The sequence below is a fragment of the Streptomyces sp. f51 genome (assembly GCF_037940415.1).
Taxonomy (GTDB): Bacteria; Actinomycetota; Actinomycetes; order Streptomycetales; family Streptomycetaceae; genus Streptomyces.
In genome coordinates this window covers 1,198,214-1,313,556 of sequence record NZ_CP149798.1, presented here as the reverse complement: position 1 = coordinate 1,313,556, position 115,343 = coordinate 1,198,214, and the positions used below count along the sequence as shown (strand labels likewise).

Genomic DNA, 115,343 nt, shown 5'->3' with positions numbered 1-115,343 from the left:
CGGCGTCGCCAACGTGATGTCCAACTCCGGCCAGACGTGCAGTGCCTGGACCCGGATGCTGGTCCCCGCCGACCGCTACGACGAGGCGGTCGAGCTCGCCGCGGCGGCCGCCGCGAAGTACGGCGACCGCATCGGCCCGGTCGTGAACGCCGGACAGCGCGACCGGGTGCGCGGCTACATCGAGAAGGGCGTCGCCGAGGGCGCCCGGCTCGTCGCGGGCGGCCCCGAATCCCCGCGCGAACAGGGCTACTTCGTCGCTCCCACCGTCTTCGCCGACGTCACCGAGCACATGACGATCGCGCAGGAGGAGATCTTCGGCCCGGTCCTGTCCATCCTGCGCTACGAGGACGAGGAGGAGGCCCTGCGGATCGCCAACGGCACCGTGTACGGGCTGGCGGGCGCGGTCTGGGCGGGCGAGGAGTCCGAGGCGGTCGCCTTCGCGAGGCGGCTCGACACCGGCCAGGTCGACATCAACGGGGGCCGCTTCAACCCGCGTGCCCCCTTCGGTGGTTACAAGCAGTCCGGTGTGGGGCGCGAGCTCGGCTCCCACGGACTGTCCGAGTACCTCCAGACCAAGTCCCTCCAGTTCTAGGAGCGTTCACGTGGTTCGCGCCGCCGTCCTTCCCGCCGTGGGTGCCCCGCTGGAGATCGCGGAGATCGAACTCCCTGATCCGGGCCCCGGCCAGGTCCGGGTCCGACTCGCCGCCGCCGGGGTCTGCCACTCCGACCTGTCCCTGTCCAACGGCACCATGCGGGTACCGGTGCCCGCCGTGCTCGGCCACGAGGGCGCCGGCACCGTCGTCGCCGTCGGCGAAGGGGTCACGCAGGTCGCCGCCGGCTCCCGTGTCGTCCTCAACTGGGCTCCCTCCTGCGGGAGTTGTCACGCCTGCACGCTGGGCGAGGTATGGCTGTGCGCGAACGCGCTCACCGGGTCGGGAAGCGTGTACGCCCGCCGCGCCTCCGACGGGAGCGATCTGCACCCCGGCCTGAACGTCGCCGCGTTCGCGGAGGAGACGGTGGTTCCGGTGTCCTGCGTCCTGCCCGCTCCGGACGGCATCCCGCTCACCGAGGCCGCCCTGCTCGGCTGCGCCGTCCTCACCGGCTACGGCGCCGTCCACCACTCCGCCCGGGTCCAGCCCGGCGAGACCGTCGCCGTGTTCGGGGCCGGCGGGGTCGGGCTCGCCGCCCTCCAGGCCGCCCGGATCGCGGGCGCCTCGCGGATCGTCGCCGTCGACGTCTCGTCCGAGAAGGAGTCGCTCGCCCGCGAGGCCGGGGCCACCGACTACGTCGTCGCCTCCGCCACCACCGCCCGCGACATCCGCGCCCTGACCGGCGGCCACGGCGTCGACGTCGCCGTCGAGTGCGTCGGCCGCGCCGTCACCATCCGCAGTGCCTGGGAGTCGACCCGGCGCGGCGGCCGCACCACCGTCGTCGGCATCGGCGGCAAGGACCAGCAGGTCACGTTCAACGCCCTGGAGATCTTCCACTGGGGCAGGACCCTCGCCGGCTGTGTGTACGGCGACTCCGACCCGGCGCGCGACCTCCCGGTGCTCGCGGAGCACGTCCGCGCGGGCCGCCTCGACCTCGGCGGCCTGGTCACCGACCGCATCGCCCTGGACGGCATCCCGGCGGCCTTCGACAACATGATCGCGGGCAAGGGCGGCCGGTCACTGGTGGTCTTCTAGCCCCGCCGGCAGCCCGTCGCGGGCCGCCCCGGAAGGACGCGACAGTCCCCGGGGCGGTCCGGAGTCAGCCCTGTTCGGACCGGCTTCCCGCCTCCGCGCCCGTCGCCGGCCCAGGAGCACCGGCCGGAGCGGCGGCGGGGCCCGGCGCGGTCGCGACTTCGGGCGCGGCGGTATCCGGCACGGGCGGTTCCACCGGGGCCGTTTCCCGGCGCGGTCGGGAGCGCGACACCGCCACGCCCGCGAGACACAGCATCCCGCCCGCCAGGGTCAGGAGCCCCGGGACCTCGTCGAGGAACAGCCAGGACATCAGCACCACCAGGGCGGGCACCGCGTACGTCGTCGCGCCCATGCGGCTCGCGCTCGTCCGGGCGAGGGCGTACCCCCAGGTCGTGAAGGCCAGCGCGGTCGGGAAGACGCCCAGATAGACCATGTCGAGGGTCGCGCCGACGGGAGCGGCGGCCGCGTCCTGGACGAGCCGCCCCGCGAACGGCAGGCACACCACGGCCCCGATCAGACAGCCGAACGTGGTCACCTGGAGCGAGCTCGCCCGGCCGAGCGCCGGCTTCTGCGCGACGACCCCGGCGGCGTACGCGACGGCGGCGAGCAGGCACAGCACGACCCCAAGGACCGAGGAACCCCCGCCGCCCGACATCGACAGCCCCACCGCGACCGCTCCCGCGAACGACACCGCCATACCGGCCAGCAGCCGCGGCGGCATCGCGTCCCCCAGCAGCCGGGCGCCGAGCAGGGCGATCAGGATCGGGCCGATGTTCACCACCAGCGCCGCCGTGCCGGCGTCCACCTGCTGCTCGCCCCAGTTCAGGGCGATCATGTAGAAGCCGAACCACAGCACCCCGGATATCGCGATACCGCGCCAGGCACCGCGCGGCGGCAGCCCCTCACCCCGTACGGCGCAGACGGCACCGAGCACCAGGGCTCCCGTCAGCAGCCGTCCGAGCGCCAGCGCGCCGGGTGAGTACGAGGCGCCCGCGCTGCGGATCGCGACGAAGGCGGAGGCCCACAGCCCGACGGTGACGGCCGCCGCACCGGCGGCGAGGAACTGGGCGCGCCGCCCGGCGGGCGCTCCAGGGGAGGTGTTCATCATGCTCCTGAGGCTAGGCGGGTCACCGCGCCCGGGCTCGCGGATTTCGGACGCGCACGTCGACGCAGGCCGACGCGGGTCCGAACGCGGAGCCGAGCCCGGACCCGAGCCCGGACCCGAGCCCGGACCCGAGCCCGGACCCGAGCCCGGAGCCGAGCCCGGACCCGGGCCCGGGTTCGATCCCGGTGGCCGGCACGGTGTCGCGTCGGAGGCAGGCGGGGTGCCGCCGGGGAGGGCCCTGCTCAGGCGTCCCGTACCAGCCCCGCGTACTGCACGGCGAGACCGTCCAGCAGCGCGCGCAGGCCCGTCTCGAAGGCCCGCTCGTCGATCTTCTCCTGCTGGTCGGCGAGGAGGTGCGCCTGCCCCAGATGGGGATAGTCGGCCGGGTCGTAGGCGCTCTCGTCGTCGACGAAGCCCCCGGCGAAGGACCCCAGCGCGGACCCCATGACGAAGTACCGCATCAGCGCCCCGATCGAGGTGGCCTGGGCCGGCGGCCAGCCGGCGCGGACCATGGCGCCGAAGACGGCGTCGGCGAGCCGCAGGCCGGCCGGTCTGCGGCCCGGCCCGCGCGCGAGGACCGGGACGATGTTCGGGTGGTCGCGCAGGGCGGCGCGGTAGGAGACGGCCCAGTCGTGCAGCGCGGTCCGCCAGTCGCGCCCGTCCTCGAACATCGACAGCTCGACCTGCGCGCTCACCGAGTCCGCGACCGCCTCCAGGATCTGGTCCTTGGTGCGGAAGTGGTTGTACAGGGAGGGCCCGCTCACTCCCAGTTCCGCGGCCAGCCGGCGTGTCGAGACGGCCGCCAGGCCCTCGGCGTCCACCAGCGCCCGTGCCGTCTCGACGATGCGGTCGGTGCTCAGGAGGGGCTTGCGCGGTCGGGCCATGGCGCACATAGTAGGGCTGCACCATGAAACTAGCAGTGCTAATTTAAATGTACGGCTTTCAAAGTCCGCCGACTGTGGGGTGACCCGGCATGAATCTCGGGCTCAGCGATGAGCAGACCGCTGTCCGGCAGCTCGCCAGGGACTTCGTGGACCGCGAGATCGCCCCGCACGTGGTCGCGTGGGACCGCGCGGAGGACGTCGACCGGTCGATCGTGAAGAAGCTCGGCGAGGTCGGCTTCCTCGGCCTCACCATCGACGAAGAGTACGGCGGCAGCGGCGGTGACCACCTCGCGTACTGCCTGGTCACCGAGGAGCTCGGGCGCGGCGACTCCTCCGTGCGCGGGATCGTCTCCGTCTCGCTCGGACTCGTCGCCAAGACGATCGCGCACTGGGGGAGCGAGGAGCAGAAGCGGCGCTGGCTGCCGGGGCTGACCTCCGGCGAGTACGTCGGCTGCTTCGGGCTCACCGAGCCGGGCACGGGCTCCGACGCGGGAGCGCTCTCGACCCGGGCCGTGCGCGACGGCGACGACTACGTCATCAACGGCAGCAAGATGTTCATCACGAACGGCACCTGGGCCGACGTCGTGCTGCTCTTCGCCCGCTCCACCGACGCCCCGGGCCACAAGGGGATCTCCGCCTTCCTCGTGCCCACCGACACCCCCGGTCTGACCCGCCGCACCGTCCACGGCAAGCTCGGGCTGCGCGGCCAGGCCACCGCCGAACTCGCCTTCGAGGACGTGCGCGTACCGGCGGCCGCGATGATGGGGCCGGAGGGCAAGGGCTTCGCGGTGGCCATGTCGGCACTCGCGAAGGGCCGGATGTCCGTGGCCGCCGGCTGCGTCGGCATCGCCCAGGCCGCACTGGACGCGGCGGTGACGTACGCGACCGAGCGGGAGCAGTTCGGGAAGACGATCGCGCACCACCAGCTCGTCCAGGAACTGATCAGCGACATCGCCGTCGACGTGGACGCGGCGCGGCTGCTGACCTGGCGGGTGGCCGATCTCGTCGACCGGGGGCTGCCGTTCGCGACCGAGTCCTCGAAGGCCAAGCTCTTCGCCTCCGAGGCCGCCGTGCGCGCGGCGAACAACGCCCTCCAGGTCTACGGCGGTTACGGCTACATCGACGAGTACCCGGTCGGCAAACTGCTCCGCGACGCCCGGGTGATGACCCTCTACGAAGGCACCAGCCAGATACAGAAACTGGTCATCGGGCGCGCTCTGACGGGCGTCTCGGCGTTCTGACTCTGAGTACCTCTCTGAGTACGACGACGGATGTGGCGTGAGCCACACACGCCGACCCTGGTGTCCATGAGTGAGACACCCGTCAAGCAGCAGAGCACGACCGCCTTCTACGGTCAGGCCGTCGCCTCCTTCGCCATCGCCATGGCGGCCACGTCCATCGGCATCTACCGGCTGCACACCGATGCCTGGGTCCGGGCCTTCCTGGCCATCGCGGTCCTGTACCTCGTCACCTCCGCCTTCACCCTGGCCAAGGTGATCAGGGACCGGCAGGAGGCCGGTCAGATAGTGAGCCGGGTCGACCAGGCGCGGCTGGAGAAGCTCCTCGCCGAGCACGACCCCTTCGAGAAGATCTGAGCAGGCACGCTAAGCGACCGCTCACCTTCGGCGGTATGGTGTACCTCCTGTCACCGAGAAGGGCGAGTGAGCGATGAGCACGGCGCAGGAGACGCCCGGCGGCGAGATGCAGCCGTGGGCCGAGGTGACCCCGGACGCGGCACGGCGGCTGCTGATCGCCGCGGTGGAGGCCTTCGCCGAGCGCGGGTACCACGCGACGACGACCCGGGACATCGCGGGCCGCGCGGGCATGAGCCCGGCCGCGCTGTACATCCACTACAAGACCAAGGAAGAGCTGCTCCACCGGATCAGCCGGATCGGCCACGACAAGGCGCTCGACATCGTGCGCACCGCGGCGGCCGGCCAGGGCACCCCCGCCGAGCGGCTCTCCGACGCCGTGCGTTCCTTCGTACGGTGGCACGCGGGCCAGCACACCACGGCCCGCGTGGTCCAGTACGAGCTGGAGGCCCTCGGGCCCGACGCGCGCGCGGAGATCATCGGGCTGCGCCGCCAGGTCGACGCCGAGGTCCGCGGGATCATCCAGGACGGCGTCGCGACGGGCGAGTTCGACGTCCCGGACGTCCCCGGCACCACCGTCGCCGTGCTGTCCCTGTGCATCGACGTGGCCCGCTGGTTCAACGTCGAGGGCCCGCGCACGCCGGACGAGGTCGGAGCGCTGTACGCCGACCTGGTCCGGCGGATGGTGGGCTTCAAAGGGTGAGCCGGGCTTGCCGGACCCGGGGCGCCGAACGTGCGGCACCCGGGCCCGGGCCCGGTTCAGAGGTAGTAACGCGAGACCGATTCGGCGACGCAGACCGGCTTGTCGCCGCCCTCGCGCTCCACGGTGAAGGCCAGGGAGACCTGTACGCCGCCGGGCACGTCGTCCACCGCGGTGATCGTCCCGGTGGCGCGCAGGCGCGAGCCGACCGGGACGGGCGCGGGGAAACGGACCTTGTTCGTCCCGTAGTTGACGCCCATCCGCACGCCCTCGACGCTGATCAGCTGCGGGCCGAAGAGCGGCAGCAGCGACAGGGTGAGATAGCCGTGCGCGATCGTGGTGCCGAACGGACCCGCCGCGGCCTTCTCGGGGTCCACGTGGATCCACTGGTGGTCGCCGGTCGCCTCCGCGAAGAGGTCGATCCGCTTCTGCTCGATCTCGACCCAGTCCGTGTGGCCCAGCTGCTCGCCCACGGCGCCCCGCAGTTCCTCGACCGTGGCGAACGTCCTCGGCTCTGCCATGTCCCTGGCCTCCCGCATCTCATAGTCTAAGCGACTGCTTAGCATGGTCCGCCGGGCGGCGCATGTCAACGGACCGTACGGGTGGTGTGGTGGGTAGGTTGGGCACGTGCCCCAGATCCCCGAGACGGTCCACGAGCTGACCGTCGGACAATTGTCGGCCCGCAGCGGCGCGGCCGTCTCCGCCCTGCACTTCTACGAGTCCAAGGGCCTCATCAGCAGCCGCCGCACCTCGGGCAACCAGCGCCGCTACCACCGTGACGCGCTGCGCCGTGTCGCCTTCGTCCGGGCCGCCCAGCGCGTCGGGATCCCGCTCGCCACCATCCGTGAGGCGCTGGCCGAACTCCCCGAGGAGCGCACCCCGACGCGGGAGGACTGGGCCCGGCTGTCCCGGGCCTGGCGCTCCGAACTCGACGAGCGGATCAAACAGCTCGGCCGGCTGCGCGACCACCTCACGGACTGCATCGGCTGTGGCTGCCTCTCCCTGGAGACCTGTGTGCTCTCCAACCCCGACGACGTGCTCGGCGAGCGCCGGGCCGGCTCCCGGCTCATGGTGGAGCAGGCCGGCCCGCGGCCCGCGCCGGCGGTGCGGGAGGGGAGCCCGGCGGGCGCGTGCGCATCCGGGCCGCGCCCGGAAGGGGCGACGGGGGACTGTCGCTGACGAACCGTCCCCGCCGCCGCCCCTCCGGTTCGGCCGCCGTCCCGCTCACTCGTACTCGGTGCCGCCCTTGCGGGTCAGATAGGCCGGGCTGACCGCCTTGGCGATCGCCCGCCCGCCCGTCACCGGGCTGTACCGCTCGGCGGCGACATAGGTCCCCTCCGGGCCGCCGGGAGCGGGGGCCGCGGGGCGGATCACGACGCCCTCGCGCAGGTGCAGTCCGCGGCCCGACACGGTCTCCCGGCCCGAGGCGATCGCGAGGACGCGCTCGACGTCGTACGGGCCCGCGTACAGCCTTGGTACGAGCGGGAGTTCGCCGTCCAGCAGCTCCTGCGCGTCCAGCCAGCGGACCTCGCCGTCGATCTCGGCCGAGACGTCGAACACGGCGTAGCCGATCGTCTCGCGCCGCCCGTCGGCGCCGTACGTCAGATCCTGCACGCCCGCCCCGAACACCTCGCCGAAGATGCCGACGCGGCGCGCGCCGAGGCGTCCGGCGAGCCGGGCGGCGGCCTCGGCGACCCCGTGCCCGTGCACCGCGCGCCAGTACAGATTGCGCGGATCCTCCCTCAGCGCGAGGGACTTGGAGCCGAAGCCCTTCGAGGACACATGGACGCGGTCCCCGTCGGCCACGTAGGTGAGCAGACAGGCCGAACCGTGCAGCTTCTCCGTCACGACGACGGGCTCGCCCGGGCTGAACAGGTCCGGGTACCGCTGGATGTTCTCGATGTCGACCCAGGGCAGCAGTTCGGGCGCCGCCTCGACGTCGCCGCTCATCGTGGGCGGGATCGGCGGCACCCATTTCACGATGCCGAGGAGCTCCGCGAAGTCCGTCCCGTCCTCGGCCGCCCGCGCCAGGTCCACGCCCGCCAGCGCCTTCGGGCGGCACACGATGCCCTGCGACAGCTCGCCGCGCAGCCGCACCGCCCTGACCCGGTCCGACGCGCTTCCCGCCAGCCGCCCGGTCAGGCCCAGTTCCTCGATCAGCGCGGCCGGCAGGACGGACTGCTCGGGGATGTACACGGCCCACTCGCCGGTGCGATAGGCGCCCTTGGCGACCACGGCTCGGTACAGGCCCACCTGGGCCAGTTCGAGCGCGTCGGCGTTCGGGTGCTCGTGGACGGTCAGCGCCTCGGCGGTGACACGCAGCGTCGACATGGGGGACTCCTCGGGATGCTCAGCCGTTCTCCATCGCCCCCAACTGTCCTTGCGGCAAAGGGCTGGAGCCATCGGATTTCCGGCTGCTACGGTCACCGCGTGACACCGCGGTCCGCCGCGCCCGGGGTTCGCCCGGGCGGCATCGGCACGACGGCGTCGCCGTGCCGATCCGGGCGCCGATCGGGCAGCGCGCGTCGCCCCCCGTCGGCGCGGGACGTCCCCCGGCCGTCCCCGCGCCGGTCACGACGCGTCCGGCCACGGGCCTTCCGCGGCCGACGGTTCACCCCCTGGTTCCGCCGCCCGGGACCTCTCGGCCGGGCGGGGCGCTCACGCGGAGACGAGCAGCCGGTGGCGCCGGGCGCCGGCCAGTGCTTCCGGGGTCAGGACGGGCCGCGGCACCACGATTCCGCAGCTCGTGCAGACGGGACCCGACGAGGGTTCGTGGGCCAGGTCGTACATCCAGACGAGGCGCTCTCCGGCGCACACCGGGCAGACGGTGCCCGGGACGCGCTCCAGCGCGGCGATCAGCCGGCGCAGCACCTCGGCCAGCGGTTCATCGGGGTGGACACGGGGGTCGTCGCACCAGGCGACGCCGAAGCCGCCCCAGGTCAGCCGGTGCCAGTCGTCGACACTGCCCGGCCTGCGCAGCCCGTCGTGCTTCTCCTTCTTGCGGCGTTCGGCGAACTCGGCCTCGTAGGCGAGCCAGACGGAGCGGGCCTCCTCCAGTTCGTCCAGTGCGGCCACGAGCCGCGCCGGGTCGGGGGAACGGTCCTCGGGGTCGAATCCGGCCCGGGAACTCAGATGGTCCCAGGTCGCCCGATGCCCGTAAGGGGCGAACCTCTCCAGGCACTTGCGCAGTGAGTACCGACGCAGCGCCAGATCACACCTCGGATCTCGCGTCTGTCTCGCCAGACTCCGGAAACCTGCCATCGTCCTGCACCTCCGTCACACCTGCACCTGAACTCCGGTCACTTCGGCGCCGTCCCGTACGGACGTCGTCGAGTAGACGTATCGACAAGCGATTCGGCTCCATCCAATTTTCCGGCGCCCCCACGAGCCTCCCGCCGAGTGCCTCGGGTCCGCCCGACGTCACCGCCGGCCGGCCGTCACGCCGGTTTCCCGGCGCACCATCACTCGCTGTGAATCCCAAAAACTGACGCATGTTCATCTTCAAACTCGGGGATACCGGCGGTAACGTCCGGCCACCCCCATCGGTAGGAGCCGACATGCCACCGAGCACCCCACGCACCACCCTGGACAGACTGAGAACTCCCCGCAGATTCCCCAAGTTCCTCAGGGCAGCATCCCTATGCGTGCTCATTGCCGGTCTTTTGTCCCCGCTTTCCCAGGCGGCCGCCGCGGACACCTCCACGGCGGCCGCCGCGAACGACTACTGCGGCGGCCAGTGTTCCGACATCCTGCCGCCCGGTGAGAACGGCAACGCCACCCTCGCGCAGATCCTGCTCAACCAGGTCTTCGGTACTCAGCCCAGCCATGCCGAGGACCAGCTCGGCCTCTACGGCAACCTGCCCTCGGGCTCCTCCGGGCTCACCGACGCGAAGATCAACGACTTCTTCAACGACGCCTCGTTCGGCGTCGCCGCCAACCAGGTCGAGTCGACCACCAAGCCCGGCGGACGCACCGACGTGACGATCGTCCGCGACAAGAAGACCGGCGTCCCGCACATCACCGGCACCACCCGCTACGGCACCGAGTACGGCGCCGGCTACGCCGCGGCCCAGGACCGGCTGTGGCTGATGGACGTCTTCCGTCACGTCGGACGCGGCCAGCTGACCAGCTTCGCGGGCGGCGCGGCCTCCAACCAGGGCCTGGAGCAGGAGTTCTGGCGCAACGCGCCCTACACCGAGGCCGACCTCCAGGCCCAGATCGACGAGGCGACCGGCAGGGCCGGAGCCCGTGGGGCCCAGGCGCTCACCGACGCCAACGCCTACCTCGACGGCATCAACGCCTACATCGACGCCTCCGACAGCGGCCGCTACTTCCCCGGCGAGTACGTCCTGACCGGCCACAAGGACTCCATCACCAACGCCGGCACCATCGACCACTTCAAGCTCACCGACCTGGTCGCGCTGGCCTCCGTCATCGGCTCGCTCTTCGGCTCCGGGGGCGGCGGCGAGGTCAACAACGCCCTCTCGCTGCTCGCCGCCCAGAACCAGTACGGAGTGACGGAGGGCACCAAGGTCTGGGAGGCCTTCCGCGAGCGCAACGACCCGGAAGCGGCGCTCACCGTGCACAACGGCCAGAGCTTCCCGTACGCCGCGAGGCCGGACAGCCCGCAGGGCGAGGCCCTGCCCGACGCCGGCTCGGTGACCCAGGAGCCGCTGGTCTACGACCGCACCGGCAGCGCGGCCACCGCGAGCGCCACCGGCGCCTCCGCCACGGCGGCGAAGACGTCGCTCACCTCCGCCAAGCGCGGGATGTCCAACGCCCTGGTCGTCAGCGGCAAGTACACCGCCAGCGGTCACCCGATCGCCGTCTTCGGCCCGCAGACCGGCTATTTCGCGCCACAGCTGCTCATGCTCCAGGAGATCCAGGGTCCGGGCCTCAGCGCCCGCGGCGCCTCGTTCGCCGGCCTGAGCATGTACGTCGAACTCGGCCGCGGCCAGGACTACTCCTGGAGCGCGACGACCTCCGGCCAGGACATCATCGACACGTACGCCGTCGAACTGTGCCAGGACGACTACCACTACCTGTACCACGGCACCTGCACGGCGATGGACAAGGTCGAGCGGACCAACTCCTGGAAGCCGACCACGGCCGACGGCACCGCGGCCGGCTCGTACCGCATGCAGGTCTACCGGACCAAGTACGGACCCGTGGAGTACCGCGCGACGGTCGGCGGCAAGAAGGTCGCCTACACCACCCTGCGCAGCTCCTTCATGCACGAGGCCGACTCGATCATCGGCTTCCAGATGCTCAACGACCCGGACTACGTGAAGAGTCCGGCGACGTTCCAGAGCGCGGTGCAGAACATCAACTACACCTTCAACTGGTTCTACGCCGACTCGGCGCACACCGCCTACTACAACAGCGGCGACAACCCGGTGCGGGCGAACGGCGTCGACGCCGAGTTCCCGGTGTGGGCGCAGGCCGCGTACGAATGGCAGGGCTGGGACCCGGCCACCAACACCGCCACCTACACCCCGGCGTCCGCGCACCCCAACTCGGTGGACCAGGACTACTACATCTCCTGGAACAACAAACAGGCCAAGGACTACACCACGGCCTCCTGGGGCGACGGCTCCGTGCACCGCGGCGACCTCCTGGAGGACCGGGTCTCCAAGCTGGTCGCGGCCGGCGGAGTGACCAGATCCGCGCTGGTGAAGGCGATGGCCGACGCCTCGGTCGCCGATCTGCGGGCCGAGGACGTGCTCCCGAACCTGCTCAAGGTCGTCAACAGCTCTCCGGTCACGGACTCCACGGCCGCCGACGCGGTGAGCAAGCTGTCCGCGTGGGTGACCGCGGGTGCCAAGCGCACCGAGACCTCGGCGGGCTCGCACACCTACGCCAACGCCGACGCGATCCGCATCCTGGACGCCTGGTGGCCGCTGCTGGTGAAGGCGGAGTTCCAGCCGGGGCTCGGCAGTGACCTGTACACCGCGTTCGGCAGCAACCTCCCGGTGGACGAAGCGCCGTCCGCGGGGCACGGACCGACCGGCTCGCACGCCGGAAGCTCCTTCCAGTTCGGCTGGTGGAGCTATGTCGACAAGGACATCCGGTCGGTGCTCGGGCAGCCCGTGCAGGGCGGCCTGTCGCGGACGTACTGCGGCGGCGGCAGCCTCAGCGCCTGCCGGGACGCCCTGATCGGCTCGCTCAAGGAGGCGGCGGGCAAGAGCGCGTCGATCGTGTACCCCGGCGACGACCAGTGCTCGGCGGGTGACCAGTGGTGCGCCGACTCGATCGTCCAGCGGACGCTCGGCGGCATCAAGCACGGCAAGATCACCTGGCAGAACCGGCCGACCTTCCAGCAGGTCGTCGAGTACACCTCGCACCGGTGAGCACGCCGGTGAGCACACCGGGGGAGCGCCGGGACCGCTCCTAGGGCGGGCCTGCTCCGAAGCGGCGGCGGGTCAGTGGACGCGGCCCGCCGCCAGCACCACCTGGGCCAGCTCGCGATGGCAGATGTCGCTGTGAGCACCCGCGGGCGCGCCGCCTCGGCACACCACCGAGGCGGCGTCGACGTTCACGCACCCCGAGACCGGCAGCCGGGTGCGCAGGGCCTCGGCGAGCGTGAACGACGCCGTCCCCGGCACCGCCTGCACCCCGTCGTGGCCCATCGCGCCCCACTGAGCGCCGAGCATGCCGCCGATGCCGAAGTCCGCCACCACCGACCGGTCGTCCCCGGCCATCCGGGAGGCCAGCGGATAGATCGTGCCGAGCGCCGAGTCGAAGTGGGAGTAGCAGCACACCAGCGGGCCGTCGATCCGGTGGTACTGACCGTCGAGCACCCCGCTCGCACGCGGGTCGTGGGGCAGCCGCGGGGAGAACGCGTAGTGGGAGAAGGCGCCCTGGAGCAGGGTCACCGACTTGACCGTGTGCACCCCGGGAGGCAGCCCGCGCAGGGCGAAGGAGACCAGCCGGCCGCCGAAGCTGTGCCCCACCAGGTGCACGCGCACCTCGGGTGCCGCCGTCGCGAGCAGGCCCACCGCCCGCGCGAGCCCGCGCTCGCCGACCGTGCCCGCGCGTCTCTTCATGGCGTAGTACGTGGCCTGGCGCAGCAGTTCGAGCGCCCCGTCCCACAGCCGGGGCAGGGCGAAGGCGGGGGCCTGCGCCCCGGCGAGCGCCTGCGCGAACTCGGCGCACACCGTCGCGGTGTCCCCGAACAGCATCTCGGGATCGCTCTCCGGTACGCCCTCCGCGAGGGTGTCCGCGGCGAACGCGGTCTGCGGGCCCTGCGGGCGGACCTCGACGAGCAGCCGCACCAGGCGGCCGAACTCCTCCAACGAGGCTCCCTCGTCCGGTCGTTGGTCGAGCAGCCGGGTGATCTGCTCCACCACGGTGGCGCGGCCGGGGAACACCTCAAGCAGGGCGTGCCGGGTGTTCTTGCCGAGCGGTGAGGCGTTGTCGTCGGCGATCGCGGCGGCCACCGACGGGGGGAAGTCGGGGATCGGTTCGTCCGAGAACCGCATCGAGGGCCAGACCACGCCCACGTAGCCGAGGCGCGCGGAGGGCGCGAGCTCCGGGACGGGCGCGAAGAACTGGCTGAAGAGGCTGGTGGCCGCGGAACGGTCGTTGTTCCAGCCGTGCGTGAAGACGATCAGGTCGCGGACCCCGCGCCGTGGCACCTCCTCCAGCCACCGGTCCCGTTCCCGGACGTCCGCGTCCCCGTCCGCGTCGAAGGTCAGCTCCCAGTAGGGAGAAACGCTCACTGCCGGTTCCGTCATGTCTGGCCCCCTGACCTCGCGGGCGATGCGATTGGGGCGCATCGTCCACCCGGAGGGGAAAGTTGGCCATACGTCACGACCTATCCGTCACGCACACGTCACTCGTTCGTGCAAGAGGGCCCCGTGTCACGTGTAGATGAGGTAGTGCTTGCGGACCCTGCGGAAGGCGTCCAGTTCGTCCTGCCAGGCCGCCACGACCTCGTCGGTGCCGGCGCCCGCGTCGATCATCGTGCGCACCAGCGCCGAGCCCGTCAGCTTGTCGATCCAGTCGTCGGAGCGCCAGGCGAAGCCGCTCCAGACCTTCTTCGCGGTCACCAGGAGGGCGATTCCGGTGCGCACGGGCTCGTAGGCGGCCCGGTCGTGCACATGGATCTGGACGCCCCCGACGGTCCTGCCCTGGAACTTGGAGAAGGTGGGGGCGAAGTAGGCCTCTCTGAAGTGCACGCCGGGAAGGCCCAGTTCACCGGCCGCGGCGGCCCAGCGCCCGTCGAGGCCCTCGGCGCCGAGCAGTTCGAACGGCCGGGTCGTGCCCCGCCCTTCCGACAGGTTCGTCCCCTCGAACAGGCAGGTCCCTGAGTACACCAACGCGGTGTCCGCCGTCGGCATGTTCGGGCTCGGCGGCACCCAGGGCAGGCCCGAGGCATCGTAGAACTCCCCGCGGCTCCAGCCCGACATGAGCACCGTGTCGAGTTCCACGGGTGCCGTCAGGAACTCGCCGTTGAAGAGCCGGGCCAGCTCCGCCACCGTCATCCCGTGCGCCTGCGCGATCGGCCTGCGCCCGACGAACGTCGCGAACTCGGGGTGCAGGACCGGTCCTTGGGCCGAGCGTCCGGTGACCGGGTTCGGCCGGTCGAGGACCACGAACCGTTTCCCGGCGAGCTGCGCGGCCTCCATGCAGTCGTACAACGTCCAGATGTACGTGTAGAAGCGCGCCCCCACGTCCTGGATGTCGAAGACGATGGTGTCCACGCCGGACGCGGTGAAGACGTCGGCGAGGGGCTGACCGCTCTTCAAGTACGTGTCGTAGACGGGCAGTCCGGTCGCCGGGTCGTCGTAGCGGCCCTCGGATCCGCCCGCCTGCGCGGTGCCCCGGAAGCCGTGCTCGGGTCCGAAGACGGCCGTCAGGTCCACGCGCGCGTCGGCGTGCATGACGTCGACGACGTGCCGGACGTCCCGGGTGACGCCGGTGGGGTTGGTGACGATCCCGACGCGCCGGCCGTCGAGCCGCGCGTACCCGTCCCCGGCCAGACGCTCGAACCCGGTGCGCAGCCGGGTGCCGGGCTTCGCGGGCCGCGCCGCCGCCCCGGCGGGCAGCGGGGTCAGGGCGGCCGCGGCGGTGCCGGCCGTGAGCAGGGACCGTCGGGACAAGCGCATGGTGGGACCTCCGTGATCGCGGAAGGCTGGCACGAGCACGCTAGGCGCTCGCGGGGGAAGTTCGTAGGGCACGGACACCGTCGGCCTGTCGCGGCTCGGCGCGGGGCTGCCGGGGCGGACGTGACGCAGGCCGCTCGCGCGGCGGCCGGGAACCCTTCCCTTGTTACATACCGACTGGTTAGTCTGGCGTCGCAGCAGAGCCGTGTCACGTCGCGTCGAAGGAGACCCGTGGTGGAAGCCATGCAGGGTGCGGGAGTCGTCGTCACCGGAGCGGGGGGCGGGATCGGGGCCGCGCTGGCCCGCAGATTCGCCGCCGAGGGAGCGCGGGTCGTGGTCAACGACCTCGACGCCGGCAAGGTGAAGGCCGTGGCCGACGAGATCGGTGGCATCGCGGTCGTCGGAGACGCCTCCCGGATCGTGGACGAGGCCCGCGAGGCCCTCGGCGGCACCGTGGACGTCTACTGCGCGAACGCCGGCGTCGGCTCGGGCGGCTCCGAGGCCGCCGACGAGAGCGTGTGGGCCCTGGCCTGGGACGTCAACGTGATGGCCCACGTCCGCGCCGCCCACGCGCTGCTCCCGGACTGGCTGGAGCGCGGCAGCGGCCGGTTCGTCTCGACCGTCTCCGCCGCCGGACTGCTCACGATGATCGGCGCCGCCCCGTACAGCGTCACCAAGCACGGCGCGTACGCGTTCGCCGAGTGGCTGTCCCTGACGTACCGCCACCGCGGGGTGAAGGTGCACGCGATCTGCCCCCAGGGCGTGCGCACCGACATGCTGGAGGCCACCGGGAGCGCAGGCGACCTGGTGCTCCAGCCCACCGCCATCGAGCCCGGGGCCGTCGCCGACGCGCTCATGAAGGGCATCGAGGAGGACCGCTTCCTGGTCCTGCCGCACCCCGAGGTCGCCGCCTACTACCAGGCACGGGCCGCCGACCCCGACCGCTGGATGACGAACATGAACCACCTCCAGCAGAAGTGGGAGGCCGCCGAGTGACCGGCTACGCAGACCGGCCCTGGACCGCACTGCTCAGCGAGGCGCAGCGCGGCCCGGTGAACCCCGCCGACACCCTGGTGCACGCCCTCGCGGACGTGACCGCCCGCACTCCGGACCGCACCGCGCTCGCCTACTTCGACGGGCGGCTGAGCTACCGCGAACTCGACGAGCTGAGCGGCTCCGTGGCCGGGCACCTCGCCGACCGGGGCGTGGAGCGGGGCGACCGGGTCGCGGTCATGCTCCAGAACTCCCCGCACTTCGTGATCGCGCTGCTCGGCGCGTGGAAGGCCGGCGCGACCGTCGTACCGGTCAACCCGATGTACAAGTCCGGCGAGGTACGGCACGTCCTGCACGACGCCGAGGCCGCCGCCCTCGTGTGCTCCGACCGCGCGTGGGACACCTATCTGCGCGAGACCGCCGCCGACTCGCCCGTACGGGTCGTCCTCACGGCCTGTGAACTCGACCTCCAGACCCGGAACGACCCGCGTGTGCTGGCCTTCGGGCGCCTGCCCCTCGACGAGGCCGCCGACGACCTCCTCGCCGTCGCCCGGCAGGGGCACAAGGCGCCGGGCGACCGGGTCCTCGGCCCGTCGGACATCGCGCTGATCAGCTACACCTCGGGCACCAGCGGCACCCCCAAGGGCGCCACCAACACGCACGGCAACATCATGTACAACGCCGAGCGCCAGCGGACCGGCCTCGCGCTGCCCGAGGCGCCCGTGTACTTCGCGCTGGCACCCTTGTTCCACATCACCGGAATGGTCTGCCAGCTCGCCGCCTGCCTCGACAGCGCGGGCACCCTGGTCCTCGCGTACCGCTTCGAGGCCGGGGTCGTCCTGGAGGCCTTCGCCGAACACCGGCCGCTCTACACCGTCGGCCCCTCGACCGCCTTCATGGCACTGGCCGCACACCCGGACGTCACACCGGACCACTTCTCGTCCTTCGTCAACATCTCCTCCGGCGGCGCCCCGCTGCCGCCCGCCCTCGTCGAACGGTTCCGGGCCGGCTTCGGGCCGTACATCCGCAACGGCTACGGGCTCACCGAGTGCACCGCGCCCTGCGCCTCCGTGCCCCCCGGCCTGGAGGCGCCCGTGGACCCGGCCTCAGGGACCCTGGCCGTGGGCGTGCCGGGACCTGACTCGGTCGTACGCATCGTCGACGACCAGGGCCAGGAGGTGCCCTTCGGCGAGCAGGGCGAGATCCTCGTCAGCGGTCCGCAGGTGGTGCCCGGCTACTGGCGCCGCCCCGAGGCGACCGCCGAGACCTTCCCGGACGGCGAACTGCGCACCGGCGACATCGGCTTCATGGACGAGAACGGCTGGCTCTACGTCGTCGACCGCAAGAAGGACATGATCAACGCGTCCGGCTTCAAGGTCTGGCCCCGCGAGGTCGAGGACGTCCTGCACACCCACCCGGCGGTCCGCGAGGCCGCCGTCGTCGGGATCCCGGACGGCTACCGCGGGGAGACCGTCATGGCGTACATCAGCCTGCGGCCCGGCGCCGCCGAGGATCCCGAGGCGCTGGCCGCGTACTGCAAGGAGAGACTGGCCGCCTACAAATATCCGCGGCGGGTGGAGATCCTGCCCGAACTGCCGAAAACGGCGAGTGGGAAGATCCTCCGGCGGGAACTGCGTTCCCGCCCGCGGGACTCCCAGTAGTCTCCAGGATTCCTCGCGGACGACAGACAGCGTTCGACGACACAACGCACGGAAGGCAGGTGGCGGCAGTGCCCAGGACGACGGACGGTGACGGCACGCCCGTCCCGCAGCGGCTGCTGGCCGCCGCCACCCGGCTCTTCGCGGAGCAGGGCTACGACCGCACGTCGGTGCAGGAGATCGTCGAGGCCGCGGGCGTCACCAAGGGGGCGCTCTACCACTACTTCGGCTCCAAGGACGATCTCCTGCACGAGGTCTACGCCCGTGTGCTGCGCCTTCAGCAGGAGCGGCTCGACGCGTTCGCGGACGCGGACGCGCCCGTCGAGGAGCGGCTGCGGCGCGCGGCGGCCGACGTGGTCGTCACGACCATCGACAACCTCGACGACGCCTCGATCTTCTTCCGGTCGATGCATCATCTCGGGCCCGAGAAGCTCAAGCAGGTGCGCTCCGAGCGGCGGCGCTACCACGAGCGGTTCCGCGCCCTGGTCGAGGAGGGCCAGAAGAAGGGCGTCTTCTCCACCGCCACCCCCGCGGACCTGGTCGTCGACTACCACTTCGGCTCGGTCCACCACCTGTCCACGTGGTACCGCCCGGACGGCCCCCTGGCCCCCCAGGAGGTGGCCGACCACCTGGCAGACCTCCTCCTGCGCGCCCTGCGCCCGTAGCGCGCTCTGGCCTCAATCGCCGGAGGGGCTGAGTATCAGCCCCTCCGGCGATTGAGGAGCGGCGGTCCGGGGGCGGCGCCCCCGGGTACGGGACGGGCAGGGGCGGAGGGGGCGAAAAACTCCCCCCCGCACCCCACGGCGTCAGACGTACTTCTTGATCTCCCGGTGGGCCAGTGAGCGCTGGTGGACCTCGTCGGGGCCGTCGGCCAGCTTCAGGGTCCGGGCGGACGCCCACAGCTCGGCCAGCGGGAAGTCCTGGCTGACCCCGCCGGCACCGTGCAGCTGCACCGCCTTGTCGAGGATCTCCACGACCGCCCGCGGAGTGGCGATCTTGATGGCCTGGATCTCGGTGTGGGCACCCTTGTTGCCCACGGTGTCCATCATCCAGGCCGTCTTCAGCACCAGCAGCCGCAACTGCTCGACGGTCACCCGGGCGTCGGCGATCCAGTTCTGCACGACCCCCTGCTGGGCCAGCGGCTTGCCGAACGCCGTACGCGCCACCGCCCGGCGGCACATCAGCTCGATGGCCCGCTCGGCCATGCCGATCAGCCGCATGCAGTGGTGGATCCGGCCGGGACCGAGCCGGGCCTGCGCGATGGCGAACCCGCCGCCCTCCTCGCCGATCAGGTTGCTCGCCGGCACCCGGACGCGGTCGAAGACGACCTCGGCGTGCCCGCCGTGGGAGTGGTCCTCGTAGCCGTACACCTGCATGGCACGCCGTACCTCGACGCCCGGAGTGTCACGGGGGACCAGGATCATCGACTGCTGGCGTCGGATGTCAGGGCCGTCCGGGTCCGTCTTGCCCATCACGATGAAGATCTTGCAGTCGGGGTTCATCGCCCCGGAGATGTACCACTTGCGCCCGGTGACGACATACTCGTCGCCCTCCCGCTCGATCAGCGTGGTGATGTTCGTGGCGTCGGAGGAGGCGACCTCGGGCTCCGTCATCGCGAACGCGGAACGGATCTCCCCGGCCAGCAGCGGCTCCAGCCACTGCTTGCGCTGCGCCTCGTCGCCGAACTGGGCGAGCACCTCCATGTTCCCGGTGTCCGGCGCCGCGCAGTTCAGCGCGGTGGGCGCCAGGTGCGGGCTGCGGCCGGTGATCTCGGCGAGCGGCGCGTACTGGAGGTTGGTCAGCCCGGCACCGTACTCGGAGTCCGGCAGGAACAGGTTCCACAGACCCTGCCTGCGGGCCTCGGCCTTCAGCTCACCGACCACGGCGGGGGTGTCCCACGGCGAGGCCAGCAGGGCGCGCTGCTCCTCCGCGACGGCCTCCGCCGGATAGACGTGCTCGTCCATGAAGGCGAGCAGCTTCCCGCGCAGCTCTTCGGTGCGCGCGTCGAATGCGAAGTCCATGGCGGGTCAGCCTTCCTGAAGGGTGGTCAGGCCGTGCTCGATGAAGACGGGGACCAGCTCGCCGATGCGGTCGAAGCCGCCGCCGACCGTCTGGCCCTTGGTGTAGCGGTAGTGGATGCCCTCCAGGATCACGGCGAGCTTGAACCAGGCGAAGGCTGTGTACCAGGAGACCGCGGAGACGTCGCGCCCCGAGCGCGCGGCGTACCGCTCGACGATCTCGGCCGCCTCGGGGTGCCCGGCGGCCGAAGCGGTTGTGCTGATGGGGGAGTTGGGCAGTTCCAGGGGCGTGCTGTACATGACGAGCAGCCCGAGGTCGGTGAGCGGATCGCCGAGCGTGGACATCTCCCAGTCCAGGATCGCCGTGATCCGGTCGTCGGATCCGATCAGTACGTTGTCGAGCCGGTAGTCGCCGTGGACGACGGTGGGCGCGGGGGAGTCGGGCAGTTCGCGGCCCAGGGCGGCGTGCAGTTCGTCGATGCCGGCCAGCTCGCGGTTGCGGGACGCGTCCAACTGCTTGCCCCAGCGGCGCAGTTGCCGGTCGAGGAAGCCCTCGGGGCGGCCGAAGTCGGCGAGTCCGACCTCGGCCGGGTCCACCGCGTGCAGTTCGACCAGGGTGTCGACCAGACCGAGCACCGCGTCGCGGGTGCGCTGCGGGCCGAGCGGGGCGAGCTGGTCCGCGGTGCGGTACGGGGTGCCCTCGACGAACTCCATGACGTAGAACGGGGCGCCGAGCACCGACTCGTCCTCGCACAGGAGCACGGGGTCGGGGACCGGCACGGCCGTCGGGTGCAGCGCGCTGATCACCCGGTGCTCGCGCTTCATGTCGTGCGCGGTGGCCAGCACATGGCCGAGCGGGGGCCGTCGTACGACCCAGCTGCCGGTGCCGTCGGTGACCGCGTAGGTGAGGTTCGACCGTCCGCCCTCGATCAGCCGGCCCGTCAGCGGGCCGTTCACGAGTCCGGGCCGCTCACGGTCGAGCAGGCCGCGCAGCCGGTCGAGATCGAGACCTGGCGGGTGGTCCGGGCTCATCATTGCTCCTCAGCACACGGGAACGGGACATGACCATGATGCCGACCAGTCGGTATGTCGTCCAGCGGCTGGCCGAAACGTGATCGGCGTCTCGCCGGGAGCACGGCTTCGCGGGAGTCCGGCCCCCCGGGGCGGCCGGACTCCCGCTCGCCGCCGGCCGCCGGGGCGGACCGGCGTCGCGACTACCGCGCGCGCACGGCGTAGGTCAGATGCGTCACCCGTGAGGAGGGTGCGGAACGGACCGGTTCCAGCGCGATCCTGGACGCGTCCACACCGTCGAACAGACGGGTGCCGGCGCCGAACAGCACCGGCGACACCGTGACCGAGAACTCGTCGACCAGACCGGCGTTCAGGTACTGGAGGATCGTCGTGCCCCCGCCGGCGATACGGACGTCACGGTCGCCGGCGGCCTCCCGGGCTCCGTCGAGGGCCTTCTCGATGCCGTCGGTGACGAAGTGGAACGTGGTGCCACCGAGCCGCTCCCACGGGTCACGCCGATCGTGCGTCACGACGAAGACCGGGGTGTGGAAGGGCGCGTCCTCGGGCCATGACTGCTCACCGAGGTCGAACATGCGCCGGCCCATGACGCTCGCGCCGGTGCGCTCGAACGTCTCCCGCGCGATGTCGTTGTCGACGCCTTCCTCGCCGCCCTCGCCCAGCCCCAGGTTCTCCCGGAAGAACCGCTGCGGGAAGATCCACTGCTGGAGCTCCATCCACTGCGCCGTCCAGCGCCGGACGTCGGGGTCGTCCTGCCGGTCCGGCGAGAAGAGCTCGTTCTCGACGGGGACGGGCTCGGGTGCGACGAAGCCGTCCAGCGACATCGACACGCTGAAGAACACCTTCCCGGCCATCAGCTTCCAGCTCCCTTCCGCGTGAGGTCGGCGACGTAGGCCGCCAGGTTGTCCAGGGTCTGCCGGCCGCCCTCGATCGCGTGGTACTTCTCGACCGCCGCGTCGCGCAGTTCCCTGGTGGGGAACAGCGTGCGCATCTCGATCCGGGTCGCCGCGCCGTCCCGCTCGAAGGCCAGCGCCGACTCGAAGGCGTCCGGGTCGTCGCGGCGCTCGCCGTGCAGCAGCTCGATCCGCTCCGGCGGGACGATCCGCACCCAGCGGATCCACTCGGGGTAGTCGGTCCCGTCCGGCCCGTGCAGCACGAAGACCCACTCCCCGCCCTCGCGGAACTCGAAGGACCGTGTGGTGGTGGTGAAGCCGTCCGGGCCCCACCACCGCGACAGGTGCCGGACCTCGGTGAACGCCTCGAACACCAGCTCCCGCGGGGCGTCGATGATCCGGGAGATCACGATCTCCCGGTCGGCCGTCGCCGGCTCCGCCTGTGTCTGTTGTCTTGCCCCTGCCATCGCTCAGTCCTCCTGCCGTGTCTGCTTGAGGTCCTGCACATAGGTGTCGAGCCGGTCGAAGCTCTCGTTCCAGAACCGCTCGAACCCGCCGACCCACTCGTGGATCGGCCGCAGCCCGCGGGCGTCCAGGCCGTAGAGGCGCTGCTTGCCCGCCTCGCGGACCCGTACCAGTCCCACTTCCCGGAGCACCCGCAGGTGCTTGGACGCCCCCGGCTGGCTCATCCCCAGCTCCTGGGCCACATCGGTCACCGGCCGCTCACCCGCCCGCAGCAGCATCAGGATGTCCCGCCGCTGCGGCTCCGCTATCGCGTTGAACGCGTCCGAGGTCGTCGCTGCTCGTGCCATGGCAGCCATCGTATTCCCATATCGGAATACATCAAGGGGAACGCGGTCCGGAACGCACGTCCCAGGTCATGGCCGCTGGAACACCAGCGCCGCCGCGCACGCGGCCAGGGCCACCGTGCACAGCGCGGTCGCCGTCGCGTGCCGGGGCGTGAGCGCGGGCGGACCCGCGGGGCCGGCGGCCGCCAGGGCGCGGATACGGCGATGGGCGAGGACGAGGAACGCCAGCCAGAGGAGGCAGCAGAACGCGAACGCCACGATCCCGGCCGCCGCGTGCCGGTCGCGCAGGGCCGCCCGCGCGGCGAGCACGGCGGCGACGGTGCAGGAGAGGGTCGTACGGCGCCAGGCCAGCCGGGTGCGCTCCGGCTGGAGGCCCGGGTCGCGCTCCTCCCCCGGGGGCGCGGTCATCCCGCCCAGCCGACGAGGACGACGACGACCATCGCGACCGCGACGACCGCGACCACGATGCTCAGCAGCGCCGGGAAGCGTGACACCGGCAGGTCCTCGCCGCGCCGCATCGCCCGCTCGCAGCGCACCCAGTGGTTCACGGCGCGCAGCGCGCAGAGCACGCCCGACCCCAGCAGCGCCAGGGCGAGGCCCGCCCGCCAGGCCCAGCGCAGGTCGGGCAGGAACTGGTCCACGGCGAAGCCGCCGCCGATGAGCGCGAGCGCGGTGCGCAGCCAGGCGAGGAAGGTCCGCTCGTTGGCCAGGGAGAACCGGTAGTCCGGGGTGCTGCCCTCGTGCCGGATCTCCTGCGGCGCGAACCACATCCGGACGTTGCGCACGAGTTCGATCACGCCCAGGACCCTACCGGGGAGCCCGGCGCGGAGCCCCTCCGGCGCCGTCCGGCAGGCCCGGAGCGGGGCGCCCCGGGCCTGCCCGGCCGGGTTCGGCCGGACGGATCAGTCCATCGCCCGGTAGTCGGTGAGCCGCTCGTGGGCGGCCAGTCCGTCCGGCACCCAGGTCCATTCGTCGAGGCGGGACTCCACCTCGTCGTCGGTGAGGAAGTCGTGCCAGGCGACCTCCTCGGCCTGCGGGTTCACCGGGAGCTCGCAGCGGACCTCGTAGACGGCCGACCACCAGCTCGCGCCGGCCCCGTCGTCGTACAGGAACTTGAAGAGGGGAGTCGGGCGGGGGAGCCCGGAGACGCCGAGTTCCTCCTCGGCCTCGCGCAGCGCCGCGTCGTCGTAGGACTCGCCCGCGCCGACGACCCCGCCGACGAACATGTCGTAGAACGAGGGGAACACCAGCTTGGTGGGGGTGCGGCGGTGGACGAAGACCCGGCCCCGGGCGTCCCGGGCCTCGATGAACACGCACCGGTGGCGCAGCCCGCGCGCGTACGCCTCCCCGCGCGGGGACTGCCCGATGATCTCGTCGTTCTCGTCCACGATGTCGAGGATCTCGTCAGCGGCACTCATGGGATCCATCCAAGCAGCTGCCGGTCGCCCGCAGGCGGCGCTGACGCCCGTCCGGGCGAACGGAGGGGCGCCGTGCCGGGTGCGAGGGGGAGTCACCGGCCGGGCGGCCGGGCGGCAAGGAGTGCCGGGGGCCCTTCAGTGCACGGGGCCGTTCAGTGCGGCTGGAGGTCCCGGGAGCGCTCCGGCTCCGTCGTGCCCGAGGGCATCGCCGGGTGCATGCCCAGCAGGATGATCCCGGTGACGATGCCCGCGAGCCCCGCGGCCTGCCAGGCGAGGGCGCCGGCGTCGGTGCGCAGCTGGTCCCCGAGGAATCCCACCCCGCAGACGATCCCGGCGAGCGGCTGGGCGGCGGTGAGCGCGGGCAGCGACATCCGCAGCGGCGCGGTCTCGAAGGCGCTCTGGACGAGGATCAGCCCGCTCACGCCGAGGACGAGCACCGCGTACGGCTGCCAGCCGGTCAGCAGCTCGCCCGGACCGCCCGCGCTGAACCGCTGGCCGCTGACCCGGGTGAGGGCGTCCTGGAGGCCGTAGAGCAGCCCCGCGGCGGTGGCGAGGAGGACGGGGCCGGCGCTGAGCCGGGACCGTTTCGCGAAGGTGGTGAGCAGCAGCGCGAGACCGACCACGATCCCGATGATCAGCCAGTGCCGCAGCGGGTCGTCGATGGCCTCGCCGCCCTGTGGCTGCCCGGCCACGATGAACGCCGAGACTCCGCCCGCGAGCAGCAGGAGCCCGGCCCAGCCCTGCCGGCCGAGCGGCTGTTTGGTCTGATGCCGGGACAGAGCGAGCGCGAAGAGCAGGTTGGTCGCCAGGAGCGGCTCGACCAGCGACACCTCGCCGTTGCCGAGCGCGATCGCCCCGAGGACCATGCCGCACACCATGAGCCCGATACCGCCCAGCCAGCGCGGGACGCGGATCAGGTCGATCAGGATGCGGGGCGAGAGGAAGTCGCTCAGCGGGGCGTGCGAGGCGGCGTTCTGCTGGAGCACGAAGCCGAAGCCGAGACAGCAGGCGGCGCTCACCGAGAGGACCAGAACCAGTACCGACACGCTGGGTACCTCGATGCGTCAGGAGTCGGGGCGGGCCAGTGGTGCGTATGCCGCCGACTGTAGTGCCAAGGGCCGGGGCCCCGCCCCGGGAGTAACCGGAACCAGGCGGTTGACTCGGTCACCTTTCTTGCCGAGTATTCGGACCGATCAGTAACAAGTGCTGGTCGGCCGCACGGTCGGCCACCACCGTCACCACCAATGTCTCACCAACCAGCGACGCCACCGATCGGTTCGTGACAAACGTCATCAGGTCGTCCCAGTGACGCCGGCCCGGTCAGACCCGTCGGAACGCGAGAGGACGGGCCCATGGCCTACGACGCAGATGTGATCGTCATCGGAGCCGGGCTCGCGGGCCTCGCGGCGACCGCGGAGCTCGTCGACGCCGGCCGCAGGGTGATCCTCCTCGACCAGGAGCCCGAGCAGTCGATCGGCGGCCAGGCGCACTGGTCCTTCGGCGGGCTCTTCTTCGTCGACTCGCCCGAACAGCGCCGCATGCGGATCAAGGACACGCACGAGCTCGCCCTCCAGGACTGGATGGGCACGGCCGGATTCGACCGGCCCGAGGACCACTGGCCGCGCCGCTGGGCCGAGGCGTACGTCGACTTCGCGGCTGGCGAGAAGCGGTCCTGGCTGCACGGGCAGGGCGTGCGTTTCTTCCCGGTGGTGGGCTGGGCCGAGCGCGGCGGCTACGACGCCAACGGGCACGGCAACTCGGTGCCGCGCTTCCACATCACCTGGGGGACAGGTCCCGGCCTCGTCGCCCCGTTCGAGCGCCGGGTGAGGGAAGGCGTGGCCCGCGGGCTGGTCGAGCTGCGGTTCCGGCACCGGGTCACCGGCCTGTCCCGCAGCGCGGGCTCCGTCGACACCGTCACCGGCGAGGTCCTGGAGCCGTCCGGCATCGAGCGCGGCCAGGCCAGCAGCCGGACGGTCACCGGCTCCTTCGAGCTGCGGGCCCAGGCCGTGATCGTGACCTCCGGCGGCATCGGCGGCAATCACGACCTCGTACGCGCCAACTGGCCCGAGCGGCTCGGCACCCCGCCCGAGCGGATGATCTCCGGCGTCCCCGCGCACGTCGACGGCGCCATGCTCGGGATCGCCGAGGGGGCCGGCGCCCGCCTGATCAACCGCGACCGCATGTGGCACTACACCGAGGGCATCCAGAACTGGAACCCCATCTGGGACAAGCACGGCATCCGCATCCTTCCGGGCCCCTCCTCCCTCTGGCTGGACGCGCGCGGCAACCGGCTGCCGGTCCCGCTGTTCCCGGGCTTCGACACGCTCGGAACCCTCGAACACATCATGAGGACCGGGTACGACTACACCTGGTTCGTGCTGGACCAGAAGATCATCGGCAAGGAGTTCGCGCTCTCCGGCTCCGAGCAGAACCCCGACCTGACCGGCAAGTCCGTCCGGGGCGTCATCGGCCGGGCCCGTGCGGACGTGCCGGGACCGGTCAAGGCGTTCATGGACAACGGCGCCGACTTCGTCGTCGAGAAGGACCTCGGCGCCCTGGTGCGTGGGATGAACGCGCTCACCGAGAAGCCGCTCATCGACGAGGCGGCCCTGCGCCGCGAGATCGTCGCGCGGGACCGGGAGATCGCCAACCCGTTCACCAAGGACCTCCAGGTCATGTCGATCCGCGGGGCCCGCAACTACCTCGGCGACAAGCTGATCCGCACCGCGCCCCTGCACCGCATCCTCGATCCCGCGGCCGGACCGCTGATCGCGGTGCGCCTGAACATCCTGACCCGCAAGACCCTCGGCGGTCTGGAGACCGACCTCTCCTCGCGGGTGCTGACCGAGGGCGGCGACCCGCTTGAGGGTGTCTACGCCGCCGGTGAGGCCGCCGGATTCGGCGGCGGCGGTGTCCATGGATACCGGTCGCTGGAGGGCACCTTCCTCGGCGGCTGCCTCTTCTCCGGCCGCACGGCGGGCCGTGCCGCGGCCGAGGCGCTCGGCTGATCGCGGCCGACGTCCAAGTGCGCCGAAGCGGGCCGCCGTTGTCATCAGGACATCGGCGGCCCGCCGCCGCTCGGGGCCGATGAGAGGTCCCAAGTCGGGTGGAAAAGGGGTCTGTTCAGGACTTTGTGGGACGCCACGAAGGTAACTGCCCTGTACACGGGAGCAGTTGACACGTGTAGCGACTTGGCCGGAGCTTGACTTGAATGCCTGGCTCCGGGTTTGCTGTGTGTGATCACCCTTTGACGAACCGCGCCTGTGAGGTTGAGCAGCGGTGTCACCACCCCCACCTCCCCTGGGTCGCGGCCGCAAGCGGACGTCCCAGGCCTTCGACGCCGCCCTCGACGACGCCGGACTCGTTGCCGCACGTACCTCGCTGAACCAGGGGCGGTGGACCGAGGTCCGCGACCTGCTCGCCGCGACCGGTGACGACTGGGACCTCCGCGGGCACCGCGTCACCGTCCTCGCGCAGGAGCCCGCCACACACGCCTGGGTCCGCGACTGGCAGCTCGCCGAACCGGAGTCCGCCGATGCCGCCGTGCTGCTCGGCTGCGCCGCCGTGCAGCGCGCCCTGCACGGCAAGGAGCGCCCGGACAGTGCCCGCGAGGCCTGCCGGCGCGCGGCCGATCTCGTCCCCGACGACCCCACCCCCTGGCTCGGGCTGCTCCTCCTGGAACGCTCGCTCGGGGCCGAGGACGACGTGGTCCGCCTCTTCGACGAGGTGCGCCACCGGCACGCCGTCCATCACCACGCGCACCATCTGATGGTCGCCCGGCTCGCCGAGCGCCGCGCCGGGGCGGGCCAGGACCCCCTGCACGAGGTGTACGACTTCGCCAACTGGTCGGCCGAGCAGGCGCCCGACGACTCGCCGCTCGCGATCCTTCCGGTCGTCGCGCACGCCGAGCGTTACCGCGTGCTCGCCGGCGCCGGGAGCGAGGGCCCCGACCCGGTCACCTCCGGACACTGGGCCGGGCGCCGCGCCCGCCAGGTGATGAAGGCGGCCTTCGACTGGTGGCTGGAGTGGCAGCAGGGCGAACATCCGCGCCGGCTCGTCGACCTCAACTACCTCGCCCACGCCAAGATCTGCGAAGGCCGGGACGGCGAGGCCGCCGCCCTGTTCCTGCGCATCGCGGAGCACCCGACCGCGGCTCCGTGGTCGTACCCGGACCGCGACGGGTACCAAGCCTTCCGTGCCGCGCGCGACCGCGTGCTCGGCACGGTGTGAACGACCCCCGAAGACCGACATCCGAAAGGACGACCCCGCGATGACGACGGGCAGTTCGAGCACATCGAGTACGTCGAGCACGGGAAGACCGGACGCCGACGGCGCCGGCATCAGCACGTTCAAGGGGCAGGACCGGGCCCTGCGCGCCGGCCGTCTCGGCACGGCGGGACTGCTCCTGTCCGTCCTCGCGGCGACCGCCCCGCTCATGGTGGTTGCGGGTGTCATGCCCACCACATTCGCGGTGATGGGGATCGTCGGACAGCCGCTGCTCTTCGTCATCCTCGGCATCGTCCTCGTGCTCTTCAGCGTCGGGTACGCCGAGATGAGCCGGCACGTCCACAACGCGGGCGCCTTCTACGCGTACATCTCGCGCGGACTCGGCGGCACCCCGGGCGCGGGCGCGGCCGCTGTCGCCCTCGTCGCCTACAGCGCGCTCCAGGTCGGCATCTACGGCCTGTTCGGCTTCGAGGTCTCCGGGCTGTTCGCCACCTACCTCGACACCCAGCTCGTCTGGTGGATACCGGCGCTGGCCGCCGTGCTCGTCGTCGGCGCGCTGGCCTGGCTCAAGATCGACGTCAACGCCTGGGTGCTCGGCGTGCTGCTGGTCATCGAGGTGACGCTCGTCGTCGTCTTCGACATCGCGGCCGTCGGCGACCCCGCCAAGGCCGGACTGTCGCTGCACGCCTTCAACCCGGACACCCTCACCGGAGCGGGCGTCGGCACCGCGCTGTGCTTCTGCATCGCGGCCTTCACCGGCTTCGAACAGGCCCCCGTCTACGCCGAGGAGACCAGCCGCCCGCACATCCTCGTGCCGCGCGTGATGTTCCTGGCGATCGGCTTCGTCGCCGTCTTCTTCGCCATCAGCTCCTGGGCGCTCACCGTCGCCACCGGCCCCTCGGCGATCGTGGGGACGTCCCAGAAGCAGAGCGCGGGACTGCTGTTCTTCCTCACCGAGTCACGCCTCGGCTCCACCTTCACCGACGTCCTGCACGTGCTGTTCGTGACCGGCATGTTCGCCGCGCTGCTCAGCTTCCACAACGTCGTCGCGCGGTACGCCTTCGCCATGGGCCGCGAGGGCCTGCTGCCCAGCGCCTTCGGCCGCACCTCCGAGTCCAGCGGAGCCCCCGGCACCGGCTCGCTCCTGCACACCGTGGTGTCCTTGATCGTGGTCGGCGGCTTCGCCCTGTCCGACGACAAGCCCGCCGGCGACCCGACCGCGCCGGTGCTCCGCCTGTTCACCTGGGGCGGCAACGTCGGAGCGCTCGGCGTCACCTTGCTGATGGCGGCCGCCTCGCTCTCGGTCATCGTCTTCTTCGTCCGCCGCGGCGCCGCCCGCGCCCAGTCCTGGCGCCTGGTCACCTCCGGGATCGCGGGCCTCGCCCTGCTCGTCATCGCGGTCTACACGGTCAAGGACTTCGACGTGCTCGTCGGCTCGGGTCCCGACTCGGCCCTGAACGTGCTGCTGCCCGCCGTCATCGGGGTCGCGCTGGTCGTCGGTCTCGTCCAGGGTCTGGTGCTGCGCTCCCGCAAGCCCGAGGCGCACGCCCGGATCGGCCTCGGGAACGAGGCCTTCCAGTTGGACAAGGCGGCCGAGTCCGCCTCCTGACGCGGCCCCGCCGTCCACTTCGGGACCCACGATCCCCGACCGTGGGTAAGAAGAGATGACGGAACGCTGACGAGCACCCGCCGCCGCTGGCTTTTTGGGGGTCGCGGGTGCTCGAATCAAGGGGTGAACACTGAAAGGCCCGGGGAACCGGACCCGGAGCGAGAGCGGCCCCGGGAACCGGAGGACGAGGAACGCCAGGAGCACGAGGAACGCCTGGGACGCCACGAGCGCGAGGAACGCCCGGAGCACCGGGAGCCGGAGGAACGCCCGGAGCACCGGGACCCGGAGGACCGGGACCCCGGCGACGCGGAGCACGAGGCGTCCGGGGAGCACGGCAGGCCCATCGGCCGCCGGGTCCTGCTCGGCACGCTCGGACTCGGCGCCCTCGGCGTCCTGGCCGCGCCCTCGCTCCAGCGCGCGACGGACGCCTTCCTGGCCGGCGCCTCCCAGCGCGACCCCACGGGCCTGACGGGCCTCCTGCCCAACGGCGGCGGGTTCCGCTACTACTCGGTGGCCGCCTCCGTACCCCACAAGAACGAGACGGACTACCGCCTCACGATCGACGGCCTGGTCGACCGGCCCACCAGCTACACCCTCGCGGATCTGCGCGCCCTGCCCCAGACCCGTCTCGTGCACGACGTCCAGTGCGTCACCGGCTGGCGGGTGCCGAGCACCCCCTTCGAGGGCGTACGCCTGTCGCATCTGCTCGACGCCGCAGGGGTGCGCCCCTCGGCCGGGGCCGTCCGCTTCACCTGCTTCGACGGGACGTACACGGAGAGCCTCAGCCTGCGCCAGGCCCATCGCCCGGACGTCCTGGTGGCCCTGCGCATGCAGGACAAGCCCGTCGGCCACAACCACGGCGGCCCGGTCCGGCTCTACGTGGCCCCGATGTACTTCTACAAGTCCGCCAAGTGGCTCTCGGGCATCACGGTCACCAAGGACGTCCGTCCCGGGTACTGGGAGAATCGTGGGTACGACGTCGACGCCTGGGTCGGCCGCTCGAACGGACGCGACGATGAACCCACGAGCTGACGGGACGCCGACCGTGTCCGCGCCTTCCTCCGACGTACGGCGCTTCACCCGGGCCGAGCACTGGGTGCACCGGGTCACCGCCGTGCTGATGGGCCTGTGCGTGGCCACCGCGGCCTGCCTCTACATCCCCCAGTTCGCCGAACTCGTGGGCCGTCGCGAACTCGTCGTCCGGGTCCACGAGTTGGCCGGTGTGGCGCTCCCGCTGCCGGTCCTGGCGGGCCTCGCCTCCCGCGCGTTCCGCCGTGACCTCGGTTTCCTGAACCGCTTCGGCCCGCACGACCGGGTGTGGCTGAAGGCGGCGCTGCGCCGCGACAAGGATCCGCGGTCCCGCCCGGCGGGCAAGTTCAACGCCGGACAGAAGGTCTACGCGGCCTGGATCTCCGGGGCCACGCTGGTGATGCTGGGCACGGGCCTGCTGATGTGGTTCACCCACCTCACCCCGCTGATGTGGCGCACCTCGGCGACGTTCGTCCACGACTGGCTGGCCCTCACCGTCGGGATCGTCCTCGGGGGCCACATCGGTATGGCGCTGGCCGATCCGGAGGCCAGGCGGGGTCTGCGCACGGGATCGGTGAGCCGCCGGTGGGCGGATCGCGAACATCCGCTGTGGCGGCCCTGACCGCGTGCCGACGACGGCGAACGGGCCGTGGGAAGAACCGGTCCAGGTTCTTCCCACGGCCCGTTCGCCGTGCTTCCGGCCGGGTCGGGACCGGCCGTTCGCCGTCCTTCCGCCCGGATCGGGACCGGCCGGAAGGACCGTGGCCCTAGAGGACGAGGGACAGCAACAGGACCAGTCCTCCGGCCACCACCGAGATGATCGTCTCCATGACGGACCAGGTCTTCACCGTCTGGCCGACGTCCAGGCCGAAGTACTCCTTCACCAGCCAGAAGCCGGCGTCGTTGACATGGCTGAAGAAGAGCGAGCCCGCGCCGATCGCGAGGACCAGCAGGGACGTGTGGGTGGTCGACATGTCGGCCGCGAGGGGCGCGACCAGACCGGCCGCCGAGATGGTGGCGACGGTCGCCGAACCGGTCGCGAGCCGGATCGCCACCGCGATCAGCCAGGCCAGCAGCAGCGCGGGGATCGACCAGTCCTTGGAGATCTCCAGGATCATCCGGCCCACACCGGAGTCGATCAGCGTCTGCTTGAAGCCGCCGCCCGCGCCGACGATGAGCAGGATGCCGGCGATGGGCGCGAGGGACTTCTCGACGGTCGTCGAGATGCGGTCCCGGGTGAAGCCCGCCGCCCGGCCCAGCGTGAACATGCCCACGATCACGGCCGCGAGCAGCGCGATCAGCGGCGCCCCGACGACGTCGAAGACGCGCTGGGTCATGTTCGCCGGGTCGTCGACGATGATGTCCACCAGGGCCTTGGCCAGCATCAGCACGACCGGCAGCAGCATGGTCGCGAGGGTCGCGCCGAAGCTCGGGCGCTTCTCCAGATCCTCCGAGGCGCGCGCCGGGACCATGCGGTCGGGCGCCTGGACGTCCACCCAGCGGGCCGCGTACCGCGAGAACACCGGACCGGCGACGATCACGGTCGGGATCGCGACCAGGACGCCGAGGGCGAGCGTGATGCCGAGGTTCGCCTTCACCGCGTCGATCGCGACCAGCGGACCGGGGTGCGGCGGAATCAGACCGTGCATCACCGACAGCCCGGCGAGGGCCGGGATGCCGATCCGCATCAGTGAGTAGTTGCCGCGCTTGGCGACCATCAGGACCACCGGGATCAGCAGCACGATGCCGACCTCGAAGAACAGCGGCAGTCCGATCACCGAGGCGATCAGCACCATCGCCCAGGGCATCGCGCGACCGCCCGCCCTGGCGAGGATCGTGTCGACGATCTGGTCGGCGCCGCCCGAGTCGGCGAGCAGTTTGCCGAGGATCGCGCCGAGGGCGATCAGGACACCCACACCGGCCACGGTCGTGCCGAGTCCGGTGGTGAAGCTGACGATGACCTTGTCGAGCGGGGCGCCGGCGAACGCGCCGAGCGCCAGCGAGCCGATGGTCAGGGCGAGAAAGGCGTGCAGCTTGAACTTCGTGATGAGCAGGACGATGACGGCGATACCCGCCAGCACGGCTATGCCCAGTTGAGCGTGGCCCGCCGAGGTGATCGGTTCGACGGCGTCCGCTGCCAGCATCTCGACACTGAGTCTGGTCACGGTTGTCCCTTGCTTGAGAAACGGTCGTGGGGAAGGTGGTACGCGCTGTCGCACGGAGGACAGCGTTGTCACGGGTACGAGTACGGGGTGGGGCGCTGGGGCCCGGGGCGCTCGTGGAGCCGGGGCGTTACGGGCGGGGAGCCTCGAGGGCGCCGAGTGCCGTCACGGCCCGCTCGGCGATCTCTGCCGGCTCGCCGGACACGTCCACGTCGACCCCGGCCTCGTCCGCCGCCAGCGGCTGGAGCGTGGCGAACTGCGAGTCCAGGAGCGCGGTGGGCATGAAGTGCCCCTTGCGGTGCGACATCCGGTCCTCGATGAGCTCGCGGTCACCGGTCAGATGCACGAAGACGACCCCGGGCGCGGCCGCGCGCAGCCGGTCCCGGTAGACGCGCTTGAGCGCCGAGCTGCTGACCACACCGCCGAGCCCGGCCCGGCCGTGCGCCCAGTGCCCGATGGCGTCCAGCCACGGCCACCTGTCCTCGTCGGTCAGCGGCGTCCCGGCCGACATCTTGGCGATGTTGGCCTGCGGGTGGAAGTCGTCGCCCTCGGCGTACGGAACGCCGAGCCGGGCCGCGAGCAGCGGGCCGATGGTGGTCTTCCCGGTGCCTGCGACGCCCATGACCACGACGACATGGGGGGTGGGACTGTGCTGCATCACGCTCTCGCTGTCTTCGTCGACATCTGATGTCGACGCCACTGAAACGCATTAGGTACGACAAATTCAAGAGTATGTGATGTATAAGTCTGACTTTTTAATCGTGACGTCCGCCTCGTACCCTGACCCCATGACCACACGGGACCGGGGGCTGCACGGACACGTACTGGAGTCCCTCGGGCCGGCCATCACGGCGGGCGACTACCCGCCGGGCAGCGTGCTGCGCACCGACGAACTCGCCCAGCGCTTCGAGGTGTCCCGCTCCGTGATGCGCGAGGCGGTCCGGGTGCTCGAATCCATGTACCTGGTCGAGTCCCGCCGCCGTGTGGGCGTGACGGTCCGCCCCAAGTCCGAGTGGAACGTCTACGACCCCCAGGTCATCCGCTGGCGCCTGGCCGGCGCCGACCGCCCCCACCAGCTGCGTTCCCTCACCGTCCTGCGCTCGGCGATCGAACCCGTCGCCGCGGGACTGGCCGCCCGGCACGCCAGCGCGGAGCAGTGCGCCGAGCTCACCGAGTGCGCGCTCGGCATGGTCGCCACCTCGCGCGGGCACCAGCTGGAGGGCTATCTGGTCCACGACGTGGCCTTCCACCGGGTGATCCTCAGGGCGTCGGGCAACGAGATGTTCGCCCGGCTCGGGGACGTCGTCGCCGAGGTCCTGTCCGGCCGCACCCATCACGACGTCATGTTCGCGGACCCCGACCCGGCCGCCGTCACCCTGCACGTCCAGCTCGCCGAGGCCGTCCGCGAGGGCGACGCCCCGCGCGCCGAGCAGCTCACCCGGGAGATCACGGCCGGCGCGCTCCAGGAACTGGACGTCCTCGCCCCCTGAAGTCCGGCGCACGTCCGGTGCTCAGTCCAGGAACTCCCCGTCCACGTACACCCACGCCCCGTCGACCCGCTCGAACCGGCTCCGCTCGTGCAGCGAACCGCCCCGGTAGGAGGCCCGGAACGTCACGGTCCCCGTGGTGTGGAACGCCGAGCCCTGCGCCGTGTCCAGGATCTCCAGACCGGTCCACCGCATGCCCGGGTCGAACTCCACCCGGGCAGGACGGGTCCGCGGATGCCAGGTACGCAGCAGATACCCCTCGTCCTCCTGAACGAAGGCGCAGTAACGCGACCGCATGAGCGCCTCGGCACTCGGCGCCGCGGCCTCACCGCGATGGAAGCGCCCGCAGCAGCGCGCGTACGGCCCGGTGAGCCCGCAAGGACAGGAACGGCTGGTCATCGCGTCATTCTCCCCGGACCCGCGCCGGGTCAGCGCCCGGCGCCGGATAGGTGGGCGGATAGGCGGGCCGGGCCGGCAACTGACGTGCGGCCCCGGGCAGTTGCGCGGCGGCCTCCGGCAGGGGCGGCAGCGCCGTCTCGTACAGCCACGCCGTGAACAGCTCGTCCAGCGGCTCGGCCGCGTAGCGCGAGACATGCGCGGTGAAGACCGACGTGGTGACCGTGCCGCCCCGGTGCAGCGTCGCCCAGCCACGCAGCATGCGGAAGAAGGCCTCGTCGCCCATCGCGCAGCGGATCGCGTGCACCACGAGTCCGCCGCGCTGATAGAGCCGGTCGTCGAACATCAGCTTGCGGCCCGGGTCCGACAGCAGCAGATCCTGCGGCAGCGCGGCCAGCTTGCGGTGCGCGGCGGCGGCGAGCTGACGCGCCGGGCGGCCGCCGGAGCGCTCCGACCACAGCCACTCGGCGTACTTCGCGAGCCCCTCGTTCAGCCAGATGTGCCGCCAGTCCGCGATGGTCACACTGTTGCCGAACCACTGGTGGGCCAGCTCGTGCGCGATCAGCCGCTCCGAACCCCGCGCCCCGTCCACATGATTGGCGCCGAACAGCGAAAGGCCCTGTGCCTCGACCGGGACGTCCAGCTCCTCCTCGGTCACCACGACCGCGTACTCGCCGAACGGATACGGCCCGAACAGGTTCTGGAACAGCTCCATCATCGCGGGCTGCCGCGCGAAGTCCCGCGAGAACTCCGGGAGCAGCTGCGCGGGCAGATACCCCGACTGCGGTACGCCCCCGAGACCCGGGTCGCCGAGCAGCACCGTCTGGTACTTGCCGATCGACAGGCCCACCAGATAGCTGGAGGTGGGCGCGGGCTGCTCGTACACCCAGGTCGTCGTCGACGCCTTCGTCGTCCGCGTCAGCAGACGCCCTCCGGCCACCACCGCGTAGGCGGAGGGCGTGGTGACCGAGATCTGGTACGCGGCCTTGTCGGCCGGACGGTCGTTGCACGGGTACCAGGACGGCGAACCGACCGGCTGGCTCGCCACCAGCGCCCCGTCCTCCAGCTCCTCCCAGCCGAGCCCGCCCCAGGGGCTGCTCACCGGCTTGGGGTTGCCCGACCAGTGCACCTCGACGGTGAACGCGGCACCGGCCCGCAGCGGCTTCGGCGGACGGATCCGCAGCCGGCCGCCCCGGTGCGTGTAGTGCGGTGCCTTGCCGTCGACACGGACACGGCCGATCCGGAAGTCGGCCAGGTTCAGCTGGAACTCGGTCAGCGCGGAACGGCCCGCTATGGCGTTGATCCGCGCGGTGCCGGACAGCCGGTTCGGGCCGGGGCGGTAGTCCAGCGCGAGCTCGTACCGGTGCACCCGGTAACGGGGATCTCCGTTGGCCGGGAAATAGGGGTCCGGTCCCGCTGTCTGCTGAACGCTCACTGCTGCGACTGCTCCCTGCCCTGTGCTCGACGTGCCGCTGTACCGCCCTTCCTGTCCGATCAGGTCGATTCCGCTACGAACGCCAGGCCTCGATCGGGTTGCCCAGCCAGCGGGTGTCGTCGGGAACGGACTCCGCCGCCATCACCAGCGACGCGGGACCCAGGGTGGAACGGGCCCCGACGGTGCTGCCGGGCAGGACGATTCCGCCCGGACCCAGAGTGGCACCCTCACGGAGGACCACAGTATCCGTCCGCAAGATCCGGTCGTGGAAGAGGTGGGTCTGGAGCACACAGCCCCGGTTCACCGTGACCGCGTCGCCCAGCGTCACCAGGTCCGTCTCGGGCAGCCAGTAACTCTCGACCCACGTGCCCCGGCCGATCCTGGCGCCGAGCCCCCGCAGCCACGCCGTCATCAGCGGCGTACCGGGCACGGATCCCGCCAGCCACGGCACGGCGACGACCTCCACGAAGGTGTCGGCCAGCTCGTTGCGCCACACGAAGCCGCTCCACAGCGGATGCTCACCGGAGCGATGCCGACCCACCAGCAGCCACTTCGCCACGACGGAGAGCAGGCACGCCAGCACGCCCGCGGCGAACAGCACCCCGCCCGAGAACACCCACGCCCACGGACCCAGCGCGCACAGCGCGGCCACCGTCAGCACGGCCAGTGCCGCCGAACAGAACACCGGCACCAGCCGGCACAGCTCCACCAGACCACGCGCCCACAGCAGCCGGGCCGGCGGCTCGTACGTGCGGCTCTGGTCGCCGCCCTGCGCCGCACGCGGCAGCTTCATCGGCGGCAGCCCCAGATACGAGCTGCCCTTCTTCGCCTTCTTCGGCGTCGCCGACAGCACCCCGACCAGACCCCCCTCCGGCACACTGCGGCCCGGAGCGGTCATCCCGGAATTGCCGAGGAACGCCCGCCGCCCGATCTCGGCCCTCCCGATGCGCATGTAGCCGCCACCGAGCTCGTACGGAGCCGTCAGGGTGTCGTCCGCGAGGAACGCGCCGTCGCCCACCGTCGTCAGACTCGGCAGCGCCAGCACGGTCGACACCTCCGCGCCCCGGCCGATCCGCATGCCGAGCAGCCGCAGCCACACCGGCGTGATCAGACCGGCGTACAGCGGGAACAGCGTCTCCCGCGAGCGGTCCATCAGCTGGGTGACCGTCCAGGCCTGCCAGCCGATCCTGCTGTGCGTGGGATGCGTGCCCTCGTGCAGCCCGAGACTCAGCAGCCGTACGGCCACCAGGAGCAGCAGCGCGTACGCAAGGCCGAAGGCGAGCGTCGCCGGAACCAGGGCGAGCACCGCACCGCGAAGGGCCGCGCCCGCACCGGCGTCCGCGCTCACGAAGACCCGGGCCACGAGCAGCGCCGCGAGCGAGGCCAGCACCGGCAGCGAGCTCAGCCCGAACCCGGTCGCGCCGTACATCGCCCGCCAGTACGTGCCGCGCTGCGGCCGGTCCTTGGGCCACGCGCGCTTGGCCTTGCCGAGCTTGACCGCGGGCGCACCGGCCCACCGCTGCCCGGTCGGGATCTGGCCCGTCACGGCCGAACCCGGCGCCACCTCGGCACGCTTGCCCACCCGGGACCCCGGGAAGAGGATGCTGCGCGTTCCGACCACCGCGCCGGCGCCCACCTTGACCGCGCCGATCTCCAGCCGGTCGCCGTCCAGCCAGTACCCCGACAGGTCCACCTCCGACTCGACGGCGGCACCCCGGCCCATCTTGAGCATGCCGGTCACCGGCGGCAGCGAGTGCAGATCCACGTCCTGACCGATCCGGGCGCCCAGCGCACGGGCGTACCGCTCCAGCCAGGACCCGGTCAGCGAGGTCGCGCCGCTGAACGCGGCGAGCCGCTCGGCCGTCCACAGCCGCAGATGGACGCTCCCGCCCCGCGGATACCGGCCGGCCCTCACCCCGCGCAGCAGCAGCCGCGCACCGCCCGCGGCGACGGCGAGCCGCCCCGGCGGGCTGTACAGGACCAGAGCGCCGGCGCCCACCAGCCACCACGAGGCGCCAGGCGCCCACGGGTACGGGCCGAACCGGTGCAGTACGTTGCCGAGCGCGGTCAGTGCCACCGTCCAGCGCAGCCCGAGCAGGGCGAACAGCGGAACCAGGACCAGCAGCTGGACCAGCTTGGCGCGCACCGGGACCGGCGCGATCACCCGCTCCGCCCCGTCGTCCTGGGCGGATCTCTCCAGGTGCCGGGCCAGCTTGCGCAGCACGGGCTGCTGGTAGATGTCGAGCACGGCGGCGCTGGGATAGCGGGCGCGCAGCCGCGTGGTGAGCTGGGCGGCCGCAAGACTGGAGCCGCCGATCGCGAAGAAGTCGTCGCCCGCGCCCCCCACCGGGATGCCGAGGACCTCGCTCCACTGCTCGGCGAGCCAGGCCTCGGTGCCGTACAGCTCCTCCTTGGCACCGCCGGTCTCCAGCCCCTCCAGCGGCCAGGGCAGAGCGTTCCGGTCGACCTTGCCCGACGTCCGCGTCGGCAGGTCACCGACCGGCGCGATCAGCGGAACGAGCGCGGCGGGCAGTTCCGCGCGCAGCTTCTCGACGGCGGTCGCCTGGTCCCAGCCGTCCTGGGTGACGACATAGCCGACCAGCAGCTGATTGCCGCCGCGCGCGGTCCGTACGGCGGCCGCCGCGCCCGCGACACCGGGCAGCGCCTGGAGTGCCGCGTCCACCTCGCCGAGTTCGATCCGGCGTCCGCCGAGCTTGATCTGCTCGTCGGCCCGCCCGAGGAAGATGAGCCCCTCGGGTTCCGCCCTGACCAGGTCGCCGCTGCGGTACGCGCGCTCCCAGCCCAGGGACGGGAGCGGCGCGTACTTCTCCGCGTCCTTCTCGGCGTCGAGATAGCGGGCGAGTCCGACCCCGCCGATCACCAGCTGGCCGCTGCCGCCCATGGGCACCGGCTCGCCCGCCTCGTCGACGACCGCGAGCTCCCAGCCGTTCAGCGGCAGCCCGATCCGGATGGGCTCCTCGCCGGTCAGCAGCGACGCACAGGCCACCACGGTCGCCTCGGTCGGGCCGTAGGTGTTCCACACCTCGCGGCCCTCGGTCACCAGGCGCTGGGTCAGCTCGGGCGGGCAGGCCTCGCCGCCGAAGATCAGCAGCCGGACCTCGTTCAGGGTCTCGGGCTCCCACAGCGCGGCCAGCGTGGGCACGGTGGAGACCACGGTGATCTCCTGCTCGACCAGCCAGGGGCCGAGGTCGGCGCCGCTGCGCACCTGGGAGCGCGGTACGGGCACCAGACAGGCCCCGTACCGCCAGGCGAGCCACATCTCCTCGCAGGAGGCGTCGAAGGCGACGGACAGGCCCGCCATGACCCGGTCGCCGGGGCCGATGGGCTCCTCGGTCAGGAAGAGGCTCGCCTCCGCGTCCACGAAGGCGGCGGCGCTGCGGTGGCTCACGGCCACGCCCTTGGGCTTTCCGGTGGAACCCGACGTGAAGATGATCCAGGCGTCGTGTTCGACGCCCGGCCGCCCGGCCGGGACCTCGGAGCGGCCGGTGACGGTCAGTTCGTGTCCCGCGCCGACGACCGCGCGGACCCCGGCCTCGGAGAAGACCAGCTCGGCCCGCTCGTCGGGGTCCTCGGCGTCCACCGGGACATAGGCGGCCCCCGCCGCGAGGACGCCGAGGATCGCCGTGTACAGCTCGTTCGTGCCGGACGGGACCCGTACGCCGACCCGGTCGCCGAGCCCTACCCCCGCCGCGGCGAGCCGCGTCCGCACCGCTTCCACCTCGGCGGCCAGGGCCCGGTAGGTCAGGGCGCGCCGGCCGTCGTCGAGGGCGGGCTCGTCGGGGTACGCCCGGACGGAGGCGTCGAGGATGTCGACGAGCGTGCGCGGCGAGGCGGCCGGAGCGGCGGAGAAACGCGCCTGGTCACCGAACTCCGCACGCACCTCGTCGTCGGACAGCGCGAGTGCGGGGCCTTGCTGGAGGGCTGCCATCGGGTCCTCACGTGTTGTTCCCGGATGCTCCGGGGAGCCGGTGGGCCCGCAGGTACGCCTGGGGATATTCCGGTCCAGCTCCGAACAAGCCTGCAATTTTAGTACGACGCTAGCTTCGGACCTGCGGATCAGCGATGCGAGACGGTCCCGAGGGGGTCCCGCGCCCCCTTCCTCCAGCGCTGTGACGTGCGAATACGTCAGCGTGACGAGATCTGCCCCACATCTTTGCGTGACGTCGTGAACACAGTGAGCGAGGGCCCCGGTCCGGTGACCGGGGCCCTCGCCCGCTGTGCGGGTGACGCGGGGCGGCGCTGTTCCTCGGTGGGGTTCCGCCGGGTCAGCCCGTGGCGCAGGAGACCGTCGGCCACGTCCAGGTGCCGTTGGTCTGAATGGTGACGCCGAAGGTGTTGCCGCTGCCGTTGGGTTTGGCGGTCAGGACCTGGGCGCTGGGGTAGCTCGCGCTGATGTTCCAGGTCGAGAGGATCTTCTCGGGAGCGGGGACGTTCATGGTCACGGTCCAGTTGTCCGAGCCGGTGACCGCGACGTTGAGGTTGTACCGGTCGCTCCACTGCTGGCCGGCCGAGAGCGTCGCGGTGCACCCGCCACCGCCGCCACCGCCGCCGCCGCCCGTGCCGCCACCGTCGGGCGCCACGGCACGACCGGTCCCCGGGGAGATCATCCCGGCGCACAGGCCGCGCGAGGCCAGTCCCTGTGCGATGCGCGGGATCGCGGCGATCGTGTTGGCGGGCCAGTCGTGCATGAGGATGACCTGACCGCTGGTGAGCCGGCCGGCCGCCTGCACGATCGCGTCGGTGCTCGCGCCGTTCCAGTCCTGCGAGTCGACGTCCCAGATGATCTCGGTCAGGCCGTACCGGGCCTCGACGGCCTTGACCGTCGCGTTGGTCTCTCCGTACGGCGGGCGGAACAGCTTCGGGGTGCCGCCGCCGGCGCCCGCGATGGCCTGCTGGGTCCGGGAGATCTCCGAGTCGATCTGGGCCTGGCTCTCCTGGGTGAGATGCGGATGGGTGTAGCTGTGGTTGCCCACCCACATGCCGGCGTCGACCTGGGCCCGTACCTGCGACGGGTTGGACGCCGCGTACTGGCCCTCGTTGAACATGGTGGCCCGCAGCCCGTTCTGCCTGAGGGCGTTGAGCAGGCTCGACGTGGTGCTGGACGGCCCGTCGTCGAAGGTGAGTCCGACGTACCCGTTGCAGGTGGCGGCGCTCGCCGGTCCGGTGCCGAGGGCGAGGGTGCCGGCGGCGGCCGTCGCCACGACGGCCAGTCCCGTGACGAGCGTGCGTAACGGGCCGAGTCGTCCGAATCTGGTGCGGAATCTCATGCGAAGTGCTCCTTCGGCCTGGTGGGGGCGGGGGTCAACTCGCGGTGCAGGAGACCGTGGGCCAGGTCCAGTTGCCGTTCGCCTGGACGGTGACGCCGAAGGTGTTGCCGCTGCCGTTGGGTTTCGCGGTCAGGACCTGGGCGCTGGGGTAGCTCGCGCTGATGTTCCAGGTGGAGAGGACCTTCGCCGGGGACGGCACGTTCATCGTCACGGTCCAGTTGCTGGAACCGGTGACGGCCACGTTGAGGTTGTACCGGTCGCTCCACTGCTGGCCGGCCGACAGGGTCGCGGCGCATCCGCCGGAGCCGCCGCCCGTGCCGCCGCCGGACCCGCCGCCCGATCCGGCGTCGCCGATGGTGATGTTGGAGTTCCCGCTGCTCTGGTAACCCTCGGTGGCGAGGATCATGTAGTAGTTGAAGCTGCCCAGGTTCATTCCGGCGCGGGCCCAGGCGTCGAAGTGGTTGCCGGTCGTGATGGTCCCGCCGGTCCGCTTCGACTGGCGGACGCTCCAGTACTGGTCGAAGGTGCGGGTGCCCTCGACGGAGGGGGCGTTGGTCCGCGTCGTCTTGTAGATGTCGTAGGTGCCGCCGTCGCTGGTGACGGTGCCCATGAACGTCCCCGTGGGCCGGTAGGTGCCCCAGTTGTCGACGATGTAGTACTCGACGAGCGGGTTGGAGGTCCACCCGTAGAGGGACAGGTAGGCGTTGCCCGAGGGGTTGAAGCTGCCCGAGTAGGTGACACTCCGTCGTCCGCCGTTGCTCCAGCCCTTGCCGGCGACGAAGTTCCCGGTGTTGCTCCATGAGGTGCCGTAGGTGCCGCCGGAGCCCAGGTTCATGGACACCGTGCCGCTGCTGTCGGTCCAGAACGAGTAGTAGTACCCGTTGTTGGTGCCGGTCTGGTTCGAGGTGATGACCGAGTCGGCCTGGGCAGTGCCGGGCAGGGTCATCGCGGCCACGGCGACCAGCAGCATGGTGCAGAGCCCGCTGATGAGCAGCCTGAGGTGACGGAACGTCCCCGGGCGACCGCTGCGGCGGCCCGGCGGATGTGCGGATGCGTCGGTCATGTGTGTGTTTCCTCCTCGTTCTCGTGAGGTGACGCGCTGCGAATCGCCCACAGTGTTGAACTGGCCCTGTCAAGTGTCAATGGTTTCGGCACGATGCCCGAAACATTCGTCGCGGTCGACGGGCTTGCGAGAGGGTGTCGTGCCTGTTCAGCCGGGTCGAATGCCTGGCTCGGCGCAAGCTGGTCACCGACGGCTCGCTTGTCAAGATCAATACAGGTGCGCCGATTCTCGAAACTTTCGAAGACTTCCCGAATTGTTCGGCGAGGGTCGAGGTCGGGCTCGGTCGGCGGAGCGCGACCCGGAAACGCAAAAGACCCCACCGGAGTGGGGTCCTGCTGGTGTCCGAGGGGGGACTTGAACCCCCACGCCCGATAAAGGGCACTAGCACCTCAAGCTAGCGCGTCTGCCATTCCGCCACCCGGACAAGGTGTCTGTCGCGCGGGGTTTCCCTCGCGGCGACAGGTGGAACATTACCAGGCTTTCCGGGGTCCCCGATCACCCCCCGTCGCGGCGTGAACGGCACGTGACGGGACGGGCCCGCCCTTGGGTCCGAGGGCGGGTCGGGGAGAGGATGAGGGGGACCACCAGCGGCGACAGCGGGAGGAAGCAGCGTGAGCGAGAGCGGCACGACCAGGAACGTCACGGGCGAGGACGAGGTCGTGGACCTCTGTCGTGAGCTGATCCGGATCGACACCAGCAACTACGGGGACCACTCGGGCCCCGGTGAGCGCAAGGCCGCGGAGTACGTCGCGGAGAAGCTCGCCGAGGTCGGCCTGGAGCCGCAGATCTTCGAGTCGCACCAGGGGCGTGCCTCCACGGTGGCCCGCATCGAGGGCGAGGACCCCTCGCGGCCCGCGCTGCTCATCCACGGCCACACCGATGTCGTACCGGCCAACGCGGCGGACTGGACCCACGACCCCTTCTCGGGCGAGATCGCCGACGGGATGGTCTGGGGCCGCGGCGCCGTCGACATGAAGGACATGGACGCCATGACGCTGGCGGTCGTACGGGAGCGGATGCGCAGCGGCCGCAAGCCGCCGCGTGACATCGTCCTCGCCTTCCTCGCGGACGAGGAGGCGGGCGGCACGTTCGGCGCCCGGCACCTGGTCGACAAGCACCCGGGCCTGTTCGACGGTGTCACCGAGGCGATCGGCGAGGTCGGCGGGTTCTCCTTCACGGTCAACGAGAAGCTGCGGCTGTATCTCGTGGAGACCGCGCAGAAGGGCATGCACTGGATGAAGCTGACCGTGGACGGCACCGCCGGGCACGGTTCGATGATCCACAAGGACAACGCGATCACCGAGCTCTCCGAGGCCGTCGGACGGCTCGGCCGGCACAAGTTCCCGGTGCGGGTGACGAAGACCCTGCGCCACTTCCTCGACGAGCTCGGCGACGCGCTGGGCACGGAGCTCGACCCCGAGAACATGGACGAGACGCTCGCCAGGCTCGGCGGCATCGCCAAGCTCATCGGCGCCTCCCTCCAGAACACGGCCAACCCGACCCAGCTGGGCGCCGGTTACAAGGTCAACGTCATTCCCGGTCAGGCCACGGCGCACGTCGACGGACGCTATCTGCCGGGCTACGAGGAGGAGTTCCTCGCCGACCTCGACCGGATCCTCGGCCCCCGGGTCAAGCGCGAGGACGTGCACGCGGACAAGGCGCTGGAGACCGGTTTCGACGGCGCCCTCGTCGACGCCATGCAGACCGCGCTCTCGGCCGAGGACCCGATCGCCCGTGCCGTGCCGTACATGCTCTCGGCCGGCACCGACGCCAAGTCCTTCGCCGATCTCGGCATCCGCTGCTTCGGCTTCGCCCCGCTCAAGCTGCCCCCGGAGCTGGACTTCGCGGGGATGTTCCATGGTGTCGACGAGCGGGTGCCGGTGGACGCGCTCCAGTTCGGCGTCCGCGTGCTCGACCGGTTCATCGACGCGTCCTGAGGTGCCACCGGCGGCACGCACCGGCCCCGCACCGGCGGGCCGGGCTGCCGTGCCGCCGGGCAGGTGCGGCGTGTTGACGGCCTGGTGCGGCGTGTTGACGCCGTCATTCGCCCGCGCGTGCGGAGATCGCCCGGGACGGGTGAATGCGACCATAAGCCCATAGCTCTACTACTCCCTCCTCGTTACAGGTGTTGCGATCCGCTGCTTTGGACCGCATTTGCCTACCAGGAGGAATAATGATCAAGAAGATCGTCGCCGCCGCTGTCGCCACGAGTGGTCTCGTTCTCGCGGGTGCGGGTCTGGCCGTCGCCGACTCCGGTGCGCAGGGTGCCGCTGTGGGTTCCCCGGGCGTCGCCTCCGGCAACGTCGTCCAGGTTCCCGTCCACGTTCCCGTGAACGTCTGCGGCAACACGATCTCCGTGATCGGGCTGCTGAACCCCGCCTTCGGCAACACCTGCTTCAACCACTGACGTTGCGGCTCCTCGTGAAGGTCTGAGCCCGTCCGCCCCGGAGCGCGCGCCATGCGCTCCGGGGCCGACCGGCTTCCCCGCGCACGTCGAGTGGTGTGCGCGTGTTCTCGATGGTCCACGTCCCAAGGACTGTTGGTCCACGTCCCAAGGACTCAAGACAGGGATTTCAGCTATGCGACAGGTCACCCGCAAGGGCCTGATGACCGTGGCGGCGGCCGGTGGTGTACTCGCGGTCACCGCTGTCTCCGCACACGCCGACTCGGGCGCGTTCGGCTCCGCCTCGGACTCTCCCGGCGTGCTGTCGGGCAACTCGGTGCAGGCTCCGGTGCACGTGCCGGTCAACGCCTGCGGCAACACCGTGAACGTGGTCGGGCTGCTCAACCCGGCGATGGGCAACACCTGCGTCAACCACGGCGGCGGTTCGTCCGGCCACCGGGGGACCGGTTCGGGCGGTGGCTCGCGGGCCGGCGGCGGCACCGCCCACTCGCCGGGCGTGGGCTCCGGCAACCAGGTGCAGGTTCCGGTGGACGTCCCGGTCAACGCCTGCGGCAACAGCGTGAACGTGGTGGGGATCGGCAACGCGGCGGGGGGCGACAGCTGCGCGAACGGCTCGTCCACGGGCGGCCACGACACACACCACCCGGGGCACCCCGGACACCCCGGCCACCCGGGCGAGCCCGGTCACCCCGGACATCCGGGCCACCCGGGCGAGCCCGGGCACCCGGGACACCACGGTCACTGCGAGCACCCGGGTCATCCCGGCCACCCTGGTCACCCCGGCGGGCCCGGGCACCCGGGACATCCGGGTCAGCCGGGCCACCCGGGTCAGCCGGGAACTCCCGGAACCCCTGGTCAGCCCGGTACTCCGGGAACTCCGGGAACTCCGGGAACTCCGGGAAACCCCGGCAACCCCGGAACCCCGGCCCACCCGGGCACGTCGACCCCGGGCGGCGGCGGCGGCAAGCACCGCAGCGGTGTCGTGCAGGTCGGCGGGCCGAATGCGCGGGCCGTCGTGCGGACGCCGGCCGCCGACAGCGCGGCCGAGCTGGCCCACACGGGCAGCGACCTGCCGATCGGAGCGGTCGTACCGGCCGGAGCCGCCGCGCTGCTGGCCGGAGCCGTGCTCTACCGCCGGGCGCGCGCCGCGGCGTGACGCGCGGCGGTGCGATGATCGCATCGGGGGGTGGGGCGTGGACATGACCCGGCCCGCGCAGCGGCCATCGCCGCGCGGCGCGGCTGCGACCGGGCGGCCACGGCCTTCTCCCGTGACGTGAACGAGGTGCGGGCCCCGCGACGACGGGGCCCGCAACGGTTCAGCGGCCGTCTGTCACCACGTGGCGCGTACCTGTCGGATGATCCGTCGGCGCAGCCGCACTCTGCGGCTGCCGTCACGGAGCAGGCTCAGGCGGTCCAACTCCCAGTGTCCGTACTCGGCATGGTCCGTCAGCAGACGTGTCGTCTCCTTGCGGGAGACCCCGCGAGGTACGTACACGTCGACAAATTCGTATTCCGGCATCGCATCTATTGTGCGGGCAGAGGCCCTGTACGGATAGCGTCTGCACTATGTCTGATGCTGTGCAGCCCACCGCTGCCGAGGTACGCGCCGCCGCTGAGGCTGTCAAGGCCGCGCTCGACCGCCACCTGGCCGCGGTCGAGCGCAGGACCGGCGACGACGACCCGGACGTCTACGAGGCTTTCAACGAGCTCGCCGCGGCGGCCGAGGAGTACGACGAGCTCCTCTACGACCGCTACGACGAGGTCACGCCCTTCGAGATCCCCGGCGGTGACGACACGCTGCCGCCGTACACCGGTCCCGAGGAGCCGAACGCGCTGAGCGTGGTGATCCGCCGGGACTACGCCGTGGTGGAGCCGCAGCGGCTGCTGGCGCAGGCCCAGCGGGTGGAGGCGGTGGAGGAGGACGGCGCCACCGCCAGCGAGGGCTTCGACGCGGCGGCCGGTACCGTCCACGGAGCTCTCGGGGTCCTCTTCGGCGAGTTCGAGCCGGACGAGATCGCCACCCGGCACAAGGAATTCGGGCTGGAGGAGGGTGACTCCACGCTCTGGGTGACCGCCGCCGACGAACCCGCCGAGCCGGGGGAATGGCTGGAGACGCCCTTCGAGTCGATCGACCCGCAGCGGGTCGTCTGCCGCTTCGACGTCAGCGCCGTGTTCGACGAGGACGCGGACGACGACGATCTGGACGACGACCTCGGCCCCGACGGGGAGATCGACTCCCCGGACCCGCTGGACGCGGATCGCTGAGAGGGCCCACCCGGCCCCTTGGGTGGCGGTCACCGGATGCCGGTGGCCGCCACTCTTGCGTTTCCACTCCGGGGCCGCAGCGCCCGGACGACGGCCCCGCGAGGTGCTGAGAGGGGCCTACGTGGCCCGTGGGCGGTGGTGACCGGATCCGGTGGCCGCCCCCTGCGTTTCCACCCCGGGGCCACAGAGCCCGGCCGACGGCCCCGCGAGGCGCGCCGACCGCGTGCCCCCGGCGCCGCATGGCCCGAGCCCGCCCGGCCTGAGCCCTGCGCCCCGGGCAGGTGCGGCCCGGGCGCCGCATGCATGGCCCGAGCCCGCGAACCCCGGGGCAGGCCGCGGCGCAAGCCCGGCGCCCGGCCCGCGGCCCGGGGGCAGGCCGCCGCGAAACCCCGGCGCCCGGCCCGCGCACCCTCCGGGCCGGCCGGTCGCGGCGCAGGCCCGGCGGCGAAGCCGAGGCCGACCGGCGCGCGGGCCCTGCGCCGATCAGTCCGCCGTCGGCGTCTGTGCCTTCAGCAGGGCCTGGAGGCGCGTCGTGCGCGCCTTCTGGGGGACCTCCGCCACCGCGTGCGGCAGCGCCTGCTCCACTCCGTGCACGACCGACAGATGACGCTCGGCCCGTCCGAAGGCCGTGTAGACCCAGGGCCGGGTCAGGGCCGCCGCGGCGTCGCCCGGGAGCACCACGACCGCGGCCGGCCAGCGCAGCCCCACCGCCTGGTGCGCCGTGAGCGCCCAGCCGTGCCGCACCGTCTGCTCCACCCGCTCCTTCGCCACGACGACGGGGTCACCCGCGCAGTCCAGGTGCAGCCCCTCGGCGTCGGCCTTCACGACCCGGCCCGGCAGCGCACGGCCGGGAGCGGGGGAGTGGACGATCCGGTCGCCCGGGTCGAAGCCGCCGAAGCGGCCGGGACCGGGGTTCAGCCGTTCCTTGAGCGCCGCGTTCAGGGCGCGGGTGCCGACCGCGCCCCCGTGCCCCGGGGTGATGACCTGCGTCTGCTCGGCCGGGACGCCGATCGCGCGCGGCACCGAGTCCGCGACGAGCTGGACCGTACGGTGGACCGCCTCGCCCGCGTCGCGCACCGGGACGATCACGACCTCCTTGCCGGGCGCCTCGACCTGGGTGAGCTCGCCGATGCCGATGCCGGAGACCAGCTCCCCGATGGGCCCGGGGTCGGGGGTCCGCGAGGCCACCTGCGGGCAGGCGCGGGCGGCGAGCAGATCCGCGAAGACCCGGCCGGGGCCCGCCGACCACAGCACACCCGGGTCACCGCTCAGCACGAGCCGTGCCCCGTCCGGCAGCGACTCCACGAGCACCGCCGCCGTCTCCACATCGAGCTGCGGCGCGTCGAGGACGACCAGGACGTCCAGGTCCAGGGCGCCGTCCGCGTCCCGGCCGGGGCCCTCGGCGCCCGAGAGCAGTCCGGCGACCGTGGCGGCCCCGGTCGCGGCGCCGTCCGTGCCGGGGCGGGGGGAGTCCTCGGCCGGCTCGAACCGTGCCGCGAAGCCGTCGCGTCCGCCCGGGGTGTGGGCGGCCGCCCAGCCGCGGAGGCCGAGCGCGCGTGCCGCGTGCAGCAGCGCCGCCGCCTCGGACCGCGAGGCCTCGCCGCCGGTGTGCAGCACCAGGCCGTGCGTGGCGACCGCGCGGACCAGCTCGCCGGCGGAGCGGGGTGCCGAGGAGGCCGCCCGCTCCCAGTCGGCGGCCGAACCGTCCTCCTTGGGCACCGAGTTCATCAGCCGGGCGAGTCCGTCGGCGAGACTCTCCTCGGCCAGCGCGTAACGCTCCAGGCCGATCAGGATGCGCACCGGGCGCTCCTGCGGCTCCTCCGTCTCGTCCTGGACCGCCGGGGCCGGGGGAGCGCTGTCCAGCGCGTCCTGGAAGACCAGGGCCTCGCCCTCCGCGAGAGCGCTCTGCACGGCCGTGTCCGGGTCCGGGACCGACTGCTGGGACAGCGCGGCGACGAGGGCCGGGGCGTCCAGCGCGGTGTGTCCCGCGACGGCCGCCTGCTCCAGCAGCCACACGGTCAGCGCCGTGCCGCGGCGTTCGTCGTCCGGGCCGCACTCCGCGCCGAGCAGCGCGCGGGCGAACCCGTCGGCCTGCTCGGGCCTGACTCCTGGGACCCGCAGCAACTGCCAGGGATCCTCCCGGAGCACGCCCTCGGCGCCCTCGCCCAGAACCGCCACGACCGGGGCCGCGAGCGCCTCGGGGGCGCCGCCCCCGGCCAGCACGGAGCGGACGGCGGCGACGGCTTCCGGCGTCGCGCCCGGTGCGGGCGCGCTCTGCGCGGGGACCGGCTGCGGCCGTCGTACGGGTTCCGGGGCGGCCCTGCGCGGCGCGGGGTCGGGCTCGCGGAAGGCGGTGGCCACGGGCTTCTCGCCGCTCTCCACGGCCCGCACGGCCGCGAGCAGGTCCGCGGCCGTGCCGCTGAGCTTCCCTCCGGCCTCGATCGGCGCGTGCTTCTCCGCCTTGCGCCGCTCGATCCGCTCCCGCTCCACCCGCTGGGCCGCGAGCTCGGCGGCGGCCTCGGAGACCTGAGTGCCGCCTTCGCCGCTCTCGCTGCTCTCGCCGGTCCCGGCCGTCCCGGCGCCCGGCTCCGTGCCCTCGCCCGGCTCCGTGTCCTCGCCCGCGGGGACGTCCCCGTCCCCGGAGCGGGCTTCCGCCCCGTCCACGCCCTCGCCCGTCGGCTCAGGGGCGTCGACGGCCGTGTCCGCGCCCGGCGTCCCCGGCTCCGCGTCCTGAGTGGTCTCGGGCTCCGTGCTCACAGCGTGCTCCAGTCGTGATCGGGATAGTGGTGCACCGGGGCCGACACGTCGTCGAGCGCCCGGCAGATCTCGTCAGGAAGACTAAGCGCCTCCACTGACAACGCGGCCGTGAGCTGCTGCGCGTTGCGCGCGCCGACGATGGGGGCGACGACCCCGGGCCGGTCGCGGACCCAGGCCAGTGCCACCTGGAGCGCGCTCACGGCCAGACCGTCCGCCGCGGTCGTCACGGCCTCCACCACGCCGCTCGCCGTTTCGTCGAGATAGGGCGCGACGAAGGGCGCGAGGTGTTCGGAACCGCCCCGGGAGTCGGCCGGGGTCCCGCCCCGGTACTTGCCGGTGAGCACACCGCGCCCGAGCGGCGAGGAGGGCAGCAGGCCGATGCCCAGGTCGAGGGCGGCGGGCAGCACCTCGCGCTCGATGCCGCGCTGCAACAGGGAGTACTCCATCTGCGTACTGGCCAGCCGGGTGCGTATGCCGGGCGCGGAGAGCTGCCAGGTGGCGGCCTTGGCGAGCTGCCAGCCGCAGAAGTTGGACACGCCCGCGTAGCGCGCGCGGCCGCTGCTGACGGCCAGGTCGAGGGCCTGGAGGGTCTCGTCGAGCGGCGTGTCGGGGTCGTAGGCGTGCACGTGCCACACGTCCACGTGGTCGGTGCCCAGGCGGGCGAGCGAGGCGTCCAGGGCCGACAGCAGATGGCTGCGCGAGCCGTCGAAGCGGCGGTCCGGCTCGCGCACGCTCCCCGCCTTCGTCGAGATGACCAGATCCCGGCGCGGAACGAGCCTTTCCATCAGCTGTCCGAGGAGGTACTCGGCCTCCCCGTCGCCGTACACGTCCGCCGTGTCGACGAGGTTCCCGCCCGCTTCCCAGAACGTCTTCAAGAGGTCCGCGGCGTCATGCTCGTCGGTGTCCCGGCCCCATGTGAGGGTGCCGAGCCCGATCCGGGAAACACGCAGGCCGGTACGGCCGAGATGCCTCTGCTCCATGGACGCCGAGATTACTGTCCGGCACCGGCGGTGTGGGGGCCTGTGGACAACGGAAATCCCGGCGAAGGCCACGCGGGACGGGCTCCCCGACCGGGGCGCCCGCACGCTAGGGTCTCGGACACAAGGGACGTTACTGATCAGTAAGGGGATCGGCCATGCAGCTCGGCATCAATCTCGGCTACTGGGGCGCCGGAATGGACGCGGACAACCTCGCCGTGGCCAAGGAGGCCGACCGGCTCGGATACGCCGTCTGCTGGGCCGCGGAGGCCTACGGCTCCGACGCGGCCACCGTGCTCAGCTGGGTCGCCGCCCAGACCGAGCGCATCGACGTCGGCTCGGCCATCTTCCAGATCCCGGCCCGTCAGCCGGCGATGACCGCGATGACCGCGGCGACCCTGGACTCGCTGTCGGGCGGCCGCTTCCGCCTCGGCCTCGGCGTCTCCGGACCCCAGGTCTCCGAGGGCTGGTACGGCGTCAAGTTCGACAAGCCGCTGGCCCGCACCCGCGAGTACGTGGAGATCGTGCGCAAGGCCATGACGCGCGAGCGGCTGTCGTACGAGGGCGAGCACTGGACCCTGCCGCTGCCGGGCGGTCCCGGCAAGCCGCTCAAGCTGACCGTGCACCCGGAGCGCGAGCACATCCCGCTCTACATCGCCGCGATCGGCCCGAAGAACCTGGAGCAGACCGGCGAGATCGCCGACGGCGCGCTGCTCATCTTCCCCTCGGCCGAACACCTGGAGGACACGGCGATCCGGCACCTGCGCGCGGGCCGTGAGAAGGCCGGCCGGACCATGGAGGGGTTCGACGTCTGCCCGACCCTTCCGCTCGCCGTCGGCGCCGACAAGGACGTCCCCGCGCTCGCCGACATGTTCCGCCCGTACACCGCGCTGTACGTCGGAGGCATGGGCAGCCGCAAGCAGAACTTCTACAACCAGCTCGCCCAGCGCATGGGATACGAGAAGGAAGCCGCCGAGATCCAGGACAAGTACCTGTCCGGTGACAAGGACGGCGCCGCCGCCGCCATCCCGCACGCCCTGATCGACCAGACGACCCTGCTCGGCTCCGTGGACCGCATCGCCGACCGCATGAAGGCCTACGCCGCCGCCGGGGTCACCACGCTCACGCTGGCCCCCGCCGGCTTCACGCTGGATGACCGGCTCGCCTCGCTGCGGGCCGGCTCCGAGGCCATGGAGCGGGCTGGACTCGCGTAACCCCGGCGGGAGGGACGCCGGGAAAGTTCTGCGGCCGTGGTGGGGGCTCGGGGGTCTTCCCCGCCACGGCCGTCACGGAGAACAACGCGCCGACAGCCCCTTGGTTACGCATCCGGACCCGCTCCGTCGTCCGTCGTTCGGCCGATTTGTCGGACACATCGGTTGCCGGGTCACGAACAACCCATTTGACTCGTTTTCTGCGCAACTCCGGAGAGAGGGTGTCAAAGATGCTGTCCGCCAAGAGCCTGTTCCAGGAGATCCTCGACCACGACGAGTCGTACCGCCTCTTCTGCTCCATCGCCGCCGGCGGAGAGTCCCAGGGCGGCTGGGAGAACGCCCGGATCGCCGCCCTGGTCCCGGCCGGGGAACGCGCGCTGGCCCCCAGGATCGCCCGGCACGGCGCCGACGAGGACAAGCACGGCCGCATCTTCAACGCCCTCCTGAAGAAGCGCGGCCTCCAGCCCGTCGAGGTGCCCCCCGACACCGACTACACGATGCTCCTGGAACGCAACGGCATCGGCCTGGCCCACGACAGGCTCAGGAGCGAGCAGCCCCTCACCGTGCGGGACATCGTCACCTACCTGGCGCACAGCCGTGTCACCGAACAGCGCGCCTCCGAACAGATGGACCTGCTGCGCCGCCACTTCGCCGACCACCCCGACATCGGCCGCGCGGTCAGGATGATCTCGGCCGACGAGGGCAACCACCTCGCCTACTGCCACGAGGAACTGCTGCGCTTCGCCCACGCAGGCCACGGCCGCGCCATCCAGCGGGCCCTGCGCGAGTGCGCGCTCGCCGAGATCCGCGTCTATCGGGACGTCAGCCTCGCCGTGATGGCCCGCATGGGCGCGCTCCTCGGCTGGTCCCGGGCCAAGGCCGCCGTCCTGGCCGCGGGCATCCACGCCGTGTACGCCTACGAGCGCGCCGCCGGCTGGCGCCGCATGGTCACCCTGGAGATGCCCGAGCGGCGCGGCGCCCTCGACGGTCCCGCCACGACCGCGCCGGAATTCGCCTGACCCGCGCGCGGACCTACAGCCAGCCCCTGCGCTTGAAGAGCCGGAACAGCAGGATCTCCAGGACGACCATCAGCGCGATCACCACCGGATACCCCCACAGCCAGTGCAGCTCGGGCATGTGGTCGAAGTTCATGCCGTAGATCCCCGCGATCATCGTGGGGACCGCGGCCATGGCCGCCCACGCGGAGATCTTCCGCATGTCGTCGTTCTGCCGCACGCTCATCTGCGCCAGATGCGCCGAGAGGATGTCGGACACCAGCCGGTCCAGTGCCTCCACGGACTCGTTGACCCGCAGCAGATGGTCGTTGACGTCACGGAAGAACGGCTGCGCCTTCTCGTCCACGAACGGCACGGCCGCCCCCTTCATGCCCGTGCCCGAGAGCCGGCCGAGCGGCACCGCCAGCGGCACCGTGGCCCGGCGGAACTCCTGGACCTGCCGCTTGAACCCGTAGATCCGCGACGCCGTGTTCCGCGACCCGCCCAGCTGCGGCGAGAACACCTCCGCCTCCAGCTCGTCCAGGTCGGTGCCCAGCTCGGTCGCCACCTCCAGGTAGTGGTCCACCGTGTCGTCCGCGATCGCGTAGAGCACCGCCGTCGGCCCGTGCCGCAGCATCTCGGGATCCGACTCCAGACGCTGTCTGACCCCCTTGAGGGGCGACTCCTCGCCGTGCCGCACGGTCACCACGAAGGAGTCGCCCACGAAGACCATGACCTCTCCCGAGGTGACGGTGTCGCCCTTCGGTTCGTACGACACCGGCTTGAGGACGACGAACAGCGAGTCCTCGTACACCTCCAGCTTGGGCCGCTGATGGGCCTTGAGGGCGTCCTCGACCGCCAGCGGATGGAGCCCGAACTCCTGCGTGACCAGGTCGAACTCGTCCTCCGTCGGCTCGTGCAGGCCGATCCACACGAAGGAGTCCCCGCCGGCCCTGCACAGCGCCAGGGCGTCGGAGAAGTCGTCGGCGCCCTCGGTACGGCGGCCGTCGCGATACATGGCGCAGTCGACGATCACGGTGCGCATTCTCCCGTCGTCACGGCCGCATCGCACACCGGGGCCGGCATTCCACAGGGCCCACGGTCTTCCGAGGCCCGATCTCCACAGGTCCTACCGCCTCCGGGGGCCCGCTTTCCACAGGCCCCGCCGTCTTCCGGGGCCGTCCGTTTACGCTGGGCCGCATGCCCACCCTGATCCTCGTCCGGCACGGACGCTCCACCGCCAACACCGCGGGACTGCTCGCCGGCTGGACGCCCGGCGTCGCCCTCGACGAGCGCGGTACGCAGCAGGCCGCGGCCCTGCCCGGCCGGCTCGCCGGGCTGCCGATCGCCGAGGTCGTCACCAGCCCCCTCCAGCGCTGCCGCGAGACCGTCCAGCCGCTCCTGGAGGCCCGCCCCGACGTCCCCGTCCACACCGAGGAACGCATAGGGGAGGCGCACTACGGCGACTGGTCGGGCCGCAAGCTGGCCGAGCTCAAGGACGAGCCCCTGATGGACGTCGTCCAGGCACATCCGTCGGCGGCCGCGTTCCCGGGCGGCGAGTCGATGCGGGCCATGCAGACCCGCGCCGCCGAGGCGGTACGCGAGTGGAACGCGCGCGTGGAGCGCGACCACGGCGGTGACGCGGTCTACCTCATGTGTTCGCACGGCGACATCATCAAGTCGCTCGTCGCCGACGCACTCGGACTTCATCTCGACCTCTTTCAGCGGATCTCTGTCGAACCGTGTTCCATCACAGCGATCCGTTACACCCGTCTCAGGCCCTTTCTCGTGCGTCTCGGGGACACCGGCGATCTTGCTTCCCTGGCCCCGCGCGAGGAAACCCCGGGCGGCGACGCTCCGGTCGGGGGCGGTGCGGGCGCACCGTGATCGTCGGCCGCAGTAGGGTGAAGCGGTCGAACCAGCACAGCAGTTGTCAACCCGTTCTCAGCCGATGCGGGCCGGCGCGGTCAGCCGGCCCTCATGCCGATTCAATGGAGACAGGACGTGTCCCGTCAGGTGTTCCTCTACGACCCCCCGGACCGTTTCGTCGCCGGTACGGTCGGGTTGCCCGGACGCCGTACCTTTTTCCTCCAGGCATCCTCCGGCCCCCGGGTGACGAGCGTGGCCCTGGAGAAGACCCAGGTCGCCGCACTCGCCGAGCGGATGGACGAACTCCTCGACGAGGTCGTCCGGCGCACCGGGGGCAGCGCCCCGGTCCCGGCGATGGCCCCGGCCGAGGTCTCCGACACCGCGCCCCTGGACACCCCCGTCGAGGAGGAGTTCCGGGTCGGCACCATGGCGCTCGCCTGGGACGGCGAGGAACAGCGCATGATCGTCGAGGCGCAGGCCCTCGTCGAGGTCGAGGCGGAGTCCGACGAGGACCTCGCCGAGGCCGAGGAGCGGCTCCTCCAGGACGAGGAGAACGGCCCGCCCATGCTCCGCGTCCGCCTCACCGGCGCGCAGGCCAGGGCCTTCGCCAAACGCGCCCTCGACGTCGTCAACGCCGGCCGGCCCCCCTGCCCGCTGTGCAGCCTCCCGCTCGACCCGGAAGGACACGTATGTCCGCGCCAGAACGGATACCGCCGCGGAGCGTGACCACCGCCGAACTGCTCGCCCGGGGCGAGCTGAAGGTACGGGGACAGATCCGCGAGGCCTCGAACGCGGTCCTGTACTGCTCCGTGTCCTACGAGGGCCGTGAGGCCTTCTGCGTCTACAAGCCCGTCGCCGGGGAACGGCCCCTGTGGGACTTCCCCGACGGCACCCTCGCCCAGCGCGAGGTCGCGGCCTACGAGGTCTCCGAGGCCACCGGCTGGGGGCTCGTGCCCACCACCGTGCTGCGCGACGGGCCGTACGGCGAGGGCATGTGCCAGATGTGGATCGAGCCCTCCGCCGCCGGCGACGGCGAGGGACTGCTCGCGCTCGTGGAGGGCGAGGAGCCCGCCGAGGGCTGGAAGGCCATCGGGTTCGCCGAGGTCGGCGAGGGCGAGACGGCCCTGCTCGTGCACGCCGACGACGTCCGGCTGCGCCGGCTCGCCGTCCTCGACGCCGTGATCAACAACGCCGACCGCAAGGGCGGCCATCTGCTGCCCACGCGGGAGGGCCGCCTCTACGGCATCGACCACGGGGTCACCTTCAACGCCGAGAACAAACTGCGCACCCTGTTGTGGGGATGGGCGGGCGAGCCGCTCACGGACGAGGCCCTGGAGGTCCTGGGCTCGCTGCGCGACTCGCTGGCGCCCGGGGGGCCGCTGGCCACCCGCTTGGCCGAACTCGTCACCCCGGCCGAGATCGAGGCCACGCGCGCCCGGGTCGGGGCCATGCTGGCCTCGGGGAGACACCCGGAGCCGAGCGGGGACTGGCCCGCGATCCCCTGGCCCCCGGTCTAGGGCCCCCGGTCTGGGGCCCCCGGGTCTGGGGCCCCGGACCGCGCGGGCGGGCGCCGCGTGACCCGGTCCGGCCGTGGCGGGACAGGGCTTCCGGGTCTCAGACGCTGCCCGGTTCGTATGCGGAAGTCCCGTCCGGTTAGGCTCATGACATGTATGCCTGGCCCGCTTCTGAGGTCCCCGCCCTGCCTGGTGAGGGCCGCGACCTCCGGATCCACGACACCGCGACCGGTGGGCTCGTCACCCTCGCCCCCGGTCCCGTCGCCCGTATCTACGTCTGCGGCATCACGCCGTACGACGCCACCCACATGGGACACGCGGCGACCTACAACGCGTTCGACCTCGTGCAGCGCGTGTGGCTCGACACCAAGCGGCAGGTTCACTACGTCCAGAACGTGACGGACGTCGACGACCCGCTGCTGGAGCGGGCCGAACGCGACGGCGTCGACTGGGTGGGACTCGCCGAGAAGGAGACCGCCCTCTTCCGTGAGGACATGACCGCGCTGCGGATGCTGCCGCCGCGCCACTACATAGGCGCCGTCGAGGCGATACCCGGCATCGTGCCGCTCGTCGAGCGGCTGCGCGACGCCGGCGCCGCCTACGAACTCGAAGGCGACGTCTACTTCTCCGTCGAGGCCGACCCCGACTTCGGCAAGGTGTCCAACCTGGACGCCGCCACCATGCGCCTCCTCTCCGCGGAACGCGGCGGGGACCCGGACCGGCCCGGCAAGAAGAACCCCCTCGACCCGATGCTGTGGATGGCCGCCCGCGAGGGCGAGCCGAGCTGGGACGGCGGCTCTCTGGGCCGCGGCCGCCCCGGCTGGCACATCGAGTGCGTCGCCATCGCCCTCGACCACCTGGGCATGGGCTTCGACGTCCAGGGCGGCGGCTCCGACCTCGCCTTCCCGCACCACGAGATGGGCGCCTCGCACGCCCAGGTGCTGACCGGCGAGTTCCCGATGGCCAAGGCGTACGTCCACGCCGGCATGGTCGCGCTGGACGGCGAGAAGATGTCGAAGTCCAGGGGCAACCTCGTCTTCGTGTCCCGGCTGCGGCACGACGGCGTCGACCCCGCCGCCATCCGCCTGGCGCTGCTCGCGCACCACTACCGCTCCGACTGGGAGTGGACGGACGGCGTCCTCGAAGAGGCCCTCGCGCGCCTGGACGACTGGCGGGCCGCGGTGTCCCGCCCCGACGGGCCGCCCGCCGAGGTGCTCGTGGAGGAGATCCGCGCCGCGCTCGCCGAGGACCTCGACGCACCCGCCGCGCTTGCCGCGGTCGACCGCTGGGCCGCGCTCCAGCACGCGTCGGGCGGCACCGACGAGGGTGCCCCCGGCATCGTCTCGCGGGCCGTGGACGCCCTCCTCGGCGTCGCCCTGTAGGACCACGTCCCGCGCCGCTCCACGGGCGCGGCGGGACACCCGAGTGCCGGGCGGAGATCCTCCGCCCGGCACTCTCCACGTTCCTGGGGCCCTTTCTCGCTACCTGGTCACGATCACGGACTGGAGGGCACCGGTACCGATGTCGTAGATCCCGTGGACCTGCTGCCCGAAGGCGAAGGCACGCTGGACCACCTCATGGGTCAACGGATCGGGGTGCACCAGCCTGCGCCAGCCGTTGTCGATGAACAGGTACAGGGCCTGCGGCTGGCCCGGCAGCGGGGTGACGACGTCCTGGAAGTGCTGGGCCGTGCCGATGGCGAGCGACCGGTTCTCGACGGCGCTCTGAAGGATCAGCGGCTCGCCCTGCTGGATCTGCTGGTGCTGCTGGCCCCCCACGTGCTGACCGCCCACCTGCTGGCCGCCGAGCTGCTGACCGCCCAGTTGCTGACCGCCGAGCTGCTGGAGCAGCTGGTGGAACGGCTGCTGCTGGCCGAGTTGCTGGAGCTGCTGCTGGAGGTGCTGCGGAACCTGCTGCCCGATCTCCTGCCGGCCGAAGGACTGCTGCGCCTGCTGCCCGAACGGCATCTGCTGTACGGCCGGCTGCTGCTGGCCCATCGGCATCTGCTGCCCGAAGCCCTGCTGCTGGTAGGGCGAGGTGCTCGGGTACTGCTGCTGTCCCTGCTGGCTCATCTGCGGGATCGTGCTCATGCTGCGTGCCACCTTCCATTCATGGTTGGTTGCGTTCCGTCGGGTCGGGATCGGTCGGACCACGTCCTCAGCCCGTGACGACCAGGCCGACGATCTCGTCGTCCGCGAACCAGACCCGTACGTCGGGCCGTCCCCCCGCGAAGGCGGAGTGCACCGCCTGGCGGATCTCGGGGGACGGACGGTCGAGACTGCGCCAGGCACCGGACACGTACAGCCGGAGCCTCGGCGGGAGTTCACGCGGATACGGCAGCAGTTCGTCCCAGTACCGCTCCGCACGGCCCGAACCGACCGCCTCCGGCAGCAGCCGGGTGACCGCGGACCTGATGTCCGGCCGGCTGCCGATCCGCTGGGAGGCGGGCCGGCCCGGCGCGTCCTGCTGCGGGGAACCCGTCGCCCGCAGCAGGACGCGCGCACGTTCCGAGGACATCGGCGCCTGGCCCGCGGCCCTGAGCATGCCCTGGAGCGAGGCCAGGGCGCCGACCACCACCGGGGAGGCGGATGAGGTCCCCGAGAACGTGTCCGTGTACCAGGCGATCTCCTCGGCCCCGCCCTGGAGATCTCCGGGCCGGTCCCAGAAGCCGCCGGTGGTCGTGACCTCGCGACCCCAGCCCTGGGCGTCCACGCGCGCGCCGTAGTTGGAGAACGCGAGCCGTGAACGGTCCGGCCCGTGGTCGCGGCCGTGCGTGCCGGGCGGCGGCGCTCCCGCCCCGACCAGGACGGCACCGGAGGACGGGTTCGAGGGGTTGAAGGGGTTGCGCCACCACGCGGGGAACTCCGCGGGCCGCCGTTCGTAGAGCGCGTCGTCGAGCGACTCGCCGCCGTTGCCCGCCGCCGCGACCACGACGATGCCCCGGGCCGTCGCGTCCTGGATCGCGGCGAAGTCGTCGGGCCACCACTCCAGCGCGATGTACCCCGCCTGGCTGTCACGCTCCTCGAAGTCGAACCGGGGCCCGGGGGCGTGCAGTTCGACCAGGACGATGTCGCCCGGGCTCAGCCGTTCCGCCGCCGCGTGGATCGCCGCGGCCGTCCCGATGCCCTGGAAGGACGCGGCCGCGGTCACCGCGTCCGGCACGATCCCGGTGATCCCGCGCTCGTCGCGGTCGCCGCCGAGCACTCCGATGACGGCGGTGCCGTGGTTGCGCCAGGCGAGATCCGTGTGCGGTGTGCCGACGACCACGCCGGCGAGCCTGGACGACAGGTCCTCGTGCCCGAGCTGCCAGGCGCCCTCCACGTCGATCACCGTGACGCCCTGGCCCGAACCGCCCGGCCGCTGCCACGCCCAGTACGCGTCGACGCCCTCGGGCGCCGGGCGCAGATAGCCCTGCCTGCTGGTGAAGTCCGGTGTGACGGGCGCCCCTTCCTTCAGCCGCCCGCCGTCGTCCGTGCCCGGCGTCGTGCCCGGGCCCGTCCACGGCGCCGGCCGCGGCGACGCGGGTACGGCGCCGGGCTTCACGTACGCCGCCTCGATCCCCGGAAGCGCCGCGATCCGTGCGCGCAGTTCCTGGGCGCGGTTCCGCGCGCCGCGCAGCCGGTAGAAGAGCGCGAGGTCGGGCCCGCTCCCGGTGCCCGCGGGCGACGGCCGCAGCCGTTCCTCGCTGCCGAACAGCGGCTCCAGGACGAGCTGTTCGTCACTGAGGAACATGTCGAGGGCCGAGACGTCGGCGCCCGCCGCGGAGCGGACGCCCTCGGCCCGTGCGCGCAGCCTGGCCTCCGGACGGGCGACGACGATCAGTTCCTGCTCGGCTCCTCGGTAGGTGAATCCCGCTCCGTCGGGGCCCGGCCCGGACGTTCCCGGGTCCTGCGCCGGCTGTACCTGGTCGGTCATCGCGTACCGCTCCCTTCGATCCCTGGGGTGCCGGTCCCTGCGTGTGCCGTTCGACGCACAACCTGGCACGCCCCCGGCATCCCGTCCACCCCGAATTCGCCAATTTGGTTTGAGAACAAGTTGAATTGGGCAACGTGTGCAATCCGTCCTGAAACAGATGTCACGCCTGATTCAGGCCAAAGGCCGTCGAGGCGGGTGTCATGTGCCGGGGCGGCAGCGGTGGTCGACGGAAGCGGCTCCGGTCCCGGACAGCCGGAAGGGGCGGTACGCGTGACGCGTACCGCCCCTTCCCGATCGGTCCGGCGGCCCGGCCCGCGGTCTCGATTCCGGCGGCCCGGACGGGAGTTCACTCCCCGGTGGGGTCCTCCGTGTCGGAGGTGTCCGGGGTGTCGGGGGACTCCGGCGCGTTCCGTGGCGGCGGGGTGTCCGAGCCCTCCGAGGAGCCGGTCCCGGCGCCGGAACCGATGCCCGAACCGGTGCCGGACTCCGTGCCCGGCTCCGTCTCCGGCTCCGTGTCCGGTTCCGTGCCGGACTCGCGGTCCCGGGCCTCCGCCCCGCCTTCCTGAGCGCCGCCGGACTCGGGCCGCTGGGTCAGCGGCGGCCGGGTGCGACCGCCGGGAGTGTCGCGGAGGTACGAGGCCGGCTCGCCGCTCTCCGTGGCGTGGCCCGGGGCTCCCGCCGCCGGACCGCCGCCGTCCCTGCGGCGCAGATAGCGCTCGAACTCGCGGGCGATCGCCTCGCCGGACGCCTCGGGCAGCTCGGCGGTGTCCCGGGCCTCCTCCAGCGTCTGCACGTACTCGGCGACCTCGCTGTCCTCGGCGGCGAGCTGGTCGACGCCCAGCTGCCAGGCCCGCGCGTCCTCGGGCAGCTCGCCCAGCGGGATGCGCAGGTCGATCAGATCCTCCAGACGGTTGAGCAGGGCCAGCGTCGCCTTCGGGTTGGGCGGCTGCGACACGTAGTGCGGTACGGCCGCCCACAGGGACACCGCGGGGACGCCCGCGTGCGTGCACGCCTCCTGGAGGATGCCGACGATGCCCGTGGGGCCCTCGTACTTGGTCTCCTCCAGATCCATTGTGCGGGCCAGATCGGCGTCGGAGGTGACCCCGCTGACCGGCACCGGACGGGTGTGCGGGGTGTCGCCGAGCAGCGCGCCCAGGATCACCACCAGCTCCACGCCCAGTTCGTGCGCGAAGCCGAGCAGTTCGTTGCAGAACGAGCGCCAGCGCATCGACGGCTCGATACCGCGCACCAGCACCAGATCGCGCGGCTTCTCGCCGCCGATCCGGACCACCGACAGGCGCGTGGTGGGCCAGGTGATCTTGCGTACGCCGCCGTCCAGCCACACGGTCGGCCGGTTCACCTGGAAGTCGTAGTAGTCCTCGGCGTCCAGCGCCGCGAACACCTCGCCCTTCCATTCCCGGTCCAGATGCGCGACCGCGGCGGAGGCGGCGTCACCGGCGTCGTTCCAGCCCTCGAACGCGGCCACCATGACTGGGTCGATCAGCTCGGGAACCCCCTCCAGCTCGATCACCCAGCGCCTCCTTCCGATGTGCCCTCGCGTACGCCTCAACCTTACGGCGTGCCGAGGGGACCTCCGCAGCCCCCTTGCACGGGGGAGTGAACGGATCACTGCCCCGTCGGGGCCCGGGAAACACGCGCGCCCGCCACCCCGCCCCGCGGGCCCGGGCCGGCCGTCCCCGGCCAACTCGCCCGCCGGCGGAGCGTCTTGCCGCGCCGCAGGGGTCCGCGAGCGCGCGCGGTGACCGTACACGGGTGAGGGGCGGCACCCCCCGTGGGAGCCGCCCCTCACCCGTCCGTGGACGCCTACTTGTCGTCGAGCAGGTCCTGGACCCGGCCGCGGACCTCGTCCGTGGCCAGACCCCGGATCGTCAGCGTCGTACGGCGGCGCAGCACGTCGTCCGCCGTCTCGGCCCACTCGTTGTCCCGGGCGTAGACGACCTGCGCCCAGATCTCCGGGGCGTCCGGGTGGACGCGCTCGCCGAGCGCCGGGTCCTCGTTGGCCAGCCGGGCGATGTCGAAGGCCAGCGAGCCGTAGTGGGTGGCCAGATGCCGGGCCGTGTCGGCGGCCATGCGCGGGCCGGGAGCCGGGCCGTCCACCAGGAGGCGGTGGGCGACCGCCCGCGGATTGGCGACGCCGGGGAGCGGCATCCGCTTCGGCAGTTCGGAGATCGGCTCGAAGTCCTCGCCCAGGGGCCGGCCCGGCAGCGACTCCAGCTTCTTCATGACGGTGCGGCCGATGTGCCGGAAGGTGGTCCACTTGCCGCCCGCGACGGACAGCATCCCGCCCCGGCCCTCCGTGACGACCGTCTCGCGCTTGGCCTTCGAGGTGTCGCCGGGACCGCCAGGCAGCACCCGCAGACCGGCGAACGCGTACGTGATCAGATCGCGCGAGAGCTGCTGGTCGCGGATGGAGAACGCGGCCTCGTCGAGTATCTGGGCCGTGTCCTTCTCCTTGACCGAGACGTCCGCCGGGTCGCCCTCGTACTCCTCGTCCGTGGTGCCGAGCAGCAGCATGTCCTCCCACGGGAGGGCGAAGGTGATGCGGTACTTGTCGATCGGGGTGGCCAGCGCGGCCTTCCACGGGGAGGTGCGCTTGAGGACCAGGTGCGCGCCCTTGGACAGCCGGATCGACGGAGCCGCCTTCGGGTCCTCCATCCTGCGCAGGTGGTCGACCCACGGGCCGGTCGCGTTCAGCACGAGCCGCGCGCTCACGCCGAACTCGTCGCCGGACAGCCGGTCCCGCAGTTCCGCGCCCGTCACCCGGCCCCGGGTGAAGCGCAGGCCCGTGACCTCCGCGTGGTTCAGGACCGCGGCCCCCGACTCGACGGCCGCGCGGACCGTCATCAGCGCCATGCGGGAGTCGTTCATCTGGTCGTCGCCGTACACGGCCACGGCCTTGAGGTTGTCGGTGCGCAGCTCGGGCACGTCCTGCGCGGCCTTGGAGGGGCTCAGCAGGTGTCCCACGCCGTCACCGAAGGCGGAGAGGGCGGAGTAGGCGAAGACGCCCGCTCCGAGCTTCGCCGCGCCGTGCGGCCCGCCCTTGTACACGGGGAGGTAGAACGTGAGCGGATTCGCCAGGTGGGGTGCCACCTGGCGGGAGACCGCACGGCGCTCGAAGTGGTTCTCGGCGACCAGCTTCACCGCGCCGGTCTGGAGGTAGCGCAGACCGCCGTGGAGGAGCTTGGAGGACGCGGAGGAGGTGGCGCCGGCGAAGTCGCCGGCGTCGACCAGAGCCACCCGCAGCCCGGACTGCGCGGCGTGCCAGGCGGTGGAGATGCCCAGGATGCCGCCGCCGATGACGAGGAGGTCGTACGTCGCCTTGGAGAGCTGTTCCCGGGTCTCGGCGCGGCTCGGGTTGGAGCCGGAGGCCGGGTGCGTACCGAGGGCAGGCACGGACTGCGTGGTGGACTGGCTGGTCATTGCGGGTTCTTACTCCTCGTCAGTTCTCGTCTTCGATCCAGCCCATGGTCCGCTCGACGGCCTTGAGCCAGCTCTTGTACTCACGGTCGCGGACGTCCGCGGCCATGTTGGGGGTCCATTCCGCGGCCCGGCGCCAGTTGGCGCGCAGGTCCTCGGTGTTGGTCCAGAAGCCGACGGCCAGACCGGCGGCGTAGGCGGCGCCGAGGCAGGTGGTCTCGGCGACCATCGGGCGCACCACGGGTGCGTCCAGGACGTCGGCCAGGGTCTGCATCAGCAGGTTGTTGGAGGTCATGCCGCCGTCGACCTTGAGCGCGGTGAGCTCGACGCCGGAGTCCTTGGTCATGGCGTCGCTGATCTCACGGGTCTGCCAGGCGGTGGCCTCCAGGACGGCGCGCGCGATGTGCGCCTTGGTGACGTACCGGGTCAGGCCGGCGATCACACCGCGGGCGTCGGGACGCCAGTACGGGGCGAACAGACCGGAGAAGGCCGGCACGAAGTAGGCGCCGCCGTTGTCCTCGACCGAGGACGCGAGCGTCTCGATCTCGGCGGCGGACTGGATCAGGCCCATCTGGTCGCGCATCCACTGCACGAGCGACCCGGTGACGGCGATGGAGCCTTCGAGGGCGTAGACCGGCTCCTGGTCGCCGATCCGGTAGCCGACCGTGGTCAGCAGGCCCGAGTACGAGTTGATGATCTTGTCACCGGTGTTCATCAGCATGAAGGTGCCGGTGCCGTACGTGGACTTGGCCTCGCCCTCGGAGAAACAGGTCTGGCCGAACAGGGCCGCCTGCTGGTCGCCGAGCGCGGAGGCGACCGGGATGCCGCCGAGCAGCTCGCCGAGCGGGCCGCCGGTGACCTCGCCGTAGACCTCGGCGGAGGAGCGGATCTCGGGCAGCATCGCCAGCGGGACGCCGATGGACTCGGCGATCTTCTCGTCCCAGGCGAGGGTGTGCAGGTTCATCAGCATGGTGCGCGAGGCGTTGGTGACGTCGGTGACGTGCTTGCCGCCGTCGACACCACCGGTCAGGTTCCAGATGACCCAGGTGTCCATGGTGCCGAAGAGGATGTCCCCGGCCTCGGCGCGCTCGCGCAGGCCCTCGACGTTGTCGAGGAGCCAGCGCGCCTTGGGGCCGGCGAAGTACGACGCGAGCGGCAGGCCGGTCTCGCGGCGGAAGCGGTCCTGGCCGACGTTGCGGCCGAGTTCCTTGCAGAGCGCGTCGGTGCGGGTGTCCTGCCAGACGAGCGCGTTGTGGACGGGCTCACCGGTGTTCTTGTCCCAGAGCAGCGTGGTCTCGCGCTGGTTGGTGATGCCGATGGCCTTGATGTCGTCACGGGTGATGCCGGCCTTCGAGATGGCTCCGGCGACGACCTCCTGGACGTTGGTCCAGATCTCGGTGGCGTCGTGCTCGACCCAGCCCGGCTTCGGGAAGATCTGCTCGTGCTCCTTCTGGTCGACGGAGACGATGCGGCCGTCACGGTCGAAGACGATGCAGCGCGACGAGGTGGTGCCCTGGTCGATGGCGGCGATGAAGGGGCCGGCGGTGTGTGCGTCGGTCACGGTGTGCTCCTGGTGTCCGTGGATGAGGGGCTGCGTACGGCGCGGTGCTTCAAAGCGGTGCTGTGCGGCTCATGGTGCATGGGGCGCGGCTTCCAAGCGTGCTGGAGCGGGGGCTCCTAGGCGAAGGCGACGTTGTAGATGCCTGCTGCGATCGCGCCGCCGATGAGCGGGCCGGCGACCGGTATCCAGGCGTAGCTCCAGTCGGAACCACCCTTGTTGGGCAGGGGGAGCAGGGCGTGCACGATGCGCGGACCGAGGTCACGGGCCGGGTTGATCGCGTAGCCGGTGGGACCGCCGAGCGAGAGACCGATGCTCACCACGACGAAGGCGGTGATCAGCGCGCCGAGGACGCCCAGACCGTCGCCGTTGTTGTTCAGTCCCTGCGTGAGGATCGCGAGGACCAGGACCACGGTGCCGATGATCTCGGTGGCGAGGTTCTGCACCACGTTGCGGATCTCGGGGCCGGTGGAGAAGACGCCGAGCACCGGGCCCGCGCCCGGCTCCTCGGCCTCGACGGCCTTCGCGGTCCGCTCCTCGGGGCCGCCGACGATCTCGCTGTCGGTGAGGTGCGCGAGGAACTGGCCGTAGTAGGCGACCCAGACCAGTGCGGCGCCGATCATGGCGCCGAGCAGCTGTCCGCCCCAGTAGGTGGCGAGGTTGCTGTAGTCGTCGTTCTTGATCGCGAGCGCGAGCGTCACGGCCGGGTTGAGGTGGGCACCCGACAGCGGCGCCGAGATGTAGACCGCGGTCATGACCGCGAAGCCCCACCCGAAGGCGATGGCCAGCCATCCGGCGCCGCGCGCCTTGGATGCCTTCAGCGTGACGGCGGCGCACACGCCACCGCCCAGCAGGATGAGTACGGCGGTACCGATGGTCTCGCCGATGAAGATGTCGGAGCTGGACACCCGCGACTCCTTTGTCCTTCGTCCAGGGGAAGCCGAACCCCGGGTCCCTCCGGTGGTTCGTGCTCTCGGGGAGTGAGAGCGATCTCGGCCCTGGCATTGCCACACCCTAACGCCTATTGCCGGTAGGTGTTCGACAATGCCGACCGATGGACGGGAGTCTTGCTCCCGGTTCGCCGACTCGTCAAGGGTTCGGTTATCGAAAACGGGATCGTTATTGATTGCTGTGTGCTATCGGTGCGTCGTCGCACGTCCGAGAGCATGCGAAGGAGGCCGGGAAGCATTCCGCTTCCCGGCCCCGGCAGCTGTGGATCCCGGACCCCGGCCCGTACGAAACGGGACCGTCGGGTGTGAAAAAGGCGGCGGGCCGACCCGTGCGACGGCACGGCCGGCCGACGATGCGCGCGCCACGACCGCCCGCGAGGGCACCGCACCCCCGCGACCCGCGGCCGTGGGCGCAGGCGTCATCGGGTGCGGGCGAAGGCTCCATGACCGCCCCGTGGGCGGTGTGTTCGCGCCCAGGGGCCCGTCAGCGCCGTTCGCCGGCCCGTGGCGCCCCCGCGAACGGCGTTCGCGTCAGAAGCGCCCGGCACCCAGGTCGCGCGACACCGCGCGGGCGCAGTCGCGCACCGCCGCGATCAGTTCCGGACGCAGTTCCCCGTCCTTGCAGACCCGCTCCACGGCCCCGGTGATGCCCACCGCGCCGACCGGCATCCGCCGCCGGTTGTGGATCGGGGCGGCGACCGAGGCCACCCCCGTCCAGGTCTCCTCGACGTCGTCCGCGTACCCGCGCGCGCGGGTCAGGTCGAGGACGCCCTCAAAGTCGTCCAGCTCACTGATCGTCCGCGGGGTGAACGCCTTGCGCTCGACCTCCAGGACCTCGCTGTGCGCCACCGGGTCGTACGCCGACAGCACCTTGCCCAGGGCCGTGGAGTGCAGCGGCTGCATCGCCCCGACCTCCAGGACCTGCCGGCTGTCGTCGGGCCGGAAGACGTGGTGCACGATCAGCACGCCCTGCTGGTGCAGCACGCCCAGATACACGCTCTCGCCGCTGGAACGGGCCAGGTCGTCGGTCCACACCAGGGCCCGCGCCCGCAGTTCGTGCACGTCCAGATAGGTGGTGCCGAGACGCAGCAGCTCGGCGCCCAGCTGATAGCGCCCGGACACCGCGTCCTGTTCGACGAACCCCTCCTGCTGGAGCGTGCGCAGGATGCCGTGGGCCGTACCCTTGGCCAGACCGAGCGAGGAGGCGATGTCCGACAGGCCGAGCTGCCGCTCGCCGCCCGCGAGCAGCCGCAGCATCGCCGCTGCCCGCTCGAGCGACTGGATGTTCCGTGCCATCGCCGTGCTGCCTCCGTCCCCTTCGACCGCCGGCGCGACTACCCGCTGCCGTTCGGCAATGTCGAACACTACCGGTCGTCACCGATCTCCCGCCAATGGGTGGTCGCCCCCGGTTCCGTCCTTCTCCACACCGCGGCCATCCACGCCACACCCGTCCGCCTCGTGGACGCCCATGACCGATCCGTGGTGCTCCGGGCTACCCTGACGGCGTGCGCCTTCCACGGGAAGCGCAAAGCCGACAGCCGTCGCACTCCAGGGAGCACCTTCATGGCCTCGTTGCCGAACCCGTCCCTTTCGTCCGGTCCTTCCGAAGGCCGGCAGCGAACCGACGCACTTCGAGAAGCCCTCGCCACCCGGGTCGTGGTGGCCGACGGCGCGATGGGCACCATGCTTCAGGCGCAGGACCCCACGCTCGAGGACTTCCAGGACCTCGAGGGCTGCAACGAGATCCTCAACATCACCCGCCCCGACATCGTGCGCTCCGTCCACGAGGCCTACTTCGAGGTCGGCGTCGACTGCGTGGAGACGAACACCTTCGGGGCGAACCACTCGGCGGCGGCCGAGTACGACATCGCCGACCGCGTCCACGAACTCTCCGAGGCCGGCGCCAGGATCGCCCGCGAGGTCGCCGACTCCTTCGGTGCCCGCGACGGCCGCCAGCGCTGGGTCCTCGGCTCGATCGGCCCCGGCACCAAGCTGCCCACCCTCGGCCACGTCTCGTACGGCACCCTGCGCGACGGCTTCCAGGCCAACGCCGAGGGCCTGCTCGCCGGTGGCGCCGACGCCCTGATCGTCGAGACCACCCAGGACCTGCTCCAGACCAAGTCCTCCGTCCTCGGCGCGCACCGCGCCATGGAGGCGACCGGCGTCCGGGTGCCCCTGCTGGTCTCGATGGCCTTCGAGACCACCGGCACCATGCTGCTCGGCTCCGAGATCGGCGCCGCCCTGACCGCGCTGGAACCGCTCGGCATCGACATGATCGGCCTGAACTGCTCGACGGGCCCCGCCGAGATGAGCGAGCACCTGCGCTATCTCACCCGCCACTCCCGCATCCCCCTGCTGTGCATGCCCAACGCCGGCCTGCCCGTCCTGACGAAGGACGGCGCCCACTTCCCGCTCGACGCCGAGGGACTCGCCGACGCCCAGGAGAACTTCGTACGGGACTACGGCCTCTCCCTGATCGGCGGCTGCTGCGGCACGACCCCCGAGCACCTGCGCCAGGTGGTCGAGCGAGTGAACGGCCTCACGCCCGCCGAGCGCAGCCCGCGGCCCGAACCCGGCGCCGCCTCCCTCTACCAGACGGTCCCGTTCCGTCAGGACACCGCCTACATGGCGATCGGCGAGCGCACCAACGCCAACGGCTCGAAGAAGTTCCGCGAGGCCATGCTGGAGGCCCGCTGGGACGACTGCGTGGAGATGGCCCGCGACCAGATCCGCGAGGGCGCGCACATGCTCGACCTCTGCGTCGACTACGTCGGCCGCGACGGCGTCGCCGACATGGACGAACTGGCCGGCCGCTTCGCCACCGCCTCCACCCTGCCGATCGTGCTCGACTCCACCGAGGTCGAGGTCCTGCGCGCGGGACTGGAGCGCCTCGGCGGCCGCGCGGTCCTCAACTCCGTCAACTACGAGGACGGCGACGGCCCCGAGTCCCGGTTCGCGAAGGTCACCGGCCTCGCGCGCGAGCACGGCGCCGCGCTGATCGCCCTGACCATCGACGAGGAGGGCCAGGCCCGCACCGTCGAGACCAAGGTCGCCATCGCCGAACGGCTCATCGAGGACCTCACCGGCAACTGGGGCATCCACGAGTCCGACATCCTCATCGACACCCTGACCTTCACCATCTGTACGGGCCAGGAGGAGTCCCGCAAGGACGGCATCGCGACCATCGAGGCGATCCGCGAGCTCAAGCGCCGCCGCCCCGACGTCCAGACCACGCTCGGCCTGTCCAACATCTCCTTCGGCCTCAACCCGGCCGCCCGCATCCTGCTCAACTCGGTCTTCCTCGACGAATGCGTCAAGGCCGGCCTGGACTCGGCCATCGTCCACGCCTCCAAGATCCTGCCGATCGCCCGCTTCAGCGAGGAGGAGGTCACCACCGCCCTCGACCTCATCCACGACCGGCGGTCCGAGGGCTACGACCCGCTCCAGAAGCTCATGGCCCTGTTCGAGGGCGCCACCACCAAGTCGCTCAAGGCGGGCAAGGCCGAGGAACTGGCCGCGCTCCCGCTGGACGAGCGCCTGAAGCGCCGGATCATCGACGGCGAGAAGAACGGCCTGGAAACCGACCTCGCCGAGGCCCTCCAGGACCGCCCCGCCCTCGACATCGTCAACGAGACCCTCCTCGACGGCATGAAGGTGGTCGGTGAGCTGTTCGGCTCCGGCCAGATGCAGCTGCCCTTCGTGCTCCAGTCCGCCGAGGTCATGAAGTCCGCCGTCGCCTACCTCGAACCCCACATGGAGAAGTCGGACGCGGAGGGCAAGGGCACCATCGTCCTGGCCACCGTCCGCGGCGACGTCCACGACATCGGCAAGAACCTCGTCGACATCATCCTGTCCAACAACGGCTACAACGTCGTCAACCTCGGCATCAAGCAGCCGGTCTCCGCGATCCTGGACGCCGCCGAGGAGCACAAGGCCGACGTCATCGGCATGTCGGGACTCCTGGTCAAGTCCACGGTGATCATGAAGGAGAACCTGGAGGAGCTGAACCAGCGGGGTCTGTCCGCCGACTACCCCGTCATCCTCGGCGGCGCGGCCCTGACCAGGGCCTACGTCGAGCAGGACCTCCACGAGATCTACCAGGGCGAGGTCCGCTACGCCCGCGACGCCTTCGAGGGGCTGCGCCTGATGGACGCCCTCATCGGCGTCAAGCGCGGGGTGCCCGGCGCGGTCCTGCCCGAGCTCAAGCAGCGCCGGGTGCGCGCGGTCGCCTCCGTGGAGACCGAGGAGCGGCCGCAGGAGGGTCACGTCCGCTCCGACGTCTCCGTCGACAACCCCGTACCGAAGGCCCCCTTCACCGGCACCCGCGTGATCAAGGGCATCCAGCTCAAGGAGTACGCCTCCTGGCTGGACGAGGGTGCCCTGTTCAAGGGCCAGTGGGGTCTCAAGCAGGCCCGCGCCGGCGACGGCCCGACCTACGAGGAGCTCGTCGAGACCGAGGGCCGGCCGCGGCTGCGCGGACTGCTCGACCGGCTCCAGCGGGACAACCTGCTGGAGGCCGCCGTGGTCTACGGCTACTTCCCGTGCGTCTCCAAGGACGACGACCTGATCATCCTGGACGACCGGGGCAACGAGCGGACCCGGTTCACCTTCCCGCGCCAGAGCCGCGGCCGCCGGCTCTGCCTCGCCGACTTCTTCCGCCCCGAGGAGTCGGGGGAGACCGACGTGGTCGGCCTCCAGGTCGTCACCGTCGGATCGCGCATCGGCGAGGAGACCGCCAAGCTCTTCGAGGCCAACGCCTACCGCGACTACCTCGAACTGCACGGCCTGTCCGTCCAGCTCGCCGAGGCCCTCGCCGAGTACTGGCACGCGCGCGTCCGCTCCGAGCTGGGCTTCGCGGGGGAGGACCCGGCCGCGATCGACGACATGTTCGCCCTGAAGTACCGCGGCGCCCGCTTCTCCCTCGGCTACGGCGCCTGCCCGAACCTGGAGGACCGCGCCAAGATCGCCGAGCTCCTCGAACCGGAGCGCATCGGCGTCCACCTCTCCGAGGAGTTCCAGCTCCACCCCGAGCAGTCGACCGACGCCATCGTCATCCACCACCCCGAGGCGAAGTACTTCAACGCACGGTGAGGGTCCCGACGCGCCGCGGCACGCGGCACGACGCACACTGATCGGATAAGTCGTACACTGGTCGGTCCATCGCAGGCCGGTCGTCCCCTGGCGTACAAGGGGGCGGCCGGCCTGATCGTCCCTCAAGGAGGTGCGCCAGGATGACCAGTACGGTCCCCGCGCTCGGAACCCGTACGGCCGAAGGCTCAGCCCTTCAGGCCGTGCTCCTCGACATGGACGGAACCCTGGTGGACACCGAGGGTTTCTGGTGGGACGTGGAGGTCGCCGTCTTCGCCGCCCTCGGACACACCCTGGACGACTCCTGGCGCCATGTTGTGGTCGGCGGACCCATGACCCGCAGCGCGGGATTCCTCATCGAGGCCACCGGCGCCGACATCACCCTGCCCGAACTGTCCGTGCTGCTCAACGACGGTTTCGAGGAGCGCATCGGCCACTCCCTGCCGCTGATGCCCGGAGCCGCCCGGCTGCTCGCCGAGCTCGCGGCGCACGAGATGCCCACCGCACTGGTCTCGGCCTCGCACCGGCGGATCATCGACCGTGTCCTTGGCGCGATCGGCTCCCACTTCTTCGCCCTGACCGTCGCCGGCGACGAGGTCGAGCGGACCAAGCCGTTCCCCGACCCCTACCTCCTCGCGGCCGCTCGGCTCGGTGCCGAACCGGCGCGCTGCGCCGTCATCGAGGACACGTCGACCGGCGTCGCCTCCGCCGAGGCCGCGGGCTGCCAGGTGATCGCCGTGCCCTCGGTCGCCCCCATCAGCCCGGCCGCCCGCCGTACCGTGGTGCGTTCCCTCGAAGAGGTCGACCTGCCCTTTTTGCATCGTGTGATGACAAAGGCGCACTGACCGATCACGGAACGTCGCCCGCTTCATGGCGCAGCGTGCGGAATCGAATGCGCGGGAAAGGCGCGGGCGTTCCGTGTGGTAAGCGCGGGCGAGGGTCTTCAGGAATTCAAATCGGGGCGGAACCACTAATTCCGGTACGCCTCAATCAATTTTACGGTGTGACGTTCGCCACGTTACGGAGGGTCGACAGTCGGACCGGATTGTGCACGCACCGCCCATGTGTGAAGGCTTCGCGTGCCCTTGTGTCCCGATTGATGAAAGCCTGCACTAATCCTTCCCGTGTCGGGTTATCGGTGTGTCCACGCCCGGTTTCGCAGCGTGAGCGGAAGACGGCTCCGGTACCGGTATGGACGACGTTGTGGTGCGGACTAATGTCATCGCGAGAACATCGCCGTAACCCCGTGACCGCCGCGCCACCCCTGCATGCCGGTTCGCGGAACCTACAGCTCTGGAGAAACACGAGCATGAACCGCAAGACTTTGGTGCTGCCGGCCGTGGTCGGCCTGCTCGCCCCAGTGCTCGCCGCCTGCGGCGGGTCCGCCAGCGGGGGCAACAGCGGCGATGCCATCGTTGTCGGTACCACGGACCAGTTCACCGCCTCGAAGGATGCCCCGGCACCGTTCGACCCGGCGTACGCCTACGACGTCGGCACCTGGAACGTGCTCCGTCAGACCGTGCAGACGCTGATGGTCCAGCCGCGTGGTGACGGTGAGCCCCAGCCCGAGGCGGCCGAGAAGTGCGGCTTCACCGACAGCGGCAACGAGCGCTACGCGTGCACGCTGCGCGAGGGCCTGGAGTTCTCCAACGGTGACGCGATCACCGCCAAGGACGTCAAGTTCTCCATCGACCGTGCCAGGGCCATCAAGGCCGACAGTGGTGTCGCGGCCCTGCTGTCCACCGTCGACACCGTCGAGACCCGTGGCGACCGCGAGGTGATCTTCCACCTCAAGATCGCCGACGCGACCTTCCCGTTCAAGCTGTCGACCCCGGTCGCCGGCATCGTGAGCTCGAAGGACTACGAGAAGAACCACCTGCGCGACGGCTTCTCCGTGGACGGCTCCGGTCCTTACACCGTGAAGATCGACTCCAAGGACGACACCGTCACCCGGGCCGTCTTCACGAAGAACCCGCACTACACGGGCCAGCTGAAGGTCAAGAACTCCCAGGTCGAGCTGCGCTCCTTCACGGACGCCAACGCCATGGGCACGGCCCTCGACAAGGGCGACATCGACCTGATGACGCGCTCGATGACGCCGGAGCAGATCAACAAGCTGGACAACGCTTCGGGCGGCAACATCAACCTGAACGAGATGCCCGGCCTCGAAATCCGCTACCTGGCCTTCAACACCAACGCCCCGTCGGTGAAGTCGACCGCCGTCCGCCAGGCCATGGCCCAGGTGATCAACCGCGGCGAGCTCATCTCCAAGGTCTACGGTTCCCAGGCCGAGCCGCTCTACTCGCTGGTCCCGGCGACCATCACCGGCCACGCCAACGCGTTCTTCAACAAGTACGGCGACCCGAGCGTCAGCCGCGCCCAGTCGCTGCTGAACAAGGCCGGCATCACCACCCCGGTCAAGCTGACCCTGCACTACACGACCGACCACTACGGTACGGTCACCGCGCAGGAGTTCCAGGTCCTGAAGAAGCAGCTCAACGCGACCGGTCTGTTCGACGTCAGCATCCAGGGCACGCCGTGGGCCAAGTTCCGTCCGGCCGAGCAGAAGGGCGACTACGAGGTCTACGGCATGGGTTGGTTCCCCGACTTCCCCGACGCCGACAACTACCTCGCGCCCTTCCTCGACAAGGACAACTTCCTCGGCTCGCCGTACTCGAACCCCCGGATCAGCAACACCCTGATCCCGGACTCGCGACGCGAGGCCGACCGTCTCACCGCCTCCAAGAGCCTCACGACCATCCAGGACATCGTCGCCAACGACGTCCCGGTCATCCCGCTCTGGCAGGGCAAGCAGTACATAGCCGCGCGTGACGACATCACGGGCTCGGAGTGGGCGCTCAACTCCTCCTCCACCCTTCAGCTCTGGGAGCTGAGCCGCGGCGTCAGCGAGTGACCTGAGCATCAAGACCCGGGGCCGACAGGCCCCGGGCCCGACCCGGGACCCGACGGTCCCGGGTCTTTCGGGTTCGACAGGCGGACACGGCGCCGCCGCGTCCCCGGTACGCCGAAGGGCGCCCGTTCCGTTGTGGAACGGGCGCCCTTTCGCGCTCTCCCGACGGGGCCGGGCCCCGGGGACGGCCGGGCGCTACTGCGCGCCGGGACGCACCAGCCCGCTCTCGTACGCGTACACCGCGGCCTGCACCCGGTCGCGCAGCCCCAGCTTCGTCAGCACATGCCCCACATGCGTCTTGACCGTGGTCTCGCTGACGAACAGATCGGCCGCGATCTCCGCGTTCGACAGACCACGCGCCACCAGCTTCAGCACCTCGACCTCACGGTCGGTCAGCGTGTGCAGCGTGTCCGGAACCGGCTCGTCCCCGGACGGGAGATGGCCCGCGTACTTGTCCAGCAGGCGACGCGTGATGCTCGGCGCGAGCATCGCCTCGCCCGCCGCCACCACCCGGATCGCCTGCACCAGCTCGTTGGCCGGCGCGTCCTTGAGGAGGAAACCGCTGGCACCGGCCCGAAGCGCCTCCACCACGTACTCGTCGAGGTCGAACGTCGTCAGCACCAGCACCTTCGCCGGACCGTCCCGGCCGGGTCCTGTGATCTGCCGCGTCGCCTCCACACCGTCCATCCGCGGCATACGGATGTCCATCAGAACCACATCGGGCTGGAGCGCACGCACTTGATCGAGTGCCTGGAGACCGTCACCGGCCTCGCCGACGACCGCGAGATCCGGCTCCGCCTCCAGAATCATCCGGAACCCGGTGCGCAGCAGCGGCTGGTCGTCGACCAGTAGGACGCGGATGGCCACGTAAGTCTCCTTCGCTAGTCCGGCCCCATTCTGCCCTGCTCACCCGCACCCGACCCGGGCGCCCTGACCGGGAGCGGATATGCCGGGGGAGTACCACCGAATTCCGGACACACCGCTTGGTGATCACACCAGCCGCAGAGCTTGGTGGGGCGCGGCCGCCACTCACCCGTCTCCGTCGCCTCCCGGATCGCGTCCCACAGAGCGAGCAGCTTGCGCTCGACCCGCTCCAGGTCCCCGATCTCGGGGTCGTATGTCAGCACGTCGCCGCTGCCCAGATACACGAGCTGGAGACGGCGGGGGACCACCCGCTTCAGCCGCCACACCACCAGCGCGTAGAACTTCATCTGGAACAGGGCGCCCTCGGCGTACTCGGGCCGCGGCGCCTTGCCGGTCTTGTAGTCGACGATCCGGACCTCGCCCGACGGCGCCACATCGACCCGGTCGATGATCCCGCGCAGCGTCAGCCCGGAATCCAGCCGCGCCTCCACGAACAGCTCCCGCTCGGCCGGTTCGAGCCGTGTCGGGTCCTCCAGCGTGAACCAGCGCTCCACCAGCCGCTCGGCCTCGGACAGCCAGCGCGCGAGCCGCTCGCCCTCCGGGTCGTCCGCGAACAGCTCCACGACCTCGGGCTTCGTCTCCCGCAGCCGGTCCCACTGCGCCGGGATCAACGACTTGGCCCGCGGCGCCGTCCGGTCCACGGCCGGCGCGTCGAACAGCCGCTCCAGGACCGCGTGCACCAGGGTCCCCCTGGTCGCCGCCTCGCTCGGCTTCTCGGGCAGCTTGTCGATCACTCGGAACCGGTAGAGCAACGGACACTGCATGAAGTCACTGGCACGCGAGGGCGACAGCGAGGCGGGCGCGCGCGCGACCGCGGGAGCCGGACCGTCCACGACGGCCCCGCCGACGGCTTGGCCCACGAGAGCTCCGTCGGCCACGGCCGGTTCTTCGGGCACGGCGCCCTCGGTGCTGGTTTCCATGACAACAGACCATACGGCCCGCCACCGACAGTGAACCGGTCCCGGCGGGCACGACGGCACGGAAAACACAAGGGGTGCCGGGGCGGAACGCGCCGCGACGGCCGCATACCATCGACTCCAGACCCTCCCGCTCCACACGAACCGGGGGGCGGGGGACGCTTCGAACGAGGGGACATCGTGGACGAGAGCGGCGGGAGCGGGCAGCCGCGGTCCGGTACGGGCGAGACGACCGAGCACCACGAGAGGCCCCCGGCCTCCACCGGTCCGGCCTCCGGCGCGCACCCCGGACCAGCGACGCCCGAGACCACCGGGCCGGACCCCACGGCCGCCGGCCACGACTCCCGGACCCGGCCCGACGCGGACCACGGTCCCCGGGACCGGACCGCACCCCCCGCTCGGCCCGAGGACACCCCCCACCCGCAGGAGGGCACCACCGCCCGGCCGTCCGACGGCCCCCTCTCCCACCCGGAGACCGGGCCCGACGACACCGCGACGCCCCCGGACACGACCGGACCGGACCCGACCACGGACCGACCCGAGCCGACCCCGGGCCCCACCGGAGCCGAGCCGACCCCCGGACCCGAGGCCGCGGCCCCCGCCGCACCGGCCGGCGACCCGCTGACGAAGACCCCCGCCCCCACCGCGCGCACCGGCGAGGACGCACCCCACGAAGACCCCTCGGCACCCTTCGGAACCACCACCCCGACCGCCGGCACCGACCGCGACCGGGACCAGGACGAACCCGCCGACACCCCCCGCACCCGCGCCCGCAGCGGCACCGCCGGACGCCCGCCCCGCCGCGCCAAGGAACCCGGCGGCGGACTCCTCATGGGCCGCCCCTTCGGCGTCCCCGTGTACGTCGCCCCCAGCTGGTTCCTCGTCGCGGCCCTGATCACCTGGGTCTTCGGCGGCCAGCTCGACCGCGTCCTGCCCGACCTCGGCGCCGCCCGCTACCTCGTCTCCCTCTTCTTCGCCGTCGCCTTCTACGCCTCCGTCCTCGTCCACGAACTCGCCCACACCGTCGCCGCCCTCCGCTTCAAACTCCCCGTACGCCGCATCCAGCTCCAGTTCTTCGGCGGCGTCTCCGAGATCGAGAAGGAAGCCGAGACCCCCGGCCGCGAGTTCGTCCTCGCCTTCGTCGGCCCCCTCCTCTCCCTCGTCCTGTCCGGCCTCTTCTACCTCGCCATGCTGCCCGTCGAGCCCGGCACCGTACCCGGCGTCCTGCTGGCCGGCCTGATGGTCTCCAACCTCATCGTCGCCGCCTTCAACCTGCTCCCCGGCCTGCCCCTCGACGGCGGCCGGATGCTCCGCGCCGTCGTCTGGAAGATCACCGGCAGGGCCATGAGCGGCACCGTCGCCGCCGCCTGGGTCGGCCGCGCCCTCGCCGTCTCCGTCCTCATCGGCCTGCCCCTGCTCACCCGGTCCTCGGCACTCGGCGCCGCCCCCGAGAACACCGGCAGCATGGACACCGTCACCGACGCCCTCCTCGCCGCCATCCTCGCGGCGATCATCTGGACCGGCGCCGGCAACAGCCTCCGCGTGGCCCGCCTGCGCGAACACCTCCCGGAACTGCGCGCCCGCAGCCTCACCCGCCGCGCCGTCCCCGTCGAGACCACCACCCCCCTCTCCGAAGCGCTCCGCCGCGCCAACGACGTCGGCGCCCGCGCCCTCGTCGTCGTCGACGCCGACGGCGAACCCCTCTCCCTGGTCCGCGAGGCCGCCATCGTCGGCGTCCCCGAACACCGCCGCCCCTGGGTCGCCGTCAGCGGCCTCGCCCAGGACCTCACCGACGGCATGCGCGTCTCCGCCGAACTCGCAGGAGAGGACCTCCTCGACGCCCTGCGCGCCAGCCCCGCCACCGAATACCTCGTCGTCGAGGACTCCGGCGAGATCTACGGCGTCCTGTCCGCCGCCGACGTGGAACGCGCCTTCGTCAAGGCCATGGCCCGCCCCTCCTGACCGTGGTCGGCGGCCCCGCCGGGGACCGGTAGGCTGTTCACATGTCCGAACCGACCGGTGCCGCCCGCAGGCGCGGGCCCTTCAAGGTCGGGGACCAGGTACAGCTGACCGACCCCAAGGGCCGCCACTACACGTTCACGCTCGAGGCCGGGAAGAACTTCCACACCCACAAGGGTTCCTTCCCCCACGACGAGCTGATCGGCGCTCCCGAGGGCAGCGTTGTCCGCACCACGGGGAACGTCGCCTATCTCGCGCTGCGCCCCCTGCTCCCCGACTACGTCCTGTCCATGCCCCGCGGCGCCGCCGTGGTCTACCCCAAGGACGCGGGGCAGATCCTGGCCTTCGCCGACATCTTCCCCGGCGCCCGCGTCGTGGAAGCGGGAGTCGGCTCCGGCTCGCTGAGCAGCTTCCTGCTGCGCGCCATCGGCGACCAGGGCATGCTGCACTCCTACGAGCGCCGCGAGGACTTCGCCGAGATCGCCCAGCAGAACGTGGAGCGCTACTTCGGTGGACCCCACCCCGCCTGGCAGCTCACCGTCGGCGACCTCCAGGACAACCTGAGCGACACCGACGTCGACCGCGTCATCCTCGACATGCTCGCCCCCTGGGAATGCCTGGAGGCCGTCTCCAAGGCGCTCGTCCCCGGCGGCATCCTCTGCTGCTACGTGGCGACCACCACCCAGCTCGCGCGGACCGTCGAGTCGATCCGCGAGATCGGCTGCTTCAACGAGCCGACCGCCTGGGAATCGATGATCCGCAACTGGCACATCGAGGGCCTGGCCGTCCGGCCGGACCACCGCATGATCGGCCACACCGGCTTCCTGCTCACCGCCCGCCGCCTCGCGGACGGCGTCGAGCCGCCCATGCGCCGCCGCCGCCCCGCCAAGGGCGCGTACGGCGAGGACTACGCCGGCCCGAACGCCGACGGCGGCACCGCCCGCTGACGTACCCAACGCACCACGCCTGTGGCCGAGTTCCCGGACCCCTCCGGGAACTCGGCCACAGCGCTTCGGCCTTGACACACCAACAGGAACCCCTGCACGGACCGCCGTCAGGACGGCCGGCCCACTTCCCTCCTGTGGACCGGGGTCGCGCGACGGGCTTCGCGACGGCTCGGTGAGGGGCGTTGCGGCGGACTCCCGGCGGAGCCCCGGCGCTCCTCGGAGGGCGGCCGCACGGCGAGGGGACGAGGGCTGCGCGGGGAGCCGCGGCGGCCGTGACACGAGGTCGTGAGGGCCGATCCGCCGGGTCGCGACGACCACCGGGCGCGGCCACGAGAGCCGTAAGACGAGGTCGCGGCGGCTTCGCCAGGGCCGGTGCGCAGGGCACGACCGGTGCCCCGGACGGCACGGCCACGGCGGCCCGGCCGGGGCCTCGCGCGGACCCCGCCGGAAACTCCGGAGGAACTCCCCACGAGTCCGGACCCCGCCGTTCCACCAGGCTGTGACGTGTGGCACCATGCGGGACACCCACCCCACCGGCACAGCCCTCGCGGGAGACACCCCTAGTGCAGCATTCCGTTGTCCCGGAACTGGCGCATACGCAGACCAGCCCCATCCAGTGGGTCGCCACGGCAACCGCCATCGCCGGAGTCGTGGCCCTGTCCTCGGTCATCCATCCCGACCCGGCGAGAGCGGCCCAGCCCGGCACCGGACCGAAGACGGCGGCGGTCACGGCCGCCGCCCCCGACGCGGCCGGTGTGGACTACCCGATCGTCTGCGGGCCCACCAAGGTCCTCGTGGAGAAGAAGGCGTCCGGCGACCTGGACGGCGACGGCCGCCCCGAGACCGTCGCCGTCGTCCGCTGCGACGCGGGATCGGGCACCCCGCCCAGCGGTGTCTACGTCCTCACCCAGGCGGAGGGAGCGAAGCGGCCCAGGGTCGTGGCGACCCTCGTCGACCCCAAGGACCGCCTCAGCGTCACGGACTTCGCGGTGCGCGACGGAGCCGTCACCGCCACGCTCCTCGGCTACTCCTCGGCCGACGTACCGAGTTGCTGCCCGGACCTGAAGCAGGACGCCAAGTGGCAGTGGAAGAACGGCGCGTTCATACGCTCGACGCCGTCCGAAGCACTCGGTGCCTGAACGCGCCCCCGGCGCGAGACCCGAACAAAAAAGAACACCCTCCGCGCCGCGGAGGGTGTGAGAAACCGGTCACCTGATGACGTGGAGTACCCGGAAGGTCACTCCGCGTCGGGACCGAAGACTTCGACCTTGTCCGAAACCCGACGGACATGGATGCAGTCCCCCGGACACTCCTTCGCCGAGTCCACCACGTCGCTCAGAAGCGGCAGGGGCACGGGCGTTGTGACGCCCACGGCCTGGAGAAGCTCGTCCTCGGGACTCTTCACATACGCCAGACCGTCGATGTCCAGCTCAAAGACCTCGGGCGCGTACTGGACGCAGATCCCGTCGCCCGTACAGAGATCCTGGTCGATCCAGACCTCAAGCGCCTCGCCGCTGACTCCGGCCTCCTGCTGCACGGTCATTTCTCCTGCCGTTTTCTGCGTCGAGCGAACCGAAGACTGGGGAATCGGGCCAGCTCTGACGGGTGTTGAACACTTCGACCCTACCTCCGCCCGCTTCCCAATCATGTTCGGTGGGTATTCCCCTGGCGTGAGGGAGAGCGCAAGGGTGAAGATCGGACACACCCCGACAGTCTTTGTGATCTAGGGGTTTCAATCGACACCCACCCAGGTAGGGTCTGGAAGCGTCCAGCTCCCCTTGGAGGAGGTGAGGACCGTGGCAGCCCACGACGACGACATGAACCGCGGCATCCGCCCGGGAAGAGGGTCCGATGACCCCGCCGGGCAGATTGCCTACCTTGAGCAGGAGATCGCCGTCCTGCGACGCAAGCTCGCCGACTCTCCGCGACACACGAGGATTCTCGAAGAGCGGATCGTCGAGTTGCAGACCAACCTGGCAGGCGTGTCCGCACAGAACGAGAGACTGGCGAACACGCTCCGTGAGGCCCGCGACCAGATCGTGGCCCTCAAGGAGGAGGTCGACCGGCTCGCACAGCCGCCGGCCGGCTTCGGAGTCTTCCTCACGGCGAACGAGGACGGCACCGCCGACATCTTCACCGGGGGCCGCAAGCTCCGGGTGAACGTCAGCCCCAGCGTCGAGCTCGACGAGCTCAGGCGCGGCCAGGAAGTGATGCTCAACGAAGCCCTCAACGTGGTCGAGGCCATGGAGTACGAGAGCGTCGGCGACATCGTCACCCTCAAGGAGATCCTGGAGGACGGCGAGCGCGCCCTCGTCCAGGGACACACCGACGAGGAAAGGGTGGTCCGGCTCGCCGAACCGCTCCTGGACGTCAACATCCGGCCCGGAGACGCCCTGCTCCTCGAACCCCGTTCCGGCTACGTCTACGAAATCGTTCCCAAGAGCGAGGTCGAGGAACTCGTCCTCGAAGAGGTCCCGGACATCGGCTACGAGCAGATCGGCGGTCTGGGCGGCCAGATCGAGATGATCCGCGACGCGGTCGAGCTCCCGTACCTCTACCCCGACCTCTTCAAGGAACACGAACTGCGGCCCCCGAAGGGTGTCCTCCTCTACGGACCCCCCGGATGCGGAAAGACGCTCATCGCCAAGGCCGTGGCCAACTCACTGGCCAAGAAGGTCGCCGAAGTGACCGGCCAGGCCACCGGTAAGAGCTTCTTCCTCAACATCAAGGGCCCCGAGCTCCTGAACAAGTACGTCGGCGAGACCGAGCGGCAGATCCGCCTCGTCTTCCAGCGTGCCCGGGAGAAGGCCAGCGAGGGCACCCCCGTCATCGTCTTCTTCGACGAGATGGAATCCCTCTTCCGCACCCGCGGATCCGGCGTCAGCTCGGACGTGGAGAACACCATCGTCCCGCAGCTGCTCGCCGAGATCGACGGTGTCGAAGGCCTCCAGAACGTGGTCGTGATCGGAGCCTCGAACCGCGAGGACATGATCGACCCCGCCATCCTGAGGCCCGGCCGGCTCGACGTGAAGATCAAGATCGAACGCCCGGACGCCGAAGCGGCCAAGGACATCTTCCAGAAGTACCTCACCGAGCGCCTCCCGCTGCACTCCGAGGACGTCGGAGAGCACGGCGGCGACAGGGCGGCCACCGTCCACGGCATGATCCAGACCGCCGTGGAGCAGATGTACGCCGAATCCGAGGAGAACCGCTTCCTGGAGGTCACCTACGCCAACGGTGACAAGGAAGTCCTTTACTTCAAGGACTTCAATTCCGGCGCCATGATCGAGAACATCGTGGGCCGCGCCAAGAAGATGGCCATCAAGGACTTCTTGGAGCACAGCCAGAAGGGCCTCCGGGTCTCCCATCTCCTCCAGGCGTGCGTGGACGAGTTCAAGGAGAACGAGGACCTGCCGAACACCACCAACCCCGACGACTGGGCCAGGATCTCCGGAAAGAAGGGCGAACGGATCGTGTACATCCGAACGCTCATCACCGGAAAGCAGGGCGCGGACACCGGACGCTCCATCGACACGGTGGCCAACACCGGTCAGTACCTGTAAAAGACAGGGCGGCTGCGGGTGCCCTCCACGGGTATCCGCAGCCGCCTGCTTTTCCGGTCACGGCCGGGACCACAGCAATGACGCAAATGATCTCCCCACCAGCGCAGTGGCGTTCTAGGCTCTTTCGTACCGCCGAGTCGCGCAGTGCGGGGACGGGCACCGCACACGCACCGGAGCGCCAGCGGTACTTGAGCAGCGCCCCCGACCGAGGGCGCCGCCGGGCAAGGAGGGCCGCATGACCGTACGGCGAGTAATGGGCATCGAGACGGAGTACGGGATCTCCGTCCCCGGTCACCCCAACGCCAATGCCATGCTCACCTCGTCCCAGATCGTCAACGCCTACGCGGCGGCGATGCACCGGGCGCGCCGCGCCCGCTGGGACTTCGAGGAGGAGAACCCGCTGCGGGACGCGCGAGGCTTCGACCTCGCCCGGGAGACGGCCGACGCCAGCCAGCTCACCGACGAGGACATCGGCCTGGCCAATGTCATCCTCACCAACGGTGCGCGGCTGTACGTCGACCACGCACACCCGGAATACAGCTCCCCCGAAGTCACCAACCCGCGCGACGCCGTCCTGTGGGACAAGGCCGGCGAGCGCATCATGGCCGAGGCGGCGGAGCGGGCCGCCCAGCTCCCGGGCGCCCAGCCGATCCACCTCTACAAGAACAACACCGACAACAAGGGCGCCTCCTACGGCACGCACGAGAACTACCTGATGAAGCGGGAGACCCCCTTCTCGGACATCGTGCGCCACCTGACGCCGTTCTTCGTCTCGCGCCAGGTCGTCACCGGAGCGGGCCGCGTCGGCATCGGCCAGGACGGGCACGAGCACGGCTTCCAGCTCAGCCAGCGCGCCGACTACTTCGAGGTCGAGGTCGGCCTGGAGACCACCCTCAAGCGCCCCATCATCAACACCCGCGACGAACCCCACGCGGACGCGGAGAAGTACCGCCGGCTCCACGTGATCATCGGGGACGCGAACCTCTCCGAGATCTCGACCTACCTCAAGCTCGGCACGACGGCCCTGGTCCTCTCCATGATCGAGGACGGCTTCATCGCCGTCGACCTGGCCGTCGACCAGCCCGTACGCACCCTCCACCAGGTCTCCCACGACCCGACCCTCAAGCGCCTCGTCACGCTCCGCAGCGGCCGCACCCTCACCGCCGTGCAGCTCCAGATGGAGTACTTCGAGCTCTCGCGCAAGTACGTGGAGGAGCGGTTCGGGGCGGACGCCGACGAACAGACCAAGGACGTCCTCCTGCGCTGGGAGGACACCCTGAACCGCCTGGAGAACGACCCCATGAGCCTGTCCGGGGAGCTCGACTGGGTCGCCAAGCGGGAACTCATGGAGGGCTACCGGCGCCGGGACGACCTCGACTGGGACGCCGCCCGGCTGCACCTGGTCGACCTCCAGTACGCCGACGTGCGCGCAGAGAAGGGCCTCTACAACCGTCTGGCGGCCCGCGGCAAGATGAAGCGCCTCCTGGACGAGAACGAGGTCGAGCGGGCCCGTACGACCCCGCCGGAGGACACCCGCGCCTACTTCCGCGGGCGCTGCCTGGAGCAGTACGCGGACGACGTGGCGGCGGCCTCATGGGACTCGGTGATCTTCGATCTGCCCGGCCGGGACTCGCTCCAGCGCGTCCCAACCCTGGAGCCCCTTCGCGGAACGCGTAATCACGTCAAGGAGCTCCTGGACCGCTGCCGTACGGCGGAGGACCTGGTCAGGGTCCTGTCGGGCAATTGAGCTTCCGCCCGGACGGCACGCGCCGGACAGGGTGGAATACCCGGCGTTACGGGAATCATCGAGGTGGTCCCCGTACGTTGTGGCAACTGCGGGGCCGATGTCGGACCCTGCTTGTAGGGTCTGATCAAGAACGTCGAACCGAGCGGGGTGAGGGTTATGGCGACCAAGGACACCGGCGGCGGACAGCAGAAGGCGACGCGTTCCACCGAGGAGGTCGAGGAACAGTCGCAGGACGCGCAGGCAACCGACGACCTCAAGGAACGCCAGGAAAAGCTGAGCGACGACGTCGACTCGGTTCTTGACGAAATTGACGATGTACTCGAAGAGAACGCCGAGGACTTCGTTCGAAGTTTCGTTCAGAAGGGTGGCGAGTAGCCTTCGAATCGGGGGCGACGGGGGCCTCTCGGTTAGAAAATGAAGATGGCGTGAGGTGCTGCTCGCGGTGCACGGAATTCGGGCCGTGAGCAGTCCTCGCCTTCTGCCGAAGCTGCCGGGGGCATCGGGCCTCACGGCTCCCTGCACGGCGGTGCTGCGTCGGACGCCCGCGGTCTCGCGACGTTTCGTGGGACCGGACACCGGACCCTGCGGCCACGGGTGCGAGGGGGGCGTTCGAGGCCGATCGTGACGCGATGGGCGCCTCTCGAAAGGGGCTCCGCGTGATCCGCCCGAAAGCTCCTGCGGTTCATGTGGATCACTGCCACAAGACGGGTAGTGTCCGTGGCGTACTGTGCTTCAACTGCAATTCGGCCATCGGCAAGTTGGGAGACGATCCCGACGCTGTTCGTCGGGCTGCCGCCTACCTGGAGGGAAACGCGTGGAAGCCAACACTCGTAGCACCGGGCGTCTACCGGCTGCCTTCCTGACGCCCGGGTCGTCGTCCTTCATGGACTTCCTGTCCGAGCATCAGCCGGAGATGCTCCCGGGCAAGCGGCAACTGCCGCCCGTCCAGGGCGTGATCGAGGCCCCGCACGGCACGACGATCGTCGCCGTGACGTTCCCCGGCGGAGTCGTCCTCGCTGGCGACCGGCGGGCCACGATGGGGAACGTCATCGCCCAGCGCGACATCGAGAAGGTGTTCCCGGCCGACGAGTACTCGGCGGTGGGCATCGCCGGCACCGCGGGTCTCGCCGTGGAGATGGTGAAGCTGTTCCAGCTGGAGCTGGAGCACTTCGAGAAGGTGGAGGGCGCGCAGCTCTCCCTGGAGGGCAAGGCGAACCGCCTGTCCACGATGATCCGTTCCAACCTCGGCATGGCCATGCAGGGTCTTGCCGTGGTGCCCCTCTTCGCGGGCTACGACGTGGACCGCGGCAAGGGCCGCATCTTCTCCTACGACGTCACCGGCGGCCGCTCCGAGGAGCACGGCTACGCGGCCACGGGCTCCGGCTCGATCTTCGCGCGCGGCGCCATGAAGAAGCTCTACGCCAAGGATCTGACGGAGGACCAGGCGACCACGCTGGTGATCCAGGCCCTCTACGACGCGGCCGACGACGACTCGGCGACCGGTGGTCCCGATGTCGCGCGCCGGATCTACCCGATCGTCACGGTGATCACCGAGAGCGGCTTCCGCCGGCTCACGGACGAGGAGTCCTCCGAGATCGCGCGCGTGATCCTGGAGAGGCGACTCCAGCAGCCCGACGGCCCGCGTGCCGCGCTGCTCTGAGACCTGTCCCTTCTCCCAGGTGATCCAGTGACTTCGACAGAAAGGGACGGATAGCCGGTGTCGACGCCGTTCTATGTCTCACCCCAGCAGGCGATGGCCGACCGGGCCGAGTACGCCCGCAAGGGCATCGCCCGTGGCCGCAGCCTGGTCGTGCTCCAGTACGCCGACGGCATCGTGTTCGTCGGCGAGAACCCGTCCCGCGCGCTGCACAAGTTCAGCGAGATCTACGACCGGATCGGCTTCGCGGCCGCCGGCAAGTACAACGAGTACGAGAACCTGCGGATCGGCGGTGTGCGGTACGCCGACCTGCGCGGCTACACGTACGACCGTGACGACGTGACCGCCCGTGGTCTGGCGAACGTGTACGCGCAGACGCTGGGCACGATCTTCTCGTCGGCGGCGGAGAAGCCGTACGAGGTGGAGCTGGTGGTCGCCGAGGTCGGCGAGACGCCGGACGGTGACCAGATCTACCGGCTGCCTCACGACGGTTCGATCGTGGACGAGCACGGTTCGGTGGCGGTCGGTGGCAACGCCGAGCAGATCAGCACCTATCTGGACACGCAGCACCGGGACGGCATGTCGCTGGCCGAGGCGCTGAAGCTGGCCGTCCAGTCGCTGTCCCGGGAGCCGAACGGCGGCGAGCGGGAGATTCCGGCGGAGCGTCTCGAGGTCGCGGTGCTGGACCGTACGCGGCCGCAGAAGCGGAAGTTCAAGCGGATCACGGGCCGTCAGCTGTCCCGGCTGCTGGAGGTCGGGGGAGCGGAGACCGCCACGGAGGCGGAGGACGCCGACGACGAGTGAGTTCCCGCTTCGACCGTGTGCCCGCTCGGCGGGTGTTCGTGGGGAAGGGGCCGCACCGGTGCAGACCGGTGCGGCCCCTTCCGCATGCGGGGGGCCGGACCGTCCCGGGGCTGTTCTAGGGGCCAGGAGGGGCCGTGGAGCCGCGTACGACCAGGTGGACGGGGATGTCCTCCTGCGGGGGCGTGCGGCCGTCCAGGACGGCGAGGAGGGCTTTCATGCCCTGTTCGCCGAACCGTTCGGCGTCGAGGCGGACCGTGGTCAGCTCGGGGTCCAGGGCGCGGGCCAGGGCGAGGTCGTCGAGTCCGGTGATGGAGATGTCGTCGGGGATGCGCAGGCCGAGGCGGCGGGCGGCCTTGTAGGCGCCGGCGGCGAGTTTGTCGTCGTCGCAGATGACGGCGGTGGGGCGGGGGCCCGGGGCGGTGAGTGCCGTCTGGGCCGCGGCGAGGGCGTCCTCGAAGGAGATGGGGGCGCGGGCGACGCGCAGGCTCGTTCCGGGGACCTCGACCAGGCAGGAGGCGATCTCGCGTCCGCGGACCTCGAAGGTCCAGGAGGGGATGTCGGCGGCGAGGTGGAGGAAGCGCCGGTGGCCGAGTCCGAGGAGGTGGTCGGTGACCTGGCGCACGCCGTCGGCGATGTCGAGGTTGACGGTGGCGGCGCCCTGGCTGCCGGCGGGGTCGCTGTCGAGCATGACCAGGGGGAGCTGGTCGCCGCGGATGGCGGTGAGGGCGTCGGCGGCCATGGAGGAGGCGAGGACGCCGTCGAGGGCCGCCTGGGCGGAGCCGAAGGGGTCGCGGGCGGGGCCGATGCCCTCGGGGGAGGGGTAGAGGACGACTCCGAAGCCGTGCTCGGCGGCGACGCGGGCGGCGCCGGTGTAGACGCCGGCGAAGAACTCTGTGGTGAGGGCGGGGACGACCAGCAGGACGGTGCGGGTGCGGCCGAGGCGGAGGTTGCGGGCGGCCAGGTTGGGGCGGTAGCCGAGTTCCTGGGCGGCGTCACGGACGCGTTCGGCGGTGGCGGCGGAGACGCGGCCGCGCCACTTGTCGCCGAGCACGAGGGAGACGGCGGCCTGGGAGACCCCGGCGGCCTCGGCGACGTCCCGGCTGGTGGGGCGCGTGCTACCTCTTGCCACCGTGGGCCTGCTCCTTCGTCTGGACTCGCGGTCAGCGCACATGGTACGTATTGAGCAGGACGTTATACGTAACACTTCGACGTCACGCACTACCGGAAGGGCAGGCCATGGCTGCGGGATACCTGGAGATCCTGAGGGCGAGGCACGCCGCCCGGCTCCTCACCGGGACGCTGGTGGGGCGGCTGCCGAACGCCACCGCGGCCATCGCCGTCGTGCTGTTCGTGCGGGCCGAGGGCGGCACGTACAGCCTGGCGGGCGCGCTCGCCGCCGTCTACGGGGTGGCCAACGCGGTCGGACAGCCCCTGCTCGGCCGGCTCGTGGACCTGTACGGCCAGCCCCGGGTGCAGTTGCCCGCGGCGGTCGTCTCGGCCCTCGGCATGGGCGTCTTCGCGCTGGCCGGCACGGACCCGGTGGCGCTCGCCTGCGCCGCGATGGCGGTGGCCGGACTGTTCACGCCTCCCCTGGAGGGCGGCCTGCGGGCGCTGTGGCCCTCGGTGCTGCGCGAGGAGGAGCAGGTGCACACCGCGTACGCGATGGACGCGGTGGCGCAGGAAATCATGTTCACCGTGGGGCCGTTGCTCGTGACGCTGTGCGTGTCGCTGTGGTCGGCGCAGGCCGCTCTGCTGATCCTGAGCGTCATCGGTGTCCTGGGCGCCCTCTCCGTGGTCCTCTCCGAGCCCTCGCGCGCGTGGCGTTCGGCGCCGCGCGAGGCGCACTGGCTGGGCGCGCTGCGCTCGCCGGGGCTGCTGGCGCTGCTCGGGGCCTTCCTGTTCATCGGGATCGCGCTCGGCTCGATCACGGTCGCGGGGGTGTCGTACGCCGACGCGCACGGCGGGGACGCGGTGTACGGCTGGCTGATGGCGGGCATCGGGCTGGGCGCGCTGTGCGGCGGTGTGGTCTACGGCGCGCGCCGCTGGAGCGGGGCGCCGGAGCGGCGACTGCGGGTGCTGGTGGGCCTTCTGGCGGTGTGTTACGTCCCGCTGATGCTGGTGCCGGGTCCGGTCGCCATGACCGCTCTGGCGACGCTCGCCGGGGTGTTCCTCGCGCCGAGCATCGCGTGCGCCTTCGTCCTGGTGGACCGGCACGCTCCGGCCGGCACGGTCACCGAGGCTTTCTCCTGGCTTGTCACGACGTTCACCGTGGGTGCCTCGGTCGGAACGGGGCTCGCGGGGCCGGTGGTCCAGTGGGGCGGGGCGGCCCGGGGGTTCGCCGTTCCGGGGGTCGCGGGTGCCGCCGCCCTGGTGGTTCTGCTGGCCACGGGCAGGGTCCTCGCGGCGGCCGGGAGGGGCGGGGTAGTTGCGGCGTCATCGGAAAATGATCCAAACCGAGCCGTCGAACCCCGTTTCAGCTCAGGGGATCGGGCGTAATGTTCAGTCATGGACCGCCGCATTTTCGGGCTGGAGAACGAGTACGGCGTCACGTGTACGTTCAGGGGACAGCGCCGGCTGTCTCCCGACGAGGTGGCGCGGTACCTCTTCCGCCGTGTCGTGTCATGGGGCCGCAGCAGCAATGTCTTTCTGCGGAACGGTGCCCGCCTTTATCTCGACGTGGGATCACATCCGGAATACGCCACACCCGAGTGTGACAACGTGACGGAACTCGTCACCCACGACAAGGCCGGCGAGCGCATTCTCGAAGGTCTCCTGGTGGACGCAGAACGACGCCTGCACGAGGAAGGAATCGCGGGCGACGTCTATCTGTTCAAGAACAACACCGACTCGGCCGGAAACTCCTACGGATGCCACGAGAACTATCTGGTGGCCCGGCACGGGGAGTTCTCACGGCTCGCGGACATCCTCATTCCGTTCCTGGTCACGAGGCAGTTGCTGTGCGGTGCGGGCAAGGTGCTCCAGACGCCGCGCGGGGCCGTGTACTGCGTCAGCCAGCGCGCCGAGCACATCTGGGAGGGTGTCAGTTCCGCGACGACGCGGTCCCGTCCCATCATCAACACGCGTGACGAGCCGCACGCGGACGCCGAGCGCTACCGCCGTCTGCACGTCATCGTCGGCGACTCGAACATGTCCGAGACGACGATGCTCCTCAAGGTCGGTGCCACGGACCTCGTGCTGCGCATGATCGAGGCGGGCACGGTCATGCGGGACCTCACCCTGGAGAACCCCATCCGGGCGATCCGCGAGGTCAGCCACGACATCACGGGCCGCCGCAAGGTGCGGCTGGCCAGCGGCCGCGAGGCCTCCGCGCTCGAGGTGCAGCGCGAGTACTACGAGAAGGCCGTGGACTTCTGCGAGCGCCGCGGCATCCGCACGGGGACGGTCGAGCAGGTCCTCGAACTGTGGGGCCGCACGCTCGACGCGATCGAGGCCGAGGACCTCGACCGGATCGGCACGGAGATCGACTGGGTCATGAAGTACCAGCTCATCGAGCGGTACCGGGCGAAGCACAACATGACCATGTCGCACCCCAGGGTCGCGCAGATAGACCTCGCATATCACGACATCCACCGACGTCGTGGTCTCTACTACCTTCTGGAGAGGAAGGGGCAAGCCGCGCGGATCTGCAACGACTTGAAGATCTTCGAGGGCAAGTCCGTACCGCCGCAGACCACTCGGGCCCGGCTGCGCGGTGACTTCATCCGGCGGGCCCAGGAGCAGCGGCGGGACTTCACCGTCGACTGGGTCCATCTGAAGCTGAACGACCAGGCGCAGCGCACGGTGTTGTGCAAGGACCCGTTCCGTTCGGTGGACGACCGGGTGGAGAAGCTGATCGCCGGGATGTGAGCCGAGGGTTCCGTGGGTGACGCGGAACGCAACGCGGGGCGCCGTACGTTTTCCGTACGGCGCCCTTCTCACGTCGTAGAGTTGCGCGCACGCCATCCACCAAGATCGACCGATACGAGGCTCCCACCGTGCGCCGACGCTCACTCCTTCTCTCCGTACCCGCTGGACTGGTCACGCTCGCCGGATGCGGTGACGACGGCAAGTCAGACACGGCGAAGTCCAGCAACAGCCCGTCGCCCTCGGCTTCGGCCGCGGCCTCCGCGCCGCCCCCGCCGAAGATCGTCGACGGTCCGCTGCCGGCGATCACCGCCGGTACGAAGTTCGGTGAGAAGCCGACCGTGGCCAAGGGCCCGGGGGAGCCGTCGAAGGACCTGGCGGTCAGGACGGTGATCGCGGGCAACGGCAAGACGGTCGCGGAGAACGACTACATCCAGGCCAATTACCTGGGGCAGATCTGGGCCACGGCGAAGGTGTTCGACAACTCCTACGACCGGGGGACGCCGCTGGTCATCCAGCTGGCGCAGGGCGGCATCATCGACGGCTGGCGCTACGGCCTGGTCGGCAAGAAGGCCGGCAGCCGTGTCGAGATGTCGGTCCCCCCGACCTGGGGCTACGGCGCGTCGGGCAACGCGCAGGCGGGCATCAAGGGCACCGACACGCTGGTGTTCGTGGTGGACATCGAGGACACCTTCAACTCCAAGAGCTCCGCGAAGGGCAAGGACGTCCCGCAGAAGGACTCCTCGCTGCCGACGGTCGGCACGAACACGGACGGTTCGGCTCCCAAGATCACGGTGCCGAAGAAGACCGCTCCCACGAAGCTCGTGGCGAACTACGTGATCGAGGGCGACGGTCCCGAGGTCAAGGCGGACAGCACGGTCCTCGTGCAGTACGAGGGCGTGCTGTGGGACAGCGGCAAGGAGTTCGACTCGACGTACAAGCGCGGTCAGCTGACGTCGTTCTCGTTGCAGCAGGTCGTCAAGGGCTGGGCGCAGGGGCTGACGGGCAAGAAGGTCGGCAGCCGTGTGCTGATCGTGATTCCGCCGGCGCTGGGCTACGCGGACAACCCGCCGGCCGGCAGCGGTATCAAGAAGGACTCCACGCTCGTCTTCTCGGTCGACATCCTGGCGAAGATGTAACCCCTCCGGGGATGCAAGACTGTCCGTGTTGTCCTTACGTACACAAGCAGGAGCAAAGACGTGAGCATCGAGAAGCCCGAGATCGATTTCCCCGAGGGCCAGCCGCCGGCGGACCTTGAGATCAAGGACCTCTGGGAGGGTGACGGCGCCGTGGCCGAGGCGGGCCAGAACGTCACGGTGCACTACGTGGGTGTGTCGTTCAGCACGGGTGAGGAGTTCGACGCGAGCTGGAACCGGGGCGCCCCGTTCAAGTTCCCGCTCGGCGGCGGCCGTGTCATCAAGGGCTGGGACCGTGGCGTGCAGGGCATGAAGGTCGGCGGCCGTCGCCAGCTGACCATCCCCGCCCACCTCGCCTACGGCGACCAGAGCCCGACCCCGGCGATCAAGCCCGGCGAGACCCTGATCTTCGTGGTCGACCTGATCGCCGTCTGATCACGGCGGACCGGATCCGACCCGGATCCGATCATCCGAGGCCCATGCCCGTCCGGGCATGGGCCCTCGGCTTTTGCCGCGACACTCCGGAGCGGTACGGTCATCGGTCGGAAGCACCATAGGAAGGGCGTCGATGGCCATTGCCAAGGCCGAGCGGCTGATGAACCTCGCACTGTGTCTGCTCGGGACGCGGCGGCCGCTCAGCAAGCGGGAACTCCGCGAGTCCATCGAGGCCTATCTGGAAGCCGGATCGGACGACAGCTTCAACCGGATGTTCGAGCGGGACAAGGACGATCTGCGCGAACTCGGCCTGGTCATCGAGACGGTGGAGAACCTCGACGGCGAGGTCGGCTATCTCGCCCGCCGCGACAGCAACCGTCTGCCGCCGATCACCCTCGACGCCGAGGAGGCCGCCGCCCTCGGGCTGGCCGCCAAGGTCTGGCAGCAGGCCCGGCTGGCGGGCGCGGCCAGCGGAGCCCTCCAGAAACTGCGCGCCGCGGGGCTGCCCGAGGACGTGGACCCCTACGGATCCCATGGCGCCCTCGAACCCCACATCCCCGTCCACGAGGCCGCCTTCGAGCCCCTGATGCTCGCCTGCCGCGACCGCCGCCCGGTCGTCTTCGACTACCGCAAGGCGAACGCCGCGCAGCCCGGCACCCGGCACGTGGAGCCCTGGGCCCTGGAATGCTGGCGCGGCCACTGGTACCTCGCGGGCTGGGACCGCGACCGCGCGGCCGAGCGCGTCTTCAGGCTCTCCCGGATCACCGGCAAGGTCCGCGCGCGTGCGGGCCGGTACACCGCCGAGGTCCCCGACGTCGTCACCGTGCGCGAGACGGTGGCCGGCTGGGCGGGGGAGATCACCGACCGTTCGGCGCTGATCCGGCTGCGCTCCGGCGCGGGCTACCCGCTGCGCGCCAAGGCCGTCTCGGTGAGGGAACTGGGCGGCGGCTGGGACGAGCTGGAGATTCCGTACGGGCACGGCCTGGACGCCTGGCTCGTGGAGTTCGGGCCGGACGTGGTGGTCGTGGAACCCGCCGAACTGCGGGCCGATGTGATCGACCGGCTGCGTTCCGTGGCCAAGGGCTGAGGGGAAAGTAAGAAAGTGGCAGGAAAACCGGCCAGGCCCACGAACGCGATCGACCAGACCCGGCGGATGCTCTCCCTGGTGACGTATCTGCGGGAGCGTCCCGGCGCGCGCGTGGGCGATGTCGCCCGCGCCTTCGGGATCACCGAGGACGAGCTGATCTCGGACCTCGACGTCCTGCCGTTGTGCGGGACCAGTTTCCGCGGCGGGGATCTGCTCGACATCGACACCGACGGCGACCGGATCTGGTGGCACAACCCGGACGACGTCGCCGAGCCGCTGCGGATCGCCGCGGACGAGGCGACCGCGCTGCTGGTGGCCGCCCGCGCGGTGTCCACCCTGCCCGGTCTGCGCGAGGGCGACCGGCAGGCGCTGCTGCGGGCCACCGCCAAGGTGGAGGCCGCCTCGGGCGAGGCGGCGGGTGCCAGCTCCCGGCTGTCGGTGACCTTCGAGTCCGAGGGCGGGGTCTTCGCCGACGTGGACCGGGCGATCTCCGAGCGGCGGCGGCTGTGGATCCGCTACTACTCGCCGTCCCGCGACGAGCTCAGCGAACGCGAGATCGACCCGATCCGCCTGGTCAGCGTGGGCCACACCTACGTGGAGGCCTGGTGCCGTCGCTCGGAGGCGCGCCGTACCTTCCGGCTCGACCGGGTCGCCGAGATCCGCATTCTCGACGAGCCGTCCGCGCCGCCCGAGATCGAGCTGCGGGACCTGTCCGAGGGGCTCGTCCAGCCCGCGGCCGAGGATCCCGAGGTGGTCGTCGAGACCGGTCCCGGCGGGCGCTGGGTCGCCGAGTACTACCCGCACGACAGCGCGGATGAGCTGCCGGACGGCGGGCTGCGTATCACCCTGCGGACACCGGATCCCGCCTCGCTGCGGCGGCTGGCCCTGCGTCTCGGCGGTGACGGCCGGATCGTCTCGCCGCAGGCTCTCGCGGACAGCGCCCGCGCCGCGGCCCGTGAGGCGCTCGCCGCCTACGACGGGCACGAGGGGCTCGCGGAGGTCCGGGACAGACCGTACGAGGGGCGGGAGCAAGGGCTTTGAGGACGTCGTCGATGTCTGGTGCGCAGGGAAGGCCGGGTGCCCCGGAGAAGCCGGGTGCGGTACGGCGGGCGGGGGCCCCGGGACGCGCCGGAGCGACCGCGGGCGCGCCGGGACGGGCCGCTTCGGCCCCGGGCGCGCCGGAGATGTCGGTCGGGGCGGCCTTCGCCGGGATGCGCCGCGTCGTCGAGGTGATGTTCAAGGCCGCGTGCCCCGACTGCCGGGCCGGGTTCGAGCTCACCCCCGGTGCCCTGCGCCTGGCCATCGGCGCCAGCAGCCGCACCACGTTCTACTCGTTCACCTGCCCCGCGTGCGGGTCGGCCGTCCGCAAGCCGGCGGGGGAGCGCATCGTCGAACTTCTCACCGGGGGCGGGGTCCGCACGCTGCGGCTGCACTCCACCCTCTAGGGTCGTCGTCATGTTCTGGCCGATGTTTGCGATCGCCGCGGGTTTCCTCGGAATCTCGGTTCTGGGAGTTCTCGCCGTGCGTGTCTTCGTGGAAGCGGAGCGTCTGGGCCGCCAGGTGGCCGATTCCGCGCGCCGTATCAGCTCCGCCTCCGAGGACCTGGAGGAGGCCGCGCTCGGGGCCGCGCGCTCCATGGACACGGTGTGAGCCGTCCGTGAATGCGCGATGCGTCACGTCGGCCTGTCGACTTCATGCCGGGGCCAGGTACGCTCAGGGGCGCGGCCCGGAGAATGAGGCGCGGGCCGCGAACTGGGAGTACGCACAGGGATTGCCCCGCGTTCACCCCTGAGCGTTACGATCGCTGACACTACGACGTTCGGACACACGTCCGACCGATCGGCCAGCACCCCGACCATGCAGCCTCGGTGAGAAGGTAAAGACTTATGTTCGGAAGGCTCGGAGCTCCCGAGATCATTCTCATCCTCGTCGTCATCATCCTGCTGTTCGGCGCGAAGAAGCTTCCGGACATGGCGCGCTCCCTCGGCAAGTCCGCCCGGATCCTCAAGAGCGAGGCGAAGGCGATGAAGGAGGAGGGCGGCAGCAGCACCCAGGCCCCCGCCCCGGCCGCCGACGAGCAGCCCCCCGCGCAGCGCACCATCCAGGCCGCTCCCGGCGACGTGACCAGCTCGCGCCCGGTCAACGAGCCCACGGACACGACCCAGCGCTGACGCAGGGCCGGACACCCCCGGCCCGCCGCATGAGATGAGGACGTGGGTTGCTCAAGTCTGCCCGCAACACGGAGAAGGACCCCGAGGGGCGCATGCCCCTCGCGGACCATCTTCGCGAGCTCCGCAACCGGCTCGCGAAGGCGGTGCTGGCGATCGTCATCGTGACCATCGTCGCGGCCTTCTACTACAACAGCATCATCAACTTCTTCACGAAGCCGGTCCTGGACTCCGTCGGATGTCCGGAGACCTTCGCCGAACTGGCGAAGCAGCCCAAGAACCACCAGTGCGCGCAGATCACCATCAACGGTCTGCTCGCGCCGTTCACCCTGGCGCTGAAGGTCTCCCTGATGGCGGGCGTCGTGATCGCCTCGCCGGTCTGGCTCTACCAGCTCTGGGCGTTCGTCGCCCCGGGACTGCACAGGAGCGAGAAGAAGTACGCGTACGCGTTCGTCGGCACGGGCGTCCCGCTGTTCTTCGCCGGCGCCTTCTTCGCCTACAAGGTGCTTCCCACCACGGCGAAGGTCCTGCTCACGTTCACCCCGCACGGCGTCAGCAACCTGCTGCCGCTCGACGACCTGCTCGACCTGGTCACGCGCATGGTCGTGGTCTTCGGTCTCTCCTTCGAGCTGCCGCTGCTCCTGGTGATGCTCAACCTCACGGGCATCCTCACGGGCAAGCGCATGCTCGGCTGGTGGCGGGGCATGATCGTCGGCATCACGGTCTTCGCCGCCGTCGCGACGCCCAGCACCGACCCGCTGACGATGCTGGCGCTCGCCGGACCGATCTGGATCCTGTACTTCGGCGCCGTCCTCTTCTCGCTCTACAACGACCGGCGCAAGCGCAGGCGTGACGAGTCGGGACCCGCCGACGACGAGGCGTCCGACCTCGACCTCACCCCCGAGGACATCGGCGACGTCGAGAACGTGGGTGCCGGCCGGGTCCTTCCGGAGCAGGCCACCACGGACCGGGTCAACGGTTATGACGACGTGACCTGACGAAGCCCGGGACCTCGTAAGGTCACCCTGTGACCAGCGAGATCACCCTCATCGTCAACCCCACCGCGGGCCGCGGCCGGGGCGCCCGAGCGGCGCTGCCGGCCGCTTCCGCTTTGCGTGCCGCGGGATTCTCCGTCGATACCGTCCAGGGCGAGGACGCGGACGACGCCCTGGCCCGGGCGCGCGAGGCGGTCGCCGGCGGGACCGGCGCCCTCGTCGCGGTCGGCGGGGACGGCATGGCGAACCTGGCACTCCAGGCCGTCGCCGGGACCCGTACGCCCTTCGGACTGGTGGCGGCCGGGACCGGCAACGACTTCGCGCGGGCCCTCGGCCTGCCCGTGGGCGACCCCGCGGCCGCTGGCCGGATGATCGCCGAGGCGCTGAGGGGCGAGCGGCTGCGCGAGGTCGACCTGGGCCGGGTGAACGGCACCTGGTTCGGCACCGTCCTCGCCTCCGGGTTCGACTCCCGGGTCAACGACCGCGGCAACCGCATGCGCCTGCCCGTCGGCCGCTTCAAGTACGACGTCGCCATGGTCGCCGAACTCGCCGCGTTCAAGCCCGTCCCGTACCGCCTCACGCTGGACGGCGGCGAGACCCGGGACATCGAGGCGACGCTGGTGGCCGTCGGCAACGGACCGTCGTACGGCGGCGGCATGAGGATATGTCCCGGCGCGAGCCTCGGTGACGGGCTGTTCGACATCACGGTGGTCGGCGACTGCTCCCGCGCCACACTGCTCAAGATCTTCCCCCGCGTGTACCGGGGCACCCACGTCGGTCATCCCGTGGTCAGCGTGCACCGGGCGGCCCGGGTCGAGCTCCTCGCCGAGGGCGTCACCGGGTACGCGGACGGCGAGCCGCTCGGCCCGCTGCCGCTCACCGTGGACTGCGTACGGGCGGCCGTGCGCGTCGCACTTCCCTGAGCTGCGGGGATCCGGGGTTTCACAGCCCCTGATCCGGATAATGATCGTCCTTGTGTCAGTGCCTCCCGGTAGTCTCGAAAGCACGATGACAGAGGACCTCTCACCGGCCGAGCGGTACGCGGCGGCACGCAGACGCGCCGCCGAGCAGGCCACCGCGCTCGCGTCCTTCCGCGAGATGTACGACTTCGGCCTCGACCCCTTCCAGATCGAGGCCTGCCAGGCGCTCGAAGCGGGCAAGGGCGTGCTGGTGGCCGCGCCCACCGGCTCGGGCAAGACGATCGTCGGCGAGTTCGCCGTCCACCTCGCCCTCCAGCAGGGCAAGAAGTGCTTCTACACCACGCCGATCAAGGCGCTCTCCAACCAGAAGTACGCCGACCTGTGCCGCCGCTACGGCGCGGACAAGGTCGGTCTGCTCACCGGCGACAACAGCGTCAACTCCGAGGCCCCGGTGGTCGTCATGACCACCGAGGTCCTGCGGAACATGCTGTACGCGGGCTCGCAGACCCTTCTCGGGCTCGGCTATGTGGTGATGGACGAGGTGCACTACCTCTCCGACCGCTTCCGCGGCGCCGTCTGGGAAGAAGTGATCATCCATCTCCCCGAGTCGGTGACCCTGGTGTCGCTGTCGGCGACCGTGTCGAACGCGGAGGAGTTCGGCGACTGGCTGGACACCGTGCGCGGCGACACCCAGGTGATCGTCTCCGAGCACCGGCCCGTCCCGCTGTTCCAGCACGTGCTCGCCGGACGGCGGATGTACGACCTCTTCGAGGAGGGCGAGGGCCAGCGCAGGGCCGTCAACCCCGACCTCACGCGCATGGCGCGCATGGAGGCCAGCCGTCCCTCGTACCAGGACCGCAGACGGGGCCGCGCGATGCGCGAGGCCGACCGGGAACGTGAGCGCAGACAGCGCTCGCGGATCTGGACGCCCGGCCGGCCCGAGGTCATCGAGCGGCTGGACGCCGAAGGGCTGCTGCCCGCCATCACGTTCATCTTCAGCCGCGCGGCCTGCGAGGCCGCCGTGCAGCAGTGCCTGTACGCGGGGCTGCGGCTGAACGACGACGCGGCACGCGCCCGGGTGCGCGAACTCGTCGAGGAGCGGACCGCCTCCATCCCGGACGAGGACCTGCACGTCCTCGGCTACTTCGAGTGGCTGGAGGGCCTGGAGCGCGGTATCGCGGCCCACCACGCGGGCATGCTGCCCACCTTCAAGGAGGTCGTCGAGGAACTCTTCGTCCGCGGCCTGGTCAAGGCCGTCTTCGCGACGGAGACCCTGGCGCTCGGCATCAACATGCCGGCGCGTTCCGTGGTGCTGGAGAAGCTCGTCAAGTGGAACGGCGAGCAGCACGCCGACATCACGCCCGGCGAGTACACCCAGCTGACCGGCCGGGCCGGACGCCGTGGCATCGACGTCGAGGGCCACGCGGTCGTGCTGTGGCAGCGCGGCTTCAGCCCCGAGCACCTCGCGGGACTCGCGGGCACCCGCACCTACCCGCTGCGCTCCAGCTTCAAGCCCTCGTACAACATGGCGGTGAACCTGGTCGAGCAGTTCGGCCGGCACCGCTCGCGCGAGCTCCTCGAGACCTCGTTCGCGCAGTTCCAGGCCGACAAGTCGGTCGTCGGGATCTCCCGGCAGGTGCAGCGCAACGAAGAGGGCCTCGAAGGCTACAAGGAGTCGATGACCTGCCATCTCGGGGACTTCGACGCGTACATGGGGCTGCGGCGCGAACTGAAGGACCGCGAGACCGAACTGGCAAGGCAGGGGATGTCGCAGCGCCGCGCCGAGGCGGCCGTCGCCCTGGAGAAGCTGAAGCCGGGTGACGTGATCCATGTGCCGACCGGCAAGTACGCGGGGCTGGCGCTGGTCCTCGACCCCGGGCTGCCCGCCGGAAGGTCGAACGGCCACCGGGGCTTCGAGCAGCACGACGGGCCGCGCCCGCTGGTGCTGACCGCCGAACGCCAGGTGAAGCGGCTGGCGTCGATGGACTTCCCGGTTCCGGTCGAGGCGCTCGACCGGATGCGGATCCCCAAGTCCTTCAACCCGCGTTCCCCGCAGTCCCGTCGGGACCTGGCGTCCGCCCTGCGCACCAAGGCCGGGCACATCGTGCCCGACCGGCACCGCAAGAAGCGCGCCGAGGCCGCCGACGACCGTGAGATCGCGCGGCTGCGCACGGCGATCCGCGCGCACCCCTGCCACGGGTGCAACGACCGCGAGGACCACGCCCGTTGGGCCGAGCGCTACCACCGGCTCCAGCGGGACACCTCGCAGCTGGAGCGCCGGATCGAGGGCCGGACGAACACCATCGCCCGTACCTTCGACCGGATCGTCGCCCTGCTCACCGAGCTGGACTATCTGCGGGCCGACGAGGTCACCGAGCACGGCAAGCGGCTCGCCCGGCTGTACGGCGAACTCGACCTGCTGGCCAGCGAATGTCTGCGGGCCGGAGTCTGGGACGGCCTCTCCCCGGCCGAACTGGCCGCCTGCGTCTCGGCGTTGGTGTACGAGTCCCGGGTCGCGGACGACGCGATGGCGCCGAAGGTGCCGTCGGGCAAGGCCAAGGCGGCGCTCGGCGAGATGGTTCGCATCTGGGGCCGGCTGGACGCGCTGGAGGAGGACTTCCGGATCAACCAGACCGAGGGCGTGGGCCAGCGCGAGCCGGACCTCGGTTTCGCCTGGGCCGCTCACGAGTGGGCCTCGGGCAAGGGCCTGGACGAGGTGCTGCGGGAGGCCGAGATGCCCGCCGGTGACTTCGTGCGCTGGTGCAAGCAGGTCATCGACGTCCTCGGTCAGATCGCGGCCGCCGCGCCCGTCTCGGGCGGCGAGAAGTCGACGGTCGCGAAGAACGCCCGCAAGGCGGTCGACGCCCTGCTGCGCGGAGTGGTGGCCTACTCGTCGGTGGGCTGAGGCCCGCGACAGGCCGACGGACCGAGGCCTCGCCGTCGCGCAGCCGAGCCGTCGCGGCCGGTGGTGTGTCTCTCCCCAGCCGGGGAGGTCACGCCACCGGCCGCAGCCCTTTCAGCGGCCGAGGTACGCGCGCCAGCCCCCGTACGACGTGATGTCGGGCGCTCCGGCCAGCGCGCCCGGTTCGCACAGGAAGCCGGGCACCCGGGTGCCGTCGGCCAGTTCGACGCCGCCCAGCGTCATCGGGCGGGGGAGCGAGGCCAGCAGGCGTCCGAGGCCTTCCGCGGGCAGGCTCCACACCTCGGCCTCGATCGCCGAGCCGCCCGCGCCGACATGGACGAGTCCCGGCTTGGGCGGGCTGGTGGCCAGGGCGTGCAGGCGGTAGACGGCGGCCGTGGTGGTCGTCCGTTCGAGGCGTGCGCCCAGGGCGAGCAGCTGGGGGTTGAGCGGCTGGCCCGACAGATGCGCCCCCACCACGGCGAGGCGGGTCTCCGGTTCGAGAAGGCGGGCGATCCGGGCGAGCCGCTCGTCGGTGAACGCCGGTCCGATCAGCATCACGCCGAAGGGAAGCCCCGCCGGTGTCCGCCCGGCCGGTACGGCGACGGCCGCCAGGTCGAAGAGGTTCGTGGAGTTGGTGAAGCGGCCGAGCCGGGCGTTGGCGCCCAGCGGATCGCCGGCGACCTCGGCGAGCGTGGGATGGCCGGGCGTGGTGGGCAGGAGCAGCGCGTCGGCGTCGGCCAGTTCGGCGAGCGCCCGGACCCGAAGGGAGGCGAGCCGCTCCTGGTCCGCGTACAGCCGGTGGGCCGGGACGTCCCGGGCGCGGGTGATGATCCCGGCGACGGTCGGGTCGAGCCCGGCACCTCCCTCCGCGGTCTGCTTGTCGACAAAGCTCCCGACGGCCGCGTAGCGCTCGGCGACGAAGGCGCCCTCGTAGAGCATCGCGGCGGCCTCGGTGAACGGGGTGAGGTCGAGGGTGCGGACCTCGGCCCCCGCCGCGACGAGCCGGTCGACCGCCGCCTCGTAGGCCTCTGCCCAGCCCTCGTCCAGTTCTCCGAGCCGTGCCGTCGGCGGGACGGCCACGCGCCAGGGTCCCGGAGCACGCTGTGCCAGGTCCGGCAGTGCGCGTGCGGAGGGGGACACGAGGTGGGCGAGTGCCCGCTCGGCCTCCGGGAGGGTGCGGGCGAAGACGGTGACGCAGTCCAGGGAGGCGCAGGCCGGGACGACGCCGGTGGTGGGCACCAGACCGCGGGTCGGCTTGAGGCCGACGATGCCGTTGAACGCGGCGGGGACGCGGCCCGAGCCGGCGGTGTCGGTGCCGAGGGCGAGGTCGGCGATGCCGAGGGCGACGGCCACGGCCGATCCCGAGCTGGAGCCGCCGCTGATCCGCTCGGGGTCCAGGGCGTTCCGGACGGCGCCGTAGGGCGACCGGGTGCCGACGAGGCCGGTGGCGAACTGGTCGAGGTTGGTGGTGCCGAGCACGACGGCTCCGGCCGCGCGGAGCCGGGCGACCGCGGGGGCGTCGGCGTCCGGGGTGTACGCGTAGGCCGGGCAGCCGGCGGTGGTGGGCAGGCCGGCCACGTCGATGTTGCCCTTCACGGCGAGGAGCCGGCCCGCGAGCGGGAGGCGCTCGCCGGCGGCGACCCGCTCGTCCACGGAACGGGCCTCGCTCTCGGCCTCCTCCCGGGGGCGCAGGCCGATCCAGATCTCGGGGCGGTCCACGGCCTCGATACGGGCGTACGCGGCGCGGACTCGGGTGAGGGCGGACATCGGACTCCTCGGGACGGAGGTCGTACGGGGCTGGGGTGCAGGTCGTGGAGGCGGGCGGCCGGGGCGGGGCGTGGGGTCAGGATGCCGAGGGTTCCGGGGGCGCGAGGACGAGCAGGGCCGTGCCCGCCTCCACCTGGTCGCCCGGGCGGGCGAGGATCTGCCGGACCACGCCGTCGATCGGGGCGGGGACACGGGACTCCATCTTCATCGCCTCCAGGGCGAGCAACGGCTGCCCCGCGGTGACCTGTTCGCCCGGTGCCACGTTCAGCTGCCACACCGAGGCGGCGAACTCCGCCTCGATCAGCCGGCCGCCCTCCGGGACCCGCACCTCGACGGCCGGGGCCGGCGGGGCGGTCGCCGCCTCCGCGCGGGCGAACTCGCCCGCGGCCTCCCAGGCGTCCCGTTCGGCGGAGAACGCGTCGCCCTGCCGGGACCGGAACTCCGCGATGGACGCGGCGTTCTCGGCGAGGAAGCTCTCGTGGCCGGCCAGCGAGAAGGTGCCCTCCTCGATGCGCGGCACGAAGCGGCCGGAGACGATGTCGGCCCGCAGTTCGAGGAGTTCGTCCGCCTCGACCGGATACCACTTGATCCGGTCGAAGAAGCGCAGCAGCCAGGGTGAGCCCGGTTCGAACGCGCCGCGCTGCTGCCACGCGGACCACACCTGGGTCGTACGGCCGACGAACTGGTAGCCGCCGGGGCCCTCCATGCCGTAGACGCAGAGGTAGGCGCCGCCGATCCCGACCGAGTTCTCGGCGGTCCAGGTGCGGGCCGGGTTGTACTTGGTGGTGACCAGGCGGTGGCGCGGGTCGAGCGGAGTGGCGACCGGGGCGCCCAGATAGACGTCGCCGAGGCCGAGGACCAGGTACTCGGCGTCGAAGACCGTGCGGTACACGTCGTCCACCGAGTCCAGTCCGTTGACGCGGCGGATGAACTCGATGTTCCACGGGCACCAGGGGGCGTCGTCGCGGACACCGGCCATGTAGCGGGCGATGGCCTCGCGGGTGGCCGGGTCGTCCCAGGACAGCGGGAGGTGGACGGTGCGGGAGGGGACGACGAGCTGGTCGATCGGGGGCAGGGCGCGGACCGTGCGCCGTACGGTGTCCAGGAGTTCGCGCTGGGGGAGCCGGACCGGGTCCGCCTGGATCTGGAGCGAGCGGATGCCCGGGGTCAGATCGGTGACGCCGTCGAGGTCCGCGGCCGTCACCGCCTCCATCAGGGCGTGGACGCGCATGCGCAGGGCGAGGTCCAGCTGCATGGGCCCGAACTCGACGAGCAGGTTGTCGTCGCCGCTGCGGCGGTAGGTCACGTCGCCGTCCCGGGCGAGGATCCCGCCGTCGACGATCGCGGGCCGCGCCGAACCGTCGTCGGCGAGGGGGGCGAAGCGCACGGTGTCGCCCGGGCGGAGCTGGCCGAGCTTCCAGCGTTCGGTGCTGACGACCGTCGCCGGGCAGACGAAGCCGCCGAGGGAGGGGCCGTCCGGGCCGAGGAGCACCGGCATGTCGCCCGTGTAGTCGACGGCGCCGACCGAGTAGGGGGTGTCGTGGATGTTGGAGGGGTGCAGGCCGGCCTCGCCGCCGTCGGTGCGGGCCCAGCGTGGTTTGGGTCCGACGAGCCGCACTCCGGTGCGGGCCGAGTTGAAGTGGACCTTCCAGTCGGCGGCGTAGAAGTCGTGGATGTCGTCCTCGGTGAAGAACTCCGGTGCCGCGTGCGGTCCTTCGAGGGCGCCGATGCGCCACTCGGCCGTGAACGCGGGGCGCTCCTCGGGGGGCACGGGTGTCCCGGAGGCCGTGGCCGTGCCGCCGTGCAGGACGTCACCGGTGCGAAGGGTCCGGCCGCCGTGGCCGCCGAACCGGCCGAGGGTGAAGGTGGCGGCGCTGCCGAGGAACGTGGGTACGTCCAGGCCACCGCCCGCGAACAGCACATAGGTCCGCAGTCCGTGCCCGTCCGGAGCCCCCACTTCGAGCACCGCCCCGGCCGGGACGGTCACCGGTTCCCACCGGGCGACGGCGGATCCGTCCACGGTGACCGGCGCGGGAGCGCCCGTGACACAGACCGTCGTGGCGTGGGTGAACCTCAACGCCGGTCCCTGGAGGGTGCATTCGAGTCCGGGCGCGCCCTCGGGGTTGCCGAGCGCGCGGTTGCCGAGCCGGAAGGAGAGGTCGTCCATCGGACCGCACGGGGGGACCCCGACCTGCCAGTAGCCCCTGCGGCCCGGCCAGTCCTGCACGGTGGTGAGCGTGCCGCCGGACACGACCTCGACGCGCGGGGTGGGATCGCCGACGCCGGTCAGGGTGGCCGTCGAGTGCTCCGCGCGCCGGAAGGAGGGTTCGGCGAGCGCGGCCCGCACCAGACCGAGGTTGGTCTCGATCCCGTCGATCCGGGTGGCGGCCAGTGCCGTGTCGAGGCGCTCCAGGGCCTCGGCCCGGTCCTTCCCGTGGGCGACGACCTTCGCGAGCATCGGGTCGTACGAGGTGGTCACCTCGGTGCCGGTCTCGACCCAGCCGTCGACGCGGACCCCGGCGGGGAACGCGACCCGGGTCAACAGGCCCGCGCTCGGCCGGTGTTCGCGCGAGGGGTCCTCGGCGTACACCCGCGCCTCGACGGCGTGGCCGCGCGGTTCTCCCGGTTCCCGTACGACATCGGACTCGCCCCGGGCCAGGCGCAGCATCCAGGCGACCAGGTCGACGCCGTAGATCTCCTCGGTGACCGGGTGTTCCACCTGGAGGCGGGTGTTGACCTCCAGGAAGTACGCCTCCTCGCGGGCGGCGTCGTAGACGAACTCGACGGTTCCGGCCGAGCGGTAGCCGACCGAGGCGCACAACTCGCGTGCCGCGGAGGCGAGTCCGTCGCGGACGTGGGTGGGCAGGCCGGGGGCGGGTGCCTCCTCCAGGACCTTCTGGTTGCGGCGCTGGAGCGAGCAGTCGCGGTCGCCGAGGGTGACGACCCGGCCGTGGCCGTCGCCGAAGACCTGCACCTCGACATGGCGGGCGTGTTCGACCAGGCGCTCCAGGAACACCCCGGCCGAGGAGAAGGAGGCCGCGGCGACGCGCTGGACCCGGTCCCATGCCTCGGCCAGCTCGGCGTCGGACCGGCAGGCCGACATCCCGATGCCGCCGCCACCGCCGGTGGCCTTGAGCATGACGGGATAGCCGATGCGGCTGGCCGCCTCCAGGGCCTCGGGGAGACCGGGGAGCAGACCGGTACCCGGTGCCAGCGGAACCCCCGCGGCCTCGGCCGCCGCCCTCGCCGTGTGCTTGGCGCCGAACAGTTCCAGTTGTTCCGGTGCCGGCCCGACGAAGACGATCCCGGCGTCCTCGCAGCGCCGGGCGAAGGCCGCGTCCTCGGACAGGAAGCCGTATCCGGGATGGACGGCCCCGGCTCCGGTGTCCTTGGCCGCCTTCAGGACGAGGTCGGCGTCGAGGTAGGACTCCTTGGCGGGGGCCGGGCCGAGCCGTACGGCCACGTCGGCGAGCCGGACGTGCGGCGCGGCGCGGTCGGCGTCGGAGTACACGGCGACGGTGCGCAGGCCCAGTTCGCGGGCGGTGCGGATGATCCGGACGGCGATCTCGCCGCGGTTGGCGACCAGGAGGGTGTCGAAGCTCATGCGGACTCCCCGATCGTCATGGCGACCGCCGTCGGCTCGAAGCCGTTGCACGGGTTGTTGGTCTGGGGGCAGTTGGAGACCAGCACGATCACGTCGCGTTCGGCGCGCAGGGTCAGCCTCAGGCCCGGGGCGGAGATGCCGTCGACGATGCCGAGGGTGCCGTCCTTCTCGACCGGCACGTTCATGTACCAGTTGATGTTCGACACGAGATCGCGCTTGCCGAGGCCGTGACGGGCGCCCTCGGCGAGGAAGTTGTCCACGCAGGCGTGCTGCGACCAGGTGTGGTGCCCGTAGCGCAGGGTGTTGGACTCCTTGGAGCAGGCGCCGCCGACCGTGTCGTGGCGGCCGACCTCGTCCTCGACGACCGTCATCAGCGGGGTGTGCTCGTTGGACATCAGCACGCTGCCCGTGGTCAGGAAGATGTTCCCCTGCGCCTGGATCGTGTCGGGGGCGCTGTAGCGGACGGCGGTGTCGGCGGCGTCGTACACCAGGAAGTCGACGGCCTGGTTGCCGTGCAGGTCGGTGACGGTGAGCGTCCCACCCGCGCGGACGACGGCGGACCAGGCGGCCCGGGCCGGGACGGTGACGTGCGTCATGCGAGCCCCCTCGTGGCAAGGAATTCGGTGGTGTTGAGGAAGGCGCGGCGGCCTTCCGGAGTGGCCTCCCACAGCGGGTCGCCGGCCGTGGTCGGCCGGGCGCGCCAGGCCAGCACCTCCAGTGGGGTGCTCGTGTAGGCGGGGCGGGGGTCGGCCGGGTGCGGCACGTTCGCGATCAGCACGGTGACGTCCTGCTCGGCGCGCAGGGTCACGGCGGCGCCGGGTCCGGCCGAGCCGGTGAAGTGCGGCGAGCCCTCCTCGGTGATCTCCACGCCCTGGAAGAAGGAGAGCGAGGGCGGCAGATCGCGGGGCGTGAGTCCGTTCTTGGCGGCGGCCAGCTTGAACAGCTCCCGTCCGGCGGGGGACGCGGACTGCGGGGTTCCGTCGCCGTAGCGCCCGGTGTTGCGTACGAGCGTGGAGGTGCCGCACAGGGCGTCGTGGCGTCCGGAGGTGTCGGCGACCACCGAGGCGAGCACCCGGCCCTGGTCGGAGAGGAGCAGCCGGCCCGCGCCCAGGTAGGCGTTCCACTGGACCTTGACGGTGTCGGCGACGTTCAGGCGCTCCCACGGCCGGTCGGCGACGTACAGCAGAAGGTGCGCGCAGGCGTCGCCCGCGAGGTCGGTCAGGCGCAGTTCGGTGCCCCTGGCCAGCACCTTGTGCGTGTAGTTGCCGCCCGCCACGGTCTCGGCCCAGACGAGCGGGCCCGCCTCGCGCGGCGGGTCCTGCCAGTCGGTCGCGGGGACCACGGGCATGGTCTCGGCGCGGGTTCCCTGCTGGGCGCGGGCGTGCTCGCGTGCTCCGTGGGTGGTCGCTGTCGCCATCGCGGGTCCTCCGGCTCCTGGGTCATTTCTGTCGCGCGACAGAAATTAGGCGCGGGGTGGGTCGCCGCCATGTCCCGTGTGTTGCCGCGGGGTTACCTGTCCCTCACGCGGGCCGCGGTGCCGGTGGGGGGCAGCCTTCCGCCCCGTCCGGGCGCCGCCGCGCGGGCCCCGGCGGCCGGGCCGGGCATGTCGTGTGTGCGAGGATCGAACGCATGGGAACGGGTGGCGGACGGCGGGTCGGCAGGCCCCGGGCCGCGCAGCGGCCGGACAGCGGGCTGACGCCGCGCGCCGAACTGCTCGACGCGGCGGCCGAGTTGTTCACGACGCGGGGATACGCGGCCACCACCACCCGTGCCGTCGCCGAGCGGGCCGGCATGCGCCAGGCGTCCATGTACCACTACGTCACCGGCAAGGAGGAGCTGCTCGCCGAGCTCCTGGAGTCCACGGTCACCCCCTCCCTGGCCTACGCGCGTGAACTCCTCGCCGACGACACGGCGCCCGCGGAGCGGCGGCTGTGGGAGCTGTGCCGCGCCGACGTCGAGGTGCTCTGCGGAGGCCCGCACAACCTCGGCGTCCTGTATCTGCTGCCCGAGGTGCGCACCGAGGGCTTCGCAGGCTTCCACGCCGTACGGGCCGAACTCAAGGACACCTACCGTCAGTTGCTCGCGGCCACGGCGGCCGGGGGAGCGCTCGCCAAGGGTGAGCTCGATCTGCGGACGGATCTGCTGTTCGGGCTGATCGAGGGCGTCATCCTGGTGAGCCGTTCCGATCCGCAGCGCCCGGTGCCGGCCTTCGCCGAGGCCGCGGCGGACGCCGCTCTGCGCGTCGCCGGAGTCTGAGCCCTCCTCGCCGGTCCTTTCGCGCACGCGTACGCCATCACGCACCGTGTGCGAACGAGGGCTCAGCGTGTAAATGAGGCTGAGGGTACTCCAGTCTTATGGGCGGTTTCAGGTGCTTGCGGAATATGACACAGCGTTGATCCGGTCGGACTAAGCTCGCCCGCGGCGCACCGAGTTGAGATGTATTCGTGCGCTTGTTCCCAAAAGTTCCGAAGATCTGGTTTGACCCATGCCGATCCGTGCCGTTTCCCCCACAAAACTCCCCCACCCCCAGCCGATTTGTCTCAGAGGGCATACATGGTGAGTGTTCAATCGCCTCCCGGTGACAGTGAACTTCCCTACGCGCGCGTGCTGTTGCTGCCGGCCGTACTGATGGCGGTGGTGACCGGCGCCGCCGTCGCCGTCGTGACGGAGCCCGCCCGGGGCGCGGTGGCCCTGTGCGGCGGCTTCGCCACGCTGCTGGTCATCGCGATCGGCGGCGAGGCCGTCCGCCGCGGTCGCGTCCTGCGTGAACTGCGCGCCGACTTCGCACGCCGCACCGCCTCCCTGGAACAGCGGGTGGCCGGGCACGATCAGGAGATCGTGCGCTTCACCCACGAGGTCCTGCCGTACGCGATCGACCGGCTGCACGAAGGCAGTTCCCCCTCGGAGGTCATGCGCACCCTGGGCCGTGACGACCCGGACCTGGACGGGCTCCCCAAGTCCCAGAGGGACCTGCTGAAGAAACTCCTCAAGATCATCGACACCGAGGAGTCGTCCCGCGACGCCGCCCAGCGCTCCTTCGTCAACATCGCCCGGCGTGTCCAGGCCATCGTGCACCAGCAGAACAACGAACTGCGCGAGATGGAGGAGGACCACGGGCGCAACCCCGAGGTCTTCGACGACCTGCTGCGCATCGACCACGGCACCGCGCTGATCGGCCGGCTCGCCGACTCCATCGCCGTGCTCGGCGGCGGCCGTCCCGGACGCCAGTGGCCCGAGCCCGTACCGCTGTTCAGCGTGCTGCGCGGCGCGATGTCCCGCATCCTGGAGTACCGGCGCATCGAACTGCACAACATCGTCGACATCGCCGTCAACGGTGTCTCCGTGGAACCGCTCATCCACGCCCTGGCCGAGCTCATGGACAACGCCACCCGGTACTCGCCGCCGCACACCAAGGTGCACGTCACCGCGATCGAGGTGCAGACCGGCATCGCCATCGAGATCGAGGACGGCGGCGTCAGTCTCAGCGACGAGGCCCGCGGCAAGATCGAGGAGCTGCTGCGGCTGGCCGCCGCAGGTGTCGACCCGAACACCATGGGCCAGGCACCCCGCCTCGGGATGGCGGTCGTCGGACGACTCGCCGAGATGTACAGCATGCAGATCTCGCTGCGGCAGTCCGCGTACGGCGGTGTCCGCGCGGTCCTCATCGCGCCGCGGGACATGCTCACCACCGACTTCGCCCCCGGTCTCGCGCACGGCGTCGGGGCCAGTTCCGTGGCAGGCATCGACAACGGCGGTGTCGAGGGTCCGGCGCGCAAGCCCAAGAAGCGCAAGCCCACCACCGGGCCCCGCATCCCCTCCTCGGGCGGCGACCCCCGCGAGGACGACGTCCCGGTCGTCACGGAATGGACGCCCGGCGGCCTTCCGCAGCGCCGCAGCCGCATGAAGGTCCCGCTCAGCCAGCGGTACGCCGAGGCCCGCGCCGAACAGGAGGCCGCCGAGGCCACGGGAACCGCGTCCCTGTGGCACCCCGAACCCGAGCCGCAGGAGAAGGAACCCGAACCCGGGCTGTGGGTCGAGGCGTTCATGAACGGACTCAAGGGCGACCCGGACCCCACCGCATTCAGCACGGACAACCAGCCGGCCCCGGCCCAGGGCGACGACGAGGAGGACCTCAAGTGATCCAGCAGCGAGCCAACTTCGACTGGATGCTCAAGGAACTCGCCGACGGAGTGCCGGGCATCCAGCAGATCGTGGTGCTGTCCGCCGACGGCCTGCGCATCGCCCGCTACGGCGGCGACCCCGACGCCGCCGACCGGGTCGCCGCGGCCTGCGCGGGCCTCCAGAGCCTGGCCGGAGCCGTCGCGGGCGAGATCCCCAGAAGCGACGGCCGCATGCGCATGGTCATCATCGAGATCAACGGCGGCTACTTCTACCTGATGTCGGCGGGCCCCAACGCCTACCTCGCCGTGCTCGCCAACCAGACCGCGGAACCCGGGCTGATGAGCAACCGCATGCGCGACCTCGTCGTACGGATCGGCGCCCATCTCACGAGTCCGCCCCGCCGCAACGGGCAGACCGTATGACTCCTCCGCAACGCCGCAGGCGCCAACCCAGGGAGCGGCCCCCGGAACCTCCCGCGCCGCCGTCCCCCCTCCCGGACCCGGAAGGCTCCGAGGGGGAGGACGGCCAGGGCAAACCGAAGAACCCGGAGCGCCTGTACGTGCTCACGGGCGGCGGTGACGGCGGCGACCGGGCCGAGGTCGACCTCGTCACCCTGGTCGTGGCCCGTGCCGTCACGCCGCCGCCCGCCACGCCGCCGGAACAGTCGGCGCTGCTGCGGCTGTGCAGGACCCCCCTGTCCGTGGCCGAGATCTCGGCCTATCTCAGTCTGCCGTTCAGCGTGGTGACCGTCCTGCTCACCGAGCTGCTGACGGCCGAACTGGTACAGGCGCGCGCCCCGATCGTCCGTCAGGCGCTCCCCGACCGTTCCCTCCTCGAAGCGGTGATGCATGGACTTCAAAAGCTCTGACACCATCACGGGCCCTCGTGCCGAGGACCATCTCCCGCACACCGCCCAGGCGGCCGTGAAGATCGTGATCGTGGGCGGCTTCGGTGTCGGCAAGACGACCATGGTGGGCGCCGTCAGCGAGATCAAGCCGCTGACGACCGAGGAGACCATGACCCAGGCCGGCATCGGGATCGACGACAACTACGGATCCGAGACCAAGACGGCCACCACCGTGGCCATGGACTTCGGCCGCATCTCCATCACCGACCAGCTGGTGCTCTATCTGTTCGGCACCCCGGGCCAGGAGCGCTTCTGGTTCCTGTGGAACGGCCTGTTCGAGGGCGCGCTCGGCGCGGTCGTCCTGATCGACACCCGCCGTCTGGAGGTCAGCTTCGACGTGATCGGACGCCTGGAGGAGCGGGGCGTCCCGTTCGTCGTCGCGATAAACGACTTCCCCGACGCCCCCCGGTACCCGGTCGAGGATCTGCGGGCCGCGCTCGACCTCGCCGAGGAGATCCCGATCGTGCAGTGCGACGCCCGCCGCAGGGCGTCGAGCCGGGACACCCTGATGACCCTGATGCGGTTCCTGCACTCCCTGGCGATGACGTCGGCGCACAGCTGAACACCGTACGGTGAGGACAGCATCCGTACGCCAACTACCAATCCATAGAACGTATTTGAGCTTCGGAGCGATCATTGTGACGACCGAATCCCATTCCCCCGCCGGTACCGAGGACCCCGCGTTCGGCCCCCCGCCCGGCTGCCCCGCCCACGCCATGGGACCCGGGGTCGGCCCGGGCGGACTGCGCCGCCTCCACGGCCCCGAGGCGGAGGACCTGGGCGCGCTGTACGAGAAGCTGCGGGCCGAACACGGCGCCGTCGCGCCCGTGCTGCTCCACAACGACGTACCGATCTGGGTGGTGCTCGGCCACGCCGAGAACCTGCACATGGTCAGCACTCCCGCGCACTACGCGCGCGACAGCCGGCTGTGGACCGCCGTCCAGGACGGCACGGCCGGAGCCGACCATCCGCTCGCCCCCCACATCGCCTGGCAGCCCATCTGCTCCCACGCCGAGGGCGACGAGCACCTCAGGCTGCGCGGCGCGGTCACCGGCGCCATGTCCACCATCGACTTCCGCAGTCTGCGGCGCTACATCAACCGGGCGACCCAGCGGCTCGTCAACGCGTTCTGCCCGCTCGGCAAGGCCGATCTGGTCGGACAGTTCGCCGAGCACCTGCCGATGTCCGTGCTCTGCGAGATCATCGGCATGCCCGAGGACTACAACGACCGCATGGTGCACGCCACCCGTGACCTGCTCAAGGGCACCGACACCGCCATCGCCAGCAACGAGTACGTCATGGGTGTGCTGACCCAGCACACCCTGCGGCGCCGCGCCGAGCCCGAGGACGACTTCACCAGCCATCTCATCAACCACCCGGCCCGGCTCACCGACGACGAGGTGGCCCAGCACCTGCGGCTCGTCCTGCTCGCGGCCTACGAGGCCACCGCCAACCTCATCGCCAACGTGCTGCGCATGCTGCTCACCGATCCGCGCTTCCGGGCCCAGCTCAACGGCGGGCAGATGACGGTGCCCGAGGCGGTCGAGCAGTCCCTGTGGAACGAGCCGCCGTTCAGCGCCGTCCTCGGCTACTTCGCCAAGCAGGAGACGGAACTGGGCGGCCGGCGCATCCGCAAGGGCGACGGGCTGCTGTTCGGGATCGCGCCCGGCAACGTCGACCCCCGCATCCGCCCCGACCTGGCCGCGAGCATGCAGGGCAACCGCTCCCACCTCGCCTTCGGCGGCGGTCCGCACGAGTGCCCGGGGCAGGACATCGGCCGTGCCATCGCCGATGTCGGCGTCGACGCCCTGCTGTTGCGGCTGCCGGACGTCGAACTCGACTGCGACGAGAGCGATCTGCGCTGGCGCAGCACCATGTCCTCGCGCCACCTCGTCGATCTGCCCGTGCGGTTCGAGCCCAAGCCGACGCAGGAGGTCACCCAGAAGCCGTCCGTACGCGCCCTGCCCGCCCAGCGGTCGCACTGGCAGGTGACCACCGGGAGCACCGCACCGGCCATGCCCGCGGCCCGGCCGCCGGTCCCCGGGCCCGCCCCGGCCGCCGCCCCCGAACCCGCCCGCGGGCCGGGCGCCTGGCAGCGCCTGCTGCGGTGGTGGCGCGGCTACTGATCCCCGGCGCCCCGGACCGACCAGTCGTCGTACGAGGTCCACGCCTCCAGCGTCCGCCCGCTGACGAACCGGTGGGCCCTTCCGGTCACCGGATCGGTGAACTCCAGCGTCCGCGCGAGCAGTTGGAGCGGACGCCGGAAGTCCCCGGCCGGGACGGGACCGGTCACCACCGGATACAGCGGATCGCCGAGGATGGGCACGCCCAGCGCGCTCATGTGGACCCGGAGCTGATGGGTCTGCCCGGTCCGGGGCGTCAGCCGGTAGCGCCCCAGACCGTCCCGGCGCTCGGCCAGTTCGACTCCCGTGACCGCGTTCGGCTCTCCCGCCACCTCCTGAGCGGCCATCACCCCGCGTTCCTTGAGGATGCGGCTGCTCACCGTGCGCGGCAGGGACAGACCCGGCTCGTACGGCGCCACGGCCTCGTACTCCTTGCCGATCAGCCGGTCGCGGAACAGCGACTGGTACGCGCCGCGTTCCCCGGGCCGCACGGTGAACAGCACGAGTCCGGCGGTCAGCCGGTCGAGCCGGTGTGCCGCGCCCAGGTCCGGCAGGCCGAGGTCCCGGCGCAGCCGGGCAAGGGCCGTCTCGGCGACATGGCTGCCGCGCGGGGTGGTGGCCAGGAAGTGCGGCTTGTCGGCGACGACGATGTGATCGTCGCGGTACACCACGTCGAGCGGGAACGGCACCGGCTCCTCGTCGGGGAGTTCGCGGTGGAACCACAGGAACATCCCCGGCGCGTAGGCGGCCTCGGCGGTCAGGGGCCGGCCGTCCTCGTGGACGATCAGCCCCTCGCCGATCATCGTGTCGATGACTCCGTCGCCCGCCGCGAGCCGGTCCACCAGGTAGGCGCGGGCGGTGGCCCAGCTCCCCTCGCGCGGCAGTCTGATCCGTACGGGGTCCACCCCGTGGCGCTGCGGGAGGGGAGCCGGCGGGATCCTGGGCTTGCGTCTCACGCGCTCAAGCGTACGAGGCCCCGGACGCGGGCTCCCGCGCGGCCCGCGCCGTGAACACCCGGTACCCCGCGCCCGCCACCAGCGTCGCGGCCAGGAACAGCAGGGTGAACCAGCGGAAGTACCAGTGCCCGCCCGCGGGGTCGTACACCGCGGCCCGCGGCCAGGCCAGGTTGACCGTCATGAACAGGCCGTAGACGAGGGCCAGCGCGTTGACGGGGACGCCCCAGCGGCCCAGGGAGAAGAGCGGGGCGCCGCTCTCGTCGGTGCCCTCCGCCGTGAACCGCCCGCGCAGCCGGCGCACCAGCAGCGGCCCGGTGACCATCGCGTACGCGAGGTACAGCATCACGATGCAGGTGGTCCCGATGGCCAGGAACGCGTCGGGGGAGGCGAAGTTCAGCAGCAGCAGCGCGGCCGCGAGGACGCCGACGACCAGGGCGGGAGCGCCCGGCATGCCGGTCCTCGGGTCGACCTTCGCGAGCCGTCCGGAGAAGGGGAGCCGGCCGTCGCGGGCCATCGAGAAGAGCATGCGGCTCGCGGCGGTCTGGATCGCCAGGGTCGCCACCGCGACGGCCACCACCACGTCGGCGAGCAGCGCCCGGCCCACGCCGTCGCCGAGGCTGCTGGTCAGGACGTAGCTCAGTCCGTCGACGCCCAGCCGGCCGTCGGTCAGGCTCGGGGCCGCGAGCAGTCCGCCGAGCACGATCAGCCCGCCGAGCAGTCCCGCGGCGCCGAGCGCGGTGAGGATCGTCCGGGGTGCGGTGCGCCTCGGGTGATGGGTCTCCTCGCTCATCTCCCCGGCGCTGTCGAAGCCGATCATCACGTACGCGGCCATGAACGAGCCCACCATCAGTGCCCCGAACAGGCCGGTTCCGCCGCCCTGGCCCGTGTGGAAGGTGATGCCGGGGGAGCGCTCGGAGTGGGTGAAAAGCAGCACGGCGATCAGCACGGCACCGATGATCTCGGCGGTGACGCCGATCCGGTTGACCACGGACATCACGCGGTTGTCGAGGACGTTGACCACGGTGGTCAGGACGAGCAGGACCACGCCGAGGACGGCCGCGTTGGCCGCTCCGTCGGCGCTGGTCGGGGCCGGGTCGTGGCCGATCAGCTGGAAGCCCGACCAGATCGCGGGGAGCACCATCTGGAGGGCGAGCGCGGCCGCCGCGACCACCACGATCTGTCCGATCACCATGATCCAGCCGGCGAACCAGCCGAAGGCGGGGGTCGACAGGCGTGAGGACCACTGGTAGATCGCCCCGGAGATCGGATAGCGCGCGGCCAGTTCCGCGAAGCACGCGGCGACCGCGAGCTGGCCGGCGAACACGGCGGGCCAGGTCCAGAAGAAGACCGGGCCGCCGAACGCGTACCCGAAGGCGAAGAACTGGAAGACGGTGGTGAGGACG

At 71.4% G+C, this 115,343-nt stretch carries 99 protein-coding genes, 1 tRNA gene and 1 pseudogene (2 of these 101 running past the window's edge); 56 read left to right on the top strand and 45 right to left on the bottom strand.

Annotation, left to right across the window (positions count from 1 at the left end):
- Together WJM95_RS05890 and WJM95_RS05885 are read left to right on the top strand one after the other, a co-directional pair.
- A protein-coding gene (locus WJM95_RS05890) for an aldehyde dehydrogenase family protein (protein ID WP_339128406.1) crosses the window boundary here: on the top strand, positions 1 to 592 show its end. 797 nt of this gene lie to the left of the window's left edge; only the last 592 of its 1,389 coding nucleotides appear in the window; its start codon lies off the left edge, out of view; it ends in the stop codon at positions 590 to 592.
- Positions 593 to 602: 10 nt separating this feature from the next.
- Positions 603 to 1,685, top strand: a complete 1,083-nt coding sequence (locus tag WJM95_RS05885; protein ID WP_339128404.1) for a Zn-dependent alcohol dehydrogenase — start codon at positions 603 to 605, stop codon at positions 1,683 to 1,685.
- A 64-nt stretch (positions 1,686 to 1,749) separates the two neighbouring features.
- Here the strand turns inward: WJM95_RS05885 and WJM95_RS05880 are convergent, their stop codons facing one another.
- On the bottom strand, positions 1,750 to 2,787 hold the full coding sequence (locus tag WJM95_RS05880) for a DMT family transporter (protein ID WP_339135376.1): 1,038 nt from the start codon (positions 2,785 to 2,787) through the stop codon (positions 1,750 to 1,752).
- Positions 2,788 to 3,029: 242 nt separating this feature from the next.
- A complete protein-coding gene (locus WJM95_RS05875) occupies positions 3,030 to 3,680 on the bottom strand; it encodes a TetR/AcrR family transcriptional regulator (protein ID WP_339128403.1) in 651 nt (216 codons plus the stop codon).
- A gap of 80 nt (positions 3,681 to 3,760) precedes the next feature.
- Here WJM95_RS05875 and WJM95_RS05870 point away from each other — a divergent pair, with 80 nt between their 5' ends.
- From WJM95_RS05870 to WJM95_RS05860, 3 genes are all read left to right on the top strand, one after another.
- A complete protein-coding gene (locus tag WJM95_RS05870) occupies positions 3,761 to 4,912 on the top strand; it encodes an acyl-CoA dehydrogenase family protein (RefSeq protein ID WP_339128402.1) in 1,152 nt (383 codons plus the stop codon).
- A gap of 66 nt (positions 4,913 to 4,978) precedes the next feature.
- Positions 4,979 to 5,266 carry a YiaA/YiaB family inner membrane protein gene (locus tag WJM95_RS05865; RefSeq protein WP_339128401.1) on the top strand — a complete coding sequence of 96 codons (288 nt, stop codon included), beginning with the start codon at positions 4,979 to 4,981 and terminating at the stop codon, positions 5,264 to 5,266.
- 73 nt (positions 5,267 to 5,339) lie between these two features.
- Positions 5,340 to 5,966 carry a TetR/AcrR family transcriptional regulator gene (locus WJM95_RS05860; RefSeq protein ID WP_339128400.1) on the top strand — a complete coding sequence of 209 codons (627 nt, stop codon included), beginning with the start codon at positions 5,340 to 5,342 and terminating at the stop codon, positions 5,964 to 5,966.
- 56 nt (positions 5,967 to 6,022) lie between these two features.
- On the opposite strand, the gene WJM95_RS05855 is transcribed toward WJM95_RS05860, so the two are convergent.
- Positions 6,023 to 6,484, bottom strand: a complete 462-nt coding sequence (locus WJM95_RS05855) for a MaoC family dehydratase (RefSeq protein WP_339128399.1) — start codon at positions 6,482 to 6,484, stop codon at positions 6,023 to 6,025.
- A gap of 106 nt (positions 6,485 to 6,590) precedes the next feature.
- Between WJM95_RS05855 and soxR the strand changes: the two genes are divergently transcribed.
- Positions 6,591 to 7,142, top strand: coding sequence for a redox-sensitive transcriptional activator SoxR (soxR, locus tag WJM95_RS05850; protein ID WP_339128398.1), 552 nt, complete (start codon positions 6,591 to 6,593; stop codon positions 7,140 to 7,142).
- Between the two features lie 45 nt (positions 7,143 to 7,187).
- Here the strand turns inward: soxR and WJM95_RS05845 are convergent, their stop codons facing one another.
- The gene (locus WJM95_RS05845) at positions 7,188 to 8,294 is read right to left on the bottom strand and encodes an RNA ligase (ATP) (RefSeq protein ID WP_339128397.1); all 1,107 of its coding nucleotides are present in this window, start codon (positions 8,292 to 8,294) and stop codon (positions 7,188 to 7,190) included.
- A gap of 327 nt (positions 8,295 to 8,621) precedes the next feature.
- The gene (locus WJM95_RS05840) at positions 8,622 to 9,224 is read right to left on the bottom strand and encodes a hypothetical protein (protein WP_339128396.1); all 603 of its coding nucleotides are present in this window, start codon (positions 9,222 to 9,224) and stop codon (positions 8,622 to 8,624) included.
- 296 nt (positions 9,225 to 9,520) lie between these two features.
- Between WJM95_RS05840 and WJM95_RS05835 the strand changes: the two genes are divergently transcribed.
- Complete coding sequence (locus WJM95_RS05835; protein ID WP_339128395.1) at positions 9,521 to 12,313, top strand: penicillin acylase family protein; 2,793 nt, start codon at positions 9,521 to 9,523, stop codon at positions 12,311 to 12,313.
- Positions 12,314 to 12,385: 72 nt separating this feature from the next.
- Here the strand turns inward: WJM95_RS05835 and WJM95_RS05830 are convergent, their stop codons facing one another.
- A complete protein-coding gene (locus WJM95_RS05830; RefSeq protein WP_339128394.1) occupies positions 12,386 to 13,699 on the bottom strand; it encodes a serine-threonine protein kinase in 1,314 nt (437 codons plus the stop codon).
- A gap of 126 nt (positions 13,700 to 13,825) precedes the next feature.
- Complete coding sequence (locus tag WJM95_RS05825; protein ID WP_339128393.1) at positions 13,826 to 15,073, bottom strand: DUF1343 domain-containing protein; 1,248 nt, start codon at positions 15,071 to 15,073, stop codon at positions 13,826 to 13,828.
- A 228-nt stretch (positions 15,074 to 15,301) separates the two neighbouring features.
- Between WJM95_RS05825 and WJM95_RS05820 the strand changes: the two genes are divergently transcribed.
- From WJM95_RS05820 to WJM95_RS05810, 3 genes are all read left to right on the top strand, one after another.
- On the top strand, positions 15,302 to 16,066 hold the full coding sequence (locus tag WJM95_RS05820) for an SDR family oxidoreductase (protein ID WP_339128391.1): 765 nt from the start codon (positions 15,302 to 15,304) through the stop codon (positions 16,064 to 16,066).
- Positions 16,063 to 17,724: an AMP-binding protein gene (locus WJM95_RS05815; protein ID WP_339128390.1), complete on the top strand. Its 1,662-nt coding sequence runs from the start codon at positions 16,063 to 16,065 to the stop codon at positions 17,722 to 17,724. Before WJM95_RS05820 ends, WJM95_RS05815 begins: the two co-directional genes overlap by 4 nt.
- Before the next feature lie 68 nt (positions 17,725 to 17,792).
- Positions 17,793 to 18,386, top strand: a complete 594-nt coding sequence (locus WJM95_RS05810; RefSeq protein WP_328454182.1) for a TetR/AcrR family transcriptional regulator — start codon at positions 17,793 to 17,795, stop codon at positions 18,384 to 18,386.
- 141 nt (positions 18,387 to 18,527) lie between these two features.
- Here the strand turns inward: WJM95_RS05810 and WJM95_RS05805 are convergent, their stop codons facing one another.
- From WJM95_RS05805 to WJM95_RS05765, 9 genes are all read right to left on the bottom strand, one after another.
- Positions 18,528 to 19,742: an acyl-CoA dehydrogenase family protein gene (locus WJM95_RS05805; protein WP_339128387.1), complete on the bottom strand. Its 1,215-nt coding sequence runs from the start codon at positions 19,740 to 19,742 to the stop codon at positions 18,528 to 18,530.
- Between the two features lie 6 nt (positions 19,743 to 19,748).
- Positions 19,749 to 20,771: a phosphotransferase family protein gene (locus tag WJM95_RS05800; RefSeq protein WP_339128386.1), complete on the bottom strand. Its 1,023-nt coding sequence runs from the start codon at positions 20,769 to 20,771 to the stop codon at positions 19,749 to 19,751.
- A 182-nt stretch (positions 20,772 to 20,953) separates the two neighbouring features.
- Positions 20,954 to 21,622 (bottom strand): dihydrofolate reductase family protein, encoded by a 669-nt coding sequence (locus WJM95_RS05795; RefSeq protein ID WP_339128385.1) that lies wholly within the window; start codon positions 21,620 to 21,622, stop codon positions 20,954 to 20,956.
- Positions 21,622 to 22,128 (bottom strand): SRPBCC family protein, encoded by a 507-nt coding sequence (locus WJM95_RS05790; protein WP_339128384.1) that lies wholly within the window; start codon positions 22,126 to 22,128, stop codon positions 21,622 to 21,624. The genes WJM95_RS05795 and WJM95_RS05790 overlap by 1 nt, the downstream gene beginning before the upstream one ends.
- Positions 22,129 to 22,131: 3 nt before the next feature.
- The gene (locus WJM95_RS05785) at positions 22,132 to 22,473 is read right to left on the bottom strand and encodes a metalloregulator ArsR/SmtB family transcription factor (RefSeq protein WP_339128383.1); all 342 of its coding nucleotides are present in this window, start codon (positions 22,471 to 22,473) and stop codon (positions 22,132 to 22,134) included.
- A 66-nt stretch (positions 22,474 to 22,539) separates the two neighbouring features.
- Positions 22,540 to 22,878 carry a DUF202 domain-containing protein gene (locus WJM95_RS05780; protein WP_339128382.1) on the bottom strand — a complete coding sequence of 113 codons (339 nt, stop codon included), beginning with the start codon at positions 22,876 to 22,878 and terminating at the stop codon, positions 22,540 to 22,542.
- Positions 22,875 to 23,267, bottom strand: coding sequence for a DUF202 domain-containing protein (locus WJM95_RS05775; protein WP_339128381.1), 393 nt, complete (start codon positions 23,265 to 23,267; stop codon positions 22,875 to 22,877). Before WJM95_RS05775 ends, WJM95_RS05780 begins: the two co-directional genes overlap by 4 nt.
- Positions 23,268 to 23,372: 105 nt before the next feature.
- Positions 23,373 to 23,888 (bottom strand): NUDIX domain-containing protein, encoded by a 516-nt coding sequence (locus WJM95_RS05770; protein ID WP_339128380.1) that lies wholly within the window; start codon positions 23,886 to 23,888, stop codon positions 23,373 to 23,375.
- 152 nt (positions 23,889 to 24,040) lie between these two features.
- Entirely contained in the window at positions 24,041 to 24,934 is an 894-nt protein-coding gene (locus WJM95_RS05765) for a DMT family transporter (RefSeq protein WP_339128379.1), read from the bottom strand.
- Between the two features lie 306 nt (positions 24,935 to 25,240).
- Here WJM95_RS05765 and WJM95_RS05760 point away from each other — a divergent pair, with 306 nt between their 5' ends.
- The 5 genes from WJM95_RS05760 (at position 25,241) to WJM95_RS05740 (ending at position 31,375) form a co-directional block, all read left to right on the top strand.
- Positions 25,241 to 26,896, top strand: a complete 1,656-nt coding sequence (locus WJM95_RS05760) for an FAD-binding dehydrogenase (protein ID WP_339128378.1) — start codon at positions 25,241 to 25,243, stop codon at positions 26,894 to 26,896.
- Between the two features lie 271 nt (positions 26,897 to 27,167).
- Positions 27,168 to 28,118 carry a hypothetical protein gene (locus WJM95_RS05755; protein WP_339128377.1) on the top strand — a complete coding sequence of 317 codons (951 nt, stop codon included), beginning with the start codon at positions 27,168 to 27,170 and terminating at the stop codon, positions 28,116 to 28,118.
- 40 nt (positions 28,119 to 28,158) lie between these two features.
- On the top strand, positions 28,159 to 29,724 hold the full coding sequence (locus WJM95_RS05750) for an APC family permease (RefSeq protein ID WP_339128375.1): 1,566 nt from the start codon (positions 28,159 to 28,161) through the stop codon (positions 29,722 to 29,724).
- A gap of 342 nt (positions 29,725 to 30,066) precedes the next feature.
- Complete coding sequence (locus WJM95_RS05745) at positions 30,067 to 30,756, top strand: molybdopterin-dependent oxidoreductase (RefSeq protein WP_339135374.1); 690 nt, start codon at positions 30,067 to 30,069, stop codon at positions 30,754 to 30,756.
- On the top strand, positions 30,740 to 31,375 hold the full coding sequence (locus tag WJM95_RS05740) for a cytochrome b/b6 domain-containing protein (RefSeq protein ID WP_339128374.1): 636 nt from the start codon (positions 30,740 to 30,742) through the stop codon (positions 31,373 to 31,375). Before WJM95_RS05745 ends, WJM95_RS05740 begins: the two co-directional genes overlap by 17 nt.
- Positions 31,376 to 31,520: 145 nt before the next feature.
- Here the strand turns inward: WJM95_RS05740 and WJM95_RS05735 are convergent, their stop codons facing one another.
- Entirely contained in the window at positions 31,521 to 32,918 is a 1,398-nt protein-coding gene (locus tag WJM95_RS05735) for a gluconate:H+ symporter (protein ID WP_339128372.1), read from the bottom strand.
- Positions 32,919 to 33,045: 127 nt separating this feature from the next.
- Positions 33,046 to 33,573, bottom strand: a complete 528-nt coding sequence (locus WJM95_RS05730; RefSeq protein WP_339128370.1) for a gluconokinase — start codon at positions 33,571 to 33,573, stop codon at positions 33,046 to 33,048.
- 130 nt (positions 33,574 to 33,703) lie between these two features.
- Between WJM95_RS05730 and WJM95_RS05725 the strand changes: the two genes are divergently transcribed.
- Positions 33,704 to 34,405: a FadR/GntR family transcriptional regulator gene (locus WJM95_RS05725; protein ID WP_339128369.1), complete on the top strand. Its 702-nt coding sequence runs from the start codon at positions 33,704 to 33,706 to the stop codon at positions 34,403 to 34,405.
- A 21-nt stretch (positions 34,406 to 34,426) separates the two neighbouring features.
- On the opposite strand, the gene WJM95_RS05720 is transcribed toward WJM95_RS05725, so the two are convergent.
- From WJM95_RS05720 to WJM95_RS05695, 6 genes are all read right to left on the bottom strand, one after another.
- On the bottom strand, positions 34,427 to 34,801 hold the full coding sequence (locus WJM95_RS05720) for a YchJ family metal-binding protein (protein WP_339128368.1): 375 nt from the start codon (positions 34,799 to 34,801) through the stop codon (positions 34,427 to 34,429).
- 4 nt (positions 34,802 to 34,805) lie between these two features.
- Positions 34,806 to 36,233: a M1 family metallopeptidase gene (locus WJM95_RS05715; protein ID WP_339128367.1), complete on the bottom strand. Its 1,428-nt coding sequence runs from the start codon at positions 36,231 to 36,233 to the stop codon at positions 34,806 to 34,808.
- A gap of 73 nt (positions 36,234 to 36,306) precedes the next feature.
- Positions 36,307 to 40,182, bottom strand: a complete 3,876-nt coding sequence (locus WJM95_RS05710) for a Pls/PosA family non-ribosomal peptide synthetase (RefSeq protein ID WP_339128366.1) — start codon at positions 40,180 to 40,182, stop codon at positions 36,307 to 36,309.
- A gap of 337 nt (positions 40,183 to 40,519) precedes the next feature.
- On the bottom strand, positions 40,520 to 41,521 hold the full coding sequence (locus tag WJM95_RS05705) for a polysaccharide deacetylase family protein (RefSeq protein WP_339128364.1): 1,002 nt from the start codon (positions 41,519 to 41,521) through the stop codon (positions 40,520 to 40,522).
- 34 nt (positions 41,522 to 41,555) lie between these two features.
- Positions 41,556 to 42,491 (bottom strand): glycoside hydrolase family 11 protein, encoded by a 936-nt coding sequence (locus WJM95_RS05700; RefSeq protein ID WP_339135372.1) that lies wholly within the window; start codon positions 42,489 to 42,491, stop codon positions 41,556 to 41,558.
- Between the two features lie 429 nt (positions 42,492 to 42,920).
- Positions 42,921 to 43,008: transfer RNA gene (locus WJM95_RS05695), tRNA-Leu, on the bottom strand.
- Positions 43,009 to 43,195: 187 nt separating this feature from the next.
- Here WJM95_RS05695 and WJM95_RS05690 point away from each other — a divergent pair.
- The 3 genes from WJM95_RS05690 (at position 43,196) to WJM95_RS05680 (ending at position 46,144) form a co-directional block, all read left to right on the top strand.
- On the top strand, positions 43,196 to 44,521 hold the full coding sequence (locus tag WJM95_RS05690) for a M20/M25/M40 family metallo-hydrolase (protein WP_339128362.1): 1,326 nt from the start codon (positions 43,196 to 43,198) through the stop codon (positions 44,519 to 44,521).
- A gap of 236 nt (positions 44,522 to 44,757) precedes the next feature.
- Complete coding sequence (gene chpH / locus WJM95_RS05685) at positions 44,758 to 44,991, top strand: chaplin ChpH (RefSeq protein WP_339128361.1); 234 nt, start codon at positions 44,758 to 44,760, stop codon at positions 44,989 to 44,991.
- Positions 44,992 to 45,163: 172 nt separating this feature from the next.
- Entirely contained in the window at positions 45,164 to 46,144 is a 981-nt protein-coding gene (locus tag WJM95_RS05680) for a chaplin (protein WP_339128359.1), read from the top strand.
- A 174-nt stretch (positions 46,145 to 46,318) separates the two neighbouring features.
- On the opposite strand, the gene WJM95_RS05675 is transcribed toward WJM95_RS05680, so the two are convergent.
- Positions 46,319 to 46,507 (bottom strand): DUF5703 family protein, encoded by a 189-nt coding sequence (locus tag WJM95_RS05675; RefSeq protein WP_081223519.1) that lies wholly within the window; start codon positions 46,505 to 46,507, stop codon positions 46,319 to 46,321.
- 47 nt (positions 46,508 to 46,554) lie between these two features.
- Here WJM95_RS05675 and WJM95_RS05670 point away from each other — a divergent pair, with 47 nt between their 5' ends.
- Complete coding sequence (locus WJM95_RS05670) at positions 46,555 to 47,253, top strand: hypothetical protein (protein WP_339128356.1); 699 nt, start codon at positions 46,555 to 46,557, stop codon at positions 47,251 to 47,253.
- A 483-nt stretch (positions 47,254 to 47,736) separates the two neighbouring features.
- On the opposite strand, the gene WJM95_RS05665 is transcribed toward WJM95_RS05670, so the two are convergent.
- Together WJM95_RS05665 and WJM95_RS05660 are read right to left on the bottom strand one after the other, a co-directional pair.
- Complete coding sequence (locus WJM95_RS05665; RefSeq protein WP_339128355.1) at positions 47,737 to 50,010, bottom strand: helix-hairpin-helix domain-containing protein; 2,274 nt, start codon at positions 50,008 to 50,010, stop codon at positions 47,737 to 47,739.
- The gene (locus WJM95_RS05660; RefSeq protein WP_339128354.1) at positions 50,007 to 50,990 is read right to left on the bottom strand and encodes an aldo/keto reductase; all 984 of its coding nucleotides are present in this window, start codon (positions 50,988 to 50,990) and stop codon (positions 50,007 to 50,009) included. Before WJM95_RS05660 ends, WJM95_RS05665 begins: the two co-directional genes overlap by 4 nt.
- A 155-nt stretch (positions 50,991 to 51,145) precedes the next feature.
- Here WJM95_RS05660 and WJM95_RS05655 point away from each other — a divergent pair, with 155 nt between their 5' ends.
- Entirely contained in the window at positions 51,146 to 52,201 is a 1,056-nt protein-coding gene (locus tag WJM95_RS05655; RefSeq protein ID WP_339128353.1) for an LLM class F420-dependent oxidoreductase, read from the top strand.
- A 227-nt stretch (positions 52,202 to 52,428) separates the two neighbouring features.
- On the top strand, positions 52,429 to 53,217 hold the full coding sequence (locus tag WJM95_RS05650) for a ferritin-like domain-containing protein (RefSeq protein WP_339128352.1): 789 nt from the start codon (positions 52,429 to 52,431) through the stop codon (positions 53,215 to 53,217).
- Positions 53,218 to 53,230: 13 nt separating this feature from the next.
- Here WJM95_RS05650 and corA read toward each other — a convergent pair whose 3' ends face one another.
- Entirely contained in the window at positions 53,231 to 54,229 is a 999-nt protein-coding gene (gene corA / locus WJM95_RS05645) for a magnesium/cobalt transporter CorA (RefSeq protein ID WP_339135371.1), read from the bottom strand.
- Between the two features lie 164 nt (positions 54,230 to 54,393).
- Between corA and WJM95_RS05640 the strand changes: the two genes are divergently transcribed.
- From WJM95_RS05640 to mshC, 4 genes are all read left to right on the top strand, one after another.
- Entirely contained in the window at positions 54,394 to 55,080 is a 687-nt protein-coding gene (locus tag WJM95_RS05640) for a histidine phosphatase family protein (protein WP_339128351.1), read from the top strand.
- Between the two features lie 117 nt (positions 55,081 to 55,197).
- A complete protein-coding gene (locus WJM95_RS05635; RefSeq protein ID WP_339128349.1) occupies positions 55,198 to 55,788 on the top strand; it encodes a DUF3090 domain-containing protein in 591 nt (196 codons plus the stop codon).
- A complete protein-coding gene (locus tag WJM95_RS05630) occupies positions 55,752 to 56,579 on the top strand; it encodes an SCO1664 family protein (protein ID WP_339128348.1) in 828 nt (275 codons plus the stop codon). The genes WJM95_RS05635 and WJM95_RS05630 overlap by 37 nt, the downstream gene beginning before the upstream one ends.
- Positions 56,580 to 56,728: 149 nt before the next feature.
- The gene (gene mshC, locus WJM95_RS05625; RefSeq protein ID WP_339128347.1) at positions 56,729 to 57,958 is read left to right on the top strand and encodes a cysteine--1-D-myo-inosityl 2-amino-2-deoxy-alpha-D-glucopyranoside ligase; all 1,230 of its coding nucleotides are present in this window, start codon (positions 56,729 to 56,731) and stop codon (positions 57,956 to 57,958) included.
- Between the two features lie 99 nt (positions 57,959 to 58,057).
- On the opposite strand, the gene WJM95_RS05620 is transcribed toward mshC, so the two are convergent.
- From WJM95_RS05620 to WJM95_RS05590, 7 genes are all read right to left on the bottom strand, one after another.
- Positions 58,058 to 58,666: a hypothetical protein gene (locus tag WJM95_RS05620; RefSeq protein WP_339128345.1), complete on the bottom strand. Its 609-nt coding sequence runs from the start codon at positions 58,664 to 58,666 to the stop codon at positions 58,058 to 58,060.
- 67 nt (positions 58,667 to 58,733) lie between these two features.
- Positions 58,734 to 60,491 (bottom strand): S8 family peptidase, encoded by a 1,758-nt coding sequence (locus WJM95_RS05615; RefSeq protein WP_339128343.1) that lies wholly within the window; start codon positions 60,489 to 60,491, stop codon positions 58,734 to 58,736.
- 346 nt (positions 60,492 to 60,837) lie between these two features.
- On the bottom strand, positions 60,838 to 62,022 hold the full coding sequence (locus WJM95_RS05610; protein ID WP_339128342.1) for a PAC2 family protein: 1,185 nt from the start codon (positions 62,020 to 62,022) through the stop codon (positions 60,838 to 60,840).
- Positions 62,023 to 62,315: 293 nt separating this feature from the next.
- The gene (locus tag WJM95_RS05605) at positions 62,316 to 63,932 is read right to left on the bottom strand and encodes a glycerol-3-phosphate dehydrogenase/oxidase (protein ID WP_339128341.1); all 1,617 of its coding nucleotides are present in this window, start codon (positions 63,930 to 63,932) and stop codon (positions 62,316 to 62,318) included.
- Between the two features lie 19 nt (positions 63,933 to 63,951).
- On the bottom strand, positions 63,952 to 65,490 hold the full coding sequence (glpK, locus tag WJM95_RS05600; protein WP_339128340.1) for a glycerol kinase GlpK: 1,539 nt from the start codon (positions 65,488 to 65,490) through the stop codon (positions 63,952 to 63,954).
- Positions 65,491 to 65,606: 116 nt separating this feature from the next.
- Positions 65,607 to 66,395, bottom strand: coding sequence for an MIP/aquaporin family protein (locus tag WJM95_RS05595; RefSeq protein ID WP_339128339.1), 789 nt, complete (start codon positions 66,393 to 66,395; stop codon positions 65,607 to 65,609).
- Positions 66,396 to 66,968: 573 nt separating this feature from the next.
- A complete protein-coding gene (locus WJM95_RS05590) occupies positions 66,969 to 67,733 on the bottom strand; it encodes an IclR family transcriptional regulator (protein WP_339128338.1) in 765 nt (254 codons plus the stop codon).
- 267 nt (positions 67,734 to 68,000) lie between these two features.
- Here WJM95_RS05590 and metH point away from each other — a divergent pair, with 267 nt between their 5' ends.
- The 3 genes from metH to WJM95_RS05575 all read left to right on the top strand — a co-directional run bounded on the left by metH (position 68,001) and on the right by WJM95_RS05575 (position 74,439).
- Complete coding sequence (gene metH, locus WJM95_RS05585; RefSeq protein WP_339128337.1) at positions 68,001 to 71,528, top strand: methionine synthase; 3,528 nt, start codon at positions 68,001 to 68,003, stop codon at positions 71,526 to 71,528.
- A gap of 140 nt (positions 71,529 to 71,668) precedes the next feature.
- Complete coding sequence (locus WJM95_RS05580; RefSeq protein WP_339128336.1) at positions 71,669 to 72,370, top strand: HAD family phosphatase; 702 nt, start codon at positions 71,669 to 71,671, stop codon at positions 72,368 to 72,370.
- 464 nt (positions 72,371 to 72,834) lie between these two features.
- Positions 72,835 to 74,439 (top strand): ABC transporter substrate-binding protein, encoded by a 1,605-nt coding sequence (locus WJM95_RS05575; protein ID WP_339128335.1) that lies wholly within the window; start codon positions 72,835 to 72,837, stop codon positions 74,437 to 74,439.
- 192 nt (positions 74,440 to 74,631) lie between these two features.
- Here the strand turns inward: WJM95_RS05575 and WJM95_RS05570 are convergent, their stop codons facing one another.
- Positions 74,632 to 75,303: a response regulator transcription factor gene (locus WJM95_RS05570; protein ID WP_037628456.1), complete on the bottom strand. Its 672-nt coding sequence runs from the start codon at positions 75,301 to 75,303 to the stop codon at positions 74,632 to 74,634.
- A 14-nt stretch (positions 75,304 to 75,317) separates the two neighbouring features.
- On the bottom strand, positions 75,318 to 76,280 hold the full coding sequence (locus WJM95_RS05565; protein ID WP_339128332.1) for a PD-(D/E)XK nuclease family protein: 963 nt from the start codon (positions 76,278 to 76,280) through the stop codon (positions 75,318 to 75,320).
- Positions 76,281 to 76,457: 177 nt separating this feature from the next.
- Here WJM95_RS05565 and WJM95_RS05560 point away from each other — a divergent pair, with 177 nt between their 5' ends.
- From WJM95_RS05560 to WJM95_RS05550, 3 genes are all read left to right on the top strand, one after another.
- Entirely contained in the window at positions 76,458 to 78,239 is a 1,782-nt protein-coding gene (locus tag WJM95_RS05560; protein ID WP_339128331.1) for a site-2 protease family protein, read from the top strand.
- Between the two features lie 41 nt (positions 78,240 to 78,280).
- Positions 78,281 to 79,183, top strand: coding sequence for a tRNA (adenine-N1)-methyltransferase (locus WJM95_RS05555; protein WP_339128330.1), 903 nt, complete (start codon positions 78,281 to 78,283; stop codon positions 79,181 to 79,183).
- A 563-nt stretch (positions 79,184 to 79,746) separates the two neighbouring features.
- Positions 79,747 to 80,322, top strand: a complete 576-nt coding sequence (locus WJM95_RS05550) for a hypothetical protein (RefSeq protein ID WP_339128328.1) — start codon at positions 79,747 to 79,749, stop codon at positions 80,320 to 80,322.
- 98 nt (positions 80,323 to 80,420) lie between these two features.
- Here WJM95_RS05550 and WJM95_RS05545 read toward each other — a convergent pair whose 3' ends face one another.
- Positions 80,421 to 80,726 (bottom strand): ferredoxin, encoded by a 306-nt coding sequence (locus WJM95_RS05545; protein ID WP_339128327.1) that lies wholly within the window; start codon positions 80,724 to 80,726, stop codon positions 80,421 to 80,423.
- Positions 80,727 to 80,979: 253 nt separating this feature from the next.
- On the opposite strand from WJM95_RS05545, the gene arc reads away from it, so the two are divergent.
- The 6 genes and pseudogenes from arc to prcA all read left to right on the top strand — a co-directional run bounded on the left by arc (position 80,980) and on the right by prcA (position 86,954).
- Positions 80,980 to 82,746, top strand: a complete 1,767-nt coding sequence (arc, locus tag WJM95_RS05540; RefSeq protein WP_339128326.1) for a proteasome ATPase — start codon at positions 80,980 to 80,982, stop codon at positions 82,744 to 82,746.
- Positions 82,747 to 82,981: 235 nt separating this feature from the next.
- A complete protein-coding gene (dop, locus tag WJM95_RS05535; protein ID WP_339128325.1) occupies positions 82,982 to 84,493 on the top strand; it encodes a depupylase/deamidase Dop in 1,512 nt (503 codons plus the stop codon).
- Positions 84,494 to 84,649: 156 nt separating this feature from the next.
- On the top strand, positions 84,650 to 84,868 hold the full coding sequence (locus WJM95_RS05530; RefSeq protein ID WP_261702927.1) for a ubiquitin-like protein Pup: 219 nt from the start codon (positions 84,650 to 84,652) through the stop codon (positions 84,866 to 84,868).
- Between the two features lie 236 nt (positions 84,869 to 85,104).
- Positions 85,105 to 85,356: pseudogene (locus WJM95_RS05525) on the top strand (endonuclease VII domain-containing protein); the annotation flags it as partial.
- Positions 85,308 to 86,153 (top strand): proteasome subunit beta, encoded by an 846-nt coding sequence (gene prcB, locus WJM95_RS05520; RefSeq protein WP_339128323.1) that lies wholly within the window; start codon positions 85,308 to 85,310, stop codon positions 86,151 to 86,153. The pseudogene WJM95_RS05525 and the gene prcB, both read left to right, overlap by 49 nt.
- A gap of 57 nt (positions 86,154 to 86,210) precedes the next feature.
- Positions 86,211 to 86,954, top strand: coding sequence for a proteasome subunit alpha (prcA, locus tag WJM95_RS05515; RefSeq protein ID WP_339128322.1), 744 nt, complete (start codon positions 86,211 to 86,213; stop codon positions 86,952 to 86,954).
- Between the two features lie 115 nt (positions 86,955 to 87,069).
- Here the strand turns inward: prcA and WJM95_RS05510 are convergent, their stop codons facing one another.
- A complete protein-coding gene (locus tag WJM95_RS05510; RefSeq protein WP_339128321.1) occupies positions 87,070 to 88,083 on the bottom strand; it encodes a LacI family DNA-binding transcriptional regulator in 1,014 nt (337 codons plus the stop codon).
- Positions 88,084 to 88,190: 107 nt separating this feature from the next.
- Between WJM95_RS05510 and WJM95_RS05505 the strand changes: the two genes are divergently transcribed.
- The 12 genes from WJM95_RS05505 (at position 88,191) to WJM95_RS05450 (ending at position 100,464) form a co-directional block, all read left to right on the top strand.
- Positions 88,191 to 89,450 (top strand): MFS transporter, encoded by a 1,260-nt coding sequence (locus WJM95_RS05505; protein WP_339128320.1) that lies wholly within the window; start codon positions 88,191 to 88,193, stop codon positions 89,448 to 89,450.
- Between the two features lie 9 nt (positions 89,451 to 89,459).
- A complete protein-coding gene (pafA, locus tag WJM95_RS05500; RefSeq protein ID WP_007499792.1) occupies positions 89,460 to 90,821 on the top strand; it encodes a Pup--protein ligase in 1,362 nt (453 codons plus the stop codon).
- 128 nt (positions 90,822 to 90,949) lie between these two features.
- Complete coding sequence (locus WJM95_RS05495) at positions 90,950 to 91,957, top strand: FKBP-type peptidyl-prolyl cis-trans isomerase (protein ID WP_339128319.1); 1,008 nt, start codon at positions 90,950 to 90,952, stop codon at positions 91,955 to 91,957.
- A 60-nt stretch (positions 91,958 to 92,017) separates the two neighbouring features.
- Entirely contained in the window at positions 92,018 to 92,389 is a 372-nt protein-coding gene (locus WJM95_RS05490) for an FKBP-type peptidyl-prolyl cis-trans isomerase (RefSeq protein WP_339128318.1), read from the top strand.
- A 133-nt stretch (positions 92,390 to 92,522) separates the two neighbouring features.
- The gene (locus WJM95_RS05485) at positions 92,523 to 93,476 is read left to right on the top strand and encodes a WYL domain-containing protein (RefSeq protein WP_339128317.1); all 954 of its coding nucleotides are present in this window, start codon (positions 92,523 to 92,525) and stop codon (positions 93,474 to 93,476) included.
- Between the two features lie 15 nt (positions 93,477 to 93,491).
- Entirely contained in the window at positions 93,492 to 94,517 is a 1,026-nt protein-coding gene (locus WJM95_RS05480) for a WYL domain-containing protein (protein WP_339128316.1), read from the top strand.
- Between the two features lie 11 nt (positions 94,518 to 94,528).
- Positions 94,529 to 94,921 carry a hypothetical protein gene (locus WJM95_RS05475; protein ID WP_339128315.1) on the top strand — a complete coding sequence of 131 codons (393 nt, stop codon included), beginning with the start codon at positions 94,529 to 94,531 and terminating at the stop codon, positions 94,919 to 94,921.
- Positions 94,922 to 94,931: 10 nt separating this feature from the next.
- Positions 94,932 to 95,126: a hypothetical protein gene (locus WJM95_RS05470; RefSeq protein ID WP_339128314.1), complete on the top strand. Its 195-nt coding sequence runs from the start codon at positions 94,932 to 94,934 to the stop codon at positions 95,124 to 95,126.
- A gap of 236 nt (positions 95,127 to 95,362) precedes the next feature.
- Positions 95,363 to 95,647: a Sec-independent protein translocase subunit TatA gene (gene tatA, locus WJM95_RS05465; RefSeq protein WP_339128313.1), complete on the top strand. Its 285-nt coding sequence runs from the start codon at positions 95,363 to 95,365 to the stop codon at positions 95,645 to 95,647.
- A gap of 47 nt (positions 95,648 to 95,694) precedes the next feature.
- Positions 95,695 to 96,642: a twin-arginine translocase subunit TatC gene (gene tatC / locus WJM95_RS05460; protein WP_339128312.1), complete on the top strand. Its 948-nt coding sequence runs from the start codon at positions 95,695 to 95,697 to the stop codon at positions 96,640 to 96,642.
- Positions 96,643 to 96,671: 29 nt separating this feature from the next.
- Positions 96,672 to 97,562, top strand: a complete 891-nt coding sequence (locus tag WJM95_RS05455; RefSeq protein WP_339128311.1) for a diacylglycerol kinase — start codon at positions 96,672 to 96,674, stop codon at positions 97,560 to 97,562.
- Between the two features lie 40 nt (positions 97,563 to 97,602).
- Complete coding sequence (locus WJM95_RS05450; RefSeq protein ID WP_339128310.1) at positions 97,603 to 100,464, top strand: DEAD/DEAH box helicase; 2,862 nt, start codon at positions 97,603 to 97,605, stop codon at positions 100,462 to 100,464.
- A gap of 111 nt (positions 100,465 to 100,575) precedes the next feature.
- Here the strand turns inward: WJM95_RS05450 and atzF are convergent, their stop codons facing one another.
- The 4 genes from atzF to WJM95_RS05430 all read right to left on the bottom strand — a co-directional run bounded on the left by atzF (position 100,576) and on the right by WJM95_RS05430 (position 107,249).
- Positions 100,576 to 102,228, bottom strand: coding sequence for an allophanate hydrolase (atzF, locus tag WJM95_RS05445; RefSeq protein ID WP_339128309.1), 1,653 nt, complete (start codon positions 102,226 to 102,228; stop codon positions 100,576 to 100,578).
- 76 nt (positions 102,229 to 102,304) lie between these two features.
- Positions 102,305 to 105,832 (bottom strand): 5-oxoprolinase/urea amidolyase family protein, encoded by a 3,528-nt coding sequence (locus WJM95_RS05440; RefSeq protein WP_339128308.1) that lies wholly within the window; start codon positions 105,830 to 105,832, stop codon positions 102,305 to 102,307.
- Positions 105,829 to 106,428, bottom strand: coding sequence for an urea amidolyase associated protein UAAP2 (locus WJM95_RS05435; protein WP_339128307.1), 600 nt, complete (start codon positions 106,426 to 106,428; stop codon positions 105,829 to 105,831). The genes WJM95_RS05440 and WJM95_RS05435 overlap by 4 nt, the downstream gene beginning before the upstream one ends.
- Entirely contained in the window at positions 106,425 to 107,249 is an 825-nt protein-coding gene (locus tag WJM95_RS05430) for an urea amidolyase associated protein UAAP1 (RefSeq protein WP_339128306.1), read from the bottom strand. The genes WJM95_RS05435 and WJM95_RS05430 overlap by 4 nt, the downstream gene beginning before the upstream one ends.
- A gap of 212 nt (positions 107,250 to 107,461) precedes the next feature.
- Here WJM95_RS05430 and WJM95_RS05425 point away from each other — a divergent pair, with 212 nt between their 5' ends.
- The 6 genes from WJM95_RS05425 (at position 107,462) to WJM95_RS05400 (ending at position 112,987) form a co-directional block, all read left to right on the top strand.
- Positions 107,462 to 108,088: a helix-turn-helix domain-containing protein gene (locus tag WJM95_RS05425; protein WP_339128305.1), complete on the top strand. Its 627-nt coding sequence runs from the start codon at positions 107,462 to 107,464 to the stop codon at positions 108,086 to 108,088.
- Positions 108,089 to 108,385: 297 nt separating this feature from the next.
- Positions 108,386 to 109,972 carry an ATP-binding protein gene (locus WJM95_RS05420; protein ID WP_339128304.1) on the top strand — a complete coding sequence of 529 codons (1,587 nt, stop codon included), beginning with the start codon at positions 108,386 to 108,388 and terminating at the stop codon, positions 109,970 to 109,972.
- On the top strand, positions 109,969 to 110,376 hold the full coding sequence (locus WJM95_RS05415) for a roadblock/LC7 domain-containing protein (protein ID WP_328556516.1): 408 nt from the start codon (positions 109,969 to 109,971) through the stop codon (positions 110,374 to 110,376). The genes WJM95_RS05420 and WJM95_RS05415 overlap by 4 nt, the downstream gene beginning before the upstream one ends.
- Positions 110,373 to 110,822 (top strand): DUF742 domain-containing protein, encoded by a 450-nt coding sequence (locus WJM95_RS05410; RefSeq protein ID WP_339128303.1) that lies wholly within the window; start codon positions 110,373 to 110,375, stop codon positions 110,820 to 110,822. The genes WJM95_RS05415 and WJM95_RS05410 overlap by 4 nt, the downstream gene beginning before the upstream one ends.
- Positions 110,803 to 111,423, top strand: a complete 621-nt coding sequence (locus tag WJM95_RS05405) for an ATP/GTP-binding protein (protein WP_339128302.1) — start codon at positions 110,803 to 110,805, stop codon at positions 111,421 to 111,423. Before WJM95_RS05410 ends, WJM95_RS05405 begins: the two co-directional genes overlap by 20 nt.
- A 76-nt stretch (positions 111,424 to 111,499) precedes the next feature.
- The gene (locus WJM95_RS05400) at positions 111,500 to 112,987 is read left to right on the top strand and encodes a cytochrome P450 (protein ID WP_339128301.1); all 1,488 of its coding nucleotides are present in this window, start codon (positions 111,500 to 111,502) and stop codon (positions 112,985 to 112,987) included.
- On the opposite strand, the gene WJM95_RS05395 is transcribed toward WJM95_RS05400, so the two are convergent.
- Positions 112,981 to 113,940, bottom strand: a complete 960-nt coding sequence (locus WJM95_RS05395) for an RluA family pseudouridine synthase (protein WP_339128300.1) — start codon at positions 113,938 to 113,940, stop codon at positions 112,981 to 112,983. The genes WJM95_RS05400 and WJM95_RS05395 overlap by 7 nt on opposite strands.
- Before the next feature lie 4 nt (positions 113,941 to 113,944).
- Positions 113,945 to 115,343, bottom strand: the 3' portion of a protein-coding gene (locus WJM95_RS05390; protein ID WP_339128299.1) for an amino acid permease. It continues 146 nt past the right edge of the window; only the last 1,399 of its 1,545 coding nucleotides appear in the window; the start codon falls outside the window, past its right edge — the gene reads right to left on this strand; its stop codon occupies positions 113,945 to 113,947.

Bases quoted from the DNA above. Each gene is read 5' to 3' on its own strand.
- WJM95_RS05880 (WP_339135376.1), bottom strand. From the start codon at position 2,787: ATGAACACCTCCCCTGGAGCGCCCGCCGGGCGGCGCGCCCAGTTCCTC.
- WJM95_RS05875 (WP_339128403.1), bottom strand. From the start codon at position 3,680: ATGTGCGCCATGGCCCGACCGCGCAAGCCCCTCCTGAGCACCGACCGC.
- WJM95_RS05870 (WP_339128402.1), top strand. From the start codon at position 3,761: ATGAATCTCGGGCTCAGCGATGAGCAGACCGCTGTCCGGCAGCTCGCC.
- WJM95_RS05865 (WP_339128401.1), top strand. From the start codon at position 4,979: ATGAGTGAGACACCCGTCAAGCAGCAGAGCACGACCGCCTTCTACGGT.
- WJM95_RS05860 (WP_339128400.1), top strand. From the start codon at position 5,340: ATGAGCACGGCGCAGGAGACGCCCGGCGGCGAGATGCAGCCGTGGGCC.
- WJM95_RS05855 (WP_339128399.1), bottom strand. From the start codon at position 6,484: ATGGCAGAGCCGAGGACGTTCGCCACGGTCGAGGAACTGCGGGGCGCC.
- WJM95_RS05845 (WP_339128397.1), bottom strand. From the start codon at position 8,294: ATGTCGACGCTGCGTGTCACCGCCGAGGCGCTGACCGTCCACGAGCAC.
- WJM95_RS05840 (WP_339128396.1), bottom strand. From the start codon at position 9,224: ATGGCAGGTTTCCGGAGTCTGGCGAGACAGACGCGAGATCCGAGGTGT.
- WJM95_RS05835 (WP_339128395.1), top strand. From the start codon at position 9,521: ATGCCACCGAGCACCCCACGCACCACCCTGGACAGACTGAGAACTCCC.
- WJM95_RS05830 (WP_339128394.1), bottom strand. From the start codon at position 13,699: ATGACGGAACCGGCAGTGAGCGTTTCTCCCTACTGGGAGCTGACCTTC.
- WJM95_RS05825 (WP_339128393.1), bottom strand. From the start codon at position 15,073: ATGCGCTTGTCCCGACGGTCCCTGCTCACGGCCGGCACCGCCGCGGCC.
- WJM95_RS05805 (WP_339128387.1), bottom strand. From the start codon at position 19,742: ATGGACTTCGCATTCGACGCGCGCACCGAAGAGCTGCGCGGGAAGCTG.
- WJM95_RS05800 (WP_339128386.1), bottom strand. From the start codon at position 20,771: ATGAGCCCGGACCACCCGCCAGGTCTCGATCTCGACCGGCTGCGCGGC.
- WJM95_RS05795 (WP_339128385.1), bottom strand. From the start codon at position 21,622: ATGGCCGGGAAGGTGTTCTTCAGCGTGTCGATGTCGCTGGACGGCTTC.
- WJM95_RS05790 (WP_339128384.1), bottom strand. From the start codon at position 22,128: ATGGCAGGGGCAAGACAACAGACACAGGCGGAGCCGGCGACGGCCGAC.
- WJM95_RS05785 (WP_339128383.1), bottom strand. From the start codon at position 22,473: ATGGCACGAGCAGCGACGACCTCGGACGCGTTCAACGCGATAGCGGAG.
- WJM95_RS05780 (WP_339128382.1), bottom strand. From the start codon at position 22,878: ATGACCGCGCCCCCGGGGGAGGAGCGCGACCCGGGCCTCCAGCCGGAG.
- WJM95_RS05770 (WP_339128380.1), bottom strand. From the start codon at position 23,888: ATGAGTGCCGCTGACGAGATCCTCGACATCGTGGACGAGAACGACGAG.
- WJM95_RS05760 (WP_339128378.1), top strand. From the start codon at position 25,241: ATGGCCTACGACGCAGATGTGATCGTCATCGGAGCCGGGCTCGCGGGC.
- WJM95_RS05750 (WP_339128375.1), top strand. From the start codon at position 28,159: ATGACGACGGGCAGTTCGAGCACATCGAGTACGTCGAGCACGGGAAGA.
- WJM95_RS05740 (WP_339128374.1), top strand. From the start codon at position 30,740: ATGAACCCACGAGCTGACGGGACGCCGACCGTGTCCGCGCCTTCCTCC.
- WJM95_RS05730 (WP_339128370.1), bottom strand. From the start codon at position 33,573: ATGCAGCACAGTCCCACCCCCCATGTCGTCGTGGTCATGGGCGTCGCA.
- WJM95_RS05725 (WP_339128369.1), top strand. From the start codon at position 33,704: ATGACCACACGGGACCGGGGGCTGCACGGACACGTACTGGAGTCCCTC.
- WJM95_RS05720 (WP_339128368.1), bottom strand. From the start codon at position 34,801: ATGACCAGCCGTTCCTGTCCTTGCGGGCTCACCGGGCCGTACGCGCGC.
- WJM95_RS05710 (WP_339128366.1), bottom strand. From the start codon at position 40,182: ATGGCAGCCCTCCAGCAAGGCCCCGCACTCGCGCTGTCCGACGACGAG.
- WJM95_RS05705 (WP_339128364.1), bottom strand. From the start codon at position 41,521: ATGAGATTCCGCACCAGATTCGGACGACTCGGCCCGTTACGCACGCTC.
- WJM95_RS05700 (WP_339135372.1), bottom strand. From the start codon at position 42,491: ATGCTGCTGGTCGCCGTGGCCGCGATGACCCTGCCCGGCACTGCCCAG.
- chpH (WP_339128361.1), top strand. From the start codon at position 44,758: ATGATCAAGAAGATCGTCGCCGCCGCTGTCGCCACGAGTGGTCTCGTT.
- WJM95_RS05680 (WP_339128359.1), top strand. From the start codon at position 45,164: ATGCGACAGGTCACCCGCAAGGGCCTGATGACCGTGGCGGCGGCCGGT.
- WJM95_RS05675 (WP_081223519.1), bottom strand. From the start codon at position 46,507: ATGCCGGAATACGAATTTGTCGACGTGTACGTACCTCGCGGGGTCTCC.
- WJM95_RS05670 (WP_339128356.1), top strand. From the start codon at position 46,555: ATGTCTGATGCTGTGCAGCCCACCGCTGCCGAGGTACGCGCCGCCGCT.
- WJM95_RS05660 (WP_339128354.1), bottom strand. From the start codon at position 50,990: ATGGAGCAGAGGCATCTCGGCCGTACCGGCCTGCGTGTTTCCCGGATC.
- WJM95_RS05655 (WP_339128353.1), top strand. From the start codon at position 51,146: ATGCAGCTCGGCATCAATCTCGGCTACTGGGGCGCCGGAATGGACGCG.
- WJM95_RS05650 (WP_339128352.1), top strand. From the start codon at position 52,429: ATGCTGTCCGCCAAGAGCCTGTTCCAGGAGATCCTCGACCACGACGAG.
- WJM95_RS05640 (WP_339128351.1), top strand. From the start codon at position 54,394: ATGCCCACCCTGATCCTCGTCCGGCACGGACGCTCCACCGCCAACACC.
- WJM95_RS05630 (WP_339128348.1), top strand. From the start codon at position 55,752: ATGTCCGCGCCAGAACGGATACCGCCGCGGAGCGTGACCACCGCCGAA.
- mshC (WP_339128347.1), top strand. From the start codon at position 56,729: ATGTATGCCTGGCCCGCTTCTGAGGTCCCCGCCCTGCCTGGTGAGGGC.
- WJM95_RS05620 (WP_339128345.1), bottom strand. From the start codon at position 58,666: ATGAGCACGATCCCGCAGATGAGCCAGCAGGGACAGCAGCAGTACCCG.
- WJM95_RS05615 (WP_339128343.1), bottom strand. From the start codon at position 60,491: ATGACCGACCAGGTACAGCCGGCGCAGGACCCGGGAACGTCCGGGCCG.
- WJM95_RS05605 (WP_339128341.1), bottom strand. From the start codon at position 63,932: ATGACCAGCCAGTCCACCACGCAGTCCGTGCCTGCCCTCGGTACGCAC.
- WJM95_RS05590 (WP_339128338.1), bottom strand. From the start codon at position 67,733: ATGGCACGGAACATCCAGTCGCTCGAGCGGGCAGCGGCGATGCTGCGG.
- metH (WP_339128337.1), top strand. From the start codon at position 68,001: ATGGCCTCGTTGCCGAACCCGTCCCTTTCGTCCGGTCCTTCCGAAGGC.
- WJM95_RS05580 (WP_339128336.1), top strand. From the start codon at position 71,669: ATGACCAGTACGGTCCCCGCGCTCGGAACCCGTACGGCCGAAGGCTCA.
- WJM95_RS05575 (WP_339128335.1), top strand. From the start codon at position 72,835: ATGAACCGCAAGACTTTGGTGCTGCCGGCCGTGGTCGGCCTGCTCGCC.
- WJM95_RS05565 (WP_339128332.1), bottom strand. From the start codon at position 76,280: ATGGAAACCAGCACCGAGGGCGCCGTGCCCGAAGAACCGGCCGTGGCC.
- WJM95_RS05555 (WP_339128330.1), top strand. From the start codon at position 78,281: ATGTCCGAACCGACCGGTGCCGCCCGCAGGCGCGGGCCCTTCAAGGTC.
- WJM95_RS05545 (WP_339128327.1), bottom strand. From the start codon at position 80,726: ATGACCGTGCAGCAGGAGGCCGGAGTCAGCGGCGAGGCGCTTGAGGTC.
- dop (WP_339128325.1), top strand. From the start codon at position 82,982: ATGACCGTACGGCGAGTAATGGGCATCGAGACGGAGTACGGGATCTCC.
- WJM95_RS05530 (WP_261702927.1), top strand. From the start codon at position 84,650: ATGGCGACCAAGGACACCGGCGGCGGACAGCAGAAGGCGACGCGTTCC.
- WJM95_RS05505 (WP_339128320.1), top strand. From the start codon at position 88,191: ATGGCTGCGGGATACCTGGAGATCCTGAGGGCGAGGCACGCCGCCCGG.
- pafA (WP_007499792.1), top strand. From the start codon at position 89,460: ATGGACCGCCGCATTTTCGGGCTGGAGAACGAGTACGGCGTCACGTGT.
- WJM95_RS05485 (WP_339128317.1), top strand. From the start codon at position 92,523: ATGGCCATTGCCAAGGCCGAGCGGCTGATGAACCTCGCACTGTGTCTG.
- WJM95_RS05475 (WP_339128315.1), top strand. From the start codon at position 94,529: ATGTCTGGTGCGCAGGGAAGGCCGGGTGCCCCGGAGAAGCCGGGTGCG.
- WJM95_RS05470 (WP_339128314.1), top strand. From the start codon at position 94,932: ATGTTCTGGCCGATGTTTGCGATCGCCGCGGGTTTCCTCGGAATCTCG.
- tatA (WP_339128313.1), top strand. From the start codon at position 95,363: ATGTTCGGAAGGCTCGGAGCTCCCGAGATCATTCTCATCCTCGTCGTC.
- WJM95_RS05450 (WP_339128310.1), top strand. From the start codon at position 97,603: ATGATCGTCCTTGTGTCAGTGCCTCCCGGTAGTCTCGAAAGCACGATG.
- atzF (WP_339128309.1), bottom strand. From the start codon at position 102,228: ATGTCCGCCCTCACCCGAGTCCGCGCCGCGTACGCCCGTATCGAGGCC.
- WJM95_RS05440 (WP_339128308.1), bottom strand. From the start codon at position 105,832: ATGAGCTTCGACACCCTCCTGGTCGCCAACCGCGGCGAGATCGCCGTC.
- WJM95_RS05435 (WP_339128307.1), bottom strand. From the start codon at position 106,428: ATGACGCACGTCACCGTCCCGGCCCGGGCCGCCTGGTCCGCCGTCGTC.
- WJM95_RS05430 (WP_339128306.1), bottom strand. From the start codon at position 107,249: ATGGCGACAGCGACCACCCACGGAGCACGCGAGCACGCCCGCGCCCAG.
- WJM95_RS05425 (WP_339128305.1), top strand. From the start codon at position 107,462: ATGGGAACGGGTGGCGGACGGCGGGTCGGCAGGCCCCGGGCCGCGCAG.
- WJM95_RS05420 (WP_339128304.1), top strand. From the start codon at position 108,386: ATGGTGAGTGTTCAATCGCCTCCCGGTGACAGTGAACTTCCCTACGCG.
- WJM95_RS05410 (WP_339128303.1), top strand. From the start codon at position 110,373: ATGACTCCTCCGCAACGCCGCAGGCGCCAACCCAGGGAGCGGCCCCCG.
- WJM95_RS05405 (WP_339128302.1), top strand. From the start codon at position 110,803: ATGGACTTCAAAAGCTCTGACACCATCACGGGCCCTCGTGCCGAGGAC.